The organism is Pseudorhizobium flavum (genome assembly GCF_044142885.1).
Lineage (GTDB): Bacteria > Pseudomonadota > Alphaproteobacteria > Rhizobiales > Rhizobiaceae > Neorhizobium > Neorhizobium flavum.
Genome location: NZ_JBIOKZ010000001.1, coordinates 168,358 through 283,700 on the forward strand (window position 1 = coordinate 168,358; position 115,343 = coordinate 283,700).

Sequence of the window (115,343 nt, forward strand, 5' to 3'; positions counted from 1 at the left end):
CCATGGCCCAGACCAGCGATCCGGCCGCACCGGCGTCTCCGGCTGCTCCTGCAGATCCCGCAATGAAGCCGATGACCGGCACCGACGGCGCACCCGCCGCAGGCGCCTCGTCGACCGACAACGCTGTCGCTCCCGAAACCGATACTTCGACCGACACTGCCGCTACTCCGGCAACTTCAGGCGCTGACGCTTCCACGGATACTGCTGCCACTCCGGAAACCGATGCGACCACGGACACTGCAGCCACCCCAAGCGCGGATGCTTCGACAGATACTGCTGCCGCTTCGGGCTCTTACCTGACCGAACAGTCGGAGACGCAGGTCAGCGCCAACGACTACATCGGCAAGTCGGTTTATAACGCTGAAGATGAAAGCGTTGGCGACATCAACGACCTGATTCTTGAGAAAGATGGCGGCATCGTCGCAGCCGTGATCGGCGTCGGCGGCTTCCTCGGTATCGGTGAGAAGGATGTCGCGGTTCCGATGGAAAACATCTCCATGACCCGCGACATGGAAAACAACAATGAGATCCGTCTGACGACGACTGAAACGAAGGATTCGCTCAATGCGGCTCCTGAGTTCATGACGCTCGAAGACCAGCAGGCAGCCGCTGATGCGGCGACCACCGACACCACGACAACTTCGTCCACCGGTGCTGCGACACCGATGCCGAATGCCACTACCCCGCCGACGGCTGAAGGTAACAACTAAGCCCGGAGCGTGTGACGCATTAAGGCATCTTGAAGGGGCGGCGCTGCGGCGCCGCCTTTTTCTTAGCGGCCGGACTAGGTACGGCGTGCCTCTGGATCAGAGGTGAGCAACCAGAAGTCTTCGCTCCTGCTCCCGCAGATAGCGTCCCGTTGCGACGGTGTCGGCCGGCTTGCCGTAGTAGTAGCCTTGCCCCATCCCACATCCCAGGGCTTTCAGCTTCTGGGCGTCGGCATAATCCTCGATACCCTCCGCCACCACCTGCAGATCCAACCCGTCGCACATCGCGATGATCGCTTTGACGATGTGTTCGGACGCTCGGTCAGTGGTGATCTGCGATACGAATGCCCGGTCGATCTTCACCTTGTCGAACGTGAACTCACGCAGCCGGCCAAGGCTGGACTGCCCCGTCCCGAAGTCGTCGAGCGAGATCTTCACGCCTTCGGCACGCAGATCGGTAATAATCCGGTGCGCCGTCTCCGCCGACGTCATCATGGCGGTTTCCGTGATCTCGAGTTCAAGCCGGTGCGGATCAAGGCCCACGCGGTCAAGGATCGACAGGATGGTGTCCGTGGTTCCAGGGTCCATCAACTGGACCGATGACAGGTTGAACGAAAGGAAGAGCTCCCGCGGCCATGAGAGCGCGGCTTCCGCCGCCTTGCGCAACAATGTCTCGGAAAGAGCATCAATAAAGCCGCGTTCTTCGGCGAGGGGCACGAAAACGGACGGCGAGACGAATCCGAGGTCAGCATCGATCCAACGCGCCAGTGCCTCGAAGCCCAGCACCGCGCCGTCGCCGAGCCGCACGATCGGCTGGAAATGGGCGTCCACGGCATCGGCAATGACTGCCGTTCGCAGCGCCTGCTCCAGTTGTGTCGCACGCTTCATCTCCAGGGCGATTTCGCGGGAGTAGACGGTGATCTGCCCCCTGCCCCGGCGCTTGGACCGATAGAGGGCGGTTTCCGCGCTCTTCAGAAGATCCTCGAACTCCTCGCCGGCGAAAGGATAGATGGCGAAACCGAAGGATGCCGATAGACGTACGTTTCGGTCGCCCAGATCGTAGGGTGCGGAGAGCACGTCCTTGATCATCTGCCCGATCCGTTCAGCGCCCACCCTCTCGAAGACCAATGGCAGGACGAAGGCAAACTCGTCCCCGTCATGACGGGTGACCGTTGCACCGTCGGGAATACAAGCCTTCAGGCGATGGGCCACCTGGCAGAGAATCTCGTCTCCCGCGGCAACGCCAAACAGGTCGTTGATCGGCTTGAACCCGTCGAGGTTCGCGATGCAGATGGTGAAGGGAGCGGGATCCTGAGCACGTTCGGCAGCAAGCATCCGGACCTTGTCGCGCAACCGGTAGCGGTTGCCGAGGCCTGTAAGCGGATCGCTGTATGCCATCGCCTGCAGTTCATTCTGGGTGACCTGCGGCAACAGTTTGCCGGCCGACGTCATGCGAAAACCCGATACCCTGTATACATTCGCGGAAGATGCGGCAGAAACCTTAACAAACCTGCCTTCCTTCAGGTGCAGATTTCCGCCCCTCGTTCACGTCGCGTTCCTGCAAATAGGTGAGAAGGACGGACTCCAGCATTTCCGGACTGATCGGCTTCAGGATCACGTCATCCATTCCAGACAGAAAGCATTGTTCGCGGTCATGATCGAATGGCTGCGCCAGAACCCCAACGATGGGAGTGGAACTGCCGCGCTCCTCGATCCCGCGGATCTGCCGGCAGGCATCGAAGCCATTCATCTTCGGCAGCGTAATGTCCATTAGTACGAGGCGCGGCTTATGCTCCTTCCATAGCCGGACCGCCTCCTCGCCATCCGCCGCGATGCTGTAGCGATAGCCCAACCCCTCAAGTATCTGCGAAAACACGATCTGGTTGACGGCATTGTCCTCGGCAACAAGGACATCGAGCGAGCAGGGGGCGGCTCCGGCTCGACCATCCTCGACCACTTCGTCGTCAGCTTCCTGCGTGAAAATTTCGCTAACCAGCGCATGCAGGCCCTGATCTGTACGGCTACGATCAAGCACCACGAGCGGAACCTGAAACGCCTCGGTCAGCATCGTACATGCAGCCAGCAGGCTCTTCTCGGCCAGAACTAGGACGAGATCGACAACAACGCCGAGATCATCGGAGAAAGAGAGGAAAAGTTCGAGCTCCTCGGCGCTTCCGACGACCACAGCCTCGGCGCCCAGCTTGGCGATCGACTGCGGCAGCAGGTCGGACGCATTTTGCTCGGTTGTTACGACCAGTACGTTTCGCCCCCTTAGATCCTGCAGAGACATGCCGTGCTGGCCAAGCTGAACTGTGCGAGCAGGTTTCCTCACCGTGGATTCGATCCTCTCCGGCACTAGCCCCGAAAGGTCCTCCAACGCCGCTACCACCTGATAGCGACCAGGCTTCCCAATCCTGAACTTCCTGACGATCGTCTTCACGTGCTCGCCGTCCTTGCCGATGAGGAGCTCCGGCGAGGTCACCGAGATGCCGTTCCTGATAATCTGCCGGTCGGCCGCTTCGATGCGGTCGGCGATCACCGGGTCGAACACCTCACATGCTTTACGGCCAATGAGTTCCTCGGGAGAGCGCCCGACAATCTTGCAGAACGACTGGTTGACGGCGACATAGACCATGTCGCTCGATTTGATCGACACGGGAAACGGAAGCTTGTCGAGAACCTGTTCGGCGAGTTCCATCCGCTCACCGACCGCCTTCGACTGCTCCTCACGCTTCTTCTGTTCCGAAATGTCGCGGACGATGCAGACGCCGTAGCCGTTGGGGAAGCGGCGTTTGGAATAGTGCAGCCAGCGATCACTACTTCGTTGCTCGACATGTTCCGCGCGCTCGCGCCACAGGGAGGCAATCGTGTCGGCGATCCAGCTTTCACGCAGGGAGCGTGACTGGCCATGGGTATGGCTACCGGCCTCGCCCCCGGCATCGAAAAGGGCCGCCACGACATCGCGAAGGCGGGTGCCCGGCGTCAATGAACTCGCAGGCAGGGGAGCAAGCAGCTGCAACTGGCCACCGGCGTAAACAAGCTGATCGCTACGGTCGTAGATAAGTACCGCCGCCTGCAGGCCGTCACACAGAAGATCGATAGCGAGGTCTGCGATGGTGGGATCTGTCAGGATGCCGCTATGCGTCATCAGCTCTCTCGCCGGTCCGGCTCAGTCCCTGCCGATCTTCTCTGTCCTGTGTCTCCACCAGCCTGGGTCTTCCTCATAGTCCTTTTGAGCCTTGCCGGCTTTGCAGGGGCATTCTGCTTCCTGGCATTCGGCAGATTTCTGCAGCCAGGTTTATTTTACGGCGATAAGCTTAAGGCCCATTTAATCATAGGGGTGTTGGGGCTTCTCAAGCCTCACCGAATCCGGGATTATGGGGCAATGCCCGTCAAACAGCTTCCAGAAACCCTGATCAACCAGATCGCTGCAGGCGAAGTCATCGAACGTCCCGCCAGTGCAGCAAAGGAACTGATCGAAAACGCGATCGATGCCGGCGCGACCCGTATCGAGATTGCCACTGCCGGCGGTGGAAAGAGCCTCGTGCGCATCACCGACAATGGATGCGGCATGGATACCGCGGATCTTGACCTGGCGGTAAGGCGCCACTGTACCTCGAAGATCAGCGACACGCTCGACGAGATCCGCACGCTCGGCTTTCGCGGAGAGGCGCTTCCGTCCATCGGCTCGGTTGCCAAGCTCACGATCACCAGCCGCCGGCAGGGCGATCCCGAAGGCGCGCAGGTGACGGTCGCAGGAGGACGGATGTCACCGGTACGACCGGCCGCAGCCAATACCGGCACGGTGGTCGAGGTTCGCGACCTGTTCTTTGCGACACCCGCCCGCCTCAAGTTCCTGAAATCGGAACGTGCCGAGGCAGCGGCGATTACCGAAATGGTAAAGCGGATGGCGATCGCATTTCCATCGATCCGTTTCGTCCTCTCCGGACCGGATCGCTCGACCCTCGAGCTGTCTGCGACGGGCGACGACCAACTGGCCCGCATCGCGCAGATCCTCGGCCCCGAATTCCGCGACAATGCAATCGAGATCGACGCGGAGCGCGAGGACGTATCACTGAAGGGCTTCGTCGGCGTGCCGACGTTCAACCGCGGCAATTCCGCTCATCAATACGCGTTCGTGAACGGTCGACCAGTCCAGGACAAACTGATCCTTTCCGCAATCCGCGGCGCCTATGCAGAAACTGTACCGTCTGGCCGATACCCGGTCGCGGTTCTTTCGATCCAACTCGATCCAGCCTTCGTGGACGTCAACGTTCATCCGGCCAAGGCAGACGTCCGTTTCCGTGACCCGGGTCTGGTTCGCGGGCTCATCGTCGGTGCGATCCGCGAGGCGCTCGCACGAGAAGGCAGCCGCGCATCGACGACGGGTGGCTACGGCCTCATGCGGGCATTCAGGACCGGCACCGACCAGGCGAGGGCACCTTGGCACGCGGACCAATCGCCGTCGCGACCGCTCGCGGAGGGCCGTGGATTCTCGGAGGGGCAGCAGGCTGCATTCGACAGCCTGACCGTGCCTTCCGGTCGCACCGAGGCGCCGGACCAGCCGGACGCAATTTCTCGCGCAGAAAACACGGTTTCGCCAATCTCCTTCGCCAATCACCGGCTGGGCGCGGCCCGGGCGCAGCTTCACGAGAACTACATCGTTTCTCAAACGGACGATGGGCTCGTCATCGTGGACCAGCATGCCGCTCATGAGCGACTTGTTTTCGAAGAAATGCGCAAGGCCCTGGACGCGGGCCGGCTTGCCTCCCAGGCGTTGCTGATTCCGGAAATTGTCGACCTCCCCGAAGAGGATTGTGATCGGCTGATGGCTCACGCACGCGACCTCGACAGGTTCGGGCTGACGATCGAACGGTTCGGCCCCGGTGCTGTCGCTGTGCGGGAGACACCGGCCATGCTCGGGGAGATCGACGCAGCTCATCTGGTGCGAGACCTTGCGGACGAGATCGCCGAATGGAATACCGCCGGGGGTCTCCGGAGCAAGCTCGAGAACGTCGCCGCGACGATGGCCTGCCATGGTTCCGTGCGGTCGGGACGCCGGTTGAGACCGGAAGAGATGAATGCCCTTCTGAGGCAAATGGAGGCCACCCCAGGCTCCGGCCAGTGCAACCACGGCCGCCCGACCTATATCGAGCTCAAGCTATCCGACATCGAACGCCTGTTTGGGCGCAGTTGAGGGTGGCGCTTTACCCATCTGCGCGGTAGAGCAGAGATGATGTTCCGCAGGAGACACAAGATGAACCGGTTCGAAGGAAGCGGGAGCCGGGAGGCGAAGATCCGCTACCTGGACGGCGACTACCAGATTCTCACGTCCGGCGCCTACGTCGTCTGCGCAATGACGGGCAGGCCCATCCCCCTCGACGAACTTCGCTACTGGAGCATCGCCCGTCAGGAGGCATATGTGGACGCCGCAGCCTCGCTGGAAGCGGACAAGCGCGCCGGCGCGCTGCCGGTCCAGGCTCCTCAGGCCTGAGGAGCCTGCTGATCTTTCTGCCGGCTCTCCTGCAAACGCCTCCGCTGGTAATTTGCCACCGCAAGATCGATGATTTTGCCCGGCGCATTCGGATCATCGAAGGTCATGTCCACCTCCACGATCTGCACCTTCTTCAGTAGGGTTTCAGCCGGTCCGTGCACACCGACAAGCCGCGCGGCATCCTTGGCTGTCGTCACCGGAACCAGGCTCTGTTGATCGGCCTCTCGCAGCAGGTCGGCCAGTTCGTCATCGCCGAAATAGTGATGGTCAGGGAAGGACTGCCTGACGACGATGCGCGCCTGAAGCGCCTCCACCGTACGGTAAAACTTCTCCGGATCCGCTATGCCGGCGAAGGCAAGCACCGGCTTGTCCTTCAACTCAGCCAAGGGGCGTGGCTTGAGCGCCGCGACATAGACGGGTTTGCCGGCTCTCGCCGCCTGCCGAACGAGATGATCGGCGGCGTCTCCGTTGCCAACCTTCAGGATCGCCGAAAGGTGGCGCATCTGCTCCCCAATGGGAGCACGAACGGGACCGCCGGGGACCAGATGCCCGTTGCCGATGCCACGCACGCTGTCGATGACGATAAGGGCGAAATCCAGCCGCAGGCGCGCGCTCTGGAAGCCGTCATCCATGATGATGAGATCGACGCCTTCGGCAATGAGCTTCCGCGCCCCATCAACGCGTCGGCGTGAGACGACGGTCGTCGCGACGCGAGCCAGCAGAAGCGCCTCGTCACCGACGGCAGCCGCCCTATGATGCTCAATATCGACAAGGGTCGTTACGTCCAGCGAACCACCATATCCGCGGCTCAGGAAGCCCGGCGTATATCCCTTTTCCCGCGCGGCAACGGCAAGTGCGAGCGCAGTTGGCGTCTTCCCAGCGCCGCCCACGGTGAAGTTGCCGACACATAGAACGGGTGCCGGCACACTCGCCCGGCTCCCGTTCGCCATCCGGCTTCCTGCCACCCGGCCATAGACATAGGAGACGGGAGCGAGCGCCCATGCCCGCCAGTCCGCCTTGGTCCACCAGAACGGCGGCGCTTCCGAAACCATACGCAAGACTCCCAGTATCACGGTCTCTCGGCACTGAAACGGGAACCGCAGGAAAAAGGCAAGCCCGGCGACGGACCGCTAACCCTGCAGAAGGCTCTGCAGGACCGTGATGTCATCGATGCAGATATCGGCAAGTGCCGCGAGAGTGTCACGTGTACCGGTTCCGGTAAGGACGCCGACCTTCAGTCCGGCGCCAGCGGCCTGCCCCATGCGGAGGTCGTGAGCGTTGTCTCCCACCATGGCCACCTGCCGCGGCTCAAGCCCGGTGGAAGCGCAAAAGCCGAGCAGCATGCCGGCCTCCGGCTTGGTCCCGAAGCCGCTGTCGTAACCGGCGACGAAATCCACCCAGCCATCGATCTCGAACCGTGCAGCCGTGCGCCGGATCGAGGATTCATTATCGCTGGAGGCGATGCCGATCTTCAGTCCCTGCGCCTTCAGCCTTCGGAACAACACCCGCAGATCCGTGACGGGCACAGCATACTCCACTGCCCGTACGAACAGGTCGTCGAGAAGAACCGTCAATTCCGCCGCATCGATGGGGGAACCCGCCGCGGCAAAACCGAGTGCAATCTCGGCCGCATTGCCGGCTGCCAACAGGCTGTCTGCGCGGGTCTCGCCGGACACGGGATCCATGCCGGCGGCAAGCAGAAGCCTCGGCTCCAGATCGGGATCACCGGCTGACGCGATCCTTGCAGCCTCCCGGTTTACCGGGCCCCAGCTTTCATCGTAGCGGATCAGGGTGCCGTCCTTGTCGAACAGGATGCCGGCGATCCCGGGAAACCGCCCTCCAGTCATCGGGCGGTCGCGCTCTTCGGCTGCAACCGGGCCGTCACAGTCAGCGGGTTGATATAGGGCTCAAGCGCCTTCACAGTCACCGAAAGAGCCCCACGCATCTCGTTGATGGTCTCCTGGCCCGCATCGATCATCTTGCGGCGGGCGACATCATTGGACAGGAGGTAATGGACCGCCTTTGCCAGCATCTCCACATCGCGGATCAGCCGGGCGCCACCCTTGCGGGCGAGATTGGCGTAGGCGTCGCGGAAGTTCTGGACATGGCTTCCCGAAAGAACGGCACAGCCGAGCATCGCAGGCTCCAGCGGGTTTTGCCCGCCCTCCCCGGTCAGTGAACGTCCGACGAAAGCCAGTTCCGTCAATCGGAGATAAAGGCCCATCTCGCCCATGGAATCGCCGAGGAAGATGTCGGTCTCCGGGGTGAGCGGATCATTGCGGGAACGCCTCGCCACCACCAGGCCCTGGGCCTTCAACATGTCCTCGATCGCATCCGACCGCTCGGGATGGCGTGGAACGATGATCGTCAACTGCCCGTTTCGCGGCTTGAGCGCCTTGTGAATGCCGGCGACGGCCTTCTCCTCGCCCTCGAAGGTGGAGATGGCGGCCCAGGTCTTGCGCTCTCCGATCTCCTCACGATAGCGCTGCAGCACAGCAGGATCGCAGGGCGGCGGATCGGTATCCCCCTTCAGGTTGCCGGAGACGAGAACGGGCCACGCGCCCAGGTCCCTGAATCGTTCCGCATCGAGATCCGACTGCGCGACGACGAGCGACATCTTCCCGAACAGGGCTTCGGCGATCGTGTCATGGCGTTGCCAGCGCGAAAACGATCGATCGGAGATGCGCGCGTTGACGGTGATCTTAGGGATCTTGCGCCGATGAAGTTCAAGAAGCGTCGTCGGCCATATCTCCGACTCGGCCGTGATGCAGGCGTCCGGCCGCCAGTAGGAAACGAACCGCTTCATCGAGAACTTCAGGTCCAGCGGCACGTACTGGTGGATGACCTGATCCCCCAACCGGTTCCTGACCAGTTCCGCCGACGTCACCGTTCCGGTGGTCAGGAGCACGTGAATGTCGCGCCGCCCGAGTTCGCGCAGCAATGGGATCAGCGCAAGCGTTTCCCCGACACTGGCGGAATGGGCCCAGACGAGCGGACCACGAGGCCGGGGCTGGCTCGCATAGCCAAGCCGCTCTGAGCGACGCAAGCGGTCCTCCTTGCCCTTCCAGCTCCTATAGGCGAGAAACGGGCCAGCGAGCGGATAGACGAGGATCCCGGCCACGCGATAGCCGGTCAGCGCAAGACGCGCCAGACCCTTGCGCATCGCGCCCGTCCTCGATCGCCGCTCATGTCCGCTGATGTGGAAAATCCTCCGCTCGGCCAGCACTCATCTACTCGGTTACAAATACGTCAAAATAGCGCCGGGGAACCATGAAGCAGAACGGGTGCCGCATCCAGCCGCTGCGGCCGGATATCCCCTGCTTTGCAGGCTATGCGCCCTTGGCTTCCGGCTCGAGAAGCTTGTGCATGTGGACGATGAAGTAGCGCATCTCGGCGTTATCCACAGTCTGCTGCGCCTTCGACCGCCATGCGGTGAGAGCACTGGCATAGTCGGGAAAGATGCCGACGATGTCGAGATTGCTGAGATCCTTGAACTGTACGCCCTCGAGGCTTGACAGTTCACCCCCGAACACGAGGTGCAGGAGTTGCTTCTTTTCGGTTTCCGGCATGGTCAGTCCCTTCAGTTCATTCCCCCCGGACATGTCTCATAGGCATCCAGGAAAAAACGTCAATCTGTCGGTTCGTCTGGCATGAACCTGGACAGCTTGTCCAGTGCGGGGCCAGCGCCGGCGTAGAGCATTCCGTGCTTCACGCTTTCGCGATTGTAGACGAGAGGATGGCCGGCGCTATCGAGCAATTTTCCGCCCGCGCGCTGGAGAATGATGTCTGCTGCCGCCAGATCCCAGTCATGGGAATTCTTCTTGACGATCGTCCCATCGATTCTCCCGTCGGCCGTCAGTGCCAGCCGGTAGGCAAGCGACGGGACATGGCGCACCCGGCGAACCGCCTGCGTCTGCGCTGCCGGAAGCTTGCGCAGCAGGTCTTCCGCGATGGCCAGCGTGAGCGGCAGGGACGGATCCGGACGGGATACCGATATCAGGTCGCCATTCATGAGCGCCGGCCCATCGACGCAGGCGTAGAATTCCTCGTCTAGCGCCGGAGCGGCGAGGACGCCCGCGACAGGTCGTCCCTGATGAACGACTGCGACGGACACGCACCATGTCCGCTCGCCGGCAATGAAGGCACGCGTGCCATCGATCGGATCGACCACGAACAGTGTCTCGTGGGAAAGCCGCGCATTGTCGTCGTCGGTCTCCTCGGAGAGCCAGCCATAGTGCGGCCGTGCCGTAATCAGCAGTTTTTCCAGGCGTTCGTTGGCGGCAAAGTCGGCAGCGCTGACAGGTGAGCGTCCCTCGTTCTTCCACCAGACCTCGGGGGATCGTCCGAAGAAGGAGTGCGCCACCTCGCCAGCCTCGGTGGCGGCCCGACGGATAAGTTCAAGATCGGCCTGCCAATCGTGCTGCCCGCTCTCCATCGGATCAACGTCCCGCCAGTGTCATGCCCTCGATGGCGATGGTGGGCGAGGCGATCCCGAACTTGCGGTCGATGTCGTTGGCAGGCGTGAGGCGCATGAACATGTCCTTCAGGTTGGAGGCGATCGTGACCTCCGAGACCGGATAGGCGAGCTCCCCGTTCTCGATCCAGAACCCACTTGCGCCCCGGCTGTATTCACCCGTGATCATGTTGACGCCCTGACCGATCAGCTCCGTCACATAGAAGCCGTTGCCGACGCTGCGGATCAGTTCCTCCGGCGAGACTTCCCCGGGCTCCAGTGCAAGGTTCGTGGAGGCGGGCGTCACGGATGTCCCGCCGCGCACGCCGCGTCCGTTCGTGGGCAATCCAAGCTCCCGGCCCGTCGATGTCGACAGGAACCAGTGCTTGAGCACGCCGTCCTCGATCATCACCAGCCGCTTGCCGGACACCCCTTCACCGTCGAACGGACGCGAGGAGGAGCCGCGCACCACCAGAGGGTCGTCGGTAATGTTCAGGCCGGTTTTCAGCACCTGCTGGCCCATGCGATCACGCAGGAAGCTCGTCTTGCGCGCCACAGCCGCGCCATTAATCGCGCCGGCGATATGGCCAACGAAGCCGCGGGCAATACGCGGGTCAAACACGACGGTGACATTGCTGCCGGTTTCCACCTGGCGCGGATTGACCCGCTTGACCGCGCGCTCGCCGGCCCGGCGGCCGATCACGCGGGGGTCGTCGAGATCAGCGAAATAGAGCCGGCTGTCGAAATCGTAGTCGCGCTCCATCTTGGTGCCTTCACCGGCAATGACGCTCACCGAGCGCCCGAACCGGCTGGCCATGTAGCTGCCGGAGAAGCCATGAGACGTAGCAAGTACAAGGCCGCCCATACCTGCGGAGGCGCCTGCACCAGAGGAGTTGGTGACACCAGAAACTTCAAGTGCCGCCTGCTCTGCCTCCAACGCAGCCTCGCGCAATGCCTCAGTCGGCACGTCCGTCGCGTCAAGCAGTTGCAGATCGGGATAGCTTCTTGCCAGGTCTGCTTCGTCGGCAAGGCAGGCATAGGGATCTTCGGGCGATACACGAGCCATGGCGACGGCACGCTCTGCCAGTACCTTGACGTCGAAACCCGGATTGGCGGAGACGCTGGCGACCCGGTTGCCGACGAAGACCCTAAGCGAAAAATCGTCGCTCTCGGAGGACTCCGTGCCCTCCACCTCGCCAAGCCTGACGCTGACCGAGCGGGAGCGGGAGCGGACAACCACGGCATCCGCCTGATCGGCACCGGCCGCCCTGGCAAGATCGACGAGTTGGCTGGCGCGGGAGAGAAGGTCCTGGGAGTCGATTGCGGAGGTCATTGTGTACCTTTCGTTGCGGCACCATTTATTGTGCGGCAAGGAAGGCATCAAGACGTAGAAGGTGATTCTTCCGATCCGGCAGTCCATCAAGGCGAGCGTTGCATGAGCGGCAGTGGCACAATCTTCACCCAGACGCTGGTGCTACTGGCCGGAGCGGTGATCGCGGCCCCTATCTTCCGATTGCTTGGGCTTGGTACAATCCTTGGATACCTAGCCGCAGGCGTCGTGATCGGACCGGTCATGCATGAAGTCACCGATGCGGAGGAGGTGCTGCATTTCGCCGAGTTCGGCATCGTCTTCCTGCTGTTCGTGATCGGCCTTGAGCTCAAACCCTCTCGGCTCTGGCAGATGCGCTCCGACGTATTTGGGCTCGGTCCCGCGCAGGTTATCATCGCCGGCCTGGCGCTCACGGGGCTTGCGATAGCGGCCGGGCTGGCCGACTGGCAGGGAGCCCTTGTGATCGGTTTCGGCCTTTCTCTGTCGTCGACGGCCTTCGCGGTCCAGATCCTGAACGATAACGGTGACCTGAACAGCAAGTACGGGCAACGGGCCTTCTCACTCCTTCTCTTTCAAGATCTTGCCATCGTGCCGCTGCTGGCGCTGGTCAGCATCCTGGGGAAAGGCGTGGACGAAACCGGCCCATCCGCCTTAACCGGGCTGGTAGTCGCGGTTGCTGCGGTCGGAGTCATGATCATCGCCGGTCGCTACCTCCTCACGCCGCTGTTCCAGGTCATTACCCGAACGGGAGCGCGCGAAGTGATGATCGCGACGGCCTTGCTGATCGTGCTGGGTTCGGCGGCTGCGATGCAGGCCGTGGGGCTGTCGATGGCAATGGGCGCTTTTCTTGCCGGCCTGATGCTTGCCGAATCCTCCTACAGGCACGAGCTTGAAGCTGACATAGAGCCCTTCCGAGGGCTTCTGCTGGCGCTGTTCTTCATGGCCGTCGGGCTTTCCCTCGATATCCATGTGCTGTGGAGCCAGATCGGCTTTATCGTGCTTGCGGTCCCGGTGTTCATGATCGTCAAGGGCGGCATTATCTACGGGCTCTGCCGCCTCATGGGATCGCCGCACAATGATGCGATGCGGATTGCCTTTCTTCTGCCCCAAGGCGGTGAATTTGGGTTCGTGCTGTTCACGACCGCAATGGCTGCGGGCCTGCTATCGTCGGCCACAGCGTCGCTGCTGATTGCAATCGTGACCTTGTCCATGGCTCTGACGCCCCTCGGCGCCGCGTTGTCCCGAAAACTCCTGACCGTGGAACGTGAGGAAATCGAAGAGGATTTCCAGGGTGCCGGCGCCGACGTCCTGATGATCGGCTTTTCCCGCTTCGGGCAGATCACGGCGCAGATCCTGCTGGCGGGAGGCCGGGACGTCACGGTGATCGACGATTCCGCCGACCGCATCCGGCAGGCGGCGTCGTTCGGTTTCCGCATCTATTTCGGCGACGGCACCCGCAAGGACGTGCTTCTTGCTTCAGGCATCGAGAAGGCAAAGATCGTCGCGGTGCTGACCCAGAAGCGCGAGATCACCGACAAGATCGTCGATCTTATCCGGTCGGAGTTCCCCAATGTCCGGTTGTTCGCCCGCTCCTATGACCGGATCCACACGCTTTCGCTCCGCGAGCGGGGCGTGGAATACGAGCTTCGGGAAACTCTGGGCTCCGGACTCATCTTCGGACGTAAGACGCTTGAGGCATTGGGGATGGGGTCAGCGGAGGCCGAAGCCATTGAAGACGATATCCGCAAGCGCGACGAGGAACGCCTGCTGCTTCAGGCCGCGGAGGGCCTCGCGGCCGGGAGACACATGTTGCACAACCGCCCGGTCAAGCCGGAGCCACTGATAAAGCCCAAGCACCCTTCCCCAAATGAGGAGGCCGCGATGAGGGCGCAGGACAAGCCGCAGGAAGCTGCCGATTAGGCCCTGGCAGCCAGATGGATTGCATCGACGGCGCGCTTCAGATCCTCCTTCACCGGAAGAGTGTAGTCGAATATGTCCTTCGCCTTGAGGAAATCCATCACCCGGAAGTGGTTGACCGGCGGACGCAGGAGAACGTGCGGCGGCTGCAGCTTCAACTGGAACGAGATCGTCGACTGCATCATCAACTGATTGGCGCCAAAAATGCTCTCCATGCGGCTTGGCGGTGATAAGCCGTCCCCTTCCGGCGCCCCGACCACGTCCACCCCGATCACGACGTCCGCCAGATCCATCAGGTGGTCGTAAGGCACGGGATTGAAGATTCCGCCATCAACCATGATGCGGCCGTTCACCGTCACCGGCATGAAGATGCCGGGGATCGCGGCAGACGCGGCGAGCGCCGGTCCGAGTGAACCTTCTTCCAGCACGACTTCGGAACGCCCGTAGTAATCGGTGGCGATTACCTTCAGGGGAATGCCGAGGTCTTGGAAATCTGCCGGAATGGCCTGCGGCAGAAGCGCCTTCAGCACATGCTCGATGTTGAACTGGCCAAAACGAAACCCGCCATCGGTACCGCGCATGGAGGACGGACCAAGACTCAAGAGCCTGTTGGCGAGCGCTCCTCGGTTGCCGACCGTCTCCAGCGTGTAGGCGCGAATCTCGCTGCCCGTCATGCCGGCGGCCATCCCCGCCCCCATAATGGCGCCCATCGAGGAACCTGCGATAGCGACAGGTCGTATCCCGAGCTCGTCCAGAGCATCGATCACATGTGCATGCGCCAGTCCGCGAGCGCCGCCGGCGCCGAAGGCGATCGCGAAGGTCAGGTCTCGCTGTGATTTCTCAACCTTGGCATCGGCAAGGGCAAGCTTGGTGGTCATTGGCAGCTTCAACCTGGCTGGTAGCGAAAGAAGTGCATGCGGGTGTCGCCGAACAGGCGCTGTTCCAGCGGCCTGAACACGGGATCCACGGAAGGCGCGACATCGGCGCGCTCCTCAAGGATCGCCAGCGCCCCAGGAGCAAGCCATCCGCCGGAATAGGCCGCCAGCATGGCTGCTTCACCGAGGCGCCTGCCATAGGGCGGATCGGCGAAAAGCAGATTAAACGGCTCGATCGTGCCGTTCGGCCCGAGCTTCGTGGCGTCGCGCCTCAGGATACGGGCGCGCCCGTGGAGCGCGAGGTGATCGATATTCTCCCACAGCAGGCCTCTCCCTTCGACGCTGTTCTCGACAAACAGAGCCTGTCTGCAGCCGCGGGAAAGCGCCTCGAGGCCGATTGCCCCTGTCCCGGCGAAGAGATCGATGACCCGGGTCTGATTCAGGGCCTCCGGATAGACGTGGCCGATGATGTTGAACAGGCTTTCGCGGGTCCGGTCGACCGTCGGCCGGATGTCGTTGGATTTCGGCGCGGCCAGCGTCCGGCCGCGAAATTCGCCCCCGACGATGCGCATCTGTCCTACCCTCTTGTCCGAGGCTTGCCGCCTGCCGGACGCCCGCCGGGCCTGCCGCCACCGCCGCCGGGCTTGCCGCGACCGCCTCCCGGTTTTCCGCCGGATGGCTTGCCGCCGAAGGATTTTCCGCCGCCGGGCTTGCCTCCGAAGGAACGATCTCCCCCCGGTTTGCTGCCGCGTGGCCGGTCGCCACGGGATCGGTCTTGCTCGGTTCGTGGGCCGCGGGGCCGGTCACCAAACGGACGATCGCCGCGGGGGCGCTCACTCCTGGCGTCATCGGAATATCCCCGACCACGGGGACGCTCTCCCTCCTCGCGCGGCTTGCGGTCGCCGCGGGGCTTTTCGCGGAAGGAGCCCTCCCCTCGCGGCCGATCCGCGAACGGGCGCTCGGTCCTCGGGGATCGCTCGCCCCGATCAGGTCGATCGCCGGCAGGTCGCTTGCGGGGAAAGTCGCCGTCCCTGCTTTCCCGCGCAGGAGATTCAGCGCGTATCCAGTCGCTGTCCTCTTCCGCCCGGTTCACGAGGGCCCTCCGGTCGCTCGGAAGCTTGGGCTTGTCGAACAGCTTTTCCGCCTCAGCCCGTGCAGAAGTTCTCTTCCCCTTGGCATCCGTCGTCGGACGGGCACCGGGCGCCATCCACACATTCGCGGTCCGTGAGGTCCCCATGGGCGGGCGCTTCTTCGGCTTTTCGCCGAAGTCACGGTCGTCACGCTTGTCACCGCCCGATACCGGCTTCCCGCGGCGATCGTCACGTCTGGAATCCTGCCGTTTCGACGAACGATCCTGCGACCATCCGCCGGTACGCTCCCTGTCATCCCGGCTCGCGGCACGAGTCGTCACAGGTTCGGGCTCCTCGCTACCACCGAGATCGCTGTAGATCGGCGCATCGAAGTTGGCCTTCGCTTCCTCGATCAGGCGCGGCCCCAACTGGTCGCGCAGCATCCGTCCGCGCACTTCGACAACCTGCCCCTCCGGCAGATCGCCCAGTTGGAAAGGCCCGTAGGAGATGCGGATCAGCCGGTTGACCTCGAGGCCGAGCGCGCCGAGGACGTTCTTGACCTCGCGGTTCTTGCCTTCCCGCAATCCGACGGTAATCCAGACATTATGGCCCTGCTGGCGGTCGAGCGTTGCGTCGATCGCGCCGTAGAGGACGCCGTCGACGGCAATGCCTTCCTTCAGCTTGTCGAGCGCAGCCTGGTCTACCTCACCATGGGCGCGCACGCGATAGCGACGCAGCCAACCGGTCGTCGGCAGTTCCAGCACACGCGAGAGGCCACCATCATTGGTCAGCAGCAGCAGTCCCTCGGTATTGATATCGAGGCGCCCGATCGACATGACCCGCGGCAGGTCCTCCGGCAGGTTCTCGAAGACCGTCGGGCGTCCTTCCGGATCGGAGTTGGTCGTCACAAGTCCGGCGGGCTTGTGGTAAAGCCACAGCCTGGTGCGTTCGATGCCGCGGATCGGCTGACCATCAACCTCGATGCGATCCTCGAGGGTAGCGTTGACCACTGGCGTCTCGAGGACAGTGCCGTTCAGCCGCACCCGGCCTTCCATGATCATGCGCTCGACGTCACGGCGGGACGCCACACCGGCACGGGCAAGGATCTTGGAAATTCGCTCCGGCTTCGATCCAGCGGCATCGACAGGGGCTGTCGCAGCTTCTGCCGGCTGCTTCGCCACAGGCTTGTCGCTCTTGCCGACTTCCTTCACCGGCCGCTGCTTCAGTCCCGCCTTGGCGGAGAAGGCGGCCTTGCCGGTGGGCTTGCCTTTCGTCACTGATCCGGGTTTCGTGGCGCGTTCGAAGGACTTTGCTCCGCCGCGCTTTGGCTTGTCTTTGGGTGTCATTTGTTGTTTGCCTGAAGCGATGAAGTCGACGGAAGCTTCCGGACATTCATGCGGGTTGAGGTGCGTCCCGGCTGCCCGCACAATGCGGCGGGGCCCGTTTGTTCGCTTCCTACCAGTTCAAGGGTGCCGGGTTAAGAGGAAATCGCCGAGAATGGCCAAGAACGACGGTTTCATGACAGAAGCGCTGCAGGAGGCGGAACAAGCCGGCAGCCGGGGCGAGATCCCCGTCGGCGCCGTACTGGTCATGGATGGCAAGATCCTTGCGCGGTCAGGGAACCGTACTCGCGCCGAAAACGACGTCACCGCCCATGCCGAAATCAATGTCATCCGAGCGGCCTCTCGGCTGCTCGGGCAGGAGCGGCTAACGGGTGCCGACCTCTACGTGACGCTCGAACCCTGCGCGATGTGCGCTGCCGCGATCTCCTTTGCGCGTATCCGCAGGCTCTACTACGGTGCCGAGGACCCGAAGGGGGGCGGGGTCGATCATGGCGGCAGGTTTTACGCGCAGCCAACCTGTCATCATGTGCCGGAGGTCTATTCCGCCATCGCAGAACGGCAGGCCGCGGAACTGCTGAAGCGCTTCTTCCAGGAAAAACGATAAGCCGGCAGGACGGTCAGCTCGCAGCGAAGGCCTTCAGGCTGTCGCCGGTCAGCCGGTACCGAACCCACTCGCTTTGCGGTCTCGCACCAATCGTCTCATAGACGCGGATTGCCGGCTCGTTCCAGTCCAAGACGCTCCATTCGAAACGGCCACAGCCTCGCTCCACCGCAATCTTGGCAAGATGGCGCAGAAGCAGCCGGCCTGCCCCCGCACCGCGATACCGGGGTGAGACATAGAGGTCTTCGAGGTAGAGGCCGTTGCGCGCCTGCCAGGTGGAGTAATTGAAGAACCAGACGGCGAAGCCTGCGGGAGCGCCATCCGCTTCCAGTATGGCCGCTTCCGTCACCGCTTGCGGGCCGAACATGGATGCAGCGAGGCTTGCTTCCGTCGCCTCGACCTCCTCTTCCGCCTTTTCGTAGATCGCAAGCTCGGTAATGAAGCGGAGAATGATGCCGACATCGTCGGCGGTCGCAGCGCGGATCGTGTAATTCATGGGCGGGCTCAACAGAAAAAGGCAGGCCACCGGGCCTGCCGCTTCATAAGTCTAGGATGCTTGGCTACTGGAAGGGCTTCCACCAACTGGAGGTCTGCTTGGCAGCCTCGGCCTCTTTCTTCCGGCGGCGCTCCTTCTTCAGCTCGGGCTCGCCCAGATCTTCAAGGGCTGCAGAGTCGACGGCGCGATACTCCACCGGCGGATCAGTCAGCGAACGCCGTGTCTGTGTCACGTCGGCACTGTTGAGATTCTGTTTAGCCTGCCGGAAAGCTTCCCACTTCTCCGATTCCGTCATCTGTCCAGCCTTGCCCTTACCGGCAAGAAGCGGTGAACGGTAGCCAGGATTGCCTTCGTTCTCGGCTGCTTCCTGGCGGAGTCGCTGGCGGGTCTCCTCAGGCGATTCCACCCATGCCGGATTGGTCTCGCGGCTGGCGAGGGAGGCCTGCGGGGGCGGAAGGGACTTGTCCTGCGCCGTGACCACCAGGCCCGGCCGCGGATTGTACTTCACGTCGCGCTTCTCCTGCGGGCCCAGAGAGACCGCCGAGGTCAGGTCATTGCTCAGCTGCTCCATTGCACTGGTCCCGGTCCCGTAGGTGGGACTGCCCATGCAACCCGATAGGGCCAGCATACCGGCCATCAGCCCGGTGGCGCTCAATGCGGCGCGAAACCCATGCGACGTCTTCATCAAAACCCTTCCAGCAGCGCCCGTCCTTCGACGCCTTCAGATTTCCCGTCAGTACCGCCTGACCGAGAATTCCGGCCAATTTCGGGCAGATGTACCGGATGACGCGGCGAAGCGCAATCATCCGGTAGCGAAAGCGGATCAGCCAAGACGGCCAAGGGCCGCCAGTTCACGCAAGGCTGCGGCATCTCGTGCCGACACTTCGGGGTAGCCGGGATCAGACCCGACATCCGTCGTGACGCGCCAGGAACGGGCGCACTTTGTCCCGTCCGCCAGCTTCGTCTCGACTGCGACACCCGGCACCTCGGCAAGACGGAACGCTGCTTCCGGCCCTTCACCGGCGACCACACGGATGGCCGAAGTGATGCAGATCTCTTCGAAATCCTGCCCCTCGAGCGCGTTTATCAGGGTAGTATCCGACACGTACACGACCGGTGCCGCCTCTAGCGACGAGCCGATCCGCTTTTCCTTGCGCTCGATCTCCAGTGCGCCCGTGACGACCGAACGCACGCGGCGGACCTTCGACCATTTTTCCGCGAGCGCTTCGTTGCGCCATTCTGCCGGCACCTCGGGGAACTGCTCCAGATGCACCGAGACCGCTTGCGGATTGCGGGACAGCCAGGCTTCTTCCGTGGTGAACGGCAGCATGGGGGAGAGCCAGGTCACCATGCAGTCGAAGATCTTGCGGATGACGGCGAGCGCCGAACGACGGCGCAGCGAGGACGGCGCATCGCAGTAGAGCGCGTCCTTGCGGATGTCGAAGTAGAAGGCCGACAGCTCGATATTGGCAAAGTCGATCAGGGCGCGAGCGATCTTCTTGAAGTCGAAGGCGTCATAGCCGTCGCGCACCAGTCGATCCAGTTCCGCCAGGCGATGCAGCATTAGACGTTCTAGTTCGGGCAGATCCGCATAGGCAATCTCTTCGCCTTCGTCGTGCGCCAGCGTGCCGAGCATCCAGCGGATCGTGTTGCGCAACTTGCGATAGGCGTCGACATTCGTCTGGATGATCGTCCTGCCGAGACGCTGGTCTTCCCAGTAATCGGTGGTCATGACCCAGAGGCGAAGGATGTCGGCGCCGGCATCTTTCATAACGTCCTGGGGCGCCACGACATTGCCGAGCGACTTCGACATCTTCTGACCCTTCTCATCCATGGTGAAGCCATGGGTGATGACGGCGTCATAGGGCGCGCGGCCGCGGGTGGCCGCCGATTCCAGGAGCGAAGAGTGGAACCAGCCGCGATGCTGGTCGGAGCCTTCGAGATAGACGTCCGCCGGCCATTTCAGATCCGGCCGGTCTTCCAGCGTAAAGGTATGGGTCGAACCCGAGTCGAACCAGACATCGAGAATGTCGCGGACCTGTGTCCAGCCTTCGTTGGCGCGGGAGCCCAGGAAGCGCTCGCGAGCCCCTTCGGCAAACCAGGCGTCGGCACCCTCCTGCTCGAAAGCCTCCATGATGCGGCCGTTCACTGTGTCGTCCTGCAGGATCGCGCCCTTCTCGTCGACGAAGACGCAGATCGGCACGCCCCAGGCGCGCTGGCGCGACAGCACCCAGTCCGGGCGCTGTTCGATCATGGCGCGCAGGCGGTTCTGGCCAGCGGACGGCACGAAGCGCGTCTCGTCGATCGCCTTCAGCGCGCGCGAGCGCAGCGTCGTGCCGTCGCCGAAGTCCTTGTCCATGTAGACGAACCACTGCGGCGTGTTGCGGAAGATGACCGGCTTCTTCGAGCGCCAGGAATGCGGGTAGGAATGCTTCAGCCGACCGCGGGCAAACAGATTGTTGGCGGCAATCAGCGCCTCGATGACGGCCTTGTTGGCATCACCCTTCTTGCCGTTGTCGTCCATGACGCGGGCGGGACCACCCTCGCGGTCCGGACCGAAGCCAGGGGCATCGGCGGTGTAGAAGCCGGCATCGTCTACCGGGAACGGGATCTTCGTGTCGATGCCGCGCGCTTCGAGCTCGCGGACATTATCGGTCCAGGCGTCAAAGTCCTCGCGGCCATGGCTGGGTGCGGTGTGCACGAAGCCGGTGCCGGCGTCATCGGTGACGTGATCGCCGGCGAGAAGCGGGACGGGGAACTCATAGCCGCCACCGAACTGGCGCAGCGGGTGCCCGCACACGAGGGACGCGAGCTCTTCGGCCGTGACATCGCGGAGCTTTCGGTACTGCAGCTTCGCCTTGGCAAAGGACTCCTCGGCCAGTTTGTCGGCGAAGACGAGCTTTTCCCCGGGAAGCGGCCCGAAGTCATTTTCTGCGGCCGTGACTTCATACAGACCGTAGGACACCTTGGGGGAATAGCTGATCGCCCGGTTGCCGGGGATCGTCCAGGGCGTGGTCGTCCAGATGACGACGAAGGAACCCTGAAGGTCGCCGAGGACACCATCATCGGCGTTCTGTGCGATGACCGCCCGCCTGTATGCCTCACCGGTCTCAAGCGCCACGCCCGGCTCGCTCATCCGCACAACCGGGAACTTCACCCAGATCGTGTCGCTCTCGACATCGGCGTATTCCACTTCGGCCTCGGCCAAGGCAGTGCGCTCGACGACCGACCACATGACCGGCTTCGAGCCCCGATAGAGCTGGCCCGACTTGGCGATCTTCAGAAGTTCGCCTGCGATCCGCGCCTCGGCGTGGAAGTTCATCGTCGTGTAGGGATTGTCGAAGTCGCCCTCGATGCCGAGCCGTTTGAACTCCTCCGACTGGACCTTGATCCAGTGGGCGGCGAATTCGCGGCATTCCTGGCGGAACTCGTTGACCGGGACCTCGTCCTTGTTCTTGCCCTTCTCGCGGTACTTCTCCTCGATCTTCCACTCGATCGGCAATCCGTGGCAGTCCCAGCCGGGGACATAGTTGGAATCGTAGCCGCGCATCTGGAAGGAGCGGGTGATGACGTCCTTCAGGATCTTGTTCAGCGCGTGGCCGATATGGATGTTGCCGTTGGCATAGGGCGGGCCGTCATGCAGCACGAACTTCTCCCGACCGGCGGCGGAGGCGCGGAGCTTCTTGTAGAGATCCATCTGCTGCCAGCGCTTAACCAGTTCCGGTTCCTTCTGCGGCAGTCCGGCGCGCATCGGGAACTCGGTCACGGGCAGGTAGAGGGTCTTGGAATAGTCAAGCTTGTCTGCGGTATCGGTCATGGATCAGCCATCGGAAGAGGCGACCGGCGTGGTCGCGCGGAATTGTGTCATGGAGTGGCGGCAAGCGCGCAAGGAGATATCCCAGCGCCAAGAAACCCGGACCTTTCCGCTGCTTTTCAAGCTGCCGGAAAGGCCGGGCCGATAATTCGAATGATCCGGGCCACCGAAGGATATGTCATGGTGCCGCGTTCCTTAGGGGTTTTTGGCCTCAAAAGAAAGAGGCCTAGCGCAACGTGGAGAAGCCGCGTCTATTCGCCGGTGTCTATCGCGACGGCGGCACGAAGAACCTCGTTGATCCGGTCCTGCCACCCCGGCCCGTCCTTCTGGAAATGCTCGATCACTGCGCTGTCCAGCTTGATCGTGACGAGTTCCTTCGCCTCCGGCAAGGCGCGTCTTTCCACCGCCGGCGCGGCGGGCTTGCTCACCGGCTTCCTGAATAGTGCCTCGGCGGCATCCATCGGATTCTGCGGGCGGCGCGGCGGATTGGCCATCATGGTCGACTTTCGTGCTGTATTGTTAGGACTACGGACTAGGCTCCCAGAAAGGCCGGAAGGTCAAACTTGCCCCGCCACCTCCTGCCTACGCGTCAGGATCACAACGAACGGCGTCCGAAAGCGATCTTCGCATCTAGTTCGCCCAGCGGCCGCACGCCGGAGAGGAGCGCCCTCGCCTCCTCCTCGTCGCGTTTCATCTGCTCGACCAGCGGCTCCAGTCCGTCGAATTTCACCTCGTCGCGCAGATGGCCGAAGAAGGAGACGGAGCAGGTCTGGCCATAGAGGTCGCCGGTGAAGTCGAAGAGATAGGTTTCGAGCAGCGGTGCGCCATTCTCCGTCACCGTCGGGCGGCGGCCATAGCTCGCGACGCCATCGTGGAGAATGCCGTCTGCCTTGCGGAAGCGCACCGCATAAATGCCGGGCTTCAGTTCCATCTCGGGCGGTAACATCATGTTGGCGGTCGGATAGCCGAGCGTGCGGCCGAGTTTCTCACCGCCGACAACCTCACCCTCCACCGTGAAGCGGTAGCCGAGCAGGCCAGCAGCCGCGGCAACATCACCCTCCGCCAGCAGCGCCCGAATGCGACTTGAGGAAATAACCTCGGCATTCTCGTCGCGGAAGGCGTCGACCAGGCTCACACCGAAGCCATGTCGTTCACCCGCGGCCATCAGATAGGCCGGCCCACCTTCACGGCCCTTGCCGAAATGGAAGTCGAAGCCTGTGACGACGGCGCTGGCTTGCAACCAGTCAACGAGCACGGTCTGGACGAATTCCTCGGCGGAACGCTGCGAGAACTCCCGGTCGAACGGATACTCGATGACGCAGCGGAAGCCTATCGCCTCCAGCAGCCGCGCCTTGAGCGGGGCCGGCGTCAGTCGGCAGACGGGGTTGTCGGGGCGGAAGACGGTGCGAGGGTGCGGCTCGAAGGTCAGCACGAGCGCCGGAACGTCGCGAGCCCGCGAAAGCTGCAACGCACGCTCCAACACGCTGCGATGGCCGCGATGGACACCATCGAAGTTGCCGATCGCCACAACGCCGCCCTTGAGGCTTGGCGGCAGCGGCTCCTTCTTCTCGTTGCGGTAGAAGACGGTCATCGGCGTGTTTTCCTAGGCGAGCCGCGGCATCCACCATTTAGGCGTCGCCCCTTCGCGCTTCAGCCAGGCATTCATCACCGCCTCGTCGATCTGGCCATTCACCGTGTATTCGTTCACGTGAATGCCGGCGCTGATGTAAAGCAGATCGAGATCCTGGCTGATGGCGCCGCGGACATCTGTCGGCATGCCGTCGCCAATTGCCAGAACGCGCTCCCGGGCAAGTTCGCCGCGCGTCTGGCGGGCGAAAGCAAGCGCTTCCTCGTAGATCGGGGTGTGCGGCTTGCCGGCAATGCGGCTCTTGCCGCCGAGATCCTCGTAATAGGCGGCAACGGCCCCAGCACAGGGAATGATGCGGTGTCCGCGTTCGACCACCAGATCCGGATTGGCGCAGATGAAGGGAACATCGCGCTTCTGGAAGGCGACGAGCATGTCGTGATAATCTTCCGGCACCTCCTTCTCGTCATCGAAGAAACCGGTGCAGACGATGGCGTCTGCCTCATCCGCGCCGACCACCTCGACATCCAGGCCGTCGAATAGCGGCATGTCGCGTTCCGGGCCCAGCAGGAAAACCTTCCGCGGGCCTTCAGCGATCAGGTGGCGCGTCACGTCACCCGAGGTGACGATGCCGTCATAGGAACTGTCGGGAACGCCTAGCAGCCGAAGCTGGGAGATCACGCCGGGCGAAGGCCGCGGGGAATTGGTGATCAGAACGACGGTCGTCCCTGCCACACGTGCGTCGGCCAGCGCCTTGCAGGCATCCGGGAAGGCATCGACGCCATTGTGGACCACGCCCCAGACATCCGACAGAACCACGTCGTAACTGCCGGTAATCTCTGTGAGACTGCTGATGCGCTTGGCCATGTCTTTTCCCGAACCGATATCTGAACCGGCGCTGACATTGCAAAGCTGGTGCAGGATGGCAAGGCTTTTCCTGCCTTCCAGGGACATGGCAACATCGAACGAGATTGCTGGAAATTTCGATCCAGCTCGTTCTTGACTCTCATTCAAGCCGAGCTTATCTCGACGCCAGCTAGCACTCTCCTCTAGTGAGTGCTAGCAACCAGATACGGGTCCGCAGACCTGTCCATGTCATTTGATCGAGGGATTAGACAATGGCAAGCACCAATTTCCGCCCCCTGCACGACCGCGTCGTCGTTCGTCGCGTCGAGTCTGAAGAAAAGACCAAGGGTGGCATCATCATCCCGGACACCGCCAAGGAAAAGCCTGCCGAAGGTGAAGTCATCGCCGTTGGCCCGGGCGCCCGCGACGAAAGCGGCAAGCAGGTCGCTCTCGACGTCAAGGTCGGCGACCGCGTCCTGTTCGGCAAGTGGTCCGGCACTGAAGTCAAGCTCGATGGCGTCGATCTCCTCATCATGAAGGAATCCGACATCATGGGCGTCATCGGCTGATCTTACAGCCTCTCGCCCATCCCGAAATCACGCTGACACCCCTTTTCAGGAGTTCTCAAAATGGCAGCTAAAGAAGTAAAGTTCGGCCGCACCGCGCGCGAAAAGATGCTGCGCGGCGTCGACATCCTCGCCGATGCCGTCAAGGTCACCCTCGGCCCGAAGGGTCGTAACGTCGTCATCGACAAGTCCTTCGGCGCACCGCGCATCACGAAGGACGGCGTCTCCGTCGCCAAGGAAATCGAACTGGAAGACAAGTTCGAGAACATGGGCGCCCAGATGGTCCGCGAAGTCGCTTCGAAGACCAACGACATCGCCGGTGACGGCACCACGACCGCAACCGTTCTCGCCCAGGCCATCGTCCGCGAAGGCAACAAGGCTGTTGCAGCGGGCATGAACCCGATGGACCTGAAGCGTGGTATCGACCTCGCCGTCAAGGCCGTCGTCGCCGATCTCCAGGCCAAGGCCAAGAAGATCAACACGTCGGAAGAAGTCGCACAGGTTGGCACCATCTCTGCCAACGGCGAGCGCCAGATCGGCCTCGACATTGCTGAAGCAATGCAGAAGGTCGGCAACGAAGGCGTCATCACCGTCGAGGAAGCCAAGACCGCCGAGACCGAACTCGAAGTCGTCGAAGGCATGCAGTTCGACCGTGGCTACCTGTCGCCCTACTTCGTGACCAACCCGGAAAAGATGGTTGCGGATCTCGACGATCCCTACATCCTGCTGCACGAGAAGAAGCTTTCCAACCTGCAGGCCATGCTGCCGGTCCTGGAAGCCGTCGTTCAGTCGGGCAAGCCGCTCCTCATCATCGCTGAAGACGTCGAAGGCGAAGCGCTTGCAACGCTCGTCGTCAACAAGCTGCGCGGCGGCCTCAAGATCGCTGCCGTGAAGGCTCCGGGCTTCGGCGACCGCCGCAAGGCCATGCTCGAAGACATCGCCATCCTAACGGGCGGCACTGTCATCTCCGAAGACCTCGGCATCAAGCTCGAGAATGTCACCCTCGACATGCTCGGCCGCTCGAAGAAGGTCTCGATCTCCAAGGAAAACACCACGATCGTTGACGGTGCCGGCCAGAAGACTGACATTGAAGGCCGTGTTGCCCAGATCAAGGCGCAGATCGAAGAGACCACTTCGGACTACGACCGCGAAAAGCTGCAGGAACGCCTTGCCAAGCTCGCTGGCGGCGTTGCCGTGATCCGCGTGGGCGGCTCGACGGAAGTCGAAGTGAAGGAAAAGAAGGACCGCATCGACGACGCGCTCAACGCGACCCGCGCTGCCGTTCAGGAAGGCATCGTACCGGGCGGCGGCGTCGCTCTGCTGCGTGCTTCCCACCAGCTCTCGGTCAAGGGCGAGAACGCCGACCAGGAAGCCGGCATCAACATCGTTCGCCGCGCGCTGCAGGCTCCGGCCCGCCAGATCGCAGAGAACGCTGGTGACGAAGCTTCGATCGTCGTCGGCAAGATCCTCGAGGGCAACACCGACAACTTCGGCTACAACGCCCAGACCGGCGAGTATGGCGACATGATCGCCATGGGTATCGTCGACCCGGTCAAGGTCGTTCGCACCGCCCTTCAGGACGCAGCCTCGGTTGCCGGCCTCCTCGTCACGACGGAAGCCATGATCGCCGAACTGCCGAAGAAGGACGCTCCGGCCGGCATGCCTGGCGGCATGGGCGGAATGGGCGGAATGGACATGATGTAAGACCTTCGGGTCCTACATCTGAGCCATCCGGTTCAAATCAGGAAGGGCGGTCTTCGGACCGCCCTTTTCTGTTGGGCGAGAGACGCGGCATTTATCTCTCGTTCAATTTTATAAGACAATCTGTCTCCTATTGTTCATCTTTCGAAGCACACCGAATGTGGGCATATTCCTCTCCAGAATTCGATGCCACTGAACCTCAATCTTTTCTCCTGGAGAACACCCATGCCCAACACCTCGACCAACAACCTTCTGCTGCTCGCCGCCCGCGTGCTGCTTTCGGCAATGTTCATCCTGTCCGGCTATCCGAAGCTCCTCGATCCTGCAGGCACTGCCGGCATGATCGCCGGTGCCGGCTTCCCGGCCGCGACCGCCCTCGCCTATCTCGCGGGCATCTTCGAGCTGGTCGTCGGCCTCTTCGTGCTGGTCGGCTTCCAGACCCGCGTCTCGGCGATCCTGCTCGCGCTCTTCTCCGCCTTCACGGGCCTCGTCTTCCACTCCGGCGCCATCAACGTGCCTGACTTCCCGGAAGCCGCAAACGGTCTGCTGACCATGTTCAACGGCCTGATGATGATGAAGAACCTGACGATCGCAGGCGGCTTCCTGGCGCTTGCCGCTGTGGGCGCTGGTGCCTACTCGCTCGACGCCCGCCGCCGTGGTTCGGTCGCAATCGCTGCCTAACCTTCGACGTTCCCTGCCCAAGGCGAACCCGCCGGATCCCATGCGGACCGGCGGGTTTTTCGTGTATGTCAGATGACGCGCTGCGCCAGCCAGACGGTGGCGCCACCGCAGGCGGGATCCTGGCCCATCTGCGCCACGAGTTTGAAACCGTTCGCCGCCAGCAGGTCCCCATACTCCTGCCGCGACAGGCTCGCGTGATAGAGCGGCTCGCCGCCGAACTCCCCCATCGCCACGCCCTCGAAATGGCCGGCCGTGAACATCAGCGCTGCCCCGGGTGCCGCGAGGTAGGCGAAAACCGGAAACATCGCGCGCTGATCCGCGGGGCTGAGATGGAAGAAGCTGTGCCAGGCGATGATCCCATTGAAGGTCCGCCCGGGCGGCAACCTGCGCATGTCGCGGACGATCCACTGCTGATCGGCAAATCGCTGCCTTGCCAGGTCGATCAGCGACGGGGAGCTGTCGACACCGGTCAGACGGAAGCCGCGGGCAATGAAATGGCCGGCAATCGGCTCTCCGGAGCCGCAGCCGAGGTCCAGGATCGTGCCATTGGGCGGAAGAAGCGCAGCGAAGCGATCCAGCCAGGGCTTCTCGAAGAGGTTCTTGCCGCGCAGCTGGTCGAAAGCCTGCGCGTGCCGCTCGTAGAGGCCGATGATCTTGTCTTCCTCGGCCATTCCGCTCAGACGACCGCGCGCTGCACTGCCTGGATGATCCTGCCGACACGCGGATCCCGGTCGTGCTCCGGCTTGCGGGCACGAACAAGGCAAGCCTCGCTCTTCAGGATCACGCCATTGCCCAGCACCTTCAGGTGGTTCGCCTTGAGCGTGGATCCGGTGGAGGTGATGTCAACGATGATGTCGGCCTGCCCCGCTGCCGGCGCACCCTCGGTGGCCCCGAGGCTTTCGACGATCCGGTAGAGCTGGATGCCGTGCTGGCGCGAGAAGAACTGCTGCGTCAGCCGCCAGTATTTCGTGGCGATCGCGAGACGCCGACCGTGGCGGGTCCGGAAATCGGCAGCGACGTCGCCCAGATCCTCCATGGTCTCCACATCCAGCCAGATCTCCGGTACCGCGACGACGACATCCGCCTGGCCGAAGCCAAGACGGGCGCAGAACTCCACCTTCGCATCGACGTCAGCCATGCCCTCGCGCACGAGGTCCTCGCCGGTGACACCGAAATCGACCGCGCCGGCCGCCAGTTCCCGCGCAATCTCCGATGCGGAGAGATAGGCGACCTCAACGCCTTCCATGCCATCGATCCGACCGCGATAGGAGCGGTCATTGCCGACGGCTGAAATGGCGAGGCCGGCGCGATCGAAGACGGCGGCCGTATCGTCCTTGATGCGCCCCTTGGAGGGCAGTGCGATGGTGATCGTCATCCTTGGTCCCTCGCCTGCTCGATCCGGTCAAGCCAGAGCGCGAAGCCTACCGCCGGAATGCGATCCTTAGCGCCCAGTAACGTCAGCAGCCGATCAAAGCGGCCGCCACCCGCAAGCACGGCGGAGGACCCTGTCTCGGTCACTTCGAAAACGAGGCCGGTGTAATAGTCCAGAGGGCGGCCGAAGGCGGCGCGATAGGTCATGCCGGAGAGATCAAGCCCGCTTTCGGTCAGTGCGGCCAGCCGCGCGTCGAACCGGGCAAGCGCCGGCTCCAGGTCAAGCCCGGCTGCATCGGCAAAGCCCGCGAGCGCCGAGGACGCATCGGCGAGCGGCAGCTTCAGCGTCAGGAATTCCCGCAGGAGAAGCAGCGCCCCGCCGTCGAGCTTCGTTTCGGCGAGCGTCAGCTTGTCCTTCAGGCGCCGCGCGATCTCGGCAGGCGAGCGGCTGGCATTGGTGGAATAGCCCGTCTCCTGCATGGTGCGGTCGATCCGCGCCACCAGTTCATCCTCTTCGCCCGAAGCGAGAAGCGCCGCTATCTGCGGTTCAAGGCCCGCTACCGGCTGGGGTCTGGCGAGCCGGTCCAGAAGTGCCTCGAGATGCGCCATGTCGCCGAAGGCATGGATAAGCCGCTTCTGCCAGCCGAGCGGCAGGCCAAGCGCCTTCACGACGGCCTCGAAAACCGCCTGATCGCCGAGCGTCAGCGCAAGAGTTCGTCCGGGAAGAAGCCGGCCGAGAATGCCCATCGCGTCGCCAATCGCGCGGGCGTCGGCGGCGGCCGTGTCGCCTTCTCCGAGATCCTCGATGCCGGCCTGGTAGAATTCGTGCGAACCTTCGCGACGCTGGCGGAAGACCTCGCCGAGGTAGGAATATCGCCTCGGCGTGCCGGTCGCGGTCTCGATATGGCGCAGGCAGACCGGAATGGTGAACTCCGGCCGCAGGCAGAGGCTCGCCCCGGTTTCGCTCTCGGTCAGGAAGATGCGGCGGCGCAGGTCCTCGCCGGCCATGTCGAGAAAGGGCTCGGCCGGCTGGATCACCGGCGTGTTGACCCGCACCGTTTGGCGCGTCTCGAACTCCTCCAGCAGGTCACCGGCAAAAGCCGGCATGTCGATCAGCGGCATGGTCAGCCTGCCCGCCGCCGGTCTTCCGCCTGAGCGGCCAGGATTTCCTTCACCTTGGCAACGAGGTCGGCTTCCGGAACCGTCTCCTGCGCCACCCGCGCCTCGCGCCAGGCGGCGTTATCCTCGATCTCGCCAGAGAGGCGCTTGCCCTCGATCAGGTCCTTGATCTGGACGACGCCCTCTGCCCGCTCGTCGCCGCCCTGTATGATGGCGATGGGTGAGCCGCGGCGGTCGGCATATTTCAGCTGGTTGCCGAACTTCTTCCAGTTGCCCTGGTACATTTCGGCCCGAATACCGGCATTGCGAAGCTCCTGCGTGAAGCGCTGGTAGCGGCCCATGCTGTCGACATCGCCGTCCATGACGGTGACGAGGACTGGACCAAGCACTTCGTCCTGTCCCAGCTTGCCGAGGTTCTTCAGCGCCGTCATCAGGCGCGAGACACCGATGGAAAAGCCGGTGGCGGGAACCGGCTGGCCCATAAAGCGGGAGACGAGCCCGTCATACCGCCCGCCACCGCCGACCGAGCCGAAGACGACCTTCTCGCCCTTCTCGTTGGTGACGTCAAAGAGGAGTTCGGCTTCGAAGACGGGGCCGGTGTAGTATTCGAGGCCGCGGACGACCGAGGGGTCGATCTTGATGCGGCTCTCATCATAGTCAGCGGCGCGAACCAAATCGTTGATGAGCAAAAGTTCATCTGCGCCAGCAGTAGCAACGCCGTACTCTTCGAGGCGGTCTCGTAGATTGAAGATCGTCAACCGATCGTTGACTGAGCTGTCTGGGCCGCTGCCTCTCTCTCCCCAGCCAAGCGTGTTGAGCAATCGCATGATCTGTATATCGTCAAGACCGGCCCCTTTGGTGAAATCACCACTTTCATCTTTGCGGCCTGGGCCTAGTAAGAGCTGCACACCCGTCAACCCGAACTTGTCCATTTTATCTAGTGCCCGCAGCACCGTCAGGCGCTGCCCTGCCTTTCCCTCGCCCGCCAAACCTACCGCATCCAACACTGCATCCAGAACCTTGCGGTTGTTGACCCGGATCACATAGTCGCCGCGCTTGATGCCGAGTGCTTCCATCGTGTCGGCCATCATCATGCACATCTCGGCATCGGCCTGGACGCCCGGTGCGCCGACGGTATCGGCGTCGAACTGCATGAACTGGCGGAAGCGGCCGGGGCCGGGCTTCTCGTTGCGGAAGACGTATCCGGCGCGATAGGTGCGGAACGGCAGTTGGATCTCGTTGAAGTTCTCCGCCACATGGCGAGCAAGCGGCGCCGTCAGGTCGTAACGCAGGCTCATCCACTGGTCGTCGTCGTCCTGCAGCGAGAAGACGCCCTCGTTGGGGCGATCGGCATCCGGGAGGAACTTTCCGAGGGCGTCCGTATACTCGAAGAGCGGCGTCTCGACCGGATCGAAGCCGTAGCGCTCGTAGACCTCGCGGATCTTGGCGATCATCTCGTTGGTGGCATGGATATCGGCAGCCGAGCGATCGACGAAGCCACGCGGCAGGCGGGCCTTCAGCTTCTGGGGTTTCTTCTGCTTCTCGCTCATGATCGGATGTCCATTGCCGGCGGCCCGGAAGGGCCGGATTTCGTGAGCGGTTTCTTAGAGGATGGAGGCCGGAGCGGCAAGGGCGGGCGGCTGGCGAAGGGACGGCTGCGATGGTATATGTGCGATACGAAAGGGTCACCGCCATGAACAAGCGCGTCACGATCGAGATGCCGGACGAAATGCTGAGGCTCGTCGAGGAGTATGCGGCGGAAGCAGGAGCCGCAACAGATGCCTATTTGCGCGAAGTAATCGAGCAGCATCTGGAGGACCTGCACGGTATAGCTGCAGCCGACGGGGCGATGCACCGGCTTCGCACCGGCGAAGACCGGGTTATCAGCGCAGAGGACTTCTGGCGTGGCCTGGACGATTGAGTACACAACGTCGGTCCAGAAATCAGTTCGGACATTCCATCCCACCGTCCAGAAGCGCATCAGGGAATTTCTCTCAGAACGCCTTGCGCTCCATCAATATCCCGTGAACTGGGAGTCGCCCTTACCGGCCACGCCCTCGGCGGCTACTGGCGCTACCGCGTCGGCGACTATCGCATCATCTGCGACCTCCAGGATCAGAGGCTCGTCGTGCTGGTCGTAGAGATCGGTCACCGGCGCGAGATCTACCGCTAACTGATGATCATCGAAGCCCTTCAGTATGCCGCGACCACTCCGGTCACACCAAGCGAATTTCGCCCGTTCATCGGCTCCTCGGTCAGCCTCTGGTCGCGCGCCACGCGCTGCAAGGACGAGTGGGCGGCGCATGAGGGAAACTGCCGCCGGTTCGTCGCCGACACGATCGGCCGGATGCGCCAGCGGCGGACGGCGGTGGTGCTTGGTTCGGGGCTTGTGCGGGACGTGCCCGTGGAAGCGCTCGCCCGCACCTTCGATACGGTCGTACTGGTTGATCTGGTGCATCTGGCGAGCGTGCGCCTGTGGCTCAAAGTCAAGCGTCTGGACAATGTGCGGCTCGTTCATCGGGATCTCTCGGGATTCAGCGATGCGCTGGTCGGGGGGCGCCCGGAGCCGCTCGCCTTCCTTCGGCGAGCCCCTTACCTGGACCTGGTGATCTCGGCCAACCTGCTGTCGCAGATCGGCGTGGGTGCCGAGCGCTGCCTTGAACAAGACAAGGATGTGTCACCAGCGGATGTTGTACCGCAACTCCTCGAGGCACATCTGCGCGATCTGACGGCCCTGCCCTGCACGACGACTCTCCTGACGGACGTCGCCTACAGGATCGTCGGCCGCTCCGGCGAGACGCTGAAGTCGGCAGACCTCATGCATGGAGTGCCTGCACCGGACGGCGACGAGCATTGGCCATGGCCCGTCGTGCCGTTCGGGGAGCAAGGCAGAGACTATCAGATTGTTCATCAGGTCATCGCCAAGCGGGTCCTGCGATAGGACGATTGCAATGCCGCAATTCAGGAGTAAGCAGTTTCGCATGAAGCATCTATCGGGGCTGCTGCTCCTCTTCTTCTGGATATTCGCCGGCGGCGTCTCATCTGCCGCCGCGCGTGCCGATGCGCCGGTACCCGCCCTTGCGCATTCGGAGCGATCAACGGGTCATCATCTCCATCAGGATCGTTCTGCCAGCGCCTCGACCGAACGGCAGGTGAACCGTTTCGCCGGCGAGACGCATGAAGCCCCCTGTCCTATGACCTTCTGCATCATCTGCCCGGTCATGCTGCCGCCTCGTCCATTTGAAGTCGGCTATAGCGGACGCCTCTTTTATCGCGTGGGGGACAAGGCCAGGGTCATTTCCTCTTCCGAACCGTCACCTCTGGAGCGCCCACCGAAGTTCGTGATGTGAATTCCGCTCAAATCCAAACCAGAGATACGAAAAGGAAGAACCATGTCTGCAAGACACCTCATCACCACGTCCGCGCTCGCGCTCCTTCTCATGACGCCTGCCATGGCGCAGGACATGCAAGGCCACGGCCACGCCGACACCACTGCGGCCGCCTCCGACGAGCCTGTGGCCAAGGCGTTCGAGGACGCCAACCTGAAGATGCACCAGGATATGGCGATCAACTATACAGGTGACGCCGATATCGACTTCGTGCGCAGTATGATCCCGCATCACCAGGGCGCAATCGACATGGCGAAGATCCAGCTCGAACACGGCAAGGATCCGGAAATGCGCAAGCTCGCGGAAGAGGTCATTAAGGCGCAGGAGGCGGAGATCGCCGAGATGCGCAAGTGGCTGGAAGAACGCGGACAGTAACATGCGGAGCCGGGCAGGAGTCCTTGCCCGGCTCTCCTCCCAGTCCATATGAGAGGCTGGAGGATTGATCATGCGCCCCATCACGGCCATCGGCTTCGATGCTGACGACACGCTCTGGCAAAACGAGCAGTTCTACCGCCTGACAGAGGAGCATTTTGCCACTCTGCTTGGCGATTACGCCGAGGGAGGTCATGTTTCCGAGCGGTTGCTCGAAGCGGAGAAGCGGAACCTCGAGCATTACGGCTTCGGCATCAAGGGCTTCACGCTCTCGATGATCGAGACGGCGATCGAGATCACAGATGGTCGTGTGCCCGCGAAGACGATCGCCGAAATCCTTGATATCGGCCGTGACCTCCTGCGCCACCCAGTCGAGACACTGCCGCATGTGGAGGAGACGCTTCGCGCACTCAACGGCGAGTACCTGCTCGTGCTGATCACGAAAGGCGACCTGTTCGACCAGGAGCGCAAGCTGGCGCAATCAGGCCTTGGCGAGCTCTTCGACGCGATCGAGATCGTCAGCGACAAGAGCGCCACCACCTACCGGCGGATATTCTCAAAGGTCGCCGATGGGCCGGACCGCGCGATGATGGTGGGCAATTCGCTGAAGTCCGACATCGTGCCGGCAATCGCCGCCGGCAGCTACGGCGTCTTCGTGCCGCACGAACTGACCTGGGTGGTGGAGCATGTCGAGCCGCCGACGGACGCACCACGCTTCCGGCAGATCGGGCATCTGGGGGAGTTGCGGGATGTCCTGGCGGAGATCACGGGCGAATGAACTCGGTCCGCAGCCGATCGGCCTCGGCCTGGCAGAAGCAGCCTGCGAGATGGTCGTTGACCAGCCCCATGGCCTGCATGAAGGCGTAGACGGTGGTCGGGCCGACAAAGGTCCAACCACGTCTTTTCAGGTCCTTGGAGAGCCGGATCGAAGTTGCGGTGGTGGGGTTGGCCCGCAGCGTTGCAAGGTCCATCACGGCCGGACGGTCGGCCGGTGACGGCTCGAAGCTCCAGAAGAATTTTGCAAGCGAGCCAAACTCGCCTCGCAGTTCCACCGCGCGGCGAGCGTTGTTGATGGTCGAGACGATCTTGCCGCGGTGGCGGATGATCCCTGCATCGGCCACCAACCGCTCCACGTCGTCCTGGTCGAACGACGCCACCTTCTCGAAATCGAAGCCGGCGAAGGCGGCCCGGAAGTTCTCCCGCTTGCGCAGGATCGTCAGCCACGACAACCCCGACTGAAAGCCTTCGAGGCAGATCTTTTCGAACAACCGGAAGTCATCGGTCACCGGCCGCCCCCACTCCTCGTCATGGTAGCGGCGATAGTCGTCGAGCCCTCCATGCCAGAAGCACCGCGAACGGCCGTCTTCGCCGATGATGATGCCCGTCTTCTCCATTGTCGCCCTCTGTTAATGCGCCGCGTGCTGGATTCAGTCCTGGTCAACCATGTCCCCAAACCAGCCGGTAACCCTGCCGAAAGGTTTATGCCCAGAGCCGTATTTGAATCGCCACCCGTTTACACTTCCCTCGTTCTCCATTGGCAGCGTGAACTGCGAAGCGGGCGGTGACCGCCCTAGCGGTGCATATGTAACGAGTGGATCCGACGATGAACAAGATGCTTCTGCTGGCCCTCGGCCTTATTCCCGCCTTTGCGACGATGGCGCAGGCGAACGATCGCTATCGCGAGCGACCGCCAGTGATCGTCAGTCCCGATCTCGCGGCACCGTGGATCCTGCAGCTCGGTGGGGCCAACGTGCGTCCGGTGGTCTATCCGACGCGTCCGGAAAAGCCGCGCGGCCTTTTCCAGCCCAGAACACAGCGGGAAGTCCAGCGTCGCCCGCAGACGGCCCGCCAAGGCATGGTGCAGCCGGCCAGCATGCGGCCGAACAAGGTCGTCCGCAGTCAGATCGAGCCGCAGTTCCTGCCGCAGACGGTCGCTTATGAAACGAAGCATGCTCCTGGCACGATCGTCATCGACACCAACAACCGCTTCCTCTACCTCGTCACTGGAAACGGACAGGCTCGCCGCTACGGCGTCGGCGTCGGCAAGCCAGGCTTCGAATGGGCCGGCACCCACAAGGTCACCCGGAAGGCGGAGTGGCCGCGCTGGGTTCCACCGAAAGAGATGATCGCCCGCGAAGCTGCGAAGGGCCACTTCCTGCCGGCCAGCATGGACGGCGGCCCTGCAAACCCGCTTGGTGCGCGAGCCATGTATCTCGGCTCGACACTCTACCGAATACACGGGACCAATGCCCCGTGGACCATCGGCAGCGCCGTCTCCTCGGGCTGCATCCGCATGCGAAACGAGGACGTGGTCGATCTCTACGAGCGGGTATCGGTCGGCACCAAGGTCATCGTCATGTGACGATTGTGGCCGCACCGCCACGGCGCGGCCGGTTTCTCGTCTGAGGCACGTCGTGAATCGCGTCCTCCGCTTGCCGTTTGTCACGTGCCGGGACATCTTGCTTCCCCATTCACCGCAGAGCGGCAAGAGGGGTAAGATGAAAACCAAGACACTGATGACCGTCGCCAGCATGATGGCGGTGATGATGGCGAGCGAGGCTCCGGCTCAAAGCTCCGGAGCCCGACCGGCGACGACGGCAAGCGACGTGGCACCTTCGGTGCGCAATCGCGCCGTGCCCGAAAAATACAAGCGCCGGATGGTCCGCTTTTCCACCAATGAAGCACCCGGCACGATCATCGTCGATACCCACAACAAGTTCCTCTACTACGTGGAAGGCAAGAACCGCGCGACCCGCTACGGCATCGGCGTCGGTCGCGAAGGCTTCGGCTGGTCAGGGGTGGTGAAGATCGGCCGCAAGGCGGAGTGGCCGTCATGGACGCCCCCGGCGGAAATGCGCCGGCGTGAGGCGGCTCGCGGTCACATCCTTCCCGCCGTCCAAAAAGGTGGGCCGGACAACCCGCTCGGCGCGCGCGCAATGTATCTCTACAAGGGTGGCCGTGACACGATCTTCCGCATCCACGGCACCAACCAACCGTGGTCGATCGGTCTCAACCTGTCGTCCGGCTGCATCCGGATGATGAACAAGGACGTGGAGCACCTCTATTCACGGGCCCCCGTAGGTACGAAGGTGGTCGTCATCGGACCCGGCAACAAGCATGGCGACGTTGCGTTCGAGGATCGGGGTATCGACATCCTCCGGACCCTGTTTGGCGGATAGCTGTTCCCAGAAGGCGGTGAAGCCGCACCTTTTACGCTTCATTCACCATAACTGGTCAAGATGATTGCAGGTGGTGCATAAAAACCACAGACCGCAACGCCTCTGCTCGCTAAAGATTGAGTCGAAGCAAGAAACATTCCGGGCTCTCCATGCGCAAATCAACGTTCCTCTTCCTGGCGTCCGCGTCAATCGTCGGGCTCGTCGCTTTCTCCTCTGCGCAGGCAGCAGATATGGCGCCGATCGAAGCGCCGATGGAAGCTGCTGTTGCGCTTGAAAGCACCGGCGGTTACGAGTTCTCCGTCTATGGTGGCTACCAGACCGCGCCGCATAGCGACGTAGAATTATCGGGTGGGCCAGACTTCACCGCTGGTTGGGAAGGAAACTCCTTCTCTATGCCGATCTACTGGGGCGTTCGCGGCACCTACTGGTTCGACGGCGGGCGACTTTCCAACCTCGGCATTTCGCTCGATTTCACTCATGCGAAGGTCTATGCGGATGACGAAACACTGGCCGAGACCGGCTGGGATCATTTCGAAATGACCGATGGCATCAACCTTCTGACGGTGAACGCGCTCTATCGCTTCCCGATCGAGGGTAGCCGCTTCACCCCTTACGTGGGCGCGGGCGTCGGCATCAACGTTCCGCATATCGAAGTGACACGTCCGAGCGGAACCACGTCCGAGTACCAGTTCGGCGGCGCGACGCTTCAGGCACAGGCTGGCGTCAAGTACGACATTACCGATCGCTGGGCGGCCTTCGTCGAGTACAAGGGCAACTACTCCTGGATTGACGTCGATATCGACAGTGGCGATTCCCTGAAGACCGAGATCTTCACCAACGCGGTGAATGTCGGTATCTCCTTCAAGTTCTGATATCGCGACAGAGATGAATGGAAAGGCCGGCCTTAGCGCCGGCTTTTTCATGCCAGCTTCGCAGGCTTTGGACCGCCATAGGCCCAATCGAGAAGTTCCACCGTATGCAGGATTGGCAAGGCCGTGCCGCTACCGATCTGCGTCATGCAGCCGATATTGCCGGTAGCGATGACATCCGGTTGCGTCGCCTCGATGTTGCGGACCTTGCGGGCCTTGAGCTGCGCGGAGATCTCCGGCTGCATGATGTTGTAGGTGCCGGCGGAACCGCAGCAGAGGTGGCCCTCCGCCGGATCGCGCACGGTGAAACCCGCCTGCTTCAGAAGGGTCTTCGGCAGGACAGTGATCTTCTGGCCGTGCTGCATGGAACAGGCGGAATGATAGGCAACCGTCATCCCCTTTGAATCCTGCGCAGGAAGCTCGAGGGTCGCAACATATTCGGTGACATCCTTTGCCAGCGCCGATACTCGCGCCGCCTTCTCCGAATAAGCGGGGTCAAGCCGAAGCATGTGGCCATAGTCCTTGATCGTGGTACCGCACCCGGACGCGGTGATGATGATCCCATCCAGTCCGCCGCGCTCGATCTCGCGGGTCCAGACGTCCACGTTGCGGCGGGCAAAGTCGAGAGCCGGCTCTTCCTTCCCCATGTGGTGCACGAGAGCGCCACAACAGCCCTCACCTTCCGGCACGACCACCTCGACGCCGAGCCGGGTCAGGAGGCGAATGGCTGCCTCGTTGATGCCGCCGTCCAGAACCGGCTGGGCACAACCGGACAGGATCGCCACCCGCCCGCGGGGCGCGGCCTCCGGTGCCCGAACCCCGGGGCGGGAAGAGTCCGAATGCTTCAGCCTTCCCTGCGGCGTAAGCTCCAGCATGGCCGCGACCGGCCTCAGCGGCTTGATGCCTTTGAGCAGCGGCGCAAACGGACGGCCGAGCCTGGCGAGCGCAAGAGCCGGCCGGAAGCGTGACGGATAGGGCAGGATCATGGCCAGCATCTGCCGGATCATCCTGTCCATCGGGGGACGCCGGTAGGTCTTCTCGATATGGATCCGGGCGTGGTCGACCAGATGCATGTAGTCGACACCGGACGGGCAGGTCGTCATGCAGGCAAGACAGGACAGGCAGCGATCGATGTGTGTGACGACCTCGGCATCCGCCGGCCGGTCGTTCTCCAGCATGTCCTTGATGAGGTAGATCCGACCGCGCGGACTGTCGAGTTCATTGCCGAGCGTCACATAGGTCGGACAGGTGGCAGTACAGAAGCCGCAATGCACGCAGCGCCGCAGGATCTTCTCCGATTCCGCCACATAGGGATCTGCGAGTTGTTCGGCCGTGAAGTTTGTCTGCAAGTCTCAGGCTCCTGCCATCTTGCCGGGGCTGAATATGCCGGCGGGATCGAGCTTTTCCTTGATGCGCAGCGAAAGCCCGGCGACCGCCTCCGACTCGGGCTGAAAGGCTGGCGTGGCCGCCCTCACCCGATCACTGGCCCGCATCAGCGTCGCATGCCCGCCTCCGAGCGCCTTGATGTAGCGCCGCAGACGTTCGGCTTCCGGATCAGCTTCCATTTGCATCCAGACCAACCCGCCCTGCCAGTCGTAGAAGGCGTCTATCCCCGCCTCCAGGCGCAAAGCGGCCACAAGCTGATGGCCGGTCGAAGGCGCGATGGAAACACGCCAAAGAGGCTTGTGCGAGACATTGGCATAGGGGGCGACATCTCTGATCTCGCGCCAGAGGCGGTGGCTTTCGTCTCCACCGAGTTGCGAGATCGGACCGAAGCGGGACATTTCTGCTTCAAGCTTTTCGAGGCGCACCGAGACCGATGCTGGAAGCCCCTCGAGCCGCAGCACCGTCGCCTCGCCTTCCGGCAACGCTCCGTTCAGGAAGCGGCCCTTCACGCTCTGAGGCAGATGAGCGGCTCCCGAGACCTCGACGGGCATGGCCATGGCAACCGCCATGGCTTGTGCCGCGGCTGCATCGTCCAGCCCCGAGATCACGATGGTCGCCACTGCCTGGGGCACGGGAAGGACCCGGAAGGTAACCTCCGTGATGAAGCCCAGCGTGCCTTGCGACCCCGCCAGCAGCTTTACGAGGTCAAGACCGGTGACGTTCTTCATCACCCGCCCGCCCGCGCGGATGACTTCGCCGCTGCCATTGACGAAGCGGATGCCGAGCAGGCTGTCACGGGCAGCGCCGGCGACGAAGCGGCGGGGGCCGGAGGCATTGGCGGCGAACATGCCACCGATGGTCGGCTCGCCGGATGTGCCCATGATCGGCCGGTGGTCCATCGGCTCGAACGCCATCATCTGGCCGTTCGCCGCGAGGGCGGCTTCTACCTCCGCGAGCGGCGTGCCGGCCCGCGCCGTCATCACCATTTCTGCGGGTTCGTAATCGACGATGCCGGACAAGCCCCTCGAGCACAGTTGCTCGTCAGCCTCGACGGGATTGCCGAAGCCGCTGCGGGTACCTCCGCCGCAGATCGTCAGGCGTGTGCCCCGTGCTGCGGCATTGCGAACGACATAGGCGGCGTCGGCTTCATTATGGGGTACGAAGGTCATGCGGCCGGACGCCCCTCCAGCGGGAAGACTTTGGACGGATTGAGGAGCCAACCCGCATCGAAGGCGGCGCGGACTGCCATCTGCTGGTTAAGATCGGCATCGGAATACTGGTGGCGCATCAAGTCGCGTTTCTCGATGCCAACCCCGTGCTCGCCAGTCAGACAACCGCCGGCATCAACGCAGAGCTTGAGAATTTCATTGCCAGCCTCCTCGGCGCGGGCGGCGTCTTCCGGATCATTGGCGTTGAACAGGATCAGCGGATGCATGTTGCCGTCACCGGCATGGAAAACATTGGCGACCCTCAGGCCGAAGCGCGCGACGATCTCCGACGTCTTCTCCAGCACGTAGGAGAGCTTGCCGAGGGGCACGGTGCCGTCCATGCAGATGTAGTCGGCGATCCGACCGGTCGCGCCAAAGGCGGACTTGCGGCCCTTCCAGATCAGAGCCGCCTCCGTTGCGCTCTGGCTCTCGCGCACAGTCTTCACGTGACGGCGACCGGCGATTTCCACGATGCTCTTCAGCATCGCCTCCATCTCGGCCTCCGACCCCTCCACCTCGACGATCAGCAGCGCACCGACATCCAGGGGATAGCCGGCCTGCGCAAAAGCCTCGCAGATTTCGATCGCCGGCTTGTCCATGAACTCGATCGCTACCGGAATGATGCCGGAACCGATGATATCGGCGACGCAGGCACCGGCCTGCTCCGAGGTGTCAAAGCCGAACAGAACCGGTCGGGCGCCCTCCGGCTTGGCGATCAGCCTGACCGTCGCCTCCGTTACGATACCGAGCTGGCCCTCGGAGCCGCAGACGAGACCGAGCAGGTCGTAGCCGGCGGCGTCGAGGTACTTGCCCCCGAGTTCGATCACTGCTCCATCAACCAGCACCATCTTCACGCCGAGCAGGTTGTTCGTCGTCACGCCATACTTCAGACAGTGGGCGCCGCCGGAATTCATGCCGATATTGCCGCCGATCGTGCAGGCAAGCTGCGAACTCGGATCGGGCGCATAGAAGAAGCCTTGGGGAGAGACGGCGTCGGAGATGCTGAGATTGGTCACGCCAGCCTGGACGGTTGCGGTACGATTGGCCGGATCGACCTCGAGTATCCTCGACATCTTCGAGAGCCCGAGGACGACTGCATCTTCCTGCGGGATCGCCCCTCCAGAGAGGGAGGTACCGGCGCCCCGCGGAACGACCGGAATACCGTAGCGGTGGCAATACTTCATCACCGCCGCCACCTGTTCCGTCGTCTTCGGCAGGACAACAGCGAGCGGCAATCGTCGATAGGAGACAAATGCGTCAGTCTCGAACGGCACAAGCTCACGCGGTTCGTGCACCAGGCATTCCGGTGGCAGGATATCCGCGAGATCCGCGATAATCGTCGCTCGCCGCGACACGACAGCCTGACGTGGCTCAATAAACTTTATGGCATCCGACACGGCACTCCCTCCCGCGTTTGAACCGTCATAGCAGCTAGCATGGCGATATACCAAGATGCGTCAGCATGGGCATTGACGGATGAGCACTGCAGAACGCTTTCTCCGGAAGCCGTCTTCGGTGATTATCCGCCGCAAACGCGAGCTTCATCCCTGCACAAGCCTCGGATAAGCACTATATTTCAAGATCAAAATAAAACGACTCACTTCTGCCGCGTCGTTGTGCGATGTGAGTGGCCGTCACTGGCGGAAAGCGCCGATCAAGGGAGGAACACTCTTTGCAACTTCTGAACCGCCTGAAGACAGACGTCGGCCTCATGCTGCGGCGACCGCCGAAGCAGCAGTATGCCGCGCTGTGTTACCGGGCGAAGAAGAAGCAGGGAACCTGCGAAATCCTTCTCCTCACCAGCCGCGACACCGGCCGGTGGGTCATTCCGAAGGGATGGCCCATGACGGGCAAGAAGGCACATGCCGTCGCCGAACGGGAGGCGTTCGAGGAAGCCGGCGCCAAGGGCAAGATCGAAAAGGAGCCGCTCGGCTTCTACCACTATCGCAAGGCGTTGCAGACCGGGCTCAAGATTCCCGTGCGGGTCCAGGTGCACGTACTCGAAGTGGAAGACATGTCGAGAAACTTCCCCGAGAAAGGCAGTCGGCGCCTGGAATGGGTATCGCCGGCAGAGGCGGCCGCCCGCGTAAACGAGCCGGAACTCAAGGAGCTCCTGCTGAGTTTCGGCGAAAGGCTGCAACAGTCGCCGCTGAAATCGGCGGCGAGCGGCTGATACGGCCGCTGTCACAAAAGTGTCATATTGCGTTAGGGGTGCAATCCCGCTAGGCGAACGGCCACAGTCACTGGCAGCAAGACCCGGCGGTCGATGAACCAATGACCAACGGCGCCGATGTCGCGCCGGCTCCCTGGCCAAAGGAACCGATATGGCACAGCAGACCCCGCGCCTCGTCAAACAGACGCTGGACAAAGACCTCGACAAGATCAGTTCGGTCGAAGCGGCGACGCATTCCGTCTCCCGACGCCTGGCAGGCCCCGGAACCGCGCTGATCTTCCTCGTCGCTGCCATGCTGTTCGCGGCTGTCGCCGTGATCGACCGACCGGGCGCGATCATCGTGATCGCTGCAGCGGCGGTCGGCGCCTACATGGCGATGAATATCGGCGCCAATGACGTAACGAACAATGTCGGCCCCGCGGTCGGCTCCAAGGCGATGTCCATGGGCCTTGCCCTCTTCATCGCGGCCGTGTTCGAGACAGCAGGCGCCATGATTGCCGGCGGCGACGTAGTCGAAACGATTTCCAAGGGCATCGTCAATCCGGCGCTGTTTGAGAATACGGACATGTTCATCTGGGCGATGATGGCAGCTCTGCTGTCGTCCGCCCTTTGGGTCAATCTCGCGACCTGGATCGGCGCTCCTGTTTCGACGACCCATGCCGTGGTGGGAGGCGTGGTCGGCGCGGGTATTGCTGCGGCGGGCTTCGGATCGGTGGATTGGGGTCAAATGGGCGGCATCGCCGCCAGCTGGGTGATATCTCCGCTGATGGGCGGAGTGGTCGCGGCCGGCTTCCTTGCCTTCATCAAGGAGTTCATCATCTATCGCCATGACAAGATCACCGCGGCCCGTCGCTGGGTACCGGTGCTCATCGCCGTCATGGTCGGGGCGTTTTCCTCCTACCTGGCCCTTAAAGGGCTTCGCCAGCTCGTCCATGTCTCGTTGCTGAACGCGGTGCTTATCGGTCTGGTGGCAGGTGCGCTCGCCTGGGGCCTGAGCGTGCCATTGATCCGCCGCCAGTCGCAGGGGCTGGAGAACCGCAACCAGTCGCTGCGCAAGCTCTTCCAGATGCCGCTGATCTTCTCTGCGGCGCTCCTGTCTTTCGCCCACGGCGCCAACGATGTCGCCAATGCCATTGGCCCGCTTTCGGCCATCGTCTCGGTTGCGCAGGGAGGCGGCGTCTCCGGTGCCGTAACCATTCCCTTGTGGGTCATGGTGATCGGAGCCATCGGCATCTCCGTCGGGCTTCTGCTGTTCGGCCCGCGCCTCATCAGGCTCGTGGGCGAGCAGATCACCAAGCTCAACCCGATGCGGGCGTTTTGCGTGTCGCTGTCGGCGGCACTGACGGTCATCATCGCCTCCTGGCTCGGCCTGCCGGTAAGCTCCACCCATATCGCCGTCGGGGCAGTGTTCGGCGTCGGCTTCTTCCGCGAGTGGTATACCCGCAACTCGAAACGCCGGGTCGAGTACATGAAGATGAAGGCGGACAAGTGGGAGATCGAGGAAAGGCCGGAGCGGAACGCGGAAGAACTGCGCCGACGCTACCTCGTCCGCCGCTCGCACTTCATGACCATCGTCGCAGCCTGGGTCATAACCGTCCCGGCGGCCGGCGCTCTTGCGGCGCTCCTCTATCTGGTTATGTCTCTGTTCTTCCTCTGATGGGTGAACGGAAATGCGCGCCAACTTTAGAATGCAACGGCTTTTCCTGGAGAATGATCTCGCAGCCGGCGTTCGGATTGACGCAAAGCCGGAGCATTTCAACTACCTCGCCAATGTCCTCCGCCTGGCAGAGGGAGCCGAGATCCTCGTCTTCAACGGCCGCGACGGAGAATGGAGGGCGCGCCTCGCTTTTCCATCCCGCAAGAAACTGTTGATCGAGTGCGTGGAGCAGACACGACCGCAACCCGAGATACCGGATCTTCAATACCTCTTCGCGCCACTGAAGGTCGGTCGACTCGACTATATGGTCCAGAAGGCCGTCGAGATGGGCGCCGGGCTCCTGCAACCGGTGATGACTCAGCATGTCCAGGGTAAGATCACCAATCTCGATCGCCTGCAGGCGAATGCTATCGAGGCGGCGGAGCAATGCGGCATATTGTCGATTCCGCAGGTCATGCCCCCAAAGCGGCTGCGCGACCTGCTTGACGAATGGCCGACGGACCGAAGGATCATCTTCTGCGACGAAGGCGAGGAAGGCCAGAATCCCCTTTCCGCCCTTGCGGCGCTTGAGGGCGAGCACCTTGCCCTTCTTGTGGGCCCGGAAGGCGGATTCTCGGAAGAGGAGCGCGAGCTGTTGCGCAGCCTCGATTTCGTCGCCCCCATCCCTCTCGGTCCCCGCATCCTGCGGGCAGATACCGCAGCCGTCGCGGCGCTCGCGGTGATCCAAGCCAGCATCGGCGATTGGCGATGACGACCCATCGTGAATTTCTGAAAGCATCTTGAAACAAATTCACTTGCGCCGCACATCAATCCGGTTCAATCAGCCGAACGCGACAGTCCTGTCGGCCTTACAAGGTAGTTTCGATGGCCCGTGACACCACCGACCAGACACCTCTGAACTCGGTGTCCGAGCTTTCCGCCTATCTCGCAAGCGGTGCCCGTCCCGCCGATCAGTTCCGCCTCGGTACGGAGCACGAGAAGTTCGCATTTTTCGCCGCCGACCATAGCCCCGTTCCGTATGCGGGCGAAGCCAGCATCTCAGCCCTGCTGAACGGCATGCAGGCGAGGCTCGACTGGGATCCGATCATGGATGGCGACAACATCATCGGGCTTGCCGAGCGCTCCGGCATGGGGGCAATTTCCATAGAACCCGGCGGCCAGTTCGAGCTCTCCGGAGCCCCGCTCGAGACCATCCACGAGACCTGCCAGGAATCCAACCGGCATCTCGACGTCCTGCGCGAGGTTGCCGAGCCCATGGGCATCCGCTTCCTCGGCATCGGCGGCAGCCCGAAATGGAGCCTGGCCGAAACGCCTCGAATGCCGAAATCGCGCTACGAGATCATGACGCGCTACATGCCCAAGGTCGGCAAGCAGGGCCTGGACATGATGTACCGCACCTGCACGATCCAGGTGAATCTCGACTTCTCCTCCGAGAAGGACATGGCGCGCAAGATGCGCCTTTCGATGAAGCTTCAGCCGCTCGCGACAGCACTGTTTGCCTCCTCGCCCTTCACCGGAGGCAAGCCCAACGGACTGCTTTCCTGGCGTGGCGACATCTGGCGCGACACCGACAACCAGCGCGCAGGCCTCCTGCCTTTCGTCTTCAATGCCGACTTCGGCTTCGATGACTATGTCGAGTGGGCGCTGGACGTGCCCATGTACTTCGTCGTCCGCGACGGCCGCTACCATGATTGCACCCATGTGACCTTCCGCCAGTTCATGAACGGCGCTCTCAAGGGCGAAATTGCCGCGTGGGAGCCAACTCTCGGCGACTGGACGAACCATCTCTCGACGCTCTTCCCCGATGTACGCCTGAAGCGGTTCCTGGAAATGCGCGGCGCCGATGGAGGGCCGTGGCGCCGCATCTGCGCCTTGCCGGCATTCTGGGTGGGTCTCCTCTATGACGAGGGCGCCCTGGCGGCGGCGGAGGACGCCACCGCGGCCTGGAGCTACGACGATGTCCTGCAGCTTCGCGACACGGTTCCTGCGAAAGGTTTGAAGGCGGAGGTGGGCGGACGGCCATTGCTCGAGATTGCCCGCGAGATCGTCGGCATCTCGCGCAGCGGCCTTGCGGCTCGCAAGCGGCTCAACGACGAAGGGCAGGACGAGACGGTATTCCTGAACACGCTGGACGAGGTATTAGCCAAGAAAGCCACCCTCGCCGACGACCTGTTGATGCTTTATCATGGCCGCTGGGCACAGAGCGTCGAACCGGTCTTCAACGAATACAAGTACTGAGCGCCCTTCCCAAAAAGCGGTTTCCGCCGCTAAGTTTCCGGATATATTAGCCTATCGCGCCAACCGGAAAGGAACGCTCCATGCTGCCACTGTTCGACATGATGCTGAAGGCACAGAACGGAACCGCCATGGAGGCTATGGCGCGCCAGTTCAATCTGGCCCAGGAGCAGGTGGCACAGGCAATGGCGGCGCTGACCCCTGCCTTCTCCTCCGGCTTCAGGCGCACCGCCACCAATCCGTATGATTTCGGCGCCCTGATGAACACGATGATGTCGGGGAGCTACGCCAAGTACTTCGAAGACCTCAACAAGGCTTTCACGCCGCAGGGCATGGCCGACGGCAATGCGGTACTGGACAAGCTATTCGGCTCTCCGGAAGTCGCGCGTGCGGTCTCCGCGCAGGCGGCACAACTGACCGGGCTCGGGCAGGACATGCTGCGCAACATGATGCCGGTCATGGCAGACATGATGATGGGCGGCATGTTCAAGCAGGCGACCGGCCAGATGCAGCAGGGCAGCGACTTCTTCGCATCCACGCCGATGGGCCAGATGACGAAGCAGTGGCTGGAGACCGTTGGCCTCCAGCCGAGGCAGAGCCCGCAGGCGGCGCCCGCCGACATCTTCGACAACCCATTCCTGCAGAGCGTGCGGAGCGCCTGGGGCCTGGACAAGCCGGCAGCTTCGAAGCCGCAAGCGGCGGCGGCCAATCCATTTGCCGACAACCCCTTCATGCAAGCGTTCCAGGACATGATGACGGGCAGGCCCGCCACGTCTTCGGGCGGCCAGCCTACCGAGGATGCGGGAGCAAAGGCTGGCTCCCATCCCTATGCCGACGCACTGGCAAGCATGTTCGACAGCGGACTGGAGGTGCAGAAGGCCTACCAGAAGAGCGTGGAATCGATCTTCGATACCTACCTCAAGCCCAAGGCCACCGGCGAGGCCGCCCCGAGCGGACAAGGGCCGGAATAAAAAAGCCCGGCCAGGAGACCGGGCCGGGCAAGCGGCAGGGCTATTGGCTGTCACCCTGCGGGGAAAATGTCAGTTTCGCCGAATTCGATCGAACCTGGTCATGGCACGGCGACGTGCGCTTTCAGCCAGCATGGCTGCAGGATCATCAAAAAGGCGGGAGGCATGCGTCGCGGCAAAGACGTCATGACGGGTCAGGCCGATATCGTCGAGCTGACGGTCGTCGAGATCGTTCAGGCGGTCGGATGCCCAACGGTTACGCAGGACACGCCAGATGGAACCCGCGAACGCAATGGTGGTCGCGTAGAAGCTGCGGCTCGCCGGCTGCGACGGGGCGAGGTCGAGTTCAACAATCCGGGTCGTGCGCATGATCATTCCTTTCCATCGGCACGAGGATAGCCGCCCCGTCCACGGAGGCATGTGGACGGGTGGCCAAGTCATCACGGGTGGAGGGAGAACACCCGATGTCGTGAGTACAGTGCCATTTAGTCGCGACACTATTGATCAGTCCAACGAATGTTTCTAATGGTTGCTATCAGCCACTCTGATGGATGAACGCTCATGACCGCTCCACTCGATATCGATCAACTCCACACCTTCCTCGCCATCGTCGACACCGGCAGCTTCACGAAGGCGGCCGATCGCGTGTTCAAGACGCAGTCGGCTGTCTCCATGCAGATGAGGCGGCTGGAGGAACGGATCGGCAAGCAGCTCTTTGCCAAGGACGGGCGCGGCAATCGCCTGACGGCTGAGGGCGAGAAGCTGCTCAACTACGCGCGCCGCATCATCCGGCTGAACAACGAGGCGATCGCCGCCTTCGACGACAACCGGCTGGAAGGGACATTGAGGATCGGCACGCCGGACGATTATGCCGACCGCTACATGCCGGAGATCATCGGACGCTTTGCCAAAACGCATCCGAACGTCGAGCTCTATATCGTCTGCGAGAACTCCTCCAGCCTCGCAGAGCGGATGGCCCGGGGGGAACTGGACATCGCACTGGTGACGCATAACCCGCGTGCACGGATCTCGGACGTCGTCCGCACGGAACCCCTGTGCTGGGTTGCCTCGGCCAACCATCCGCTGCGCGAGGACGCGCCGGTTCCGCTAGCCGTCGGACGACGCGACTGCCTGTGGCGTCAGCTTGCCTGCTCGGCGCTCGATGCCGATGGACGGGAATATCAGGTTCTGTTCACGAGCTGGTCGTCGACCGTGGTCGCGGCCGCCGTGCTGGCCGGGATGTCGGTATCCGTGCTGCCGGAATCAGCGTTGCGGCCCGGCATGAAGGTGTTGACCTCGGGCGACGGCTTTCCGCCGCTGCCGCCGGTCCAGATCGGCCTGATGAAGCGGCCGGGCCTGTCGCCGTCGCTGATGAATGCCATCACCGACCACATCGCCGCCTGCCTCGACAACATCTCGCCGGCGGTGGTCCCGGACGACCTCGATTCCGAACCAAAGGGGATCGGTCGCTCCCTGAAGGTCCGGGCCGGGCAGATGGCGACAAGCTGGTAGACAACAAAAAACCGGGGCCGAGGCCCCGGTTTCCATTTCAGCACGTACCGATGTTACTCGGCGGCGGTGGGCTGTGCCGAAATCGTGTCGGCCTTGTAGCCGTGCAGGCGCTCCAGTGCAGCACGGACGCCGGCTTCGTAATCCGGATGCACAAGCTTGAAGTGCGCCAGCTGCCGCTCGACAATCTCGCCCGGTACGCCGCCCATTGCCGCGGCAATGTTGGAGAACAGGCGTCCCTTCTGGCCTTCGTCGAAGAGTTTGAAGAGCGCCCGCGGCTGCGAGTAATCATCATTGCCTTCGCGATGGTTGTAGCGGGCCATGTCGCCGGAGATCTTCAGCGGCGGCTCCTTTGAGGACGCATTCTCGAAGGGACCGTTGACGGAATTCGGCTCGTAATAGGCATCCGGGTTACCGGTGCGCAGGCCGCCGTAGGTGTTCATCTGGCCATCGCGGTGGTAGTGATGAACCGGGCAGCGCGGCTGGTTGACCGGAATGTTCTCATAATGCGTGCCCAGGCGATAGCGGTGGGCGTCGGCATAGGAGAACACGCGAGCCTGCAGCATCTTGTCCGGGGAATGGCTGATGCCCGGTACGATGTTCGACGGTGAGAACGCGGCCTGCTCGATCTCCGCGAAGTAGTTGTCCGCGTTGCGGTTCAGTTCCATGATGCCGATATCGATCGGCGGGAACTCCGCATGCGGCCAGACCTTGGTGAGGTCGAACGGATTGTAGGAGGTGTTCTCCGCCTGTTCCTCCGTCATGATCTGGACCTGCACCTTCCAGCGCGGGAATTCGCCACGCTCGATGCCGCCGAACAGAGCTTCCTGATAGCCTTCGCGGGTCTTGCCGATAAGGGCTTCGCCTTCCTCGTTGGTGAAGTGGTTGTGGCCCTGCTGGGTCTTGAAGTGGAACTTCACCCAGTAGCGCTCGCCTGCGTCGTTCCAGAAGGAATAGGTGTGCGAACCGTAGCCGTTCATGTGCATCGGATCGACCGGCAGGCCGCGGTCCGACATCAGGATCGTGACCTGGTGCAGGCTTTCCGGCGACAGCGACCAGAAGTCCCACATGGCGGTCGCGGAGCGAAGGTTGGTGCGCGGATGACGCTTCTGAGTATGGATGAAGTCCGGGAACTTCAGTGGGTCACGGATGAAGAAGACCGGCGTATTATTGCCGACGAGATCCCAGTTGCCGTCCGGCGTGTAGAACTTCAGCGCAAAGCCGCGAACGTCGCGCTCGTGGTCGGCGGCGCCCATTTCACCGGCAACGGTGGAGAATCGAGCGAGCATCGGCGTTTCCGCGCCTGGCTGCAGACATTTCGCCTTGGTGTACTTGGAGATGTCGCCGGTGATCTTCAGCGTACCATATGCGCCCCAGCCCTTGGCGTGCACGACGCGCTCCGGGATGCGCTCGCGGTTCTGGTGGGCCAGCTTCTCGATCAGCTGGTAGTCCTGCAGCATGACGCCGCCGCGCGGCCCCGCCGTCATCGTGTTCTGGTTATCCGGTATCGGCGCACCGGCCGTGGTCGTCATCGTCGGACGATCGGACATGGTCATCTCCCTGGGTGAAATCTGGAACCGTTCTAGGTTGCGGCTTGACCATCTCACTCCGGTTCCATAATTTCCAATATTATTTACTAGGATTTATGATAGGATTTTCCTATGTCTCTTACCCTGAGGCAAATGCGGTATTTCAGTGCGCTTGCGACCGAGAAACACTTCGGCCGCGCTGCGGAAGCGGTGCATATCAGCCAGCCGGCGCTGTCTGCTCAAATCGCCGACATGGAGCATAGTCTGGGGGTTCGACTGGTGGAGCGCAGCCGCAGCGGCGCGCTACTGACGCGCAAGGGCGAAGAGGTCCTTGAGCGGGTCCGCGCCATCCTCGAGCAGGTCGAGCAACTGGCTGCGTCCACCCGCGGCGGCGCCAGCATGCTGGACGGTCCGGTGAGGATCGGTATCATTCCCACCGTAGCGCCCTACCTCGTGCCTAAGCTCGTACCCTGCCTGCGGGAGCGTCACCCCGGAATGGAGCTCGAGTTGAGGGAGGCGGTGACCGACCGGCTGATCCTCGACCTCCAGGAGGGCAAGCTCGACGCCGTAATTGCTGCCCTTCCCATCCAGGCGGAAGGGCTGGAGAACGTATCTCTGTTCTTCGACCGCTTCTACATGGCGGTAGCCAACAACAATGACACGATCCTGATGTCACCAATGACGGAGACGCAGGTCGACGCGGACAGGCTGCTCCTGCTCGAGGAAGGCCATTGCCTGCGTGATCAGGCACTTTCCGTCTGCGGCACGGCGCGCAAACGCAGCCTCGTCAACTTCGGTGCGACATCCATGGCGACGCTCCTGCAGATGGTGTCGCACGACATGGGCATGACCCTGATCCCGGAGATGGCGATCCCAACGGAGACCGCCCGCAACGACATCCGCATCCTGCCGTTTGCGGACCCCGCCCCCTCCCGTGAAATCGGGCTGATCTGGCGCCGGTCGAGCGGCCGACGCAACGAGATGAAGCTGCTGGCCGATGCCATAGCCAGTTGTGCGCCGGGAAGAACCTGATTCCCCGCCCTTGTGGCTTCAGGACAGGTGCTTCTTGAAGAACTCCACCGTCCGGCTCCAGGCAAGATCCGCCGCAGCCTTATCGTAGCGTGCCGACGAGGTATCGTTGTTGAAGGCATGGTTGACGCCTTCATAGACGTGAATCTCGAAGGGCTTGTTGTTCTCCTCCAGCGCTTGCCTGTAGGCGTCGATCCCGGCGTTGATCCGCTCGTCGAGCCCCGCATAGTGCAGCATCAGCGGTGCCTCGATAGCCGGCACGTCCTCGAGAGGCGGCTGCGAACCGTAATAGGCCACACCGGCCCCAAGTTCCGGCGAACGGGTCGCCATCCGGTTGACCATTCCGCCGCCCCAGCAGAAGCCGACTGCGCCGACCTTGCCATTGGGTCCGTCGAGACCTGTAAGGAACACGCGCGTGGCTTCACCATTCGCGGCAGCGGCGTCGAGATCCATCCCGCTGAACATCTGCCGCGCCTGATCCTCATCTGCCGGCGTGCCGCCCTGCGGCGACAGGAAATCCGGCGCCAGGGCGACGAAGCCTTCGAGCGCCATGCGCCGCGCAACATCGCGGATATGGGCGTTCAGGCCCCGGTTCTCATGGATGACGATGACGCCAGGCAGGTCGCCGCCCGCATCCTTCGGGCGGACGAGATAGCCCTTCATCTCGCCTTCCGCGCCTGGATAGGTGATGTCTTCTGCCGCCAGACGCTCGTCTGTCTCGGCGACCATTTGCGCCTTCGCGCTATTGGCCGCCAGCAGCGGTGCAATGGCGGCGGCGGCTGCGCCCGAGCCGGCCAGTGCCGTCAGCTTCTCCATGAAGCTGCGGCGATCAAGCGTAAGGTGGGTGTATTCATCATAGGCGTTGATCATCGCCTGGGTGATCGTCGGCTTTTCCATGACAGGCTCCTCCCGGGTGGTGGCCGGCCACGCCCGCGAGAACAGCAGTCGGCCGGACGACCAAGGCTAGATCATCCGGTCGAAAAGCGCTGACACTTCTGCGTGAGGCTCAGGCGGCGAGATCGAGGACGATGCGACCGTCGATCTTGCCCTCCTCCATGCGGTGGAAGATGTCGTTGATGTTTTCGAGCTTGTCCCACGAGAAATGAGAGGCGACCTTGCCCTCGCCCGCGAATTGCAAGGATTCCTCGAGATCCTGGCGCGTGCCGACGATCGAACCACGCACCGTAATGCGCTTCAGTACGGTATCGAAGACCGGCAGGGAGATGTAGCCCGGCGGCAGGCCGACGAGAGACATGGTGCCCTTGGCGCGCAGGAAGCCGTAGGCCTGTTCCATGGCTTGAGGCGAGACCGCCGTCACCAGTGCGCCATGCACGCCGCCGGTTGCCTTCTGGACCTGCTCGACGGCATCTGCAGCCCTGCCGTTCACGACGAGATCCGCACCAAGGCTCTTTGCCAGATCAAGCTTGTCATCGAATATGTCCGCGGCTACCACGTGCATGCCCATCGCCTTGGCATACTGCACGGCCATATGGCCAAGGCCGCCGATGCCGGAGATCACGACCCATTCTCCCGGTTTGACCTCGGTTTCCTTGAGGCCTTTGTAAACGGTGACGCCGGCGCACAGGACCGGGGCAGCAGGGCCGAACTCGAGGTTGTCCGGCAGGCGCCCGACGAAATCCGGATCTGCGAGCCCGTACTGCGCAAAGGTCCCGTTGACGGAGTAGCCGGTGTTCTGCTGGCTGCCGCACAGTGTCTCCCAGCCGGTGCGGCAGGGCGTGCAGCATCCGCAGGCGGTGTGCAGCCACGGAACGCCGATCCGATCGCCCTCCTTGATGCGGGAGACACCGGCGCCGAGCTTGGCGACATAGCCGACCCCCTCGTGGCCCGGAATGAACGGCGGATTGGGCTTGACCGGCCAGTCGCCATTAGCGGCATGCAGATCCGTATGGCAGACGCCGGTCGCCTCGTATTTGACGAGGATTTGTCCGGGAGCGGGCTCTGGGACCGGCACTTCCTCGATTACCAGAGGCTTTCCGAATTCGCGGACCACGGCGGCTTTCATCATTGCTGACATCGCTCGACCCTTTTCTGAAAAGGATGGCCGCGTTCGTTGCGACCATTTCCGATGAAGGGTGGTAGCGGAGGAATGGACCGCCGATGTTGACGCAACTCAAAAAGTGTCAGGAAAGGACGAGCCAGATGGCAAGCCACAGCCAGAGCAGGATGAGGATGAAGAAGCCTGTGATCCAGATCGGCCGGCGGTGGCGAAGCCGGTTGCTGGTGATGTGGACGTAGGCGTGGACGTAACGCGACAGGACGAAGGCCCAAGCCAGCAGCGCCGTCACCACATTGTCCGCCGTCGTCACATAAAGTGCCAGGCACACGGCATGGAACAGGACCGGAAGCTCGAACTGGTTCTTGATGTTGTTGTGGATGAGCAGGCTTTCGGCCGGCTCATCGCGGTTTTCCTTGAACTGCTCCGCCTTGGCGGTGCCGGCACGCACGGCGCCGATGCGACGGTTGGAGAGAAGGAAGTAGAGGCCGAAGACCAAGACCGCGTGGGCAATCATCGGCCAGATCATCATGGTGCTGAAGGTCATAGGCTTCTCATTCTGCTCATGGGTTATCGGAGCCTCGGGCCGTCAGCCATGGCCCGAGGTTATAGCACGAAACAATCATTAGTCGCGCAAGGTCAGTGTTTCTGTGCCGGAGCCATTCTTGCCGGAAATCGTCCAGGCACCTTCTAGGATCCCGTCCCCGACGACCTTGTAGACGATGATGCCGACAGCATCCCCCAGGACGTAGCCGGCCGCGAAGGCGTCCTCGTAGAGCATGCAGATGCCCGTCGATGTCGTTCCTCCCGTCACCCATTCGATGGAGCAGGTTGTATCGCTGGTCAGTTCGATCGTTGCCGTCCCGCGATAGGGCGACCCGTCGAGATTGGTACCTTCGACGGTATAGGTGCCTTCGCTGACCGACTGCGCATACGCCTGCGAACACGCGGCGGCGGCGATCAACACACAAGCCAGAAGTCTCTTCATGAAATCCCCCCAAACAACCGGCACGAGCGCCGGCAGCAGGAGATTAGATGAAGCCAGGCTGTTGGCAATCGCCTAGCTGCGCCCTTTTGACGAGCGAGTTGCGATGGTCAGCCGCCGGCGCCCGGATAGTTGGGGCTTTCGCGGGTGATGGTCACGCCGTGGGTATGGCTTTCGCGGAGCGCCGCACCGGAAATGCGCACGAAGGTCGCCTTTTCCTGGTAGTCGCGGATGTCGACGCCGCCGACATAGCCCATGGCGGCGCGCAGGCCACCCGCAAGCTGATGCAGCACAGCCGAGACGGGCCCCTTGTAGGGAACCTGACCTTCGATGCCCTCAGGTACGAGCTTCAGCGTGTCGCGTACCTCCGCCTGGAAGTAACGGTCGGCTGAGCCGCGCGCCATGGCGCCCACCGACCCCATGCCACGGTAAGCCTTGAAGGAGCGCCCCTGGTAGAGATAGACTTCGCCCGGGCTCTCATCGGTACCGGCAAGCAGCGAGCCGACCATTGCGGCGGAAGCGCCGGCGGCGATCGCCTTGGCGAGATCGCCGGAGAACTTGATGCCGCCGTCGGCGATAACCGGAATGTTCTGGTCGCGAGCGGCGCCAACGGCGGCCATGATCGCGGCAAGCTGTGGAACGCCGACACCGGCAACGATGCGCGTCGTGCAGATCGAGCCGGGGCCAATCCCTACCTTTACCGCATCGGCGCCGGCATCGATCAGTGCCTTCGTGCCGTCGGCCGTGGCCACATTGCCGGCCATGATGCGCACGGAGTTGGACAGCTTCTTCACACGGGTCACGGCATCAAGGACACGCTGCGAATGACCGTGGGCGGTATCGACCACCAGAAGGTCCACCCCGGCCTCGATCAGACGCTCCGCCCGCTCATAGCCGTCGTCGCCGACACTTATCGCGGCCGCTGCCCGCAGGCGGCCCTGCGCATCCTTCGACGCGTTCGGGTTCAACTGCGATTTCTCGATGTCCTTGACGGTGATCAGGCCGACGCAATGCCCCTGCCCGTCCACCACGAGAAGCTTCTCGATGCGGTGCTTGTGGAGGAGGCGCTTGGCCTCCGACTGGTCGACGTTGTCGTTGACCGTGATGAGGTTTTCCCGCGTCATGAGCTCGTAGATCTTCTGGGACGGATCGGAAGCAAAGCGGACGTCGCGGTTCGTTAGGATGCCGACGAGACGACCGGTCTTGTGCCCACCATTGCCACCATTTTCCACGACCGGGATGCCGGAGATGCCGTGGGCCTTCATCAGCGAAAGGGCTTCCGCCAGCGTGGCATCGGGGCCGATGGTCACGGGGTTGACCACCATGCCGCTTTCGAACTTCTTCACCTGCCGGACTTCCTCGGCCTGCTCGACCGGCGTCAGGTTGCGATGGATGACACCGATGCCGCCCGCCTGCGCCATGGCAATCGCCAGCCGGCTCTCGGTCACCGTATCCATTGCCGAGGAGAGGATCGGCAGGTTGAGGTCGATATCGCGGGCGATGGTGGTGGCGATGTTTGTCTGCCCCGGCATGATCTCGGAATGGCCGGGCTGCAGAAGCACGTCGTCAAAGGTAAGCGCGTCCGCGCCGGTCGCCGATTCAATGATACGTGCCATGGCCAATTTCCTTCGGTTCAGAAATGCGGGAACCGCACCGGAACGATCTTCGTCCGCCCGGGCGTCCCTGAAACAGTGCTCGGAAGTTGGCGAGGGCTGGTAACACGTTCACGACATGATGGGAATAGCAAAAACCCGGAGACGGCGTCTCCGGGTTTTTGTGCGGCCATGGAATGCTCAGAGTTCGAACTGGTAGGACTTGGGCACGAAGCGGTATCCGGTCTCCTGCTTCTCCACGTAGCCAACCGCCGGGAAGGGCATGTGGTAGCCCAGGAACGCGACCTTGTCTGTCGCCAGCATGTCGAACACCGTCTTACGGGTTTCTGCAGCCGCTTCCTTGTCCATGTCGAAGCGGACTTCCCAATCCGGCCGCTGGAGAGACAGGACGAAATGGTTGGCGGTATCTGCCGTCAGCACCAGGCGGCGTCCGGCGGATTCGATATTGAAGATCATGTGGCCCGGTGAATGGCCAAAGGCGGCCATGCCGGTTATGCCGGACACAACCTCGGCGCCGTCACCGATGAAGGTCATCTTCTCCGCCAGCGGCTGGACATTGGCCAGAACGCCCTTGTGGCCGTTCTCGGCCGGGGTTCCGACGCGGGCGGTATCTGTCCAGAAATCGTACTCGACCTGGCCGGCGACGTATCTGGCGTTCGGGAAGGTGGGCTTGCCGTCCTCCATCAGCCCGCCGATGTGGTCGCCGTGCATATGGGTGATCACCACCACCGTCACATCCTCGGGGGAATAGCCGCCGGCTGCAAGGCCCTCCACCAGCCGGCCGAGGCCTTGCGCGCGCCCACCCGGACCGAGACCGGTGTCGAAGAGAACGACATCGCTGCCGGTATTGACCAAGGTCGGCGCGAAGCTGTTGACGAAATCATCAGTTGGCAGGAAATTCTCTTCAAGGAGCGCCGCGACATCGGCTGCCGACTGGTTTGTCCCGAAGGTTTCGTTCGGGGCACCCGACGGCCGTGCTCCGTCCTTGACGACAAGGACCTCAAAGTCACCCAGCTTAAAGCGATGCGTCTCCGGCGGCATGGCGCGGTTGATCTCCAATTGCGTTGTGTCCTGAGCGACGGGGGCAGCGGCTTGGGCGCGGACGATGGCTGGCGCAGCCAGCATTCCAAGGCCTGCGGATCCCAACAGCGCCCGACGTCCCAGTTTCGGCATGGTCATGATCATGTCTCCCTCAAAACTCGTCCCTTCGCGGCTGCGGGGACTTCGCGGACTGAGATAATCAACTGGACCTACACGGAAAGCAGCGTCACGCAGACGTGATGGGGATATGATCGGAACACCAACCGACATTGGCAATTTGGCAGGATGGCTCTAGACAAGCCCTGTCCGTTTGCCCGCACGACCGAGGTCATGAATCGCATCGTCCCTCTCATCCTCGCCGTCGCGCTGTTCATGGAGCAGATGGATTCGACCGTGATAGCGACGGCTCTTCCTACGATCGCCGCCGAGCTTGGCGTCGGCCCGATCACGCTGAAGCTTGCGCTCACATCCTATATGGTGGCGCTGGCGATATTCATTCCGATCAGCGGGTGGATGGCAGACCGCTTCGGCGCCAAGAAGGTCTTCCGGCTGGCGCTGGTGGTATTCATCATCGGCTCGATCTGCTGTGCCGTTTCCGGAACGTTGCTGCAGTTCGTCCTGTCGCGCTTTCTGCAGGGCATGGGCGGCGCGATGATGACGCCTGTCGGAAGGCTCCTGCTGTTGAGGACGACCGACCGCCGGGAATTGGTCTCGGCCATGGCGCTCCTGACCATCCCGGCCCTGATCGGGCCGCTGACCGGACCGCCGGTTGGCGGCTTCATCACCACCTACTTCGCCTGGCAGTGGATCTTCATCATCAATGTGCCGATCGGCCTCGCGGGCATTTGGCTGTCGGGCATGTACCTGCCGAATGTGGAAGCCGTCCGGCCGCCACCGATCGATTGGTTCGGCTTCTTGCTGGCATCGATGGCCGCCGCAGGGACGGTCTTCGGCCTTTCCGTCGTCAGCCTTCCCGCTTTACCGCCGGTCTTCGGCATTACCGCGACCCTCATCGGCATTGCCTGTGGCATAGGCTATGTGCGTCACGCCCGGCGCCACCCCGCGCCGATCCTGAACCTCGCGATCTTTCGAAACGACGCGTTCCGGGCCGCAACGCTCAGCGGAACCATCTTCCGGATTTCCACCGGCGCGATCCCGTTCCTGATGCCGCTGATGCTTCAGCTCGGATTTGGGCTCAACCCGTTCCAGTCCGGCATGATCACCTTTGCTGGAGCGATCGGAGCGTTGACTGTCAAGTTCGTCGCCAGGCGGGTGTTCGCCGCGACCGGCTTCAAGGCGACGCTGATAACCGCCGGCCTCTTCGGCGCGCTGACGACCGCCGTCAACGGCTTCTTCACGCCGGAAACCTCGCACGCGCTGATCATCGCGCTCCTGGTTCTCTCCGGGCTCTGCCGCTCGTTCTTCTTCACCGGCGGCAACGCGCTCAGCTATTCGGAGATCGACAATTCCCAGGCGAGCCAGGCCACATCAATCGCCTCGGTACTCCAGCAGGTGAGCCTCGCGCTCGGCGTGGCCTTCGCCGCGTTCATCCTGGAACTGTCCGCCCTTCTGTCGGGCGAGCACCTGCAACTCGCGGATTTCCACCTGGCATTCTTCGTGGTTGCCGGCGTATCGGTGTTTGCCGTCCTTCCCCTGCTCGGCCTGAGACGGGATGCCGGCGCCGCCGTATCCGGCCATGGACGAAAGGCCATCGCCGAAGCCGAAGCGGCCGAATGATCAGGCTTCTGCCTCGTCCGCCTCCACCTCGGCCTTGCGCCCCTTGAAGTGCTTGGCCAGGAGGAACATCTCGACCGATTCCGAACGCGAGGCGCCTGGCTTGATGTGGATCACCTGCCGGAAGTTCTGCTTGAGCATGTTGAGGAGGTCGCGTTCGGTACCGCCCTGGAAGGTCTTTGCCAGAAAGTGCCCACCCTCCTTCAGGACATCTACCGCGAAGTAGGCGGCCACTTCGCAAAGATGCATCGTCCTCAGGTGATCCGTCTTCTGGTGACCCGTGGTGGGTGCGGCCATGTCGGAAATCACGAGGTCCGGTGCGCCACCGATCGCCTCGGTCAGCTGTTGCGGGGCCGAGGGGTCGAGGAAGTCAAGCTGCAGGATCTTCACACCTGGCAGCGGCGCCATTTCGAGAAAGTCGATCGCTGCCACCCGGATGTCCTCATCCGTCGATCCCGTCACCTTGGCGGCGATTTGCGACCAGCTTCCCGGGGCGGCGCCAAGATCGATAATCCGCCGAGCACCCTTGAGGATCTGGTGCTTCTCGTCGATTTCAAGAAGCTTGAAGGCTGCCCGGGCGCGGTAACCCTCAAGCTTTGCCCTCTGCACATAGGGATCGTTGATATGCCGCTCGATCCAGCGCCGAGAAGACGCCTTCAGCTTGCCCTTCTTGACTTTCTGACCGAGCTTGCGGCCCGTCCGGTTGCCCGCGACCGGTGGTTTCGTCATCGACGCTTCCCCTCTCCCTGCCACTCCAGGTCGCGGCGCGGGCGGCTGCGGCGCCAGGCCCCGTCATCCGCCATCATGTCGGTGAGAATCCCTTCGCGCAGCCCACGATCCGCAACACGCATGCGCGGGCTCGGCCAGCGCCTGCGGATCGCCTCGAGAATGGCGCATCCGGCAAGCACCAGGTCGGCCCTGTCCGGCCCGATGCAGGGATTGGCGGCGCGGCCGGCGAAATCCCACGATAAGAGCTTCGCCTGCATCGCCGAAACCTCCGCATCCGAAAGCCACAGCCCGTCCACCTTGCGGCGATCGTAGCGCGGCAGGTCTAGGTGGACCCCGGCAAGCGTCGTCACCGTGCCCGAGGTTCCAATCAAATGGAAGCCTTCGGCATCGTGCCGGTGGAGGCCCGTCACCGGCGGCGCTTCGAAACGCGCCAGCATGTCCTCCACCTCTGCGACCATGCCGGCAAAGACATCCGGCGTCACGTCGCGTCCGCCGTGGCGTTCCGACAACGTCACGACACCGACAGGAAGCGACGTCCAGTGAGTAATGTGGTTCGCAAGCCTGTTGGAGCGGCTATCACCGATCCGGATGACCGCGATCTCCGAGGAGCCACCGCCGATGTCAAATAGCACCACGGATCGGGTCTCCCGTCCAACCAGCGAGGAGCAGCCGGAGACTGCAAGGCGGGCCTCCGTCTCGCGGTCGATGATCTCGAGCGTCAGGCTGGTTTCGCGCACCACGCGATCGAGGAATTCTTCCCCGTTCTGGGCTGCCCGGCACGCTTCGGTGGCGATGAGGCGCATCTTGCGAATGGGCCGGCTCGAAAGCTTCGCAGCGCAGACCTTCAGCGCCTCGACGGCCCGGTCCATGGCCTCGTTGGAAAGCCTACGGTTCGCGGCCAAGCCTTCACCGAGCCTGACGATCCTCGAGAAGGCATCGACGACCCGGAACTGACCCGGTCGCGTCGGCTGGGCGACCAGAAGCCGGCAGTTGTTCGTGCCGAGGTCGAGGGCTGCGTAGTAGTCATCCCTGAAGGACGGCCGGCTCGGCTCCGCGGCCACCTGCGGCGCCTGAGGGTACGCAGACGCCGTGACAGCCTTCTCGGGCGCATAAGCAGGCGCATGACGTGGCTGGGCGAGCGGACGGCCCTGCAGTTCGCGCCCATGACGGTTCTTCTTGCGGCGCTTGCGTGTCCGGTTGCTGTCCGCGTGGTGGCCGATATCGGCGCTGGCGGGCCGGGACGCAGGTGTGCCGGTCGTTGCCTGCGGCATGGCTTCGGCTAAAGAGGCCGAGCGAACGCGCCGCCGCTTTCGCTTGCGTTTGGGACTTTCGGCGTTGCTCGGCTCGACATGGGCCTGACCAGCATCCTGCGCTGATCCGCCATGCATGCTGGGCGCCGCGTGACGGCGTTTGCCGTTCCGCTTCGCCCTGCGGCGGCGGGTCTTCGCGTCGCCCCGCCCTTCAGCCGATGCCCCGCCCTGCTGCGGCTTTCCGCCGCCCTCGGGGTCCATCACTTCTATCCATCTCGCCGCGCAACGCCATCATGGCATGCAGCAGGCGTCCATCTGTTTCGTTGCGCGGAAGATAACAGCGAGCGGCGGTTTCGCCAATCGCTTTTTCGACCGCCTAACTCGCTCTCGAACATCCGCCACCCTGAGCACCCACGTGGCCGAGGCGCAAACTTTTTCAAAAAGGGTATTTGCATCCGCCCGCGCTTTGGCTATAAGCCGCGCACACCGAGCGACGCATGCCGCCGCGCTATTCTTGGGGAATAGGTTAACGGTAGACCCACGGACTCTGACTCCGTTAGTCCTGGTTCGAATCCAGGTTCCCCAGCCAATTCTCCTGAAAAGCCCTTGTTTCCTTGATTTTCCAGTCGTGCCGGATCCCGTTTTGGCGTCATTGGCGACCTGATGCCCAGAACTGTAGCCCACAGGTGATGCCCACGCGAAATTCGCATGGCGGCCGCTCCGGTGGCAGGCAAGAGCAATACACCCATGGCAGTGCGCCACGACGTCGAGAATCTTATTCGCCGCGGCAACATCTTCTACTGGCGGGCACGGGTCCCCACGCGCTTCGCGCCATCCAGACCCGGCAGCCGGCTTTCACTCAGCCTTCACTGTTCCGACCATAAGAAGGCGCAGGTGATCGGTCGCAAGCTCAACATGCTGATGGCCGAACTGAAGATGAAATCGAAGGAACCAATGTCCAAGCAGCAGCTCCAGAAACTGTGCGAACACGAGCGCGACGTCATGCTTCTGCATCTCGAGGACGCCGCGATGGCTGCCAGACGATATGGAAGACCTGCCGACATCGAGGAGCTGGAACTCGACCTGGAAAATGGCTGGGCCTACAAGCTGCTCGCCATGTTCGGTATCCGCCAACATCTGACGCTGAAGGAAGGCTGTAACGGACACCGCTATCTGGTGGCCAACGGGGTCCCCGCCTCGCACATTCCGGCAATCAAGTCGAATTACATCGAACTGTATGACGAGGTAAACAGCAGAGCCTTCCAGGACGGCATCCGGATGCTCATGGACCAGTTCGGAATCACTCAGCATCCCCTCAATCACGAGAAGGCCATGAAGGCCTATTTCGAAGGACGGGCAGAAGCACTGTTCGAGGTCGACGATCGGCATCCGCTGGCTGATCGAAGCCTCAGCGAGTTCACAGGCGGCTCAAAGCCATACCACCTCTCTGCCGCACCTCAAGCCGTGCAGCGGCAAGTGACACCAATCGCAGCCGAACTTACCGCGCCACCCGCTGCCGTGCCGCCCGCTACAGTGCCAGCTCCCCAGCCCCCAGAGCCGACCGAGCCTCCGGCTATCACCATGCTCGATCTTCGGCCGACGCCGCGTTCCGATGACACCGAACAAGAGGACGGTGCGCAAAAGAGGCCGATCATCCTGGTCGCCAATTTTGAGGCGGAATGTCAGAATTTGATCGACAACATGAAGGATGCCTGGGACGCCGGCACTGCAAGAGACGCCCGCGCCCTTGTCCGCATGTTCAAGCTTGTGCTCGAGGCAGAGGGCGTCGAGCATACAGGGCAGATCACGCAGTACCACATCGGAGAACTGCGCAAGTTCTTTAACATCGTGCCGACGCGCTGGGGGCAAAGCGCCAGAATGAGGGCGATGTCTGCGCCTGAACTTCGAGCTGAAGGAGAGAAGCTGCGAGAGCAGGCCAGAGCCGAGGGCAAAGAGGCTGCCGTCGGCTTAAGCGCTGCGACCATCCGCAAGCACTTCGGCAACCTCAACCACTTCCTGAAGCATGTTCGCGGTCACGGCTTCGAGATTACCGAGTGGACCTTCGAGGGCCTGCGTCCAAAGAAGCCAAAGCTCGGTTCGATCCGGCAGCAACAGCACAAGCCGACGCCGGCGGAGATCGTACCGATTTTCTCCTGTCCTATTTATACTGGTTGCTTGGACGACCTAAGAGGTCGCAAAAAGCCCGGCCCCCACGTCTACCATGATGGAGACTATTTCCTTCCTATCATGTTTACCTACCTCGGCGCCCGCAGAGCTGAGTTCGCAAGTCTCGCACTCGACGACATCGCGGAGGATGATGACGGGCTTGTGCTGGTCCTACGCCCGAATGAGTTCCGCAGGGTCAAGACCGAGCAGTCCCAGCGAGTGCTGCCGGTCCCTGATGAGATGATCCGGTTGGGCTTCTTGGACTACTGCGTCGCTCTCAAAGAGTTGGGATACAAGGCCCTGTTCCCAGACCTGTTTTCGCACAAAACCAAGAATGATCCCGGTGATCGATTCTACGATGTATTTCTCCCGGTCATGAAGCAGTCCCTGGGAGAGAATATGTGGGACCGAGCCTTCCATGCGCTCCGCCATGGCATGGCGGACACATTGAAGCAGGCCGGAGTCTCTCCGGAAGTGATCGATGATATCTCCGGGCGTCTCAGCGAGGGAAGCGAAACAAACACCCGGTACACGAACCCCGCGGGCCTCCCGTTGATGCGCGATGCTCTCAGCAAGTATCCGATCATCACGGCCGGTATTGAGGCCAAGCCAATCAAGCTCCTCCCCTGGATTGAACAGCGGCTACCGCCACCGTGGGCGCGAGAGGCCAAGAACGAGGCGAGACGCCGGAAATAATTTCCGGCGCCCGCTTCTGACTATGCGGCCTCCCAAACCTGATTGAGAATACGGGCGGCAAGCGCTGCCTTATCCTGCGGAAGGAACCGTCCGTAGTGCTTCGCGACCATGTCGGGGGTGTCCTGGATCGCGTAGCTCGCCTGCTCGTAAGAGCCGGTCTGCTTCAGGATGTGGGTTGCCAAGACGTCTCGGACGTTATGCGGACCATGCGGCAGGAGGCCTTTGATCGCTCCTCGGCCGGTATAGGGGTTATAGATCCCGTAGCGCTGGATCGTCAGACGCCACGCCTCGTAAAAGCTGGTGATATCGTAGGCCGCATCTGTACTGGTCGTCTTGACGGTCTTCACGAAGAAGGTTCCAGGATCGGCAGCGCCGCGTAGCAGGACCGCGCGATGTCTGTCCACGTATGCATCGATGTAAGAATAGAGGTCCAGGAGGTCGGGCAGGACGAGCCGGAAAGGCTTGTCGCCGAAGAACGAGGAATGCGCGTTCTTGAAGGCGACGGCAGGTATCAAGACCTCCCATCCGCCTTCACGATCGCTCCATCGGATCTCGCCGCGCTTCATCTTTTCCAGGACGCGCTCCGAACGCGGCATCTGACCCTTCGGGCAGAGCATCAGTTGCCGCAGGTTCTTCTGGCGAAGTCCGAGATGCAGTCCCAGCCGCAGCATCAGGAAGGACCGAACGGCTTCAGCCGCCGGCCGCGGATACCGATGCTCGTCTGGCATCAGGCGAATGATCTCCTCGGTGATCTTGCGGTACTCGCCGACTGGGCTTGCTGCTTCGAGCACCGGCATAATCGGCTCGAACGGATCGCGGTGGACGCGGGCGATTCGCTGAATTTCTTTGACGCGCTGGGATGCGTGCTGATGGAAATCGTCACAGGCGCCGTGCCAATCGTCTTTCGCGTAGTCGATCTCGTTCTGAGACACGAGTCCTGGGACCGGTTGGACACGGGAAAGAAGCTCGGGGTGCTGGCGAAGCCAGCCTGTGCCTTCTCTGGTCAGCGCCAAGGCGATCCGCAACATGTCGACCTCCCATGCCGTATAGAAGCCCCGCCGGCTTTCCCGCCACTGGAGGTACCAATCCCAGACGCCGGGGAAGAGCAGCAGGCCGAAGGTGAGTTGACGAAGCGGCACCCCGTAGCCCTTCACCTCTCCGTCCTTGGCTGCTGCCAAAGCGCCGAACATCAGCCCGAGATGCTCGATCTTTTGCGAGGCTGTCTCCTCACCCCAAACGCCGCTCCGCTGGAAACCCACCGACGTCAGAGCCGACGTCTTGAAGCGCGCGAGATCGGCCATCTCCATGGCCAGTGCCGGTGGCGCCTCGATAACGCCGGACAACAGATCAGGGTCTTCTACCCAGCTCTGTTCGTAGTTCGCAGGCATGATGATCTTTCCGTCTCGCGGCGCTCGTCCACCGTATGAGACACCGGGGAAACGAATAGCGTAACGCTGCTTGGCGGCTGCCGCCTGAAACTTCCGGTAGTCCGTCGAGCCGCTGATGATGACGCGCCGGACCCAGTCGACGATCTCCTCGCGCTTCTTGAACGAGAGCGAGTTGAAGTCCTCCGGCAGATGCCATGCGAGCCGGCGCCGCTCTGCGGGCTCAATCCCTAAGAGATCAAAACCGGAAGCCGATCGGGAGGGATGGGGGAGCTTCGATTTGAAGTAGCCCTCTGGAAGTCGGTAACGCCTCTCGATACGCGACAGCATCTCGAAGCTATTGGTACTGCGCGGCACACGGCGACCCTCGATCCAGCTCAACAGGGTGTTCTTGTCCGTGAGATCGTCCGGCGTCACGATCGCACGGTAGAGCACCCAATATGTCTCTCCATGGCGGCGGAGGTGAAGTTGGAGAGCCTCAGAAAAGTCCGCGGGATCCTCCCAGTCCTCAAACAGAGGTGCAGGAAACTCCGCAGCCACACGGGATGATACGGATTGAGAGGTTGTCCTCGCTGCTGCCTTCTTCTGTTCTTGCGGCGCGACACGTTTGGCCGCCATCGGCGCCGCCCTCCTCCGTGTGACCCTCGATCGGCTGCAAGGCTCACCCTTCGACGAACTGCTGGCGCCACTGGTATCTCTGATCCAGCGGGCGATGGCATCGAAACCAGGATCAATCCTACGGGCATGTGCGGCAAGAAGCTTGGCGTCGCCCCCGCAAGCAGCCGCAACACTGCTCCAGTCTGTCCTGCCGCCAGTCCGCGGTGCGGGTTGCCGGAACTGGATCAGCGAGTGCATGTAGCTCATCAACCTCACCAGCTCTTCGGCCGGCAGAAGCGGCGAGAGGCGAAGTTGGCAAAAGGCGTCGATCTTGCGCTGGAATGCCTTGGGAGAAAAGCTGTCTGTCATTTCAGTTCACATAGCTGTTGTTGTCCTGCTCCCGCCGAGGCGGGGCGAGCGAGCTAAGTGAGATGGGTTAACGTGAGGTAACTGTCCCAGCGCCTGTTTGGGTGCTTTAGAGGAGCGATTCGAAAGCAAACGGCGTTTCACGAAGTAACAGGGGGACGAAGTCCCCTTCGGGAGAACGTCGTTTGCATCAGGTGAGTGCTTACCCTGGCGAAGAAGGCGTCCCGATCGACGCCAGGGCTGCGGTTAATGAACGAGATGGACCTTGCGGCGGAAGGGGCTGTCGCCGCTCCCATACTGTTCGACGAGAGCGCTGAAGACCTCGCACGCCGCCCGTTCGTCGAATCCCTGGGTCGCCAGCTCCTCAACCAGTTCGTCTTCCAACTCTTCCAGCTTGGAAAGTCTTCCGGTCTTCAGCAGGCCCGCGATCACCCTGAAGAGCAGGATGCGGGCGAAGTCATCCCGTGCCGGGCGCCGCTCAAGCTTGTGCCGGTCCCGCAGCAGCCGCTGCCTCTCTCGCTGCTTCGCGTTGCGTTCGCGCTGTGTCTGTCGTGCCATGTTTCCTCCCTTTTTGTTATGGATGGCACCTTCGATGGTCAGAGGATCGGCGGACCGGCGCAAGCCGTTTTCCGCTGAATCGGAATCATAATCTTCTGAATCGGAAATCCGTCGTTCTGAATCGAATGAGCGCAATTTGCTTCGACGTGCGGACACATTGAGATGCATTCTAGGTGACTTCTTCGTCGCTAGCGGGTTTGTGTTCTTAGAACCGGGGGGCCCCCACCCAGAATAGGAATCAGAAATATGACGAACTGAATCGTCTGCCGTTAAAACGGAATCGTTCGCAGAGACTGTTGAATCGGGCGCCGCTGGTTTGGAATCAGATGTGCGCAACTTGACTCCAGTTGCCGGCAACCGAGGTCGCGTCATTTCGCCGTAAGTTACTTCATGTCAGGGGGCTGAGGCCTGCTGACCGAGGATCCAACCTTCCCAGGTCATGAGCTCCTCCATAGTCGGCGCGCCCTCAGCCCTTTGTCCTTCGACCACATCGATCATACCAAACAGCCCCACGAGCGCATCGAACCGGTCTTCGCCAGACTTGTCGGCGCCAAACCCGTCCCGGATCAAAGGTTCGACTGCCCCACCATCGAAATGCGGCCGGCTCGCTAGCCAGTGGAGAAGATGGGCGCCGACGCTACGGCGGCCAGACTGCTGCCGCTTGCTCCAGACCGGCTTGCGTGGAATCCCGAGCTGCCCGTAAACATCGCCAGGATAGGTTTCGGCGATAACGGTGGCGCCGGGCGCTGCAAAGTCTGAGAGTGCACCGTCGAACGGCCATAGAACGGCATCAGCCAGGTTCGGGATGATGATCTCGCGCCAGCCGCTGATAGCCGCCTTTCCGACTTGGTTGCCGCCCAGCGTCCAGAACAGCATGCAGGCGTCACCTCGATTGGCAGTTCTCCGCTCGCAGCGACTTAGGAGAGCGGAGCCGTCTGTGATATTCAGGGCGTCGTATAGATGCTGGCGTCGCGTGCCGCCCGGCCGCATCGGATAGAACGGGCGATAGAGGGAGATGTCATCGCGGTGCTCTGCAACCTCAAACCATCGCGCAAACCGTCCTGATCCGAAGGTGCGCAGCGCAGAGCGGAAGTCAGGGAGATCTGAGGCCCTCCCATAAGCCGCAGGCAGGCCGATGGGAAAGTCGAAGCCCATCAGGAGGGCTCCGTTTGTTCTGGAACGCTGCCTGAGCCGTGGTATCAGGGCGGCGGTGTCGCCGACCTGTTCGGGCGGTGAGATCAGCCAGGCCGTGCCGCAGCGTAAGGCTACGCACATCCACCGCTTCTTCCGGTCTGTACTCCAGTCACAGTGTGCAACTACGGCCACAGACATCCCGCCCTCCTGCTTTGTAGGAGGTCTAGGAGCTGGAGGTTAGGATGTCCATCACCGCATCACCGTCGAGCGCCTGAGCATCAAAGAGGGTGCGCACCAGCCGGTCGAACACGTTCCGGTTTTCCAAGATGACTTCCGTCGCCCGCGCCTGAGCGAACTCAAGCCGCTGATGAACGCGCATCGCAACATCGCCATCACGGCTCAGGATGTCGGTCGCGTCTCGATGCTCGAGGTAGAGCAGCGGGTACCTGGCGCCGAAGCCCAGCGTCTGCTCCATGCTGGTGGCGATGCGGGTCGCACGGGCGAGGTCGCTGTGCTCGGCTCCGCCAGAGCCGGCGGAGGCAGACTTCAGCACAATGAGTTCCGCCGCTCGGCCTGCCATCAGCAGCGCAAGCAGCCGCTCATACCATTCGACGGTATCGGGACCATCGCCAAAGGAGACGGTGTTTTGTCCGCCGTCCTTGGCATCGATCGTCAGCCCTTTGACGGAGCCGAGGCGCAACGCGTGATGAACGACGGCATGCCCGGATTCATGGATCGCCAGGCGCCAGCGGACGTCGTGGGGCAGTGGCGGCCGGTGACCGCGGATGCCGGCTTCGAGATCGGCGTAAGACAGACGCCGCTTCTCGCGCCGTGCCTTCAGCCGTGCCTCTCGGACGATACGCTCGATATCGGCGCCGGTGAGCCCCATTGCTCGCGTTGCCAGCCGCAGCAACGCACGCGCCGTCGCGTCGTCTTGCGTGGCTAGATGGCCTAGTTGGCGGGCATCCGTCTGCCATGTGCCGACGCGACTCGCCAACGGCCCCTCCTGCTCTGTGGTCCTGATCACGATGCGTCTCCTTCACGTCCGGCTGCAATGACGTCGAGATCGGCGCCCAGATGATGAGCGAGGATCCCGGCAAGTGCCGGAATGTCAGGCTTGGGGATCTCGATATGCGTCTCCAGCCGACCAGACCTTCGGATTGCCTCATCGATTTCGTGGGGGCGGTTCGTGGCACCGACGACAATGAGCCCTCGCTCTTCACGGCGCCGTCGAGCAGCTCCAGCAACTTGTTGACGCACGCATTCCAATAATCGGCATACTCCCGCGACACCGACACCCGCGTACCAATGCCGTCGATCTCGTCAATGAAGAGAATGCACGGCGCCTGTGACCGCGCCTCAGCAAAGGTGTTTGCCATCCGGTCCAGCACCGCGTGCAGGTATTCTCCTTGCAGCCACGTGGAAACGGAGGTGACGACCAGCGGGATCTGCAGGCTGTTGCACAGCGCCCGTGCAAAGGTTGTCTTGCCCGTTCCGGGAGGGCCGGAAAGCAGGAGCTTGGTGCTCATGTCGGACCACGACAGATCACCGCTCCGATGGTCAGCGAGATCCGCCTTCAACCCTAGCGCCCAATCCTTCGCGGCGCCGTAGCCTGACAAGGACTCGACGATGAGCGGCGGTTTCCCGGCGCCGTCGTCGTCGATGGACTGCGGCTGGATGACCTCCGCGCCGGTCGGTTTGCTTCTCGCTCTGGTCTTCTTGTGAGCTTGAGGAGCGTCCTCTGCGTTCGCCTCCTCAGCCTTCTTGCGGTGCCTGTCACTTGGGCTCTGGGTAATCAGGCGTCGCTGCGGCTTTGTGTCCTCTCTGCCATCACCCTCTGCTTCTTCCTGACGATTGCGCTCTGCAAGCCCGCCCAGCGCCTCGATGCTGAGCTGGATCGGTCGCCCACGGCGGACAGCGATGGCAAGGTCGTCCAGCGTCAGCGCCGCCACGTCGAGCAGACGGATGCGGATTTCCTGGGCGCAAGTCGGTGCGTGACCGTAGACTGCCTCGAACAAGTCGACGAGCAATGTCGCATCGATCCCGCCGCCGGTGAGCCTGACGTCACAGGTAAGGTCAATCTGGTCGGGGATCTCCTGGCCCGTCTCCGAGACAGCAAGCACGGGCGATCCATGAGCAAGTGCTTTCGTGAGCTGCCGGCGCAGGGTTGGCCGGCTAAGAAGATGGTCCTCGCCGACGAGGACATGCAGGAAGACGCGCTGTGCCTCCCCTTCGCCCCAGGCCCACATGTCCTCAACGAAGGTGAAATCGGCGGCCATGCCGACATAAGGTCCGTACGGAAGAAGCGCTGTCTTCTCAACGAGCTGCAACAGCGCCCGCTCGACGCCCTCGACCTGAAGATGGACTGCGAACACGGGCGCGGCCACGCGCAGAAGCCTGACGACATCGCCAAGCTCGACGCCCGCCTCTTGCATTGCGGCAGAGAGCAGAAGCACCGTCGCGATGGTCTTCACGCTGAGCGCCTCCCCTGCCTCTCCCACGATACGCGTCGCATAGGCCGCCGAGGCGGTCGTCGCTTGCACGTCGGCGCCGAGGCGGAGGTAGGAGGGGAGGACTGGCGTCGATGACGATTGATCGACACGGCCCGGCTTTGGCTGGTCCGGCTCGATCAGGAATGGCGCCAGCTTTTCGCGCACCCACTGCCGGTCCCGCTTGGCATATCCGGAAAGATGGGCTGGGTCGAAGGCTGGAAGGTAGCGGCCGACGATGTACCCGTCGATCTGCATGACCGTCATTGTCAGCAGGCCATTCCGGACAGCACGACGCCGGACCTCGCGCCGCGTCATGTGCCGCAGGCGCCGGACGAGGAAGGATGACAGCCGGTCCATCACAGCACCTCGTGGAGAGAGGTGGCGGCAATGATTTCCGCTGATAGGCGATGATCAGAGCATCTGCGCTGCGGTGGCTTCGAGGCATGCGAGGATGAGGTTGCCCTTCTGCGGCTGATCCAGTGGCGGACCATGCGGCAGGTCGGATCCCCGCGGTCCGCCAGCATATCAAGATACGCCATAACGGGTGCGGGGATGGACCGGTTGCCTTGGCCGCCTTGTCGAACGTGGCTGAGGGCAAGGCCGATGATGATGGCCGGGTCGGCGTCGGGAGCGCAGATCGGGCGTGCGGCCTCGGCGGCCTTCTCGACGGCGTCACAGGCAAGGCGGTGACGCGAATGATGGTGGTGTTCAGACATGCGATGTCTCCTCGCCGGACCGTAGGTCGGTCGGCGCTAATGGACGGGCAAAGGGGATGGGCGGGCTGCAGCGTCAGAGCCGCAGCCTCAGCGTGGGCAGGAGCTCAGCAGTCTCCGATCAGGCGTCGAGCAGCTTTCGCACAAAGCCGACGCGGATGCGTTGCGGCGGACCAGATGGCCGGTCCTCGTCGCGGTCCGGTTCATCCGCCATGTCGTCAGCGCCGTCGGGACCATCGCTGTCGAAGGTTTCCCCGTCCGGCTCACAGCGAGCAATCAAGCGACCGGCACCGCGCAGCGCGCCGAAGCGTGACGGCAACTGAGATGAGGCCGCAGCTAGCGGCGCAGAGCCTGGCTGCGGGATGCCGAGTGCGCGACGTGCCTCAGCCTTGAGGAGCTGCTGGACGCGATTGCCGAAGCGGTGGCGAAGCTCGGCCATACAAGCGGCCGCGCCATCGATCTCCAGCAGGTCGTCGATCTCGGACAGTGCCCAGACGCCGGCGGCATGGTCGCTCGGACGGCTTGCGCCATCGACGATCGCAACGCCAACGGTGTCGACCATGATCCGCTTCTGCGTCTTGTACAGCCAATCCGGAAGGATCATGGCCGCTGCCATCATCTTCAGCTTCAGCTCTTCCAGCCGGCTCGTGTCTCCGTACGACGCCAACGACCGCTTGAGGTCAAGAATGAAGGCGGAATGCCGCCTCCGGTTCACCACGATGAGGTCGGGTGTATAGCTTCCTTTGGCCGGCGCCTCACAGTCAAGTCTGACTTCTTCCAGGTGCTGCCAATCATTGCCGGCCACAGCCTCGATGGCCGCCTTGACGAGCGGCAGCTTGATTGACTGCATCAGCACGACCAGGTTTGGATTGGCTTTGGAGAGACGCTCGACCGCCTGCTCGAGGAGCTTGCCTTCGCGGAAGCTGACGGCACGTACCAGCGAGGCAACGTTGACATAGTGCCCGAGGATTTCGTCCTCGACCGGCTCGCCTTCGGCAATCGCGTTGATCGCCTTTTCGATCAGCAGGTCGAAGTCTGCTTCGACTTCCGGATAGAGGACGATGTGAGGGTAACGGCGCAGCACCGGCGGCTCCGTCTGCACCGCAAGGCGGTCCGCAAAGTGGCAGCGCGGCGTCGAAGCCGTGCCGGCATGATCGTTGGAAGACGCCGCGATAGCGGCACGCAGAACTTTCCCATGAGGGGACGACGAGTGTAGGTTAGTCACAGCCCGATTCCTTTCCTAGAAGGCTTGAGGGTCAGGCCCTTGTCGGTGTTGGTAGCACCGGCTTGGGCCGCTTGCTCCGATCCGTGGAGCCACTCATACCTGGCAGGACCCCGACCGGATCTCAAGGATCCTCTCGCGAAAAAGAGAACGGATCCGGAACGAGGTTAACGGCGGGCTCATGCCGAAAATTGGTCCCTGCGTCCGATGGTGAACAGCCGGTGAATCGACGCGCGATCCAACCGATCTCAGCCGTCACCGACAAATTGGAATCAAGAAAGGGGCCCGAGAGCCCCTTCCTTGTGTTCAGTCCGCCGACGCCTCGGCAGGTTTGCGCATTAGCGCTCTCGGCTTCCGTAGCCCCGACCGCGCTTCAGTCGAGTTGAACGGGAGGACATTCGAACCGTCCTCGTCTGCTGCTGGAGCCTTGCGTGCCAGGAACGCGGGCGGCTGGTAGTCCTCGAGGGCAGCGCCGACGTCGTCGGCAGGATCCAGGCTTGGCGGTTCGACCCGCACGACGCCGCCGAGCGCCTCGAGACCGCTTCGCATCACCGCGTCTGCCGACTTTGAAGCGACTGGAGCTTCGAGAGGCCAGTCTGGTTGCTTCGTCCGGCACGTCGCCCATTGGAGCAGTGGTAGGACCGTGAGGTCCAACCAGACCTCAAGCTCCCTCGCCTCGGGCCACGCTTCACGGTCGCCCATGTCATCGAGCATGTCGAAAACCCTGAACCAGCGACTTCCGATAGGAAGTTCGTTGTCCGAGAGCTTGCGTGCGTCGATGTCACCGGGTGCGTCCAGAAGCAGCACATTGCCTAAGCTGCGCTTGGCAGCACGAGCCAGAGGCTCCAGCAACGGGATGAGGCCCTTCTTTTGCAGACGCTTGCCCTCAGGCTTGCTTTCGAGAACCTTGGCCACTGCCGCGGCAAGAGCTGCGGCATTCTCGACAAAGGCGGCAATGCCAGTCTTCGTCTTGAGATCGATCATCGCCCGGAGACCAGACAGTCCACCGATGTCCGCTAGCTCGACGCCGTTCAACTCCTTTGAGGTTGCGTCGGCGCCGTCCGCGAGCAGGGCCTTCACCTCGCTGACGCGGATGCCGTCATGCTCTTCGGCATGAGCTAAGGCGGCCTCGACTTTCTCCTCTGGCGCGGACGCCAGATGGAAAAGGACAGTAGGGCTCACCGCAAGCTCGACCGCTCGCTCACGGTAGCGCGAGAGATTGCGAGCAACGGCCCTGTAGTTGCGGGCGGTCTTCGAGGAGATGTCGCATCGCTGCGATACCCATCTTTCGAAAGTGCCCGGTTCGACAAGCTCGGAAGCCTGCTCCAGCAGATCGCCCAGCTCGAAGGCCTGGTCCGTCGATCGGCGCCCGAGAGCCTGGATGCCGGCGGCTGCCGCCTCCAGTTGCGTCCTGCTCTGCGCGTCGATGTCGAGCGCGGCGTAGTCAAAGCGGCCGGAGAGCCGTTTTGTTGTCTTCTTCGTCATGTCAAAGATCCTTGCTTATCGCAAAAACATCAAACCGCACTATCGCGATTGATGTATGTATCATCGCCCACCAGCTCAAGTTAGTCAATGTTTACCGGCAGTTGCGTCGAGCCACAAATACTTTGGATGGAGCAGTTTATACTTATATAGATACTTCACGTTGCTTACTTACAGCCATTTTGAAGCGATGTTCGAAGTAAATCCCCGACAGCAAGAAAATACCCTCCTAGGTTGTGCTGCCATCTTGAAAACAAGCTGTTTCCACGTGCACACCAACTTGGTACCCGTGAGCAACGGGAACAAGAGCCTCACCATGTCCAAGGCCATACTCACCACCAAGGTCGATCCGACATATGACGATCTTCCGGAGCAGCGGTACCATTTTCCGCGCACCTATCTGCGGCAAGTCGAGGCGGCGCGCGGTGACTGGATCATCTACTACGAGCCGCGGCGCCCGAGCGGCGACCTGATGAAGACGGGTGGCAAACAGGCGTATTTTGCGACCGCGAGGATCACCGACATCATCGAGGATCCGTCGAAGGCGGATCACTTCTATGCGCTGATCGGGGACTTCCTGCCGTTCGACCACGCCGTCCCTTTCAAGGAGGCGGACAGTTACTATGAGAGCGGGCTGCGGAAGGACGACGGCTCGACGAACAAGGGAGCGTTTGGTCGGGCGGTGCGAAAAATCTCCGACGCCGAGTACGACCTGATCCTCGCCGCCGGCTTTGCGCACGTTCTCGGAAAGCGGGATCGCGAACGGCCGGCGCCAGACCCGGACGAGGAGGCGCGCATCGGATTTGGTGACAATCCGCAGATGCCGTTCGAGGCCGACAGCGTCGACCGCAGGATCGTCTCACAGGTGTTGCAGCGTCCGTTCCGCGACCGCGCGTTTTCCGTGGCCATCAAATCAGCCTATCAGGACACCTGCGCAGTCACCGGCATCAAGCTGATCAATGGTGGCGGGCGATCTGAAGTGCAGGCCGCGCACATTCGCCCGGTGGCCGATGGCGGTCCGGACAGCGTCCGCAATGGCTTGGCTCTATCCGGAACCGTGCACTGGATGTTCGACCGGGGCCTGATATCCGTCGATGATGATTACAGCTTGCTGATCGCCAGTGGCGGCGTTCCCGACACTGTGACGCGGCTCATTAATCCGGAGCGACGCCTACTTGTGCCGGCACGCGCTGATGAGCGGCCGCATTCACAGTTCCTGCAGTACCACCGCAGGGAGAAGTTTAAGGGGTGAGGCTGCGGAAATGATTTCCGCAGTCTTGGCCCAAACATAACTTCCGTAATCGCGGATTCTACTACTCACACACATTCGGCAAACTTTGCCCTATGCCAGCCCAGCTTTTCGCGATGTTTATCAGTCAAAGGAAGCGGGTGGCTCCAAGTGAGTAAGGCTCTACCTTCCTCGCTCAAGACGGGTGAGAAGAGCGGTGCTCCCGCATCACCGAAACTCACAAGGCCGCTATCGAAGGCCGCATCCCAGAGTGCAGACAAAAGGAGGCCGTTGTGCACGTCGAGCCGCTCGGCGTCGCTTTCGCACTCGCTCCAAGGCTTGATGTGGGAGGCACGCAGCAGTGACGTGTCGGTGATACCTGTCAACGGACAATGCCCTTGCCAGTAAGCCATCAGACGTTCGCGAAAGATGTTCTGCCCGACACGCTGGACCACGAGGCGTTCCGCCTCTGTCGATCTCGGCAGCCCATTGGTCTGATCAAGAAACTCGTGAAGCGGTGCATTCGGAAGGCTGAGCGCAAGCTCATAGACGCGTGGCATTGCCGCGTATAGCAGAACCAGATCCGCGAAACGGAAGCGGGCGAGACCGGGGCCTTCGACAGAAATAGGTTCAAGGTCCATCTCGGCGATGACGCCGGGGTGATCCAAGGCGAGTAGCCAACCACCGGCATATTCGCGCGCGAGCCAGATGGACCCTTGCGCGGTGGTCGAAGCATAGCACCGCCAGCCGCCAGTTTCACCGTTTCTTCGGCGAAAGCCATTTTGAAACGCGACCTTGTCGCATTCCTGATGGGTCACGAAGGACTGGGGCGCCTCGATCATTGGCTCATGCCTTCTCGTTCCACAGTTTTTGGGCCGAGAGGCCCAGCGTTGTTTCGACAGCATTCACGGTTCGAGTTACGGGATATAGGTTCAGATCTTCGAACGCTCCTTTGTAATCGGAGAGGTAGCTTTCGCTGCGGGGCCGCAAGCCATTGCGCATGGCGACGAGATAGGCGGCCATTTCGGCCTCCACCTCCTGCAGGGCATGCGAGATGTTTCGGCGATCCGGCACTCGACGTCCGAGGTCGGCTCCTAGATGACCGAGATAAAGATGTGCGAGCTCGTGGGCCACTGTGACGAAACGCGTTGGTGCAGAATGGTTCTGGTTGAAGGCCAGTTGATAGCGATTCTTGCCCTTGTTATCCGCCGGGCGTGACAGCAGCCGGATCCAGCCGGCCTGATCATCGCCCGCATCCAGCCGGACCAGCTCGATCTTCTCCTTGCGAACCTCGCGCATGAACTCGTCGAAGCGACGATCGCTCAGAGCACCGAAGGTCGGGAAGGAGAACGCGTCAACCGGAACATCATCGCCCTCGGTGTCCTGGATGTCGAAGACGAAGTCCACCGGCCCCTTCATGCGTAGAACAAGAAGCGGCCGCGCGCCCTTTTTTGGCACTCGACCGAAGCGATGCCACCAATCATGGGCGGTTGCCGCGTGGGTCAGGCCCGGCTTCTGGATATGCAGCAGCATCGCGTTAAAAGGTGCGAATTCCCGAAGGCGGGCTGTGAAATCGAGCAATTCCTGGATTGCCTCACTGCTATCATAGAGCCTGGTCGCCGCGATCAACTGGTCGATCAGGGCACGCTCGGTTGTATTTTCTTCCTCCCTCGGCTCGAACAACACGCTCTGCAAGGGTTGCTGAACCGTATGCTCTACGTTGAAAAGGCCGCCCAGGCGTTTCATGGAAAAAAGCGCGTCAGGCTCGTCTACCTGCTTACCCGCCTGGAAGGGATCAATTCCCCGCTCTTCCAGCGTGTCGATGAAACCGCACAGATACTCCAGCATCCATCGACGTCCGCGCTTCGAAAAGCCTGCCATCTTTGCGGCTGAGGTGATTGCCTGTGCGGTCGCGCCAAGGTCACGATCATCGTTGCCGAAGGTCGCAAAGGCATCACAAAAATGCGGAACGGCCCGCTCCATCAGATGGGCATCAAGGGCGGGCATCGCTCACATCCCCATCGCCACTCGCCGTTGGCTTCCATCTGGTCCCAGGCTTCGAGGACGAGGCGGCGGGTGCGGTATTCGCCGTATAGGCGGATTTCGTTTTCCTTGAGGACGCGGAAGGTTTCCGAGGGGTAGTCGGGGCCCTTCACGTCGGCGGGGTCGAGAATGTAGCGCAGCTCGTCGCGGGTCAGGCCGTAGGCGCGGGCGTAAAAGGCGTCGAGAAAAGTGGTACTTTTGTCGGACTGTGGCATCTTCAAGCTGCCTCGCTCTTCAGCTTGGCGAATATCGCCAAAGTGCGCTCTTTTTCATAGAAGCTTCCCCAAGCCTCCGTGGACTTATCCCGCCAGATCGGGAACGTATCGAATACGTACTCGACCTCATCGGCGTCGAACCCGAAAAGATCGAAATAAAGTGCGTCAATCCAAGCGCGCAGCTCGATCCTTTCCTTCGTGTCGTTCACGCAAAGGTGGTCTCGTCCTAGAAGTCTACAGAATCCTTCCACGCTTTCAGATGTGTTGGTCAGGGCGGCAACCGCATCGAGCAATTTCGCTTCGTAAGGCGTGACCACGGCTCTGCTGACAACAAATGTTTGGAGGAGCATCGATTTTGTGAAGTTCGCACCATAGAACTTCTGTCTGAGCAGATAGTCATAGGGAACTGAGTTGAACATTGACAGAAAAAGCGCCGAAGCAACCGCATCACCAGACGCGATTACGACGTTGGGGCATTTATAGTTGAAGGCCGTGGGTCCAACCACGCATCCAACCGCCGTTCTGAAATTGCTTATGACATTTGTTGTATCCCGGAAGGCGAGGTTCCAGTCCATGCTCACGCGACGGGCATGAGCGTTTTCTTCGAAAAATCGTCGCCGTACCCAGTATCGCGGAACGATTTCTAGTTTTCGGTCTCTTTTTTGGTCCTCTGTCGGATTGATGGTTGCGGCCTTGATGCCAAATCGCTTGTCTGCGGGAATGCCTTCGAAAGTCGCAAATCGATGGTCGTACTGGTGGATGAATTTACCCTCGTAAACAGGAGCAAACTCTTCTGATCCGCGCAGGAACCATGAGCCCCTGAGTTGGAAACCCTCTGCTTCCAGTGCTTCTCTGTCTCGCAGCTCTGCTGCGTCGGAAGTCATATGTAATCCGCTAGTATACCGAGCATTCCAGTCAGATTGGCCCAAAGTTGGAAGTTCTTCGGCTACCCGCGTAAGAATCCTAAGGTCCTCTGGAGTTTCACACTGTGGGAGCGTGCCGGTTTCGGGATTGACGCGGCGAGGAAACGCGCGATCAACAGCAATAACGGAACTGTCGTCTGATAGTTGCGCCGGGTTTGTGAGGCCGACAGCCAATTGCATTCGGATATCTGGGCGTTCCGGGCCCATCGTAGTGAGGGAATACCGTTCGTGGTATCCGACCGAAGAAAAGAGCATCTCCCAATTTTTAAAATCGAAGACTGCTCTCAACCGCCCACTGGTAACCAAGTGATCTGTGAAACCTTTCCAGGTTGATCCGGTGAACATCAGAGACTTTAGGATAAAACCGGTCCAGCCAGCACGCTTTGTCAGGTGTGTCGCCAATTCCGCGAATAATGGGTAGAGATTGAGTTCGCCAACGGCAGACTGCGGGAACCGGCCGGAACCCCGTACGAAATCGCCTTTCGCAGACGCCTCCCTTTGCGCAGCAGACCAGGCCTCGGCAAGGATTGGTGACCGCTTCAGCTTGTCTTCAATGAGTTTTCTGCGCTTTTCTGCATTCGCTTCCGCAACAATTTCAGGTATCGCCGTAAAGAACTCGCGTTCAAGAATAGTGTATTTTTCCCATGGTGGATTGCCAATCACGGCGTCGAAACCGCCGCCCTGCATGACATGGGGGAACTCCAGCGGCCAGTGGAACGCTCGAGCGCTACGGGCGGCCTTGGGCGCCTCGACCATCGCCTGGCGCATCTTTCCTTGATTGAGCGCCATCCACAGCTCCTCGGTCGTAGGCACAGTCCGTTCTGACGCACCGGCCGGCGCGCCGCCCACCTTGGGCTGCAGAAAGGCTGCCACGTAGAGGTCCGCTGCCGCCTTGACGCGAACGAATGCCTGCCCTTTGCGCAACTCCTTGAACCGCTTGGCCTTGGCCCCGATCTGCTCGACCGTATCCTCCGGAAGATCACGGAACCCCGAGAAATCCAGCGCTATCGGTTTCATTTCCGGCATCGACGCCAGTCCAGTGCCAAAATCGAACCCGCCCTGACCGGATATCGCCGCACGATTGGCCTGCAGGTAGTAGCGTGCCGTGTCTTTATCGTCACCCGTCAGGGGCTTGTAGGCGGCATCCGGAATGCCGTCCTGCAGCACCTGCAAATCGAAGACGCCCAGCAGCGCATCGCCGCAGCGGATCTGTGCGTCGAAGAAGCCGAGGGGCAGACCGGGGTCCACCGTCTCGATCCAGAGCGCGACCTTGGTCAGTTCCACCGCCATCGGGTTACGATCCACCCCATGAATACAGCAGCGCGCGACATCGCGCAGTGCATGGCGGAAATCGGCGAGCGACGGCGTGCCCTCCGCCCGGATGCGCGCGAGCCGCGTAGCGATTCGGCGGGCGGCGGCCAGCAGGAAGTGGCCCGAGCCGCAAGCGGGATCAATCACCGAGAGTTTCAGTAGCGCCTTTGCGGGGTCGTCCGCCTCGGCCTCGGTCTTGTCGAGCACGGGGTCGAGCGCGGAATCGAGCAGCGCCTGAACGAGACTGTCGGGTGTGTAGTAGGAGCCGGTGGTCTTGCGCTGGTTGCCCCTTTGCTCGGCCGCCTCGGAGGCGAAGACGAGCGTCTTGCCGTCGTCGCCGAGCTGGGGCTGGAGTTCGAGGAGCGATTCGTAGACCGAACCCAGTTCTTCGGTCTCCATTGCACGCCAGTTGACCGGGACCATACCATTCTTGTCGGCGAGCCAGGACAGACGATAGAGCGCTTCCATGAAGGCGCTGTTGCGCAAACGGGCGGTTTCGAGGTGTGGCAGCCTGTCCTCGGCAAAGAGACCGCCGAGGGCAGGCAGCGCGAGAGCTGGCTGGCCCTGGGTGAGCGCGCGGAACACGATTTTGACGCCCTCGTAGCGGTCATGGTGCTTGTCCCAGGTAGCGGCGCGATAGCATTGCTTTCGCAGCGACTGCAGCGAGTAGCCTTCGGCGTAAAGGCTGCGTGACTCGGGCCTTGCTTTGTCTGGATGGAGCAGGTTGCGGTCTTCGGCGACCATAAGGAAGATCAGGCGGTAGACGAGGCGCAGGAGTTCGTTGAACCACTCAGTGAGGTTCACGTCTCCGGTTTGCAGTTTGGCTGCCAGTTCGGGGTTGGTTTCAAGGAAACCGGAGCCGAGCAGCTTTAGGGCAAGCTGGACCTGATCTGCCAATCGATCACGAGCGGCCTCTCCTTCCTTGGAGCCGGCATCGCGCCAACGCTCAAGAGCGCAATCGGTGGCGGGGCTCTCTGCCGCGCCGAAACGGGAGCGGTGGATCAAAAGCCAGAGCACAGCGAAGGAGGCAATATCCTCATTTGCGAACATCTGGGCGAGATCGGCCTCGATGTAGGCAGGTCTTGTCAGCGAGGCGTTGTCGCGCGTCAGACGCAACTGTGCGCCGTTGGTCACGACACCCCAGAGAGCATCGTCGCGGTCGTTCAGATAATCCTGTAGGGCGAAGGCCGGAGAACGAGAGCGGTCTGTCGAGAGCGTCGGACTGCGACGATCGATCTGCTCCTGGGGCGGCACAACCACGATCGGCACACGCCCGGACGCCGAGAGCGCGATCGGAGCGGATGCCGCAGTTAGATCATCATAGCCGAAGGTTTCCTTGAAGAGGCCGGAAATGAAGCGTGTGGTCGCTGCCGCAGATGGATGCTCGATCTTTACGAAGGCGTCGAAATGCGATTGCCCTACGCGAAAAGCTGTCGCGATTTCCTCGCGGATTTGCAGCCCTTTCCGAACAGCATAGTCCTCGGGCGCCTGTTCCGGCGCCTGGCGCTGATCGATCTTGGCGATCATTGCAGGCGCGATCAGGTTGCCTTCCAAGCTCAGGGATGGCCAAGCGGACATATCGGTAATCGTCTTGCGAGCCATGACTACACCTCCCCCGGAACGAGCACAAAGAGGCCGATGACATCTGGGGGAATGACGGGTTCGACACTGACACGAGATGCCGATCCAGCGGCGGCACGCAGGCGCGCATGGTCTTCTACCAATTCGGCGGCACGCTGGCGCACAAACTCTGCGACCGGACCTTCGAGGAGTTCCGGCAAAGCCGCGCGTGCCGTGTCGATCATGCGATCGCGGGCAACAGTTGCGAGGTCCGCGGTCGCAGGAGAGGCGAGCAATTCTCGCGCCGCGCTGCCGGACGCAATGACCGTGTTGCCTTCGAGGGCGACAAGTGCGGCTTCTTCCGCCAGTAAAAGGCGCTCGCGCCTTGCATGAACCGTCAGTTTGTAGCGAATGCGTAGGAGCGCAACTCGGGTCATCCGCGTTACCGCAGCACTCGGCCAGGCGCCGACACGACCGATGCCGAGGTCCGGAAGCGCTTCACTATCCAACGAGGCTTCAAGGAGAGTTTCCGCCAGGGAGGACGTCAACGGATGCGTTCTGGTGAGAAGCGATGTCCCTGACGGCGCGGGCTCCTGCAAAGCGAGCTTCAGAGATCCCTTGAGACCCCGCTGCTCCAGCTTTTCCTTCAAACTGGGCTGAAGAGCATGCACATGAGCGACCTGCAATGACTTTTTGTTTTCCAGCGGGACCCCGAAGCGCGACATGGCGCGCTCGACAAATTGAAGCGTCTCTTCCGGCGAGCCGAGCAGCGATTTGACCTTCTCCCATTCGGGCGCCACTTCGCTCGGCTTCATGGCATTCTGGGCAAATCGAGCACGCGATCGCTTTTCGTTTTCACTGGCATCGCGCCACCGGGTCTCCATAACTTGGACACCGTTGGTCAATTGCAGGTCGAGGGTGAGCTGCTGCTGGCCACCGCCACTGCGGCGGAGCAGCATCGCAGCCATCAGTGCATCGGTGACCGGCCCACGTTCGTCAGGGAGAGGAACAGTGACACCAGTCGCCTTTCGGATTTCCTCTGCTTTGCGGAGAATCACGTCGAGCACGGCGCCGTCAATCGCGCTATCGGGCGAAAACATCATGATAGATCGCACGAGTTCGGAAGGCTGGCCGAAGCGATCCACACGCCCTTCACGCTGTTGATGGCGTGTCGGGTTCCAGGAGAGATCGTAATGGATCACGGTGTCGAATAGTTGCTGAAGGTTGATACCCTCCGACAAGCAATCAGTCGCAACGAGAATACGCTGTTCATCGGCGTCCGCATTCGCGGCCGCCATCTCGGCAACGCGATCGCGGCGTTCGTCTGGCGTGAGTTCGCCTGTTACCGCCTGCACGTTCAACTTCGGGAAGGCCTTACGAAGCCCTTCCTTCACATGTTCCGCCGTCGCGAGGTAGCGGCAAAAAACGACAGGCTTGGCACCTTCCTTGATCAAAGGTTTGAGGGCCTTGATGAGGGCGTTCAGCTTAGGATCATCTGCTGAAACAAGTGTGCTTGCCTTATCAAGCAGCGCTTGCAGCGCGGGGTCGCTGGAGAAGACCGTGTTCGGCTCGATATCGACAGCGTCTTCATCGTCACCATCCTCGTCATAGATCTGCGGCTCAAGGCGGTCATCTTCATTCGACGCCCGATTTCTCAGTGCGCTCATTGCCGCGGCAGGAGAAGACCCCACACAACGCATCAGCGCCAGCGTACCCCAGAATGCTAGACGTCGATCCTTCTGTGCGTCTCCCGCCCGAGAAACAACTGAGAAGCAATACTCGAGCACGGCCTCATGAAATGCCCGGTGCTCGTCGTTCAGACGATACGAATATTCGGTGGTCTCGTGCTTGGGGAAAGCGCGGTTTTCGTCCCATGCCCCCTCGATGAGATCGACGCGCCGCCGCTGAACGAAATGTCTCGATAGGCGCTCTCGGTACTTGGAGTCTTCGAAGTTCACAGTACCGAATTCCCGGTCGATCAGCGACAAAAGTCGGGCGAACGCTTCTTCATCCCCGGAGTGCGGTGTCGCTGTCAGCAAGACCAGCCGACGCTCCAAATCGCGTGAGAGACCCTGCAGCAAGTCGAAGCGTTGCTGCCGTCCTTTATGCGTACCGACGCAGGCATGGGCTTCATCAACGATCACGAAGTCTGGGCATGCCCGGGCAAAGCCATCGCGACGTTTCTCGGCCTTGATGTAATCGAGGCTGACGACGGTGAAGGGGTAAGCGTCGAACAAGGTCTGCGCCAACGGCAGATTTCGCTCGAGGCGCGCAGCCGTTCCGGACGTGACGGCAACAGCTTCGATTCCGAACCTATCCTTCAGCTCGATGATCCACTGATCAACAAGATGAGGGGGGCATAACACAGAGAATGCGTCGACTTCACCACGATCCATGAGTTCGCGAAGAATCAAGCCGGCTTCAATCGTCTTGCCGATGCCGACGTCGTCGGCGATCAGGAGCCGGGGCACCTGGAGACGCAAGGCCATCAACAGTGGGACAAGCTGGTAGCTACGCGGCTCAAAAGCGAGCTGAGCGGCCGACCTGAAAGGGCCTGCGCCGCGACGAAGGGTCAACCGGAGCGAATCTGCAAGGAGTGCGGCCTTCGACTGGACTGTCGGCCGCGCATCTTGCGGCAAACCGAAGCGAGCAGGTTCGACAGGCGTCAACTCGAGATCCGGCGCGAGAATAACGATGTCGTTTTCGTTCCCAGAGAGAGGACGTAGAGCAAGGAGCCCCTCCCCGGGAGTTGGCAAAGCTACCCATTCTCGGCCGCGTGCTTTGACCAGGTCGCCAGGCGTAAAATTCAATGTCATATCAACCTGCAAAATTTTTCATGAAACCTTCCGGCAGACCTTCGGAGGGAGATTCGGCCAAATTAACTATAACCCAGCCTTTGCTCATCGCGTCCGCCTCTGCTTCCGCTGGCACCTCTTTGGTCGTCGCTGCAACCATACTTGAGCGCCACGCGAATTCGAACTCAATGCCTCCGAAACGTGCGGGCATCGTATCGACTTGGGGAACGCCTGCGGCGCTGAATGCCTCAAGCCATGGTGATGCCACCGCTCCTGCAGTCGGCTTCGCAGCAAGGGAAATTGTGCCGCGTGCAAGATCGATCAGGAATTGCGCCACTTCCGGGCTCGAGCGGTCGATCAGCTCATGGTCCGGTTGGTTGAAGTAGGACAGCAGGCAACGGTAGCAGCCGCGAACACAGCTTCCGTCTTTCTTCTCCTGCAACAGATCCGCATCACCCGCCGCAATCGCAGCATCCACATTCTCGAAGTGCATCAGACCCAGAGCGGTCTTCGCCACCTCGTTGATTGCCTTTCCGTCATCAATCAGGCGCGTGAGCACGCCGGCGCCGCCTTCCGTTGCCTCGTAGGCAAGGATTGCACGGCGGTTGTCCCTCGCGGGCAGCGGTTCACCGAGGATTTCGCCTTCTTCCAACTGGAAAACCACTTCGATTCCGCGCAGCAACGCATGCTGAACCGTCGCGATTGTCTCGGGCTCATACTGCTCCGGCTTTTCGAAGCGGAACAACAGGGCATTCTTTCTGTCGCGGACAATCGGGACAATGCGAACCGGCTTGACCACGTCCGGCGGGACGTCCGTGTCGCTGTCCTCGTCGTCGGATTTCGCCCAATATCCGGACCTCGGATCGATGTGGAAACCGAAGACAGTCTGGTCCTTTCGTCGCTTCAAGCCCTTGTTCAGTCGGCTGATCTCCGCGCTGTTGGCGTATTGCAGGGCCAAGAGGGAAGTCTCGCCACAGACGAATTTGGCGTTGGTCACTTGGACCTGCCCATCCTTCTTCGGCCAAGAGAAGACGGTCTGGATGTCAAAGCCCTGCCGAACGCGCTCTTCATCGTTGGCCGTGATGCGCTCAGTCGGGGCCGCCTCGACGTTGTCGATGCGCAGAGTCTTCTTGATGGGGACTTCACCCGCCATGTGGTTGTTGCACCCATGGCAGCGCTCGACCTCGCCCTCGTGTGATGCGCCACAGTTGGAGCAGATGTAGATATCCTTGGTCGCCAATTCCGATCCGTCGCCCTGACGCACCTCGGGCGGCAATTTGGCTTTCATAACCCGGTAGGCGCGGCCCTCATGATAGATCAGACTGCGCGGGCCGAATTCCGAAATGGCAAGGAAGCGGGCTCTGGACAGGAATGACCCCGTCTTACCTTCGCCAGGAACAAACGCGTAGAGCGGCAGGCGCGGGAAGTTGTACCCGGGCAGGAAGCCCTCAGTTGCCAGATACCGATACGAATAGAAATCGGAGCCATTCGAGGCTTTGCCTTGTTCGAGGATGGCGATCTGATCCTGGGCCTGCATTTGCGCGGCCTTGATCTTGCGCCGGTCGGCTCCTGAAAGCCCCGTAATCTCCGAACGCTTGTTGGCCTCGGCCAATTGCGTCCTGGCAGAGCTATAAAGCTCCCGCCAACGGTCGAAGGCGCGGTCAAACTCCTTTGGGGCATTCATGGCCGTGTGAAGAACGAACTCGTCTGGATCATCCATCCAGATCGGGGTTTGCCCTCCGTCGGACGCCAGAATCTGCTTCAAGACACGCGCCATCGGTCCCCGGGCCTGCGAGACCAGAGCGGGTTTCGATATGACCGCCAGAACGTCCTCCTTCAGCGGGAATTTATCCCCGTGAAGGTCCAGAATCTCCGGGATGTCGGGAGAAAGCGCCAGCTTCGCTTCCGCGAGCCACACCGCATGCAGGTGCGATCGGACCAGCTCTTCATTGGTAATGTCGAGCGCTGGCGGCCGCACGACACCGGCGACCATATCGTTGCGCCGTTCAAAGAAATACTGGTCATGCGGAGACCCCGAGGCGCAGTAGGTCACGACAACCGCGGCCTGACCCGATCGACCGGCACGACCAGCACGCTGCGCGTAGTTCGCCGGCGTAGGAGGTACGTTGCGCAGGTAGACGGCGTTCAAGGCGGAAATATCAACGCCGAGTTCCATGGTCGGAGAGCAGAACAGCGCGGGAAGGAACCGGTCTGACTCGCCCGTAGCCCGAATTTCCGTGCGGTATTCCGAGCTGGCGAGGTGCTCCATGTCATCCTGCTCGAAACGGAACCGCCACTCACGCCACTCTCGCTGCTTTTGCGAAACCTGAGCCGTGTGCTCGCGTCCCTCCAGCCCCCAGTAGGAACTGCGCCCGTCGCCAAGGTCACTGGCAATCGCGGTGTAAAGGTCATGGAAATATCGGTTGCCGCGGTGCGTTTCATCATCGAGGGCCGGTCCAGGCACAAGCCGAACCGCAGATGGTGACAGGCGCCAGCCCGTCACATCGCTATCGAGTTCGACAGGCACCAGCAGCCCTTCGTCGCTCAGGAAGGTAAGCATCCCTTCCATGAACTCGTAGTACTCATCCTTGTTCAGCTTCATGCCGAGAACCGACTTCCGGTTCACGAGCCGTGCGATCCGCGAATTGGGACCTGCCCGAAGAAGCGTTTGTTCTTCTCGCAGCGTGACAACGTTCTTGCTGCCCGCGCGCAGGACGAGCGAGGATCGCGCTCGCGGATTTTCCTTTTGGTCAATTGCCCAAGGTGCCTGAAGCAGCATTCGGGATTTCTGGGCCACACCGTCGAGGACAGTCAGGTCCAAGGCTTCGGTCTGAACAGCCAGGCCCTCGAGCATCGCGGACAAAATCGCCTTTAGAATTGCCTGCCGCTGTTCGAGGCTGAGGTCTCCCAGCGCAGGATGGATGGCCATGAAGCGCTCGCGATCTTCAGAGATTTCCTCGATGCCGAGGAAATTCACGTCGATCAGGTTCAGGACAGACAAGCTGGGGTTGGTGAAGCGCCAACCGCGACGCAGGTCCGTCCAGACACGATGGGCGAGAACCTTTGCGAGCGACCGCTGGGCATCTTCACGAATGATGGCACCAGCATTTGAATCCAGCAGCCAATGCTGGCGAGCCTCTTTGTTGGCGGCAGTAAAGCCGAGCGCCTTCACCACCTGCAGGCCGAACTCGTCTTCTGCGAGCCCACCTGAGCCAGCAGCAATGACCGCGCGAAGGATGGCTCCGCGCAACAGACTCACGAACAGGAAGTCATTGAAATGGCCAGACTGCAGGGCTGCATCCTGACGGTTATCCGTGAACCCCAAAAGCTTCCGCTTCGTCTCGGGAACGCCGCTGCCAGGTTTGTTCATCCACTCCAGGGCACTGGCGACCAGCAAGGTTGTTGCCGAGCTTCGCCCTTCGCCGGAGAGCCCCGCCAACTTGCTGCGCTCACGCATCCCCTGCGTCGGTTCGTCATGGCAGCACAGGCAGAACGCGAACTTTCCAGGGATGAACCAGAAATCGTTTCCGCCCGCTCCGTGGCGACCATCAGCACCCACGACGTAGGACACCGGCATACGCTTCTTGCGATACCCTCTAAGCCGTTCAATGCCGTTTTTCTCTTCTCGCCAGCTTTCGGGGTAACCCTCAAGCTCGCCCGTGAACTGGAAGTCAGTGTCGCCGGGCGTCACCGGACAGAGATACCCCGCGACCTCGTCGTCTTCAGTGTCGAGCGGCGTGTCGTCGATGCTTCGGGGCAGAAAGCGCAAGCTCCCATCATCGTCGACCTTGGTCACGACATGGTACTCTTGGCCACAGTTTCGGCAGAACCGCGTGGGGTAGAGGCGGTTTCCAGGGGCTTCGGGGTCCTCGAGCTGCCCTTCAAGAAGGATCCTACGCGGCCTGGCCGTGAGCGTCGTAAAGACTTCACCGGCACCGGAGATGAAGCGGTGGAGTTTGAAGGCGAGAAAGGCCCCGTCCTTCGTGCCGCCGCGCTCATGCTCCGGCAGGCTTACCCGGGTCAGGAATTTTTCGAGATAGTCTCGGCAGGTTTCCGCATCGACCGCACTGGCAAGAGAAAGCTTTTCGACGGCTTCTTCGAAAGGGATCGGCTTCTTCCTGCGAAGCTCAAGGCCATCGTCCAATCCGAGTTCGAGTTCGGCCCACACCGAGAGCGGATGGCGCTTCAGGGTTTCGTCATCGAGCGCGTCGGGCAAAGGCTGAGTCAGGGCCGTCTTCAAAGCGCCAAGGACGTGCTCGGTCTTCAGGGCGTCATCGGTCGCGCGCTGCAAGGACTCGTCGATGACCGCGTCCGGGCCAATGTCGGTGCCAAACAGACGAGACGCTACTTTCGCGACAGCAAGCGCGCGGCTCTCGTCCGATCCCTCGGAGGCCATCGTTGCCGAGGTCCCGATGCAGATTGGCTCCTTGTCAGGCGAGCACCTGTCCCGCAGGCGTCGAACGAGGACCGCGACATCGGCACCTTGGCGCCCGCGATAGGTATGGAGTTCGTCGAGAATGATGAACTCGAGACCGGACGCGTTCGAGACGACTTTCGAGTCCAGGTCGTCCTGACGCGTCAGAAGCAATTCTGCCATCATGTAGTTCGTCAGGAGAACATCGGGCGGATTGGCAGCGATGCGCTCCCGCTCTTCACGGCTTTCCTGACCGGTGTAACGTTTGACCACCGGCTTGAGCTCATCGGGCAAACCGGAACCGGCGATGAACTTGTCGATCTCCTTCATCTGGCTATTCGCCAGTGCGTTCATGGGGTAAACGATGATTGCCGTCGTGCGGCGCGGCTTTCCTGCGCGTCGCGCGCGGATGATTGCGTCGACAACCGGCACGAAGAAGCACAGGGATTTCCCCGAACCCGTGCCAGTCGTGACGACATAACTCTTTCCTTGCTTCGCCTTCGCGATTGCCTCGGCTTGGTGCCGGTGAAAGCGAAGAGGCGTAGTGCCAAACCGGAAAACCTTGCCCGTGCCGTCGTCGAGATCACCCGTGGCGACGAGTTCATCGACCGTCGGCCCCGCCATGAAGCGTGGGTTCAGAGACAAGAGGGCATCCGGCCAGAATTTTCCGGCGTCGTACTGGGCATCGATCTCGGATTTCAGGTCGGGTGCCCGAATTGCGCTGAATGAACGCGAAAAGTGCTCGTAAGCACGGATCAATTGGTGATCAAATTCAAACGCTTTCATTAAGATGCCCAACTATCTGATCGACAATAATTTTTTACGATAAACAGCAAGTAGTGAAAGTAAAGTTGACGTTCCGGTTGCCGAATTCCGGAAAGCGCGGCGCTACTTGACGATTCCACGTTGTTGAGCGATGGATCTCGAATTGGGGTAACGGCTCCTGCGTATAGATTTCGAATAAGGAGAAAGGCGGAAATAATTTCCGCTGGGGCAGGGAGCAGCATGGCAGCTTTGGCATCATGTAATTCAAAGACTGACATATCTATTACGCAAATCTATTACGCAAACTTGAGCACCAGGTCGCTTTTGACAAATCTCACTTACGATCAGCGGCAGCAAGTTTCGCGCAAAATTGCATGGCTAAGTTGAACGGATGCGGTGAAAGGAACTTTCGCATGGCTGATTTTAGCAGCGATCGGGCGATGTTGGCGTCCTCTAAAACTTACAGCAAGGTGATCTCAGAGATCAAAAAGGCCTGGCTCGAGGCATTTGGAGAGGAGCTCGTAGTCTGCGGATCTGCCCCGACTTCTCGGTTTGACAGTATGGTGGATGAACTTCGCAGGCGCTGGGCACGCCGCGATGACAAGGAGCGTCTGATCGTGGCCCTTGACCTCGAAGAGGGTGGCAATGAGAAGAAGAGCGTTGAAGACGTCATCGACAAGCTCGCTGCTGACAACCTTGTGAAGAGCGTTGACGATCTCACCGCGAATCAAATCTTCGCTGCCATTCATGCCGTTGCATTCGATTCCGGTTCCGACGGCGAGCTTGTTGAGATGGGATTAGACAGATTCTTGCGCTTGGTCGTCCGTCGGATTTTTGATGACAACAAAATCAACGGCCGGATTAACATCGGGCCGAACCGACATTTCCCCAGGCTCTTTCAATGGCTCGGCGAGTACGCCAACAGTACCGAGTGGGAAGATGGCGTTGGCTTGAAGATCCGTAACCTGTCCGGGCGGGGGCGTGTCGCACAATATCCTACTGATCCCAAGCTGCTCAAGGTGGTGATAGATCGCGGGTATCTCTGATGCCGCGGTTTATTAAACTTCAGGTCGGGGACGCTTTGCGCGAATAAACAACTACTCATCATCTCTCGAGTCGCTGCCAGTGCGTCAGATAGCCACAAAGTCAGCGTCATCGTGGTTTCAATGGCAAGTATGATCCCATCGTCGACCCGCGAGTTATGACCGCAACGGGGCCGTTAGCCGACTGTCGGCTTTTGGTCGTGGACCGATCAAAGCAGTCAGTATGGCGGCCTGTCGCGCAGGTGGTTCACCTTGGATGTCGAACCAAATCGTGTGTGGGTCGATTCTAAGGTTCCCGGGTCGATTAGCCTGATCCGCATCGAAAATGCGGCCACGATAAAGCATCAGATTCCGAGCCTGAGGGCCGAGGTTTGAGTTCCTCCACGATCACCAACTTACCGTCTCCCGTTGTGCCGAGCGTACTCAGCAGGAGCGTAGTCGCAGTCGCAAAGCTCCACAACATAGATCGGCTTCCCAAGGAGCTATTTCGCTATTGATTGCTTGGTTCTTTCGAATCAATTCGATCAGGTGCTGGAGTGCACCCCGTTTGACCGGACATGTCGGCTAGTTTGATTCAGCGCTGATGAACTGCCGAGGGGAAGCCATCTTGAGCGCGGAATGGGGATGGATTTCGTTGTAATCCTCGATCCATCCATCGATGAGCCGGAGCGCCGTTTCGGCGTCCGGTAATGCTGAGATGCGGATATAATCCCGCTTCAGGGTTTTGACGAAGGCTTCCGACATGCCGTTCGACTGCGGGCTGGCCACCGGCGTGAAGCAAGGCGTCAGATTGAGCGCCTGGGCGAACAGCCGTGTCTCCCGTGCTGTATAACCCGATCCGTTGTCCGAGAGATGCTCGATAGCATGCGGCGCTCTCGTTGCGCGGAACCGCTTCTCGACAGCTTCCAGCACCATGTCGCGCACGTCGGAGCCGGAGATGCCTGCATTCGCGACCGCAGTCCAGGCGATGATCTCGCGGTCGAAGGTATCGATGATGAAGGCGAGACGAATGACCTCGCCATTCCAGCAGGTGAATTCCAGCCCGTCGGAGCACCAGCGCAGGTTCGAGCGCATGACCATGACCTTGCCGTCATGGATGCGGCCCTTGCGAGCAGCCGTATGCTTCTCCAGCAGCATCGCGTGGTTGCCCATAATGCGATGAACCCGTTTGGCGTTGACGACAGGCTTATCGGCGGCTCGCCTTTCGCGATTGAGGAGCGCGGCGATCCGCCGATAGCCATAGGTTGGCCTTTGATCCACCAGCCTTCGAATGGCGGGCAGAAGCTCTGCGTCTTCAGCCTTGTGGTAAGCCCCACGCGGCTTTGATCTGCCTTTCAACCGCTCGACGAGGTTGGAACGGGATACGCCTAGCGTGTCGGCGACGGCCTTCATCGGGAACCGTCCTTCGGCAACAAGATCGGCCGCGATATCCGTTTTTTTGAGTCTGCTTTGGACAAGGCTTCGCGAAGGATTTCAACCTCCATCGTCTTGCGGCCGAGCATACGCTCCAGCTCGCGCGTCCTGTATGGGCTGCGCCCCGCTGCATTTGCCTACTACTATGCTATTCAAGGTACGCGATGAGCGCCTTTAAGCTGGTTCCTGCGCCTGACCAGGCCGGCTTAGATCCGACCACGTAGAGGTTTTGCTTGGCGCGAGACACGGCGACATTGATGATGTTCGGCGGGCTGGCAGCCCATTGTCGCGCGCGATGTTGACCAGCTTTAGGTGCTCCGAGCAAGAGAATAACGGTGTTTGCCTCCCGGCCTTGGAAAGTATGGATGGTTCCAACTCGATCCCGTACCCACTCATTCGGACGCGAGCCGAGGGCTCGGACGAGTTCAGGCTCTCGTTCGATTCGCCGACGCATTTCCTGCTCGACAATTTTGAAGGGCGTGATGACGAAAATGTCGGGGTTGGCAACACGAGCGTCGGCGAGCTGCCCCAACATCCTGAGAACTGCCTCTCCTTCTTCGGGGCACCACTTGGTTTCCGCGTGACCGTCGACATCCACCCATCTGGATGGACCCAGTACATTGCCGATTGGCCCGGGCTCTCGAGGACCGACTGCATGTACCATCTGGCCGGCGTAGGCGATGCTGTTAGATACCGAGAACATCGGGTCCTGGCATCTTCTGTGCACAAGCAGCGGGAGTCCCACCTCGCGATCCCCTTCATCAGCCCGGAAGGTGGACTTGAACCTGGATGCACGGTCAGCCAGCGTCTGTGACGAAGCCTCCGGTGCCGCCCAAGTGGTCTGATCTATGTCAAAGAACTGGCAGATCTCGGAAGTGAGGCGCTCGGGTAAAGACACGACTGGTGGAATCTGTAGCGGGTCGCCGACAACGATCGAGCGTTTGGCTCGCATAATGGACCCGACAGCGGCTTGAGGAAGTGCTTGGCCGGCTTCGTCGATCAGGAGCCAGCCTATGCTCTCCGGCGGCAGATCACCAAACATCGTGCGAACAGAGGCAAAGGTGGTGGAGACCGCCGGCACCACCATGAACATAGTCGCCCATAGATCTGGAAGAAGAGCCCGGTGTGCTGGCAACTGCAGGGCACCGGCGGTGAAGGCAGTCATTACCAAACTGATGTTGTGGTAGACGCGCTGGGCAGAGGCATCGACAAACGCCTTTTGCACCGCCAAGGCCGCGGCGAACAGGTCTTCTCGCTTGCGGTGCAGGCTGTCGGGCAACCAAGGAGCTGTGAGTTGGATCTGTTCATGGCTGGAGCTGAAGAATTCCGCGCCAATAAGCCGATCACCAAGTTCGCTACGGGCCTGTTCGATCGCGGCGCCAAGTTGCATCACAAGCTGCTGCTTCTCGCTGACCGCTCGCTCGAGTTGCTGAACCTGCGACTGCATCTGGATCAGGGAAGCCTTCGCGTTTTCAGAAGCATCTTCTGCTGCGACGAGAGCCCTACGGGATATCTCCAGCTGCTTGGACAAAGCCTCTTGGCGGTCCGACCAGCTCTTCCAGCTCTTGGTATTGAACAGGCGTGAGAAGAAACCTGGCCTCGAAGTGGAATGTCCAGCAAGCACGTCGCTGTCGCGCCTGTGCTTATTGGCCGCCATCTCCTCAGCCTCCAAGGCTTGCGTGAGACGAGCGTTGGCTGCTGCCACTGCCTCCAGGAGGGCTGGGCGTTTGGCTGACAGTTGGCGCAGCTCCCCGCTGGCAACTGGAAGCTGCCGGCATTTCTTTCGCACCTGTTCGAGGCGGGCGAGTTCAGAGTCGATCTCCTTCTTCAGCTTGATGAAAGCGTTCCTTGCTTTGCGCCAGGCCGCCTTTGCATCCGTCTCATTGACGCTGGGACGCTCCTCAATGACCACTTTCGGCATCTCGCGGCGAATTACTTTGCCGGTTCGCTCGTCTTTGATTTCTCGAAGAACGTCGTCACCTTTGGCGGCGCGGATGTAAGTTCGGAATCCACCATCCTCGTGCCACCAAAAGGTCTGCTGGAAGGCCGCACGGTTGCGACCGTTACCCAAAACAGCGGCGGCCAGCCCCCACGTCTCTACTGGCGCGGCGGCCGCTTCTTCACCATCATCGTAGCCGGCCCTGGCAGGGTTGGCGATCAGGTCACTGATCGACCTGAAGTAGGAGATCTCTTCATGCCTGCCGTTCGCCTTCTTCAGAGGGAGTTCCTGGCTGACGTTCTCGACTGCTTTGTTGTTCGATGATGCCACCACGATTTCATGGCCGCGCAAACTGGCGTGAACGCCATAGAAGTGCAGGAAGGCGCCGCTGCCCACTGCAAGCTTCTGACCAGTGGTCGAGAACGCGTCCATCGGGTCGTCGAAGCGTACCATAGCGGATGCCCGGTCAAGGACGCATCCAACAACAACGTCGCGCAGCAACGTCGTCTTGCCCGTTCCGGGCGGGCCGTTCACCCCCATGATGCCCGCCGCATCCTTGAACTCCGCACGCGCCGCGTTGACCGCAGCCTGCTGCAACGTCACCAATGGGTGGCCACCGTCGGATGGCCATCGGGCTTGTGGCATCAGTTCAGGCGCAACGAACGGCTCCACTGCGGAAGGAGGGGTGAGGACATCTACCTGGTCCGTCACCTTCTCGAGACCCAGGTAGCGGCGCAGACCAGCGCCGACGCCTCCATCGCGGACCAGTTTGGCCGCGAGAGTAAGGTCCTCCAAATAGAACGAGTTCAGGAGAGTCGGTTCGGGTGGGTGCTTCGCTCGGTAGTAATGGAAGACCTTCAGGGCGAATGTGGGCGCCTCAACTAGGTGCTCGGGTACATTGAACTGTGAGACCAGCCAGCGGTGGGCGGCTGATATGGTGATCAGGTCGAGGGGGATCGGATTGCCATCCTCGTCATGGCGACGGACCACCTTGTCCAGCTTATCGAGAATGATCCTCTCAACGCTCGGCCATGCGCCCAGGCCTCCTAGCTGCAAGTCGAGAGCTGGCTTCAGGGCCCACGCGAAGCTAGAGACAGCGACCCCATTTTCTTCGAGAACATGGCCATCCTTATCGACGAGGATGGCGCCAATTGCTGCTTTCCGCCCATCCGGGCGCTGGCGCTCCTCATCCTCACCGAAAACCCGCACAAGCTCGTCGGTGGCCTTGTCGAGCGCAATGGCTCCCAGCATCACCTGGAAATAAATCTTGTAGTTGGGTTTGCCTTTGGCATGCGGTCCCCAAGGTATGCCGCGGTCAAAGTGGGTCACTCGAGACCTGTCACCGGACGCCAGATCTTCCGGGCGCTTGTAGCTCTGAGGCGACAGGGCTTCCAATGCGGTCCACGCCGCCAGGATAGCTTCTGGGTCGTCCTTCTTGCCTGAGCGCGTGAACGACGGAAGCGGGCCGAGATCAACGTCAGAAGTAGGTGGTGCCGATGGAGTTGCCGGTACCGGGGGATCTCTACGGATCGGCACCACTGTGGCCATCGCAGGTGCAGGGGAATGTGGTGACACCAGTATATGTGCTGGGACCACGCGCCGCACAGGCTCTCGAGTCGAAGAGCTGCCGGATACCAGCGGCACAACGTGGGCCCTTGCGAGGATCCGCATAACCTCGTCAACCTTCATGGCCAGCGACCGTGCCTTTGCGGTGTTCCGGAACGTCAGTTCATGAGCCAACCGCCCTAGCTCGTTGGGGTCGCCGGCCGAACGCTCAAAGATTACCTGCAGGTCGAAAACTGACTTTTGGGAATAGGGACGCGTCGCCATTGGGTACCTAGTCGTAGTTGGCCGGAGGGTACTTCCAGATGTCCTCCGGTTTGCTATTGGCCGCCGGGTTAAGGCCCAAATGACGACGGTAGATCATCTCTCCGATGTCCTTGATCTCGAAGAAGGAGATCGAGGCTTGTGGCTGGCCATGGGTGTGGAACATCTGCTTTACGTAGTGCTCCTTCTTCGGCAGGTGCGCGTTGCTGCCACCATACCGGCCGTTGTTGGCGATAATGACCATCTGGTACATATGATAATGCAGGGCGACCGCCATCTGGTCGAAGGTCCCCACATCCTTGTTGAGAGCAGGGATCGCGAATACGTCGGAAAGTTTGCGCAGATCAGCAGCCAGACCGAGGTCGGTAGAGTCGTAGCAGACTGCAGCTGATAACCAGAGCGGCCGCTGATTGGGATTGCGATCCCACTCGTATCCGACAAGCCACTGGCAGGGTCGGAACTTCCGTACCAGACCAAGTGCCTCCCAGTCCTTCTCTGCGGCAGCCAGGTTAGCTTTCCCCTGACGACGCTTCTTCATCTGAAGGCCGCGTCCTGGAACGATCTGCGGCAGTATCCACATGGCCGAATTGACGGCCGGCAAACCAGCCACCACGTGTTGATACGTGACTCCGGTGAGAACCATTGCCTTATGCCGGCGGGCGAACGGCACTAAATACAGGTCAACATCTTCCGGATGAACCGCCAGTTCGGGAAGGATTAGCCAATCCAGCCGCTTCTGCACGTTCTCATGGGTGGCACGCAGGTCGAGCATTTTCTCTACAGCCGCCAGAGCACTGGTCAGGTGTTTCCGGTGCTTCTTCCGGGTCACGATGTCTGACTTGGTGAGGTCAGCGACATCAAACTCGTGAGGGGTTACAGTCTGTACGACACACCCTTTCAGCGGTCGATTCTCTGGATCGTTGAAGAGCGGGGCCGACACTTTGAGCATGAGTGTCTGCGTACCAGTTCCTATGCACTTGCGAGCCTCTCGCAGCCTTCGGCTCATCGCCGAGGCAAAACCGCCTGGGCTCAACTGTAGCCAGCCGTTGTCATAGCGCTCGCGGCAGCCCGGCCAAGCAAGCAACGAGTACAACAGGTTCTCTGTATCTTCGGAAATTGGCAGCCAGTCGTCGCCAAAGCCTTCAAGCCCGCTGTGAAGCCCATACGTGCGCTGGTACCAGTGGCTGCGAACCGGGCGGTATACTGGGTGTTTTTCGCGCCAGGAAGGCCGGGGCACCTGGGTGAAATCAATCAAGCCGGTTAACAGAAACCTGGCCAGGTAGCCGAACTGGAACCGCCACCTCTCTTCTGGCGTGCACCAAGCCGGCGGCCGATAAAGCAGTTCGACTGGTCCATCGGATACCGATGTCGCGGATACGAAACGCACTTCCTTTATTCGGTCGTGTCCTGCTGACCTAGCTGTCAGGACCTCCAGCGAATGAGGTGTAATGACGGAGGGAAGTCCGCCAACCGCCCGTTTTGCCGCCAGCGCCGCCAACAAGCTGATCACTCCGACTTCATGCCGGAGATTCAAGCCATGGCTCTCGTCGAAAATGTCGGCGAGCGGTATCCAGCCACTCTTCCTCTGTTGTGTGGCGAACAGAGTTTCGGGATCGCCGATTCGCCGTTCCGATTTTGGTTGCAGCTCATTCGCAAATCCAGGATCTCGTACGGCAATTTCCTGCAAGATTTCTTCATCGATCTCGTAGCCGGCGAGATGCAGCGCGCCATCTTTGTCCAGAATCGACCGTCGCGACATAATCGCGAAAGTTGCGAACTCCCCTGTGCTGAGCCCCGTAAAGTCACCACCGAGGAAACGCATGAAGCGCAGGTACAGGTCAGTGCCGGCGCCAAGCTTAATTCCCTCCCAGAACTCTACTAGATCCTGGTGCAATTCCCGACGTAGAACCGTGAACGCTAGAAGAGCTTGCTGATTAAGGTACCAGGGTAGTGACCCAGCAAGCTGCAGGATGAGGATTGCTTCTTCTGCGAGCCGGTCGCGATAGGCGGCGAGGTCCAACCTGGACGGCAAGCACTCATCATCTCGCACGAAGCCGGTTTCTGTCGCCCCTGCTTTCAAGATTTCCGACAGGCTGTAAAGGGCGACCTGTCGTTCGGGACTGTCGTCTTTCGTCAGGTATGGACGCAGTAGCTGCAGAACGTCGTCGAGTTCGGCAACCGAAGGCCAGATATCCAAACCGATCCGCAGCAACCTGACGTTGGAAGGGTTTTCGATCCAGCTTTGGATGAGGTTCAGAGCGAAGTTGCGGGCCTCCTCGTCGAGATCTCCCTTGGTGAGTTCCACCCTCTTGCCTAGCTCTGTTGGACTCATGTCCGAGAACGGATTCGCGTCCTCTCCATCTGCGTCGAACAGCAGCGGTCGGAGCGAGCGATACGTGGACCTGAATCGTGCAGCAGCGAAACGTGCGACGGTGGCGTCTTTCACATCCGGGACAGGAAGGCGTTTGTCGCGCCCATTCCTTGTCGCTCTTTCCTTGTTTTCTGGCAGCTCTCGGCTGTAGTGCTCCTGTGCTCTTAGGAGGCTTTGCACCGCGTCGATGATTTCTTCACCGCGTGCGATGTCGAACCCTCCCGAGACGGACTGCTGAATGCGAGCCATCTTGCGGCTCTGCCGGAGGAGCGGGCGCACCTCACCTCCAACATTCGCAGCCTGTGTCTTTCTCTCGGATGGCTCCAAGCCGGGAGCCGTTTCTTGCAGTAGATGCTGGAGGTGCTCAAACACTGTCCGCTCCAGTTCCACAGGCGGGATGTCCTTCGATGCCGTCACCACCAATCTGAGGTCATCGACATATCGACAGCTGTCGTGCAGCAGAACGCCGGGACCGATCGGCATTCCCGTTGAATCTAGCAGGGCACGGTCAAAATTCAGCAGTGCCACATTCGCAAAGAAGCCCGCGGACACCAGCCCCTGCGGGAGACAGATCTCGTGAAATCCGTCTATCCCCTTGGCGGCTGCGTACCGCTCTGCCCATGACCAATCATCTTCATGCCATCGCCAGCTCAGCACCTGGCGCACCAAAGTCATGAATCTCTGGTCGACCCCGGGTCCGAGCAATGCCTCGAGCTTCTCAAACAGAAGGTGCGGGCGGACACGATCGTAGAACTGGCTGAGGTCGGACTGCACGACCACAATGCTTCGCCCAGGCCGCTCTCTGAGGTTCTCAGCGACCCGCTCTGGCCGTTCGACGAAGCTCTGGTAATCTTGGGAAAATGCCCGATAGAGCTTGGATGATCCCCAGCGGTGCTGGAGGATGCCGTCTGCGACATCGCAAAACAAACGGTTGCCGTACGAGATGGTACTAAAAGTTGTACCATCAGGCTTGGGCGGTCGAGGGTCGCCCTGCACCGTTTCAACTAAATCTGCCAAGCATAGCATTATGGCAGTTGCCGCAACTTGATCCCGAAGGCTCACGTGGGCAAGCGGGCGAAGCTGCACGCCATCATCAGACGGCTTGGGACCCCAAAGACCGCTCTCCTCTGACACCTCCCACCCTTGGCTCTTGGGGGCTTGGACTAGGCGCAGCGGGTCACTGACCCAGTCGCCTGACCGCATGTCATCCGACACGGACTCGAGAAAGCCGGGCAAGTTGGCAGTGTGGTAGTCGAGTTCGAGCGTGTCCGCGAACCAGTTGTGGTACCGGATGTAATTGCAAGCCTTCTTCCAAGCTTGAACCAGCACGTAATCCTTGCTGGCATCTTCAATGGTCGGATTTAGTCGCAGCATAAGAAACCCACGCACTCAGGTGGTTGGCTTGAGCGCACCCAAAAAAATCTTGTAGTGAATTGCAAGGCAATGGCAATCTCACTTCAACCTAGCAAATCTCACCTTGGCGCGAGCTGCAAAGGCTTCTGAAAGAGGTTCAGAACTCGCAGAACTGCCAGCCTTGGATGAGTGAGGGCTGTCGAAATTGCTTACTACAGGTTCGAATCGCGCCGCCGGCATGGTAACGGGAGTCGCCAGGAGCGAGCATAGAAGTTCAGTGCATGGGGCAGACTGTAACCCACTTGGTGCTGGCGTCGCTACAGCGTGGTGACCGCTCTTAAACATGTCATCGCAATCCTGACCGACAGGATTGGGGGGCGCAAAACGGTCATGCATGTCGAGATCGCCGAGCGGCGCCTTCGGGCCAAAGAAATCTTGAACCTAGGCTGCTATGGAGAATGGATCTCGCACTCGCTCAAAACGCACCTAATTCCGCATCCAGCTCAGTGAAGCCCCCTGTTTCGGGATTCCAATAGACCTGGCGCCAATCCTGCCCGCTGGGCTCGATCGTGTCAGGCAGAATGAAATGTTTTCCGTCCACGCCTTCGCAGGAATAGACGAGCGTGCGCTCGCCGAGGACGTCCTGATAGGACGGTTCGGCGATGACGCGCTCGATCAACATTCCGTTGCGGCGCACCGACACGCGACTGCCAGGCGCGTAAACGAGAAGCTCGCCGTCTCGCGCGGGGGGCGCACCGCCGCCGACCGCGAGACCTTCCCCGAGGCCCTCATACCAGTCACAGATCGCTTCCGCCGTCCGAAGGTCGATAAACGCTTCGTGCTTGGCGGCCTGGGCGGCGCGCTTCAGCCGTTCGACGAACGACCCGAACTCGGAAAACAGCGGCTCGGTCAGGCGCAGCCCGCCGTAGACCGCGTCGTAGATCACGACCGTATCCGTCACCTTGTGCGGCGCCCCGCTGCTGATGAGCGCGATGCGAGTTGAGGCCCGGTCGAGGTCGTGCGGCGCGATGCTCTTCTCGCGGACCAATATTTCATAAAGAGCATCGGCGAAGGCTTGCCGCAGCTTAGCTTGCTCGCCGGAGCCGCCGACGAACCAAGGCTCCTCGATGCGGATGACCACGCCGGTCGTGTCGAAATCGCGCTGGCGTTTGGCCATGCCGGGATCAGAGGCACGCAGATCCTTGTAGAGATGGGTGGAGCTGCCCACCCGGAAGCCGACTACGGATTCGTTGACCCGCATCGCCACCTCGGCAAGCACGCCGTTCGACGCGCTCATCGCCCGCCCGTCGATGATGGAATCCGCGTCGAGGCCGAGATTGATGCTGGTGTAGAGAACCGGCCGCGTTGAGCGCTTGTCGAGGGCCTTTTCTAGCCGGATCGACCGATCGAAAGCGCCTGCACGCCATTCCCGAACTTTCAGCGGGCGCTTGTAGTGCCGGTAGAGCGCGCCGGGATAGGCTTCGCGGATCGCCTGGTTGTGGGCGATGTCGCCGATGCGTTCGGCGGCGTTTCTCGGCCCGGCGACCAGCGTGAAATTGGCCTCGCCGATTTGGCGAAGCGGAAAAGCGAGATGAGGCGAGCTGGCCGTCGTCGCCATCTGATTGATGATGTCGAAGGCGCGCGGCCGGACGCCGCCTGGCAGCGCATAGCCAAACACCTGGCCGAAATGCTTCGGCCATTCGGTCCCGCCGGGTGGGTGGCGGTCGGCGACACCCATCTGCTCGCCTTCGTCGAGAAGGCACTTGGCGTGGGCATAGGCGATGAAGCGGTTGTCGAGATAGAGATAGGACGGTTCGACCGAGCCCTCATAATATTCCCGGAAGGTAGAACCCAGCTTCGTGAAGGCGGCCTGGTCCGCCAGAACCGCAAAGATGCCGGGCGATGCGCGGCCGACGCGGCCGAGGCGCTGGCGAAATGCCTTCTTGGAGGCCGGCACGCCAACGTTGATGCCCACGGTCATGCCGGGAATGTCGATGCCCAGCTCGAGTGCGGAGGTAGCAACGACCGCGCGCAGACTGCCTTCGCGCATCCGCTTCTCGATGGTTTTGCGGTCGCTCGATTCGTAGCCGCCCCGATAGGGCACGATGTCGTCGCTCTCGAAACCGGCGCTGACCCGCTCGACCCCTTGGCGCGAGTCCAGAAAGGCGATGAGAGTGCCGTCACGGCCATCCGCGACGCCTGCCGTAACCTTGTCGAGAACGTCGCGCAGCGCGCTTTCGGCACCGTCGGTCGGCGCGGCCAGATGCAGCAGGATACGGGAGTGGCGCGGTGAGCCATCCTGATCCTCGCTTATGGACACGAACGGATGTCCGGTCAGCGCTTGCAGATGCTCTTCGGGATTGCGGATCGTAGCGGTGGCCGCGATGATTTGCAGCCGGTTTGCGGAGCCGCGGGCAATGCGGTGCTTTGCGGCGAAAACCCGCCGCAAGAGGTAGGCAGTGTTGCTGCCAAACACAGATTCATAGGTATGGGCTTCGTCTAGGACGAGGTAGCGCAGATCGCGCAGGAAGTCCCGAACCGTCGGAATCGTTACGTTGCGCATGATCCAGGACTGCACCACGTCGGGCGTGGCGACGACGATCCGGGCCTGTCCGAGCAGGTCCGCGCGATCGAACGTATCGACATCGCCCGAGAGTTCGACGACGCTGCTCGCGGGCAGTCCGAGATCGATCGCTATTCCTCTCCAGCGCGCGAGCTGGTCGCCGAGCAGCGCCTTCAGCGGATAGAGCACCAACGCTCTTCCGCTTTCCTCCAGTGCTGCCTGCAGAAGCGGGAGCTGGAAGATGAGCGACTTGCCCGAGGCCGTTCCGGTGGCGACAACGACATTGTTGCCGCCGGCAATCGCCTCGAGCGCCAACGACTGATGGTTCCACAACTGTCCTCGCGGGAATTGACGCATGAGCCAGGGGCCGAGCAGGCCGACGGCAAAGGCGCTCGGAATGGGCCGAAGGCGCTCCGTCCGGGAGGGGAGGTCGACCCGCTCGATGACGCCGAGCGTGCCTTCGTTGATCAGCGAGAGTAGGTTCTGGTAAACGGTCGTCATCAATTCCCCCCTGACTTGACTTTTGCGCTCATGGATGCTGGCGATGGCTTGCCGCCACCGCGCGAGACGAGTTGGGACAGGCGCTTCTCCAGCGGGGTTGCTCCGGCCCGCAGGCGTAGCGCGACGCACGTTCCCTTGATGGCCCCCTCAACAATCGCTTGGTCGTCGTCTCCGGACGTCAGCGCCGCCGTTCCGCTCGCCAGTGTGAAGCCCTGCTTTCCGTCGGCAAGTCCCCGCGCCATATAGAGGCCATAGCCGGAATTGGCCCAAGCATTTTCCGACTCCCGCGCAATGATCGCGCCGCTGACTCCCGGCTGGGTCGCGAGCGCCAACGCCTCCGCGTCGTCGCTGGGGCTGTATTTGCCGTTGGACCGGAGACCCGCGGCGATGCCGATTCCCGGATCGGCGATGGCAATCTCGGCGGTGCCGGTCGCCACCCAGCATTGCGCCGCGATTAGGAACTCGCTGGCCTTGCTGTGCTCGACGACGTTGCGAATGATCTCGCGGATCGCATAGCTCAAGGTGTCGAAGAGGACGCCCTCGCGGCTCTGGGCGAGTATGGCCGAGAGCTTCTCGGCGTCCTCCTGGATGATGTCGCCCGCCGGCCGGGAGAAGGGCTGGTCCGCGAAGAGGTCGCGGATCTTGCGGGAGGTGATGGCCAGGAAGGTTGAGGAGTCCGGTGCCTCGCCGATCCTACGACCCCATCGCACGCCCAGCGCGTCAAAGAATCCGGCATTGCCAGCATAGATCATCGCGCTCGATGTCGCGTCGACCACCTTGCAGTGGGTGCCAGGGTGGTCGTCGCGATAACTTCGGAGCGCGCGAACGATCAGGAGCATCCATCCCGGCGTGACGAAATCGACTTTTCGGAAGCTGAACTCGACCTTCGGATACCGGTGCATTGCCGCGATCTCGGCCGAAAAGCGAACTATGGCTGTCTTATCTCTGCCGTTTGGAACGTAAATCTTAAGCGTTTTACTATTTTCCATTCGCAGTTCTTGGCCCCTCCGGAATTCCCGTCAGTCTAGGCGATAAAAGTATCGTTCGCATTAAGTGTTGAACCTGCGCAGCGGCGTTGGTTGCAAGATAACGGCGTGACGCAAGGCATCGAATCCCCACCGGACTTATGAACGAACGACCGTTCCATGTTTCGACATTGAGAGGCGTACTTACCCAATCGTCCGCCATCACGAACACGATTTAGAAGTAAGTAAGCGTTTCGGATAAATCAGTTCGCACTCTGAATGACCAAATTGAGGGCGCATAGCGGTTATCCACGCGATGATCGCCGGACGGCGACTTCAGCCCCGAAAGCGGAAATAATTACCGCTCCTCCCCCCTCTTGTTGACTGATGCCCAAGGCCAGGGCACAAAGGTTCATTATACAGTTCGCGCTATAAGCGGCATTCCGGACAACGCTCCTCCACTCCTGCGCTTACCTCGAAACCTTCAGCACTGCGGCCCCGAACAGCGTGACAGCGATGGAGGCCACCCACGCCAAGTCGACAGCTCTTTAAGGAAGGGATCATGTCTCTGTCCGTTTGAGACTCCTGCGTGCGGCTTCGAAATCAGGAAGTTGGTATATACCCTCGAAGCTGTAACGACGGGCAAGTTCAGCGTAGTATTTCAGATCAGATCTAGCAGTTTTCGGATGGGCATCCAGCTCGAGCACGTCGATGATTGCCCTGAACGATGGCGGTACCGTATGTCCTGCATTTTCAAGCTCGGCGTAAAGTTGATCGAGAGGTTCTCCGCTGTCGAATGCCGAAGCGATACGATCCCAAACAAATCCATGGCCAGGTGACCCCGTTGTAACGGCAAGTTGCGCCATGAGCCCGCAATAGCCCCCTTCCTCCAGATGTCTCGCCTCATCGCTCCGGAAACTCGCTTTGACCACCCGATACACGTTGACGAAGCGAAGCGCGCGGCGCGGAGTATGTCCAGCCCAGGGTGCTATCTTACGCGCAAAGTCCCTCTCTTCGTCGGTAAGAGTCAACGCTTCAACATCCGGCTGAACGACGTCCACCACTCCTTCCAGCTTGAACACAGGAGCTGTCAGAGTTCCGCTCAAACTTATGGCCGAAGTGCCGGTTAGCGTTCCGTCGCCATTGGAAATCGATGGAGGAACATCCGACGTTTGCCCTTGTTGCCTCGCGGTTGAACCGAGGTCCACGCCGGAGGGTGAGGCGTTTCTTGCCGATTTGCTGATAAGCGACGCCGCCAGCTCACTGCTCGCCTCCGGAGTCATCGGACGAACCCAGTAGGGAACTTGAAAAAGCTTCTCCAGGTAATCGGACGGTGTGGCGCTTCCGCACGCTGCACCTGTGCTGATGAGGTCTTTGTATTGGTCCTCCAGCGATTTACTCACCCAGCGGGTATCCACGGCGACCACGACAACGAACAATGTAAACGACAGCAACAAATGCACCGCCTGTAGCACTTGCACGACCTTTTCGGGCGGGCAGCGATCGAGGTCATCCACGTAGAGTACGATGCGATTGAAAGCCTCGCTGTTATTCACAACCGGCCGCTCGGTGGTGCGGCGAAGATCGGCGATTTCCTCGGAATGAAGTAGTTCTTTTGCCGATGAACTCGTGATGAGCCGTTCAACGCGATCCGCATAGTCTTGGTCGGTTTTAAGGAGGTCATCCTTCGGATCAGCACCGGCCTCGGCCATCATCGCCGAAAGCTGCGTGAAGTCCTTGCGAATGCTTGCGATCAAACCAAGATGCTTGGAATAGTGGTCATTGGTAGCACGTTCACGCACAAACTTCAGAAGCCGGTCCCTCCCGGTCTCCTGCTGGTATTCCTTCGTCGTCTGCGCGAGTTTTTCGCTGCTGGCCTGGAATGCGGCTCTCGCCTCTGACGCTTCCGATGTCGATTTTGCGAGCTTTTCCTGAGCCTTTTTCAGGTCATTCTCAGGCTTCTGAAGCTCGGCGCTGATTGCGGTCTCAAGCTTTACGTCGAACTCTTCAAGTTTTGCGACGCCGGAGCGAACCTCTTTGAGAAGCCATTTTGCCTTTGCCGCAAGCAACGTGGCGACGCCGCCAGCCCCGGCGATGAGGTTGAGAAGCGAGCCTCCGGTAGCGCCCAGTTGAGCGCTCATCCAGGTGACACCAAATGGGACGAGCAGAACGATCGCGAGAATGGTGACGAGGCTGGGCCACCGCATCAACCGACCCATGAAGCCAGTCAGAATGACCTTGCCACGCTTTGCCTCACTGTGAACGTCTCGCAGGGTTTCGCTCAACAATTTTGAATCGCCGACGAGATCGTCGAGACCGGCTTTCTTCGCTGCGTCCTTAAAATTTTTGGTATCGATAGCCGTCTCGAAACTCTCCTTTACCGCCTTCCAGAACATCCGCGGGGTCGGTTTGAAGTTCTGCTTAATGACGGCAAGCTCGCTTTCTGCGGCGGAAAGGCGCGCGGCAGCATCCTTTTGCTGTTGGCGCTGAGTGACAAGGCGTTCCGCGGCATCGAGGGTCAATTCACGCGCAGTCGTCAACTTGTCGAGGATCGTGTTCTCTGGTGCGCCATCGGTACTTTGTCGCGACCATCGATCGAGTTCGGTGAAAATGTTGTCGACCAGGCTGGCCCAGAGATTCGTTTCCACGTAATGCCAGGCGTTGAACCGTATTTGCACGATGCCCGGATAGAACGTGCTGAAAGCCTTTGATTTCGGATCTTCCGCGAGCTTCGACAGATGAGCGACGTGCTCATGTATGAGCCGCATGAAGTATGACTTCCCTGAGCCCCACTCGCCGAAGATACCGAACGCCAAAGGGGTGGTGACGTTCCGGGCCGCGGCGACTCTCGCAAAGGCATGAGCCTCGTCGGCGACACCGAGTTTGTCGATTAGATCGGCTCTGTCCGGAGAATCGCTGCCGAGATCCGCATATAGCTGGGCTCTTCGCGGGACCTCCCGGACGTTCTTGGGTACGGATCCGGTAGAAAGTTCGGAGTCATCTGCTTCAGGGTCAGCACCGTTCTCGATCGAGACGTTGAGTGCGTTCGCCCAGGACTGCCAGTCTCCTCCATCATCTCTGATCGTCAACACGACCCGCCGCGGTATTTCTTCGACAGCAGGCTCGAAAATTTGCAGGAACTCCACCGTGCTAACGTCGTCGAGGATGGCGGCGAGAAGCGCGTCGGCCGCGAGAGCCCGCCCTCGGGCAAACCAACCTCCGCCGCCAGCCACCGCTTTCGCCAAGACTTCTAAGGCACGCGGTGTCGCCGTCGGCTCGGACCCGACTTCCAGCCTTCCGCCAACGGTCAGCCTGTTCGATGGCTCAAGGGCTTGAAATCGCGACTCGCTGACGAGCCGGGCAATGCTCACTATGCCCGCTTCCTCACCTTTCGCCGTTGTCCCGACCGAGCGCCCTACAATCACGGTCGACATCACAAGCCGCTCGACGTTTATTTCCCCGCGGTTGCCGGGCAGGTGATTGAGCTGGGATGCGATTCGAAGCGTCCGCGCGGCAAGCGCTGTTACGCCTTCAGCACCCGCTGATGAAAGGAGCGAGCCAATGTCGGCGGTGTCGGCCTCATCGGATTCATTGTTCCTTCCCGGCAGGATCTGTGAAGCATTGAGGACGCGCTCCCAAAGCGATGCCGTTTCGCCAGCTCGGGGTGTGACGATGCGTTTGATGAACTGGGTTTTGATATCTTGCAAAACCCCGGTGTCGAGCGTCAATCCGAACAGCGACATTACCTGGCCCGCGAGAAAGCCGGTCTGGAGCATTGCGCCGATGAGATGCCGAGCTTCGAACTCTGGACGGCCAATCGTCTCGATGGCCATAGCCTGCGCGACAGGAAGCAACTTCTGGACATTGTCTGTAAGCTCGACAGAGTACCCATCAGCCAGTTGGGGAAATACGTTCTCCGGCTCCAGGCGCAGATGGGATACGACCCTTTCGATGTGGTCCGGACCGACCCTCACCTTTAGCCAGTCAGCCAACCATGCAGAGCTATGTTCGGCGTGCGGAGCCTCGTTGTCAGACAGCCCTGCGACGACGATACCCAAAGTCAGCGATCGGCCCCGTAACAGCAGCGTCCGATTTTCGGTATCGACATCAATAAAGCGCACCGCCTGCTCTAAGACTGATGCGAGTGGAGTTGAGCTGTCGAGTGATATCGCGAACAGCTCGGCGACCCTTTTTGCCAACACGTCCCAATCTGGCTCTTGCATGGTGATCTCGTGCGCTCCGTTGCCCAGCAAAACCGATATCACAAGACAAGTCGAGTTGTAGCGGGATCGTTAGCGCACGCGAAAACTGCGTTGCTGATAACCCTGATGGCTCAGGCTTCAAGCCAAGTTACGCGTGGCGTCGGGAGCTTCGATGCATCGCTTCGCCCCGGCGAATTGCGATGCCTACCTTCTGGAGGCGATCAAGGTGCAGCACTTCCATGCATTTTCCGAAGACCGCCGCGCAGTTGGTCATCATGCTTGGCACCCCAACAATCATGTGCAGCCGTTGCCTACATCAGCTCATCAGCAACCTGGAAACGAATCTCAATCTTTCCCCCATATCGATTCGGGTTGCGTTCTAAACCAGATTAAGGATTCGGGAGTGAATGCCATAATCAATGACGCCGAAAAAATCGGTTTGCGAGAAGTCATTAGATCTGCTCCTGCTGGCGATGAAGCGAGCGAAAGCCTGAGGATTCGAAGGCTGGCAAAATTCGACCAGCTCGTCTCTGGCGAGAAGCATGCCTATGGTCGATACAAAGCTGCGCAACGCGCTAATTATTGGCTGATAGTCTCAACATCCGTAGTCGGAGTGATCGTATCTGCTGCAGCACTTCTTCCAATTCCGCCGTTCCAGTTCATTGGTGTGATGCTCGAGGCCAAACACATCACAGGGTTGGCGGGGATACTGCTGTCCACGCTCGTCTATGTCCACCAGTCACTTGGGATCCGGGGGCGGCAGGCTGGCTATCTCGAGATGCATAATCTATACAAGATTCTGCGTGATAAGGTAGCTCTCACCGTAAGGAGCGAGGAAGATTTCGGTGCCTTGGTAAAGGAAACAAATGCGATCCGCAGCCATTGGAGCGTCGCGTTATCTCCTCCGAAAATAGGTAGTCATAAGTGACTGTTATGGCGGCTCCCTCAGGCACTCCGCAATCCCATGCCTTGGCGGAGGAATGAGGCCTAAACCGACCATCCGCTCAGTGATTGCCCACGGCCAAATTGGCGCCGGAAGCGGTGATTATCGCCGCTATACCTCTCATGTCGGCGCGCAACGTTTCGAGATTCCGCCCGTTTTGGTATTCGGCGACTAAAACGAACACTGTCACCCTCCCCCACCTTCATCACCTCAATGCAGTTGCTGTCGTGGAATAACGCGAGGCGTTCAGAAATTCGATCCAATCATCCGGAAGAAGTCATCCTATCGGTCTGGCGTTGACGGTCGCTGCAGGGCAGATAGCGGAAATAATTGCCGCTATGCCCCTCCTGTTGACTGATATCCAAAGCCAGGGCACAAAGGTGGCATCCACGGTCGCTCGCGATGGGAAAACATAGGGAATTTCAAGGCGATTTTGCTAACAAACTGAAATCATGTGCGAATCCAGGTTCCCCAGGCAAGCGGTTTTTGGCCCCATTTCCTCAGTTTTATTGCCGCCATTCACAATATAAAAAGCGACGTGTTTGCAGCTACTTACGTGATCTGGACGCGCGAGTCCTAGGGTTCCAGCGGATACTGGAGCATCCTCGCGAGTTGGCTGGGGACCCGCGGGCAACGACCGCAACGGGGGGGACTGTCAATTGCTAGGCCAGAGCTAAGTCGGCGTGCGAGAGATAGGGAGCTTAAACAGCATTGGCTTAAAGGAGCGGCCGCGCTTCCAGCAGACCGTTCTAAAAAAACTCGGGGTGAGCCCGCTGTATCTCCTCCACTTTCGCCAGTGTGCCCGAGAGATGGCGGCGTACGGCTTCGTGTGCGGAGGAAAGGTCCCGCGCCTTGAGATGACCAACGATCTCGCGGTGGGCGGTCAGGATAGTCGCCGCTTTGCCAGGATCCATCAGGTTCAGCTTACGCAGACGGTCAATGTGCCCCGAGCGTGACTGTATCAGAGCCCATAGGTCCGGCACGCCGGCAGCTTCAAACATCAGGCGGTGAAACTGCCTGTCCAGAAGCGCGAACCGTTCGAGGTCCTCATCAACATTGAGTGCGGTATCCTGTAGCTGAACAAGACGCACAACTTGATCCACCGCAGGATGTCTCTCCTCCACGGTCAGAGCCCGAACCACCTCCAACTCGAGAGACATGCGCAGGAACTGCGTCTCGCGTGCGTGGCGCAAATCTATCCGCGTAACCTCCGTCCGCGATTGGGGGTAGACAATGACGAGCCCCTCCTTCTCCAACATCTGAAGTGCATCACGCACGGGCGTCTGGCTTACACCATAGGCCTCGGCCAGCTCGTTGCGAGAGAGCTGAAGAGCCGGCGGAAGCTCGAGCGCAATGATACGCTCCCTCAGTTGCTCGTAGAGCTGATGGGATGTCGACGTCCTGCGAATCCCGGAACTTGAGACTGAGGAGACGGCGCTCAAGGAGAGCGCGTGTGAGAGCAATGTCGTCATTTTGTATCCTTCATCGCACTGATATAGCGCATCAGTTGACACTGCGAAACTAATATATTAGTGCATCTCTCACGGGGATGGAGGTCCTCGATGGTTTCAAAGGGAGGGATCCAATGCGCCTTAAATACGCTCTTCTTGCTGGCATCGCTGTGGCCGGCTTCTCATCCGCAGCTCACGCCGCAGATTATTCCATTCAGTCGTCCTTCAATGCCGGCGACTTTTCCATGCAGTATCTGACGGAGAATTGGCTTCCGAAGATCTCGGAAATGACCGATGGCCGCGTCGAGATCACGTTGACGCCGAACGCCTCGGTGGTGCCGGCCAAGGACACGATCGAAGCCGTTTCGGCCGGCGTCCTCGACGGCGACTTCACCTCGGTGAACTACTTCTCGGGCATTGAGCCAGCCTTTGCCATCATGGCGGACTTGATCTCTGGTTACGATACGCCGGCGCAAATGCTTAACTTCTGCAAGGAAGATCGCGGTGAGGAAATCCAGCAGAAGATCCTCGATGACGTTACCGGGGGCGAGGTGAAGCTGATTGCCTGCGGACCCTACAGCCGTGAGTCGCTGCCGGCGCGCACGCCCATTCGAACCTTCGAGGACCTGAAGGGCAAGAAGATCCGCGCACCCGAAGGTCTTGCCTCAGCCGTATTCGCCGCGGCTGGCGCCAGCCCTGTCTCCATCCCGTTCTCCGAGGTTTACGGCGCCCTCGAAAAGGGCATCGTTGATGCCGCGGACGCTTCGGCCTACGTCAACAACGTCGCGACCGGCCTTCACGACGTTGCACCTTTCCCGCTTTATCCGGGCATCCACTCCATGCCGCTGATGCAGTTCACGATGAAAAAGGAGAAGTGGGAGGAACTTTCGCCCGAGGATCAGACGGCGCTGCGCGACTGGTGGTATGCGGCGATGGAGGACCTCACCAAGGTGGTTGACCAGCAGGACCAGGAGAAGGCCAAGGTAGACGCTGCCGGCGGCAAGATCGAAGTCATCGACTGGGCTCAGGAAGATCGCGACCAATTGCGTGAAGTGGCGCGGGCCGAATGGCTGAAGTTTGCCGAAAAGAGCGAACTGGCTCAGGAGGCGCTCGATGCCAACCTCGCCTACATGAAGAAGATCGGCCTCCTCAAGAACTGATCCTTATGCCCGGCCGGTCCCGGCCGGGCATTTCACCTGTCGCGATCGAGGGGACCATGAGAGATCTTCTTGCGCGCTATGCCTCGTCCATGGACCGCGTCAGCGTCTTTGTCGGCCATAGCTGCTCCGTCTTGTTTTTTGCCTGCATCATCGCATCAGCGCTCGAAGTGGTGATGCGCTACGGTTTCGACCGGCCCACGAGCTGGTCCACGGAGCTGTCGATGACGCTCTGTGCCACCGCCTGGGTTCTCGCTGTTGGCTACGTCACCGAACGCAACCGACATATCTCCATCACGATGCTCGAGATCGTTGTCGGCCCTCGCATCTGGCGCTTCTTTCGCCTGCTTCAGTTGCTCGCGGCATTCTTGGCCGTTTCGTTTCTCGCACGCGCTGTCTGGGGACCGGCCATGAAGGTTCTGTCGCGGCCGGAATTTTCTGGCACGGCCATGAACTCCCTGCAGCCAAGCTATCTCAAGGTCCTGCTTCTGGTGGGCTGCGTGCTCTACCTGCTGCAGCTCCTCGCCAACATCATCCGCTGGTTCCAGCGCACCGAAAAGGAGAGCTTCGGTGGGCATTGAGTATATTACCCTCCTTATCGTCGGTTCACTGCTGGCGCTGATGGCGCTCGGCATTCCGCTCGGCGTCACGACGCTGCTTGTATCGCTTGGAACTGCGCTTCTCTACTTCGGGGAACGCGCCGGCTTCTTCATCGTCTCCGCCAACGTCACCGAAGTCCTGCACAAGTACGAACTGATCTCGGTGCCGTTCTTCGTATTCATGGCGAATATCCTCGAGCGTTCCGGGATTGCGCACTCGCTCTTTGAATCCATGGCAATCATCGGCGGCCGGTTCCGCGGCTCCGTCGGCGTCCAGACCTGCATTGTCGCTGTCATTCTCGCCGCCATGTCGGGCATCATGGGTGGTGAGATCGTCATGCTGGGCCTCATCGCCCTGCCTCAGATGCTTCGCCTGGGCTACGACAAGAAGCTCGCCATCGGCATTATCTGCGCCGCAGGGGCACTGGCAACGCTGATCCCGCCTTCGGTCGTTCTGATCGTCTACGGTCTCGCGGCACAGGTTTCGATCACGGCCTTGTTCGCGGCCTCGCTCGGTCCGGGGCTGCTGCTCGCCTCGCTCTACATCATCTATATCCTCATCCGGGTGCGGCTTAACCCCGCGATGGCGCCGATCTACGACATCCCGGAGACGGGTCTCCCGTTCGTCAAGCGCCTGCCCTTCCTGAAGGGCGTCATCCTCCCCGGCATCCTGATCGGCGCCGTGCTCGGCATCATCTACTCTGGCATCGCGACCGTGACCGAGGCTGCGGCCGTGGGCGCGGTGGGCGCCGTCGTCGTGGCTGCCGTACGCCAGGAATTGAATTGGGTGATGATGCGGGATGCTATGCGGCAGACCGTCCTGACGGTCGGCTCTATCATCTGGCTCGTCCTCGGTGCTGTCGCCTTGATCGGCATCTATAACCGCATCGGCGGCGGCGAATTCCTTCGCGGTGTTCTGACGTCCCTCGATATCCCACCGCTCGCGGTCATCATGGTGATGATGCTGATCGTCATGGTACTCGGCACCTTCCTTGAGTGGATCGCGATACTGTTCATCACTGTGCCGATCTTCGCGCCAGTCGTGATCGATCTCGGCTTCGATCCGATCTGGTTCGGCGTGCTCTTCGCGATGAACATACAGATCTATTATCTCTCGCCGCCCTTTGGACCTGCGTGCTTCTTCCTGAAGTCGGTCGCTCCGAAAGAGGTCAGCCTGCAGGACATCTTCGCTGCCGTCCTTCCGTTCATCGCCTTGCAGGTCGTCGGGCTAACGCTGGTGCTGTTTTTCCCGCAGATCGCCCTCTTCATCCCGAGCCTGTTGAACTGAGGAGCCGACGATGAGCGATCACGACGATACGAACCGCAACCTGATGAAGGGTGACGAGGACATCGCGCCGACGGAGTTTGCAGCCGACGAAACCGCGGAGGCCGACTTCGGCAACTGGCCCGAAATCATCGGAGCCGTCGCCACTCTCCTCCTCATCTGGTTCACCTTTGCATTCACGGGATAAGAACATGACACCCCGCAAGACCTATGAACAACTCCGTTCTGCCCGCTGGATGGTACCGGACGACCAGCGCTCCTTCGGCCACCGTTCGCGCACCATGCAGATGGGCTATGATCCGGCCGATTGGGAGGGGAGGCCTATTGTCGCGATCATCAATACCTGGTCGGACGCGCAGCCTTGCCACATGCACTTCAAGGACCGCGTGGAGTGGGTGAAGCGCGGCGTGCTGCAGGCAGGAGGCTTCCCGATGGAGCTCCCAGCGCTCTCGCTATCGGAAAACTTCGTGAAGCCGACGACCATGCTCTACCGCAACATGTTGGCGATGGAGACCGAAGAGCTTTTGCGCTCCCACCCGGTGGACGGCGCCGTCCTTATGGGCGGATGCGACAAGACCACACCGGGCCTTGTCATGGGTGCGGTGAGCATGGGCCTGCCGTTTATCTATCTTCCAGCCGGACCGATGCTGCGCGGCAACTGGGCAGGAAAGCATCTCGGCTCCGGTACCGACGGCTTCAAGTTCTGGGACGAGCGCCGTGCCGGCACGATCTCCAAGGAAGAGTGGCAGGGCATCGAAGGCGGGATCGCACGATCCTACGGCCACTGCATGACCATGGGTACGGCCAGCACGATGACGGCCATTGCAGAAGCCATGGGCCTGACGCTGCCCGGTGCCTCCTCCATTCCCGCAGCCGATGCCGGGCACCAACGCATGTCGACCCAGTGCGGACGCCGGATCGTCGACATGATCTGGGAAGACCTGACGCCGGACCAGATCATCACACCGGCTGCCGTGACGAATGCGGTTACGGTGGCGATGGCGACCGGTTGTTCCACCAACGCCATCATCCACTTGATCGCCATGGCCCGCCGTGCGGGGGTGCCGCTGGAGCTCGACGATCTCGACCGCGTCGGGCGCACGACCCCTGTCATCGCCAACATCCGGCCATCAGGGACGACCTATCTCATGGAGGATTTCTACTACGCGGGGGGCCTGCGGGCCTTGATGAAGCAGCTCGGCGACAAGCTGGACCCCAGCGCGATTACCGTAACGGGCCAGCCGCTGACGGACGGGCTTGAGCTTGTGAAGGTGTGGAACGACGACGTCATCCGGCCGCTGTCGAACCCGGTCTACCACGAGGGTTCGCTCGCCGTGCTGAAGGGTAACCTCTGCCCCGATGGCGCCGTGATCAAGCCTGCTGCCTGCGATCGCAAGCTTCATCATCACCGCGGTCCAGCGCTGGTGGCCAACAGCTATGCAGAATTGAAGACGATCATCGACGACCCGGACTACCCGATGACGCCCGACACAGTTCTGGTGCTGCGCAATGCCGGTCCGCAGGGCGGACCCGGCATGCCGGAATGGGGCATGATCCCCATGCCAAAGGCGCTTTTGAAACTCGGGCTTCGTGACATGGTTCGCATATCCGATGCGCGGATGTCCGGCACGTCGTTTGGCGCATGCGTCCTGCATGCCGCCCCGGAAGCCTATGTCGGCGGGCCGCTGGCGCTCCTGAAGACGGGAGACATTGTTGAACTCGACATCCCGAACCGCAGCCTCAACATGCTCGTCGATGAGACTGAGCTCGCGATGCGTCAAGCGGCATGGGTTGCACCGGAGCCGCGTTACGGCCGTGGCTATGGCCTGATGTTCTCCAAGCATATCGAGCAGGCGGACAAGGGCTGCGACTTCGATTTCCTGAAAACCGACTTCGGCCCAAAGGTCGAAGAACCTGCGATCAACTGACGTCCAAGACCCGGAGAAGAAGATGTCCGACTATGTGCTTTCCGACGAGACGCGCAACAAGCTGATGAAGGTCTCGACCGCATCTGTGGCAACCGCGCTGTACAAGCGAGGCCTTCGCAACCAGTTCATCCAGGGAGTCCAGCCGGTTTCCTGGAAGGGCAAGAACATGGTCGGACAGGCCTTCACGCTACGATATATTCCGGCGCGCGAGGACCGGAACCCGATCACGGTCTTCCGCAACGCCGATCACCCCCAGCGCGTCGCCGTCGACACCTGCCCAGCGGGCTGGGTTCTTGTGATGGACAGCCGCAAGGACCCACGCGCAGCGTCTGCCGGCTCGATCCTCGTTACCCGCCTCGCCGTTCGCGGCTGCGCCGGCGTCGTGTCGGATGGCGGCTTCCGCGACGCAGAAGGGATCGGCAAGCTGGATATGCCGGCCTATCACCAGCGTCCATCGGCACCAACGAACCTCACTCTGCATGAAGCGCTCGATATCAACGTTCCCATCTCCTGCGGCGACGCCCCGGTTTTCCCCGGTGATGTGCTCCTGGGTGACGGCGACGGCGTCATGGTCATTCCCGCGCATCTGGCGGACGAAATTGCCGAGGAGTGCGCTGGAATGGAAAGCTTCGAGACCTTTGTCCTGGAGCAGGTCAACAGCGGCGCGTCCATTATCGGGCTTTACCCTGCGACCATCGACCAGGTGCAGGCCGATTATGCTGAGTGGCGAAAGCGGGAAGGACGCTGACACTACCGGTGGAGGTCGGCATGCCTCACGGGTTCGAAAGCCGACTGAGGCATGTGTATTGGCATTGAACGCGAAGCGGACGGTGCGATCAAGCCCGCCGCTACTGCTCTAGGGTCACCGCAAAGCTAAGCCTTTAACTCGAACACGTGGTG

Annotated in this window: 91 protein-coding genes, 1 tRNA gene and 1 pseudogene (2 of these 93 only partly in view); 36 read left to right on the forward strand and 57 right to left on the reverse strand. The window is 61.2% G+C overall.

Annotated elements, in window-relative coordinates; genetic code table 11:
- Positions 1-710 carry the 3' portion of a PRC-barrel domain-containing protein gene (locus tag ACEPP2_RS00830; RefSeq protein ID WP_395515489.1) on the forward strand. It extends 67 nt beyond the left edge of the window, so 710 of the gene's 777 nt are visible here — the last part of the coding sequence; its start codon lies off the left edge, out of view; the stop codon is at positions 708-710.
- Between the two features lie 96 nt (positions 711-806).
- On the opposite strand, the gene ACEPP2_RS00835 is transcribed toward ACEPP2_RS00830, so the two are convergent.
- Both ACEPP2_RS00835 and ACEPP2_RS00840 read right to left on the reverse strand, forming a co-directional pair.
- On the reverse strand, positions 807-2,159 hold the full coding sequence (locus ACEPP2_RS00835) for a putative bifunctional diguanylate cyclase/phosphodiesterase (RefSeq protein ID WP_395515490.1): 1,353 nt from the start codon (positions 2,157-2,159) through the stop codon (positions 807-809).
- A 49-nt stretch (positions 2,160-2,208) separates the two neighbouring features.
- Positions 2,209-3,855: a response regulator gene (locus ACEPP2_RS00840; RefSeq protein ID WP_395515491.1), complete on the reverse strand. Its 1,647-nt coding sequence runs from the start codon at positions 3,853-3,855 to the stop codon at positions 2,209-2,211.
- A 237-nt stretch (positions 3,856-4,092) separates the two neighbouring features.
- Between ACEPP2_RS00840 and mutL the strand changes: the two genes are divergently transcribed.
- Together mutL and ACEPP2_RS00850 are read left to right on the forward strand one after the other, a co-directional pair.
- The gene (mutL, locus tag ACEPP2_RS00845) at positions 4,093-5,904 is read left to right on the forward strand and encodes a DNA mismatch repair endonuclease MutL (RefSeq protein ID WP_142590033.1); all 1,812 of its coding nucleotides are present in this window, start codon (positions 4,093-4,095) and stop codon (positions 5,902-5,904) included.
- A 60-nt stretch (positions 5,905-5,964) separates the two neighbouring features.
- Positions 5,965-6,201 carry a DUF2093 domain-containing protein gene (locus ACEPP2_RS00850; protein ID WP_395515492.1) on the forward strand — a complete coding sequence of 79 codons (237 nt, stop codon included), beginning with the start codon at positions 5,965-5,967 and terminating at the stop codon, positions 6,199-6,201.
- On the opposite strand, the gene lpxK is transcribed toward ACEPP2_RS00850, so the two are convergent.
- The 6 genes from lpxK to ACEPP2_RS00880 form a co-directional block, all read right to left on the reverse strand.
- A complete protein-coding gene (gene lpxK / locus ACEPP2_RS00855) occupies positions 6,192-7,253 on the reverse strand; it encodes a tetraacyldisaccharide 4'-kinase (protein WP_142590031.1) in 1,062 nt (353 codons plus the stop codon). The genes ACEPP2_RS00850 and lpxK overlap by 10 nt on opposite strands.
- A gap of 78 nt (positions 7,254-7,331) precedes the next feature.
- Positions 7,332-8,048, reverse strand: coding sequence for an HAD family hydrolase (locus ACEPP2_RS00860; RefSeq protein WP_077548169.1), 717 nt, complete (start codon positions 8,046-8,048; stop codon positions 7,332-7,334).
- Positions 8,045-9,364, reverse strand: a complete 1,320-nt coding sequence (gene waaA, locus ACEPP2_RS00865) for a lipid IV(A) 3-deoxy-D-manno-octulosonic acid transferase (RefSeq protein WP_395515493.1) — start codon at positions 9,362-9,364, stop codon at positions 8,045-8,047. Before waaA ends, ACEPP2_RS00860 begins: the two co-directional genes overlap by 4 nt.
- 166 nt (positions 9,365-9,530) lie before the next feature.
- A complete protein-coding gene (locus ACEPP2_RS00870) occupies positions 9,531-9,770 on the reverse strand; it encodes a DUF4170 domain-containing protein (protein WP_052641717.1) in 240 nt (79 codons plus the stop codon).
- Positions 9,771-9,829: 59 nt separating this feature from the next.
- Complete coding sequence (locus tag ACEPP2_RS00875) at positions 9,830-10,636, reverse strand: 3'(2'),5'-bisphosphate nucleotidase CysQ (protein ID WP_395515494.1); 807 nt, start codon at positions 10,634-10,636, stop codon at positions 9,830-9,832.
- Between the two features lie 4 nt (positions 10,637-10,640).
- Positions 10,641-11,987 carry a TldD/PmbA family protein gene (locus ACEPP2_RS00880; protein ID WP_395515495.1) on the reverse strand — a complete coding sequence of 449 codons (1,347 nt, stop codon included), beginning with the start codon at positions 11,985-11,987 and terminating at the stop codon, positions 10,641-10,643.
- Positions 11,988-12,089: 102 nt separating this feature from the next.
- On the opposite strand from ACEPP2_RS00880, the gene ACEPP2_RS00885 reads away from it, so the two are divergent.
- Complete coding sequence (locus ACEPP2_RS00885) at positions 12,090-13,904, forward strand: monovalent cation:proton antiporter-2 (CPA2) family protein (RefSeq protein WP_077548172.1); 1,815 nt, start codon at positions 12,090-12,092, stop codon at positions 13,902-13,904.
- Here the strand turns inward: ACEPP2_RS00885 and ACEPP2_RS00890 are convergent.
- The 3 genes from ACEPP2_RS00890 to ACEPP2_RS00900 are packed head-to-tail and all read right to left on the reverse strand — an operon-like array spanning position 13,901 to position 17,192.
- Positions 13,901-14,779: a patatin-like phospholipase family protein gene (locus ACEPP2_RS00890; RefSeq protein WP_077548173.1), complete on the reverse strand. Its 879-nt coding sequence runs from the start codon at positions 14,777-14,779 to the stop codon at positions 13,901-13,903. The genes ACEPP2_RS00885 and ACEPP2_RS00890 overlap by 4 nt on opposite strands.
- An 8-nt stretch (positions 14,780-14,787) precedes the next feature.
- Complete coding sequence (rsmD, locus tag ACEPP2_RS00895) at positions 14,788-15,348, reverse strand: 16S rRNA (guanine(966)-N(2))-methyltransferase RsmD (protein WP_077548174.1); 561 nt, start codon at positions 15,346-15,348, stop codon at positions 14,788-14,790.
- Between the two features lie 5 nt (positions 15,349-15,353).
- Positions 15,354-17,192, reverse strand: coding sequence for a pseudouridine synthase (locus tag ACEPP2_RS00900; protein WP_395515496.1), 1,839 nt, complete (start codon positions 17,190-17,192; stop codon positions 15,354-15,356).
- A 151-nt stretch (positions 17,193-17,343) separates the two neighbouring features.
- Between ACEPP2_RS00900 and ACEPP2_RS00905 the strand changes: the two genes are divergently transcribed.
- Positions 17,344-17,793 (forward strand): nucleoside deaminase, encoded by a 450-nt coding sequence (locus ACEPP2_RS00905; protein WP_395515497.1) that lies wholly within the window; start codon positions 17,344-17,346, stop codon positions 17,791-17,793.
- A 13-nt stretch (positions 17,794-17,806) separates the two neighbouring features.
- On the opposite strand, the gene ACEPP2_RS00910 is transcribed toward ACEPP2_RS00905, so the two are convergent.
- The 6 genes from ACEPP2_RS00910 to ACEPP2_RS00935 all read right to left on the reverse strand — a co-directional run bounded on the left by ACEPP2_RS00910 (position 17,807) and on the right by ACEPP2_RS00935 (position 24,552).
- Complete coding sequence (locus tag ACEPP2_RS00910; protein WP_077548177.1) at positions 17,807-18,286, reverse strand: GNAT family N-acetyltransferase; 480 nt, start codon at positions 18,284-18,286, stop codon at positions 17,807-17,809.
- Positions 18,287-18,350: 64 nt separating this feature from the next.
- Entirely contained in the window at positions 18,351-18,971 is a 621-nt protein-coding gene (locus tag ACEPP2_RS00915; protein ID WP_077548178.1) for a hypothetical protein, read from the reverse strand.
- 138 nt (positions 18,972-19,109) lie between these two features.
- Entirely contained in the window at positions 19,110-22,103 is a 2,994-nt protein-coding gene (gene ileS, locus ACEPP2_RS00920; RefSeq protein WP_395515498.1) for an isoleucine--tRNA ligase, read from the reverse strand.
- A gap of 248 nt (positions 22,104-22,351) precedes the next feature.
- Positions 22,352-22,594: a BrnA antitoxin family protein gene (locus ACEPP2_RS00925; RefSeq protein ID WP_152341978.1), complete on the reverse strand. Its 243-nt coding sequence runs from the start codon at positions 22,592-22,594 to the stop codon at positions 22,352-22,354.
- 101 nt (positions 22,595-22,695) lie between these two features.
- The gene (locus tag ACEPP2_RS00930) at positions 22,696-23,691 is read right to left on the reverse strand and encodes a bifunctional riboflavin kinase/FAD synthetase (RefSeq protein WP_395515499.1); all 996 of its coding nucleotides are present in this window, start codon (positions 23,689-23,691) and stop codon (positions 22,696-22,698) included.
- A 12-nt stretch (positions 23,692-23,703) separates the two neighbouring features.
- Positions 23,704-24,552, reverse strand: coding sequence for a TIGR01459 family HAD-type hydrolase (locus ACEPP2_RS00935; RefSeq protein WP_395515500.1), 849 nt, complete (start codon positions 24,550-24,552; stop codon positions 23,704-23,706).
- A gap of 251 nt (positions 24,553-24,803) precedes the next feature.
- Here ACEPP2_RS00935 and groES point away from each other — a divergent pair, with 251 nt between their 5' ends.
- The 3 genes from groES (at position 24,804) to ACEPP2_RS00950 (ending at position 27,479) form a co-directional block, all read left to right on the forward strand.
- On the forward strand, positions 24,804-25,100 hold the full coding sequence (groES, locus tag ACEPP2_RS00940; RefSeq protein ID WP_077548181.1) for a co-chaperone GroES: 297 nt from the start codon (positions 24,804-24,806) through the stop codon (positions 25,098-25,100).
- A 60-nt stretch (positions 25,101-25,160) separates the two neighbouring features.
- Positions 25,161-26,801 carry a chaperonin GroEL gene (gene groL / locus ACEPP2_RS00945; protein ID WP_281978494.1) on the forward strand — a complete coding sequence of 547 codons (1,641 nt, stop codon included), beginning with the start codon at positions 25,161-25,163 and terminating at the stop codon, positions 26,799-26,801.
- A 222-nt stretch (positions 26,802-27,023) separates the two neighbouring features.
- Entirely contained in the window at positions 27,024-27,479 is a 456-nt protein-coding gene (locus ACEPP2_RS00950; RefSeq protein ID WP_395515501.1) for a DoxX family protein, read from the forward strand.
- Between the two features lie 68 nt (positions 27,480-27,547).
- Here the strand turns inward: ACEPP2_RS00950 and ACEPP2_RS00955 are convergent, their stop codons facing one another.
- Genes ACEPP2_RS00955 through hisS form a run of 4 tightly spaced genes read right to left on the reverse strand, consistent with a single transcriptional unit; the run spans position 27,548 to position 31,519 of the window.
- A complete protein-coding gene (locus ACEPP2_RS00955) occupies positions 27,548-28,150 on the reverse strand; it encodes a class I SAM-dependent DNA methyltransferase (RefSeq protein WP_395515502.1) in 603 nt (200 codons plus the stop codon).
- Positions 28,151-28,155: 5 nt separating this feature from the next.
- The gene (gene hisG, locus ACEPP2_RS00960) at positions 28,156-28,854 is read right to left on the reverse strand and encodes an ATP phosphoribosyltransferase (protein WP_395515503.1); all 699 of its coding nucleotides are present in this window, start codon (positions 28,852-28,854) and stop codon (positions 28,156-28,158) included.
- Positions 28,851-29,972 carry an ATP phosphoribosyltransferase regulatory subunit gene (locus ACEPP2_RS00965; RefSeq protein WP_395515504.1) on the reverse strand — a complete coding sequence of 374 codons (1,122 nt, stop codon included), beginning with the start codon at positions 29,970-29,972 and terminating at the stop codon, positions 28,851-28,853. The genes hisG and ACEPP2_RS00965 overlap by 4 nt, the downstream gene beginning before the upstream one ends.
- A 2-nt stretch (positions 29,973-29,974) precedes the next feature.
- On the reverse strand, positions 29,975-31,519 hold the full coding sequence (gene hisS, locus ACEPP2_RS00970; protein ID WP_395515505.1) for a histidine--tRNA ligase: 1,545 nt from the start codon (positions 31,517-31,519) through the stop codon (positions 29,975-29,977).
- A gap of 143 nt (positions 31,520-31,662) precedes the next feature.
- On the opposite strand from hisS, the gene relB reads away from it, so the two are divergent.
- The 6 genes from relB (at position 31,663) to ACEPP2_RS01000 (ending at position 34,508) form a co-directional block, all read left to right on the forward strand.
- On the forward strand, positions 31,663-31,890 hold the full coding sequence (gene relB, locus ACEPP2_RS00975) for a type II toxin-antitoxin system RelB family antitoxin (RefSeq protein WP_395515506.1): 228 nt from the start codon (positions 31,663-31,665) through the stop codon (positions 31,888-31,890).
- A 108-nt stretch (positions 31,891-31,998) separates the two neighbouring features.
- The gene (locus ACEPP2_RS00980; protein ID WP_395515791.1) at positions 31,999-32,142 is read left to right on the forward strand and encodes a type II toxin-antitoxin system RelE family toxin; all 144 of its coding nucleotides are present in this window, start codon (positions 31,999-32,001) and stop codon (positions 32,140-32,142) included.
- Positions 32,143-32,145: 3 nt separating this feature from the next.
- Positions 32,146-32,910 (forward strand): hypothetical protein, encoded by a 765-nt coding sequence (locus ACEPP2_RS00985; RefSeq protein WP_395515507.1) that lies wholly within the window; start codon positions 32,146-32,148, stop codon positions 32,908-32,910.
- 40 nt (positions 32,911-32,950) lie between these two features.
- Complete coding sequence (locus ACEPP2_RS00990) at positions 32,951-33,319, forward strand: hypothetical protein (protein ID WP_395515508.1); 369 nt, start codon at positions 32,951-32,953, stop codon at positions 33,317-33,319.
- 42 nt (positions 33,320-33,361) lie between these two features.
- Positions 33,362-33,733, forward strand: a complete 372-nt coding sequence (copM, locus tag ACEPP2_RS00995; protein WP_395515509.1) for a CopM family metallochaperone — start codon at positions 33,362-33,364, stop codon at positions 33,731-33,733.
- Positions 33,734-33,797: 64 nt separating this feature from the next.
- Positions 33,798-34,508 carry an HAD family hydrolase gene (locus tag ACEPP2_RS01000; protein WP_395515510.1) on the forward strand — a complete coding sequence of 237 codons (711 nt, stop codon included), beginning with the start codon at positions 33,798-33,800 and terminating at the stop codon, positions 34,506-34,508.
- On the opposite strand, the gene ACEPP2_RS01005 is transcribed toward ACEPP2_RS01000, so the two are convergent.
- Positions 34,495-35,124 carry a DNA-3-methyladenine glycosylase I gene (locus ACEPP2_RS01005; protein WP_395515511.1) on the reverse strand — a complete coding sequence of 210 codons (630 nt, stop codon included), beginning with the start codon at positions 35,122-35,124 and terminating at the stop codon, positions 34,495-34,497. The two genes, ACEPP2_RS01000 and ACEPP2_RS01005, sit on opposite strands and share 14 nt — an antisense overlap.
- A gap of 209 nt (positions 35,125-35,333) precedes the next feature.
- On the opposite strand from ACEPP2_RS01005, the gene ACEPP2_RS01010 reads away from it, so the two are divergent.
- The 3 genes from ACEPP2_RS01010 to ACEPP2_RS01020 all read left to right on the forward strand — a co-directional run bounded on the left by ACEPP2_RS01010 (position 35,334) and on the right by ACEPP2_RS01020 (position 37,781).
- Positions 35,334-36,092, forward strand: a complete 759-nt coding sequence (locus ACEPP2_RS01010) for a L,D-transpeptidase (RefSeq protein ID WP_395515512.1) — start codon at positions 35,334-35,336, stop codon at positions 36,090-36,092.
- Between the two features lie 169 nt (positions 36,093-36,261).
- The gene (locus ACEPP2_RS01015) at positions 36,262-36,909 is read left to right on the forward strand and encodes a L,D-transpeptidase (protein ID WP_395515792.1); all 648 of its coding nucleotides are present in this window, start codon (positions 36,262-36,264) and stop codon (positions 36,907-36,909) included.
- A 149-nt stretch (positions 36,910-37,058) separates the two neighbouring features.
- On the forward strand, positions 37,059-37,781 hold the full coding sequence (locus ACEPP2_RS01020; RefSeq protein ID WP_395515513.1) for an outer membrane protein: 723 nt from the start codon (positions 37,059-37,061) through the stop codon (positions 37,779-37,781).
- Positions 37,782-37,828: 47 nt separating this feature from the next.
- Here the strand turns inward: ACEPP2_RS01020 and glcF are convergent, their stop codons facing one another.
- Genes glcF through ACEPP2_RS01035 form a run of 3 tightly spaced genes read right to left on the reverse strand, consistent with a single transcriptional unit; the run spans position 37,829 to position 41,769 of the window.
- Positions 37,829-39,127 carry a glycolate oxidase subunit GlcF gene (gene glcF, locus ACEPP2_RS01025; RefSeq protein WP_395515514.1) on the reverse strand — a complete coding sequence of 433 codons (1,299 nt, stop codon included), beginning with the start codon at positions 39,125-39,127 and terminating at the stop codon, positions 37,829-37,831.
- A gap of 3 nt (positions 39,128-39,130) precedes the next feature.
- Positions 39,131-40,333 (reverse strand): glycolate oxidase subunit GlcE, encoded by a 1,203-nt coding sequence (glcE, locus tag ACEPP2_RS01030; RefSeq protein WP_395515515.1) that lies wholly within the window; start codon positions 40,331-40,333, stop codon positions 39,131-39,133.
- A complete protein-coding gene (locus tag ACEPP2_RS01035) occupies positions 40,330-41,769 on the reverse strand; it encodes an FAD-linked oxidase C-terminal domain-containing protein (protein ID WP_395515516.1) in 1,440 nt (479 codons plus the stop codon). The genes glcE and ACEPP2_RS01035 overlap by 4 nt, the downstream gene beginning before the upstream one ends.
- Positions 41,770-42,044: 275 nt before the next feature.
- On the opposite strand from ACEPP2_RS01035, the gene ACEPP2_RS01040 reads away from it, so the two are divergent.
- The 5 genes from ACEPP2_RS01040 (at position 42,045) to ACEPP2_RS01060 (ending at position 47,408) form a co-directional block, all read left to right on the forward strand.
- Complete coding sequence (locus tag ACEPP2_RS01040) at positions 42,045-42,545, forward strand: NUDIX hydrolase (RefSeq protein ID WP_139346230.1); 501 nt, start codon at positions 42,045-42,047, stop codon at positions 42,543-42,545.
- Positions 42,546-42,696: 151 nt separating this feature from the next.
- Positions 42,697-44,202, forward strand: a complete 1,506-nt coding sequence (locus ACEPP2_RS01045; RefSeq protein WP_077548198.1) for an inorganic phosphate transporter — start codon at positions 42,697-42,699, stop codon at positions 44,200-44,202.
- A 13-nt stretch (positions 44,203-44,215) separates the two neighbouring features.
- Positions 44,216-44,953, forward strand: coding sequence for a 16S rRNA (uracil(1498)-N(3))-methyltransferase (locus ACEPP2_RS01050; protein ID WP_281978505.1), 738 nt, complete (start codon positions 44,216-44,218; stop codon positions 44,951-44,953).
- Between the two features lie 113 nt (positions 44,954-45,066).
- Positions 45,067-46,440, forward strand: a complete 1,374-nt coding sequence (locus tag ACEPP2_RS01055) for a glutamate--cysteine ligase (protein WP_395515517.1) — start codon at positions 45,067-45,069, stop codon at positions 46,438-46,440.
- Positions 46,441-46,520: 80 nt separating this feature from the next.
- The gene (locus ACEPP2_RS01060; protein WP_281978508.1) at positions 46,521-47,408 is read left to right on the forward strand and encodes a DUF937 domain-containing protein; all 888 of its coding nucleotides are present in this window, start codon (positions 46,521-46,523) and stop codon (positions 47,406-47,408) included.
- Positions 47,409-47,477: 69 nt separating this feature from the next.
- On the opposite strand, the gene ACEPP2_RS01065 is transcribed toward ACEPP2_RS01060, so the two are convergent.
- Complete coding sequence (locus tag ACEPP2_RS01065) at positions 47,478-47,774, reverse strand: DUF1127 domain-containing protein (RefSeq protein ID WP_281978509.1); 297 nt, start codon at positions 47,772-47,774, stop codon at positions 47,478-47,480.
- 192 nt (positions 47,775-47,966) lie between these two features.
- Here ACEPP2_RS01065 and ACEPP2_RS01070 point away from each other — a divergent pair, with 192 nt between their 5' ends.
- Entirely contained in the window at positions 47,967-48,917 is a 951-nt protein-coding gene (locus tag ACEPP2_RS01070; protein ID WP_395515518.1) for a LysR substrate-binding domain-containing protein, read from the forward strand.
- 53 nt (positions 48,918-48,970) lie between these two features.
- Here ACEPP2_RS01070 and katA read toward each other — a convergent pair whose 3' ends face one another.
- Positions 48,971-50,464 (reverse strand): catalase KatA, encoded by a 1,494-nt coding sequence (gene katA / locus ACEPP2_RS01075; RefSeq protein ID WP_395515519.1) that lies wholly within the window; start codon positions 50,462-50,464, stop codon positions 48,971-48,973.
- 111 nt (positions 50,465-50,575) lie between these two features.
- Here katA and ACEPP2_RS01080 point away from each other — a divergent pair, with 111 nt between their 5' ends.
- Positions 50,576-51,475, forward strand: coding sequence for a hydrogen peroxide-inducible genes activator (locus ACEPP2_RS01080; protein WP_281978511.1), 900 nt, complete (start codon positions 50,576-50,578; stop codon positions 51,473-51,475).
- A gap of 18 nt (positions 51,476-51,493) precedes the next feature.
- On the opposite strand, the gene ACEPP2_RS01085 is transcribed toward ACEPP2_RS01080, so the two are convergent.
- From ACEPP2_RS01085 to ACEPP2_RS01110, 6 genes are all read right to left on the reverse strand, one after another.
- The gene (locus ACEPP2_RS01085) at positions 51,494-52,369 is read right to left on the reverse strand and encodes a dienelactone hydrolase family protein (protein ID WP_395515520.1); all 876 of its coding nucleotides are present in this window, start codon (positions 52,367-52,369) and stop codon (positions 51,494-51,496) included.
- Positions 52,370-52,478: 109 nt separating this feature from the next.
- Positions 52,479-53,507 (reverse strand): alcohol dehydrogenase AdhP, encoded by a 1,029-nt coding sequence (gene adhP, locus ACEPP2_RS01090; protein WP_395515521.1) that lies wholly within the window; start codon positions 53,505-53,507, stop codon positions 52,479-52,481.
- A 106-nt stretch (positions 53,508-53,613) separates the two neighbouring features.
- Entirely contained in the window at positions 53,614-54,033 is a 420-nt protein-coding gene (locus ACEPP2_RS01095) for an MAPEG family protein (protein WP_395515522.1), read from the reverse strand.
- Positions 54,034-54,111: 78 nt separating this feature from the next.
- Complete coding sequence (locus ACEPP2_RS01100; protein ID WP_077548208.1) at positions 54,112-54,474, reverse strand: hypothetical protein; 363 nt, start codon at positions 54,472-54,474, stop codon at positions 54,112-54,114.
- A 107-nt stretch (positions 54,475-54,581) separates the two neighbouring features.
- Positions 54,582-56,087 carry an IMP dehydrogenase gene (guaB, locus tag ACEPP2_RS01105; RefSeq protein WP_077548209.1) on the reverse strand — a complete coding sequence of 502 codons (1,506 nt, stop codon included), beginning with the start codon at positions 56,085-56,087 and terminating at the stop codon, positions 54,582-54,584.
- A 177-nt stretch (positions 56,088-56,264) separates the two neighbouring features.
- A complete protein-coding gene (locus ACEPP2_RS01110; protein ID WP_077548233.1) occupies positions 56,265-57,263 on the reverse strand; it encodes an MBL fold metallo-hydrolase in 999 nt (332 codons plus the stop codon).
- A gap of 192 nt (positions 57,264-57,455) precedes the next feature.
- On the opposite strand from ACEPP2_RS01110, the gene ACEPP2_RS01115 reads away from it, so the two are divergent.
- Positions 57,456-58,862, forward strand: coding sequence for an MFS transporter (locus tag ACEPP2_RS01115; RefSeq protein WP_281978514.1), 1,407 nt, complete (start codon positions 57,456-57,458; stop codon positions 58,860-58,862).
- On the opposite strand, the gene ACEPP2_RS01120 is transcribed toward ACEPP2_RS01115, so the two are convergent.
- On the reverse strand, positions 58,863-59,588 hold the full coding sequence (locus tag ACEPP2_RS01120) for an RlmE family RNA methyltransferase (RefSeq protein WP_077548210.1): 726 nt from the start codon (positions 59,586-59,588) through the stop codon (positions 58,863-58,865). It lies immediately after the preceding gene.
- On the reverse strand, positions 59,585-61,099 hold the full coding sequence (locus ACEPP2_RS01125; RefSeq protein ID WP_395515523.1) for a Ppx/GppA phosphatase family protein: 1,515 nt from the start codon (positions 61,097-61,099) through the stop codon (positions 59,585-59,587). The genes ACEPP2_RS01120 and ACEPP2_RS01125 overlap by 4 nt, the downstream gene beginning before the upstream one ends.
- Positions 61,100-61,353: 254 nt before the next feature.
- Between ACEPP2_RS01125 and ACEPP2_RS01130 the strand changes: the two genes are divergently transcribed.
- Positions 61,354-61,427 (forward strand) — tRNA-Gln (locus tag ACEPP2_RS01130).
- A 332-nt stretch (positions 61,428-61,759) separates the two neighbouring features.
- Positions 61,760-63,700: a site-specific integrase gene (locus ACEPP2_RS01135; protein ID WP_395515524.1), complete on the forward strand. Its 1,941-nt coding sequence runs from the start codon at positions 61,760-61,762 to the stop codon at positions 63,698-63,700.
- Between the two features lie 20 nt (positions 63,701-63,720).
- On the opposite strand, the gene ACEPP2_RS01140 is transcribed toward ACEPP2_RS01135, so the two are convergent.
- The 8 genes from ACEPP2_RS01140 to ACEPP2_RS01175 all read right to left on the reverse strand — a co-directional run bounded on the left by ACEPP2_RS01140 (position 63,721) and on the right by ACEPP2_RS01175 (position 73,652).
- On the reverse strand, positions 63,721-66,051 hold the full coding sequence (locus ACEPP2_RS01140; protein WP_395515525.1) for a hypothetical protein: 2,331 nt from the start codon (positions 66,049-66,051) through the stop codon (positions 63,721-63,723).
- A 243-nt stretch (positions 66,052-66,294) separates the two neighbouring features.
- Complete coding sequence (locus tag ACEPP2_RS01145; RefSeq protein ID WP_395515526.1) at positions 66,295-66,606, reverse strand: hypothetical protein; 312 nt, start codon at positions 66,604-66,606, stop codon at positions 66,295-66,297.
- Positions 66,607-66,999: 393 nt separating this feature from the next.
- A complete protein-coding gene (locus ACEPP2_RS01150; protein ID WP_395515527.1) occupies positions 67,000-67,881 on the reverse strand; it encodes a DUF429 domain-containing protein in 882 nt (293 codons plus the stop codon).
- Between the two features lie 82 nt (positions 67,882-67,963).
- Entirely contained in the window at positions 67,964-68,440 is a 477-nt protein-coding gene (locus ACEPP2_RS01155) for a hypothetical protein (RefSeq protein ID WP_395515793.1), read from the reverse strand.
- A 28-nt stretch (positions 68,441-68,468) separates the two neighbouring features.
- The gene (locus tag ACEPP2_RS01160; RefSeq protein ID WP_449619202.1) at positions 68,469-70,589 is read right to left on the reverse strand and encodes an AAA family ATPase; all 2,121 of its coding nucleotides are present in this window, start codon (positions 70,587-70,589) and stop codon (positions 68,469-68,471) included.
- Entirely contained in the window at positions 70,589-70,948 is a 360-nt protein-coding gene (locus tag ACEPP2_RS01165) for a hypothetical protein (RefSeq protein WP_395515528.1), read from the reverse strand. The genes ACEPP2_RS01160 and ACEPP2_RS01165 overlap by 1 nt, the downstream gene beginning before the upstream one ends.
- A gap of 118 nt (positions 70,949-71,066) precedes the next feature.
- Positions 71,067-72,170: a hypothetical protein gene (locus tag ACEPP2_RS01170; RefSeq protein ID WP_395515529.1), complete on the reverse strand. Its 1,104-nt coding sequence runs from the start codon at positions 72,168-72,170 to the stop codon at positions 71,067-71,069.
- 303 nt (positions 72,171-72,473) lie between these two features.
- On the reverse strand, positions 72,474-73,652 hold the full coding sequence (locus ACEPP2_RS01175; RefSeq protein ID WP_395515530.1) for a hypothetical protein: 1,179 nt from the start codon (positions 73,650-73,652) through the stop codon (positions 72,474-72,476).
- Positions 73,653-73,812: 160 nt separating this feature from the next.
- On the opposite strand from ACEPP2_RS01175, the gene ACEPP2_RS01180 reads away from it, so the two are divergent.
- Positions 73,813-74,901, forward strand: coding sequence for an HNH endonuclease (locus ACEPP2_RS01180; protein WP_395515531.1), 1,089 nt, complete (start codon positions 73,813-73,815; stop codon positions 74,899-74,901).
- A gap of 65 nt (positions 74,902-74,966) precedes the next feature.
- On the opposite strand, the gene ACEPP2_RS01185 is transcribed toward ACEPP2_RS01180, so the two are convergent.
- The 6 genes from ACEPP2_RS01185 to ACEPP2_RS01210 all read right to left on the reverse strand — a co-directional run bounded on the left by ACEPP2_RS01185 (position 74,967) and on the right by ACEPP2_RS01210 (position 88,924).
- Positions 74,967-75,719, reverse strand: coding sequence for an HNH endonuclease (locus ACEPP2_RS01185; RefSeq protein ID WP_395515532.1), 753 nt, complete (start codon positions 75,717-75,719; stop codon positions 74,967-74,969).
- 4 nt (positions 75,720-75,723) lie between these two features.
- The gene (locus ACEPP2_RS01190; RefSeq protein ID WP_395515533.1) at positions 75,724-76,725 is read right to left on the reverse strand and encodes an ImmA/IrrE family metallo-endopeptidase; all 1,002 of its coding nucleotides are present in this window, start codon (positions 76,723-76,725) and stop codon (positions 75,724-75,726) included.
- A gap of 134 nt (positions 76,726-76,859) precedes the next feature.
- A complete protein-coding gene (locus ACEPP2_RS01195) occupies positions 76,860-77,135 on the reverse strand; it encodes a hypothetical protein (protein WP_395515534.1) in 276 nt (91 codons plus the stop codon).
- A 2-nt stretch (positions 77,136-77,137) separates the two neighbouring features.
- Positions 77,138-80,971: an Eco57I restriction-modification methylase domain-containing protein gene (locus tag ACEPP2_RS01200; RefSeq protein WP_395515535.1), complete on the reverse strand. Its 3,834-nt coding sequence runs from the start codon at positions 80,969-80,971 to the stop codon at positions 77,138-77,140.
- A gap of 2 nt (positions 80,972-80,973) precedes the next feature.
- Entirely contained in the window at positions 80,974-83,745 is a 2,772-nt protein-coding gene (locus tag ACEPP2_RS01205; protein ID WP_395515536.1) for a DEAD/DEAH box helicase, read from the reverse strand.
- Between the two features lies 1 nt (position 83,746).
- Positions 83,747-88,924, reverse strand: a complete 5,178-nt coding sequence (locus ACEPP2_RS01210) for a DEAD/DEAH box helicase (RefSeq protein ID WP_395515537.1) — start codon at positions 88,922-88,924, stop codon at positions 83,747-83,749.
- Positions 88,925-89,316: 392 nt separating this feature from the next.
- Between ACEPP2_RS01210 and ACEPP2_RS01215 the strand changes: the two genes are divergently transcribed.
- Positions 89,317-89,949, forward strand: a complete 633-nt coding sequence (locus ACEPP2_RS01215) for a hypothetical protein (RefSeq protein WP_395515538.1) — start codon at positions 89,317-89,319, stop codon at positions 89,947-89,949.
- 561 nt (positions 89,950-90,510) lie between these two features.
- On the opposite strand, the pseudogene ACEPP2_RS01220 reads toward ACEPP2_RS01215, so the two are convergent.
- The 6 genes and pseudogenes from ACEPP2_RS01220 to ACEPP2_RS01245 all read right to left on the reverse strand — a co-directional run.
- Positions 90,511-91,469: pseudogene (locus tag ACEPP2_RS01220) on the reverse strand (IS3 family transposase); the annotation flags it as partial.
- Positions 91,470-91,507: 38 nt separating this feature from the next.
- Positions 91,508-94,846, reverse strand: coding sequence for a DEAD/DEAH box helicase (locus ACEPP2_RS01225; RefSeq protein WP_395515539.1), 3,339 nt, complete (start codon positions 94,844-94,846; stop codon positions 91,508-91,510).
- 289 nt (positions 94,847-95,135) lie between these two features.
- On the reverse strand, positions 95,136-98,870 hold the full coding sequence (locus ACEPP2_RS01230) for an RNA-directed DNA polymerase (RefSeq protein WP_395515540.1): 3,735 nt from the start codon (positions 98,868-98,870) through the stop codon (positions 95,136-95,138).
- A gap of 454 nt (positions 98,871-99,324) precedes the next feature.
- On the reverse strand, positions 99,325-101,913 hold the full coding sequence (locus tag ACEPP2_RS01235; protein WP_395515541.1) for a DEAD/DEAH box helicase: 2,589 nt from the start codon (positions 101,911-101,913) through the stop codon (positions 99,325-99,327).
- The gene (locus tag ACEPP2_RS01240) at positions 101,913-102,815 is read right to left on the reverse strand and encodes an ATP-binding protein (protein WP_395515542.1); all 903 of its coding nucleotides are present in this window, start codon (positions 102,813-102,815) and stop codon (positions 101,913-101,915) included. Before ACEPP2_RS01240 ends, ACEPP2_RS01235 begins: the two co-directional genes overlap by 1 nt.
- Positions 102,816-103,438: 623 nt before the next feature.
- Positions 103,439-107,101 carry a P-loop NTPase fold protein gene (locus ACEPP2_RS01245; RefSeq protein ID WP_395515543.1) on the reverse strand — a complete coding sequence of 1,221 codons (3,663 nt, stop codon included), beginning with the start codon at positions 107,099-107,101 and terminating at the stop codon, positions 103,439-103,441.
- Between the two features lie 151 nt (positions 107,102-107,252).
- Between ACEPP2_RS01245 and ACEPP2_RS01250 the strand changes: the two genes are divergently transcribed.
- A complete protein-coding gene (locus ACEPP2_RS01250) occupies positions 107,253-108,008 on the forward strand; it encodes a hypothetical protein (protein ID WP_395515544.1) in 756 nt (251 codons plus the stop codon).
- A gap of 764 nt (positions 108,009-108,772) precedes the next feature.
- Here the strand turns inward: ACEPP2_RS01250 and ACEPP2_RS01255 are convergent.
- On the reverse strand, positions 108,773-109,495 hold the full coding sequence (locus ACEPP2_RS01255; protein WP_395515545.1) for a GntR family transcriptional regulator: 723 nt from the start codon (positions 109,493-109,495) through the stop codon (positions 108,773-108,775).
- Positions 109,496-109,608: 113 nt separating this feature from the next.
- Between ACEPP2_RS01255 and dctP the strand changes: the two genes are divergently transcribed.
- Genes dctP through ACEPP2_RS01285 form a run of 6 tightly spaced genes read left to right on the forward strand, consistent with a single transcriptional unit; the run spans position 109,609 to position 115,191 of the window.
- The gene (dctP, locus tag ACEPP2_RS01260; RefSeq protein ID WP_395515546.1) at positions 109,609-110,634 is read left to right on the forward strand and encodes a TRAP transporter substrate-binding protein DctP; all 1,026 of its coding nucleotides are present in this window, start codon (positions 109,609-109,611) and stop codon (positions 110,632-110,634) included.
- Positions 110,635-110,690: 56 nt separating this feature from the next.
- Complete coding sequence (locus tag ACEPP2_RS01265) at positions 110,691-111,212, forward strand: TRAP transporter small permease subunit (RefSeq protein WP_395515547.1); 522 nt, start codon at positions 110,691-110,693, stop codon at positions 111,210-111,212.
- Positions 111,202-112,518 carry a TRAP transporter large permease gene (locus tag ACEPP2_RS01270; RefSeq protein ID WP_395515548.1) on the forward strand — a complete coding sequence of 439 codons (1,317 nt, stop codon included), beginning with the start codon at positions 111,202-111,204 and terminating at the stop codon, positions 112,516-112,518. The genes ACEPP2_RS01265 and ACEPP2_RS01270 overlap by 11 nt, the downstream gene beginning before the upstream one ends.
- Before the next feature lie 10 nt (positions 112,519-112,528).
- Positions 112,529-112,702 (forward strand): hypothetical protein, encoded by a 174-nt coding sequence (locus ACEPP2_RS01275; protein ID WP_395515549.1) that lies wholly within the window; start codon positions 112,529-112,531, stop codon positions 112,700-112,702.
- Between the two features lie 4 nt (positions 112,703-112,706).
- The gene (gene araD / locus ACEPP2_RS01280; protein WP_395515550.1) at positions 112,707-114,443 is read left to right on the forward strand and encodes an L-arabinonate dehydratase; all 1,737 of its coding nucleotides are present in this window, start codon (positions 112,707-112,709) and stop codon (positions 114,441-114,443) included.
- Positions 114,444-114,465: 22 nt separating this feature from the next.
- The gene (locus ACEPP2_RS01285; protein WP_395515551.1) at positions 114,466-115,191 is read left to right on the forward strand and encodes a ribonuclease activity regulator RraA; all 726 of its coding nucleotides are present in this window, start codon (positions 114,466-114,468) and stop codon (positions 115,189-115,191) included.
- A gap of 125 nt (positions 115,192-115,316) precedes the next feature.
- Here the strand turns inward: ACEPP2_RS01285 and ACEPP2_RS01290 are convergent, their stop codons facing one another.
- On the reverse strand, positions 115,317-115,343 hold the end of the coding sequence (locus tag ACEPP2_RS01290; protein WP_395515552.1) for an EthD domain-containing protein. The gene runs 294 nt beyond the window's last position; the window shows 27 of its 321 coding nt (coding positions 295-321); the start codon falls outside the window, past its right edge; it ends in the stop codon at positions 115,317-115,319.

Bases quoted from the DNA above. Each gene is read 5' to 3' on its own strand.
- ACEPP2_RS00950 (WP_395515501.1), top strand. From the start codon at position 27,024: ATGCCCAACACCTCGACCAACAACCTTCTGCTGCTCGCCGCCCGCGTG.
- ACEPP2_RS01095 (WP_395515522.1), bottom strand. From the start codon at position 54,033: ATGACCTTCAGCACCATGATGATCTGGCCGATGATTGCCCACGCGGTC.
- ACEPP2_RS00905 (WP_395515497.1), top strand. From the start codon at position 17,344: ATGGCCAAGAACGACGGTTTCATGACAGAAGCGCTGCAGGAGGCGGAA.
- relB (WP_395515506.1), top strand. From the start codon at position 31,663: ATGAACAAGCGCGTCACGATCGAGATGCCGGACGAAATGCTGAGGCTC.
- ACEPP2_RS00930 (WP_395515499.1), bottom strand. From the start codon at position 23,691: ATGACCGTCTTCTACCGCAACGAGAAGAAGGAGCCGCTGCCGCCAAGC.
- ACEPP2_RS00885 (WP_077548172.1), top strand. From the start codon at position 12,090: ATGAGCGGCAGTGGCACAATCTTCACCCAGACGCTGGTGCTACTGGCC.
- mutL (WP_142590033.1), top strand. From the start codon at position 4,093: ATGCCCGTCAAACAGCTTCCAGAAACCCTGATCAACCAGATCGCTGCA.
- hisS (WP_395515505.1), bottom strand. From the start codon at position 31,519: ATGAGCGAGAAGCAGAAGAAACCCCAGAAGCTGAAGGCCCGCCTGCCG.
- ACEPP2_RS01250 (WP_395515544.1), top strand. From the start codon at position 107,253: ATGCATCGCTTCGCCCCGGCGAATTGCGATGCCTACCTTCTGGAGGCG.
- ACEPP2_RS00870 (WP_052641717.1), bottom strand. From the start codon at position 9,770: ATGCCGGAAACCGAAAAGAAGCAACTCCTGCACCTCGTGTTCGGGGGT.
- ACEPP2_RS01195 (WP_395515534.1), bottom strand. From the start codon at position 77,135: ATGCCACAGTCCGACAAAAGTACCACTTTTCTCGACGCCTTTTACGCC.
- araD (WP_395515550.1), top strand. From the start codon at position 112,707: ATGACACCCCGCAAGACCTATGAACAACTCCGTTCTGCCCGCTGGATG.
- groES (WP_077548181.1), top strand. From the start codon at position 24,804: ATGGCAAGCACCAATTTCCGCCCCCTGCACGACCGCGTCGTCGTTCGT.
- ACEPP2_RS01110 (WP_077548233.1), bottom strand. From the start codon at position 57,263: ATGACCATGCCGAAACTGGGACGTCGGGCGCTGTTGGGATCCGCAGGC.
- dctP (WP_395515546.1), top strand. From the start codon at position 109,609: ATGCGCCTTAAATACGCTCTTCTTGCTGGCATCGCTGTGGCCGGCTTC.
- glcE (WP_395515515.1), bottom strand. From the start codon at position 40,333: ATGACCTTCGTACCCCATAATGAAGCCGACGCCGCCTATGTCGTTCGC.
- ACEPP2_RS01175 (WP_395515530.1), bottom strand. From the start codon at position 73,652: ATGACGAAGAAGACAACAAAACGGCTCTCCGGCCGCTTTGACTACGCC.
- ACEPP2_RS01135 (WP_395515524.1), top strand. From the start codon at position 61,760: ATGGCCGAACTGAAGATGAAATCGAAGGAACCAATGTCCAAGCAGCAG.
- ACEPP2_RS00985 (WP_395515507.1), top strand. From the start codon at position 32,146: ATGATCATCGAAGCCCTTCAGTATGCCGCGACCACTCCGGTCACACCA.
- ACEPP2_RS01115 (WP_281978514.1), top strand. From the start codon at position 57,456: ATGAATCGCATCGTCCCTCTCATCCTCGCCGTCGCGCTGTTCATGGAG.
- ACEPP2_RS01085 (WP_395515520.1), bottom strand. From the start codon at position 52,369: ATGGAAAAGCCGACGATCACCCAGGCGATGATCAACGCCTATGATGAA.
- ACEPP2_RS01100 (WP_077548208.1), bottom strand. From the start codon at position 54,474: ATGAAGAGACTTCTGGCTTGTGTGTTGATCGCCGCCGCCGCGTGTTCG.
- ACEPP2_RS01010 (WP_395515512.1), top strand. From the start codon at position 35,334: ATGAACAAGATGCTTCTGCTGGCCCTCGGCCTTATTCCCGCCTTTGCG.
- ACEPP2_RS01045 (WP_077548198.1), top strand. From the start codon at position 42,697: ATGGCACAGCAGACCCCGCGCCTCGTCAAACAGACGCTGGACAAAGAC.
- ACEPP2_RS01215 (WP_395515538.1), top strand. From the start codon at position 89,317: ATGGCTGATTTTAGCAGCGATCGGGCGATGTTGGCGTCCTCTAAAACT.
- hisG (WP_395515503.1), bottom strand. From the start codon at position 28,854: ATGACGATCACCATCGCACTGCCCTCCAAGGGGCGCATCAAGGACGAT.
- lpxK (WP_142590031.1), bottom strand. From the start codon at position 7,253: ATGGTTTCGGAAGCGCCGCCGTTCTGGTGGACCAAGGCGGACTGGCGG.
- ACEPP2_RS01050 (WP_281978505.1), top strand. From the start codon at position 44,216: ATGCGCGCCAACTTTAGAATGCAACGGCTTTTCCTGGAGAATGATCTC.
- ACEPP2_RS00835 (WP_395515490.1), bottom strand. From the start codon at position 2,159: ATGACGTCGGCCGGCAAACTGTTGCCGCAGGTCACCCAGAATGAACTG.
- ACEPP2_RS01015 (WP_395515792.1), top strand. From the start codon at position 36,262: ATGATGGCGGTGATGATGGCGAGCGAGGCTCCGGCTCAAAGCTCCGGA.
- ileS (WP_395515498.1), bottom strand. From the start codon at position 22,103: ATGACCGATACCGCAGACAAGCTTGACTATTCCAAGACCCTCTACCTG.
- ACEPP2_RS00965 (WP_395515504.1), bottom strand. From the start codon at position 29,972: ATGCCGCTGATCGACATGCCGGCTTTTGCCGGTGACCTGCTGGAGGAG.
- ACEPP2_RS01055 (WP_395515517.1), top strand. From the start codon at position 45,067: ATGGCCCGTGACACCACCGACCAGACACCTCTGAACTCGGTGTCCGAG.
- rsmD (WP_077548174.1), bottom strand. From the start codon at position 15,348: ATGCGCATCGTCGGGGGCGAATTTCGCGGCCGGACGCTGGCCGCGCCG.
- ACEPP2_RS00900 (WP_395515496.1), bottom strand. From the start codon at position 17,192: ATGACACCCAAAGACAAGCCAAAGCGCGGCGGAGCAAAGTCCTTCGAA.
- ACEPP2_RS01285 (WP_395515551.1), top strand. From the start codon at position 114,466: ATGTCCGACTATGTGCTTTCCGACGAGACGCGCAACAAGCTGATGAAG.
- ACEPP2_RS01070 (WP_395515518.1), top strand. From the start codon at position 47,967: ATGACCGCTCCACTCGATATCGATCAACTCCACACCTTCCTCGCCATC.
- copM (WP_395515509.1), top strand. From the start codon at position 33,362: ATGTCTGCAAGACACCTCATCACCACGTCCGCGCTCGCGCTCCTTCTC.
- ACEPP2_RS01255 (WP_395515545.1), bottom strand. From the start codon at position 109,495: ATGACGACATTGCTCTCACACGCGCTCTCCTTGAGCGCCGTCTCCTCA.
- ACEPP2_RS00880 (WP_395515495.1), bottom strand. From the start codon at position 11,987: ATGACCTCCGCAATCGACTCCCAGGACCTTCTCTCCCGCGCCAGCCAA.
- ACEPP2_RS01185 (WP_395515532.1), bottom strand. From the start codon at position 75,719: ATGATCGAGGCGCCCCAGTCCTTCGTGACCCATCAGGAATGCGACAAG.
- ACEPP2_RS01205 (WP_395515536.1), bottom strand. From the start codon at position 83,745: ATGACATTGAATTTTACGCCTGGCGACCTGGTCAAAGCACGCGGCCGA.
- ACEPP2_RS01150 (WP_395515527.1), bottom strand. From the start codon at position 67,881: ATGTGCGTAGCCTTACGCTGCGGCACGGCCTGGCTGATCTCACCGCCC.
- guaB (WP_077548209.1), bottom strand. From the start codon at position 56,087: ATGGCACGTATCATTGAATCGGCGACCGGCGCGGACGCGCTTACCTTT.
- ACEPP2_RS01005 (WP_395515511.1), bottom strand. From the start codon at position 35,124: ATGGAGAAGACGGGCATCATCATCGGCGAAGACGGCCGTTCGCGGTGC.
- ACEPP2_RS00915 (WP_077548178.1), bottom strand. From the start codon at position 18,971: ATGAAGACGTCGCATGGGTTTCGCGCCGCATTGAGCGCCACCGGGCTG.
- ACEPP2_RS00860 (WP_077548169.1), bottom strand. From the start codon at position 8,048: ATGACTGGAGGGCGGTTTCCCGGGATCGCCGGCATCCTGTTCGACAAG.
- ACEPP2_RS01165 (WP_395515528.1), bottom strand. From the start codon at position 70,948: ATGTCTGAACACCACCATCATTCGCGTCACCGCCTTGCCTGTGACGCC.
- ACEPP2_RS01235 (WP_395515541.1), bottom strand. From the start codon at position 101,913: ATGACGACCGTTTACCAGAACCTACTCTCGCTGATCAACGAAGGCACG.
- ACEPP2_RS01065 (WP_281978509.1), bottom strand. From the start codon at position 47,774: ATGCGCACGACCCGGATTGTTGAACTCGACCTCGCCCCGTCGCAGCCG.
- ACEPP2_RS00990 (WP_395515508.1), top strand. From the start codon at position 32,951: ATGAAGCATCTATCGGGGCTGCTGCTCCTCTTCTTCTGGATATTCGCC.
- groL (WP_281978494.1), top strand. From the start codon at position 25,161: ATGGCAGCTAAAGAAGTAAAGTTCGGCCGCACCGCGCGCGAAAAGATG.
- ACEPP2_RS01140 (WP_395515525.1), bottom strand. From the start codon at position 66,051: ATGACAGACAGCTTTTCTCCCAAGGCATTCCAGCGCAAGATCGACGCC.
- ACEPP2_RS01210 (WP_395515537.1), bottom strand. From the start codon at position 88,924: ATGAAAGCGTTTGAATTTGATCACCAATTGATCCGTGCTTACGAGCAC.
- ACEPP2_RS00890 (WP_077548173.1), bottom strand. From the start codon at position 14,779: ATGACCACCAAGCTTGCCCTTGCCGATGCCAAGGTTGAGAAATCACAG.
- ACEPP2_RS01125 (WP_395515523.1), bottom strand. From the start codon at position 61,099: ATGGACCCCGAGGGCGGCGGAAAGCCGCAGCAGGGCGGGGCATCGGCT.
- adhP (WP_395515521.1), bottom strand. From the start codon at position 53,507: ATGTCAGCAATGATGAAAGCCGCCGTGGTCCGCGAATTCGGAAAGCCT.
- ACEPP2_RS00840 (WP_395515491.1), bottom strand. From the start codon at position 3,855: ATGACGCATAGCGGCATCCTGACAGATCCCACCATCGCAGACCTCGCT.
- ACEPP2_RS01190 (WP_395515533.1), bottom strand. From the start codon at position 76,725: ATGCTGGAGTATCTGTGCGGTTTCATCGACACGCTGGAAGAGCGGGGA.
- ACEPP2_RS01145 (WP_395515526.1), bottom strand. From the start codon at position 66,606: ATGGCACGACAGACACAGCGCGAACGCAACGCGAAGCAGCGAGAGAGG.
- ACEPP2_RS01120 (WP_077548210.1), bottom strand. From the start codon at position 59,588: ATGACGAAACCACCGGTCGCGGGCAACCGGACGGGCCGCAAGCTCGGT.
- ACEPP2_RS01265 (WP_395515547.1), top strand. From the start codon at position 110,691: ATGAGAGATCTTCTTGCGCGCTATGCCTCGTCCATGGACCGCGTCAGC.
- ACEPP2_RS01230 (WP_395515540.1), bottom strand. From the start codon at position 98,870: ATGCTGCGACTAAATCCGACCATTGAAGATGCCAGCAAGGATTACGTG.
- ACEPP2_RS01275 (WP_395515549.1), top strand. From the start codon at position 112,529: ATGAGCGATCACGACGATACGAACCGCAACCTGATGAAGGGTGACGAG.
- ACEPP2_RS01060 (WP_281978508.1), top strand. From the start codon at position 46,521: ATGCTGCCACTGTTCGACATGATGCTGAAGGCACAGAACGGAACCGCC.
- ACEPP2_RS01160 (WP_449619202.1), bottom strand. From the start codon at position 70,589: ATGGACCGGCTGTCATCCTTCCTCGTCCGGCGCCTGCGGCACATGACG.
- ACEPP2_RS01225 (WP_395515539.1), bottom strand. From the start codon at position 94,846: ATGGCCACAGTGGTGCCGATCCGTAGAGATCCCCCGGTACCGGCAACT.
- ACEPP2_RS01240 (WP_395515542.1), bottom strand. From the start codon at position 102,815: ATGCACCGGTATCCGAAGGTCGAGTTCAGCTTCCGAAAAGTCGATTTC.
- ACEPP2_RS01245 (WP_395515543.1), bottom strand. From the start codon at position 107,101: ATGCAAGAGCCAGATTGGGACGTGTTGGCAAAAAGGGTCGCCGAGCTG.
- ACEPP2_RS00850 (WP_395515492.1), top strand. From the start codon at position 5,965: ATGAACCGGTTCGAAGGAAGCGGGAGCCGGGAGGCGAAGATCCGCTAC.
- ACEPP2_RS01080 (WP_281978511.1), top strand. From the start codon at position 50,576: ATGTCTCTTACCCTGAGGCAAATGCGGTATTTCAGTGCGCTTGCGACC.
- katA (WP_395515519.1), bottom strand. From the start codon at position 50,464: ATGTCCGATCGTCCGACGATGACGACCACGGCCGGTGCGCCGATACCG.
- ACEPP2_RS00935 (WP_395515500.1), bottom strand. From the start codon at position 24,552: ATGGCCAAGCGCATCAGCAGTCTCACAGAGATTACCGGCAGTTACGAC.
- ACEPP2_RS00925 (WP_152341978.1), bottom strand. From the start codon at position 22,594: ATGGCCAATCCGCCGCGCCGCCCGCAGAATCCGATGGATGCCGCCGAG.
- ACEPP2_RS00875 (WP_395515494.1), bottom strand. From the start codon at position 10,636: ATGGAGAGCGGGCAGCACGATTGGCAGGCCGATCTTGAACTTATCCGT.
- ACEPP2_RS01020 (WP_395515513.1), top strand. From the start codon at position 37,059: ATGCGCAAATCAACGTTCCTCTTCCTGGCGTCCGCGTCAATCGTCGGG.
- ACEPP2_RS00955 (WP_395515502.1), bottom strand. From the start codon at position 28,150: ATGGCCGAGGAAGACAAGATCATCGGCCTCTACGAGCGGCACGCGCAG.
- ACEPP2_RS01200 (WP_395515535.1), bottom strand. From the start codon at position 80,971: ATGGCTCGCAAGACGATTACCGATATGTCCGCTTGGCCATCCCTGAGC.
- ACEPP2_RS00910 (WP_077548177.1), bottom strand. From the start codon at position 18,286: ATGAATTACACGATCCGCGCTGCGACCGCCGACGATGTCGGCATCATT.
- waaA (WP_395515493.1), bottom strand. From the start codon at position 9,364: ATGCGCAAGGGTCTGGCGCGTCTTGCGCTGACCGGCTATCGCGTGGCC.